This is a genomic window from Aquimarina algiphila (genome assembly GCF_947494415.1).
GTDB lineage: Bacteria > Bacteroidota > Bacteroidia > Flavobacteriales > Flavobacteriaceae > Aquimarina > Aquimarina algiphila.
The window spans coordinates 115,344-230,686 of sequence record NZ_CANLVC010000008.1 but is presented as its reverse complement, the minus strand read 5'-3'; the positions used below and the strand labels follow the sequence as shown (position 1 = coordinate 230,686).

The 115,343-nt window shown below is 31.9% G+C and carries 108 protein-coding genes and 1 other RNA gene (2 of these 109 cut by a window edge); 46 read left to right on the top strand and 63 right to left on the bottom strand.

Going from position 1 to position 115,343, the window contains the following annotated elements; genetic code table 11:
* Positions 1–2,532 carry the 5' portion of a M14 family zinc carboxypeptidase gene (locus tag PQF96_RS18675; RefSeq protein WP_271767763.1) on the bottom strand. The gene continues 693 nt to the left of window position 1, outside the view, so only the first 2,532 of its 3,225 coding nucleotides appear in the window; its start codon is at positions 2,530–2,532; the stop codon falls past the left edge of the window.
* Positions 2,533–2,720: 188 nt separating this feature from the next.
* On the bottom strand, positions 2,721–3,485 hold the full coding sequence (locus PQF96_RS18670; RefSeq protein ID WP_271767762.1) for an SDR family NAD(P)-dependent oxidoreductase: 765 nt from the start codon (positions 3,483–3,485) through the stop codon (positions 2,721–2,723).
* A gap of 287 nt (positions 3,486–3,772) precedes the next feature.
* Here PQF96_RS18670 and PQF96_RS18665 point away from each other — a divergent pair, with 287 nt between their 5' ends.
* The gene (locus PQF96_RS18665; RefSeq protein WP_271767761.1) at positions 3,773–5,296 is read left to right on the top strand and encodes an aldehyde dehydrogenase family protein; all 1,524 of its coding nucleotides are present in this window, start codon (positions 3,773–3,775) and stop codon (positions 5,294–5,296) included.
* A gap of 11 nt (positions 5,297–5,307) precedes the next feature.
* Positions 5,308–5,676 (top strand): DUF779 domain-containing protein, encoded by a 369-nt coding sequence (locus PQF96_RS18660; protein WP_109437436.1) that lies wholly within the window; start codon positions 5,308–5,310, stop codon positions 5,674–5,676.
* Here PQF96_RS18660 and PQF96_RS18655 read toward each other — a convergent pair.
* On the bottom strand, positions 5,665–6,663 hold the full coding sequence (locus tag PQF96_RS18655) for a YceI family protein (protein WP_271767760.1): 999 nt from the start codon (positions 6,661–6,663) through the stop codon (positions 5,665–5,667). The genes PQF96_RS18660 and PQF96_RS18655 overlap by 12 nt on opposite strands.
* 114 nt (positions 6,664–6,777) lie before the next feature.
* On the opposite strand from PQF96_RS18655, the gene PQF96_RS18650 reads away from it, so the two are divergent.
* Complete coding sequence (locus tag PQF96_RS18650) at positions 6,778–7,662, top strand: helix-turn-helix domain-containing protein (RefSeq protein ID WP_271767759.1); 885 nt, start codon at positions 6,778–6,780, stop codon at positions 7,660–7,662.
* Between the two features lie 7 nt (positions 7,663–7,669).
* Here the strand turns inward: PQF96_RS18650 and PQF96_RS18645 are convergent, their stop codons facing one another.
* From PQF96_RS18645 to PQF96_RS18635, 3 genes are all read right to left on the bottom strand, one after another.
* Positions 7,670–8,323, bottom strand: a complete 654-nt coding sequence (locus tag PQF96_RS18645; protein ID WP_271767758.1) for a class I SAM-dependent methyltransferase — start codon at positions 8,321–8,323, stop codon at positions 7,670–7,672.
* Between the two features lie 143 nt (positions 8,324–8,466).
* Positions 8,467–8,865 carry a cupin domain-containing protein gene (locus PQF96_RS18640; protein ID WP_109437439.1) on the bottom strand — a complete coding sequence of 133 codons (399 nt, stop codon included), beginning with the start codon at positions 8,863–8,865 and terminating at the stop codon, positions 8,467–8,469.
* Between the two features lie 22 nt (positions 8,866–8,887).
* Positions 8,888–9,733, bottom strand: coding sequence for a sterol desaturase family protein (locus PQF96_RS18635; protein ID WP_271768190.1), 846 nt, complete (start codon positions 9,731–9,733; stop codon positions 8,888–8,890).
* A gap of 182 nt (positions 9,734–9,915) precedes the next feature.
* Here PQF96_RS18635 and PQF96_RS18630 point away from each other — a divergent pair, with 182 nt between their 5' ends.
* Complete coding sequence (locus tag PQF96_RS18630; protein WP_271767757.1) at positions 9,916–10,344, top strand: SRPBCC family protein; 429 nt, start codon at positions 9,916–9,918, stop codon at positions 10,342–10,344.
* Positions 10,334–10,657 carry an ArsR/SmtB family transcription factor gene (locus PQF96_RS18625; RefSeq protein ID WP_271767756.1) on the top strand — a complete coding sequence of 108 codons (324 nt, stop codon included), beginning with the start codon at positions 10,334–10,336 and terminating at the stop codon, positions 10,655–10,657. The genes PQF96_RS18630 and PQF96_RS18625 overlap by 11 nt, the downstream gene beginning before the upstream one ends.
* Positions 10,658–10,665: 8 nt before the next feature.
* Here PQF96_RS18625 and PQF96_RS18620 read toward each other — a convergent pair whose 3' ends face one another.
* Positions 10,666–11,079 (bottom strand): hypothetical protein, encoded by a 414-nt coding sequence (locus tag PQF96_RS18620; protein WP_271767755.1) that lies wholly within the window; start codon positions 11,077–11,079, stop codon positions 10,666–10,668.
* Between the two features lie 232 nt (positions 11,080–11,311).
* Here PQF96_RS18620 and PQF96_RS18615 point away from each other — a divergent pair, with 232 nt between their 5' ends.
* Both PQF96_RS18615 and PQF96_RS18610 read left to right on the top strand, forming a co-directional pair.
* Positions 11,312–11,740, top strand: coding sequence for a hypothetical protein (locus PQF96_RS18615; protein WP_109437443.1), 429 nt, complete (start codon positions 11,312–11,314; stop codon positions 11,738–11,740).
* A gap of 193 nt (positions 11,741–11,933) precedes the next feature.
* Positions 11,934–13,112 (top strand): M12 family metallopeptidase, encoded by a 1,179-nt coding sequence (locus tag PQF96_RS18610; RefSeq protein ID WP_271767754.1) that lies wholly within the window; start codon positions 11,934–11,936, stop codon positions 13,110–13,112.
* Positions 13,113–13,184: 72 nt separating this feature from the next.
* On the opposite strand, the gene PQF96_RS18605 is transcribed toward PQF96_RS18610, so the two are convergent.
* The 3 genes from PQF96_RS18605 to PQF96_RS18595 form a co-directional block, all read right to left on the bottom strand.
* Positions 13,185–13,796 (bottom strand): hypothetical protein, encoded by a 612-nt coding sequence (locus PQF96_RS18605; protein ID WP_160114263.1) that lies wholly within the window; start codon positions 13,794–13,796, stop codon positions 13,185–13,187.
* Between the two features lie 5 nt (positions 13,797–13,801).
* A complete protein-coding gene (locus PQF96_RS18600; RefSeq protein ID WP_271767753.1) occupies positions 13,802–14,290 on the bottom strand; it encodes an RNA polymerase sigma factor in 489 nt (162 codons plus the stop codon).
* 148 nt (positions 14,291–14,438) lie between these two features.
* A complete protein-coding gene (locus PQF96_RS18595) occupies positions 14,439–15,086 on the bottom strand; it encodes a hypothetical protein (protein WP_143915060.1) in 648 nt (215 codons plus the stop codon).
* Between the two features lie 571 nt (positions 15,087–15,657).
* On the opposite strand from PQF96_RS18595, the gene PQF96_RS18590 reads away from it, so the two are divergent.
* Entirely contained in the window at positions 15,658–16,914 is a 1,257-nt protein-coding gene (locus tag PQF96_RS18590; protein ID WP_271767752.1) for a response regulator, read from the top strand.
* Here PQF96_RS18590 and PQF96_RS18585 read toward each other — a convergent pair.
* On the bottom strand, positions 16,907–17,872 hold the full coding sequence (locus tag PQF96_RS18585; RefSeq protein ID WP_244299548.1) for a peptidoglycan DD-metalloendopeptidase family protein: 966 nt from the start codon (positions 17,870–17,872) through the stop codon (positions 16,907–16,909). The two genes, PQF96_RS18590 and PQF96_RS18585, sit on opposite strands and share 8 nt — an antisense overlap.
* Before the next feature lie 330 nt (positions 17,873–18,202).
* Between PQF96_RS18585 and PQF96_RS18580 the strand changes: the two genes are divergently transcribed.
* Positions 18,203–19,036, top strand: a complete 834-nt coding sequence (locus PQF96_RS18580; RefSeq protein ID WP_143915062.1) for an OmpA/MotB family protein — start codon at positions 18,203–18,205, stop codon at positions 19,034–19,036.
* Positions 19,037–19,185: 149 nt separating this feature from the next.
* Positions 19,186–19,596 (top strand): DUF2541 family protein, encoded by a 411-nt coding sequence (locus tag PQF96_RS18575; protein ID WP_271767751.1) that lies wholly within the window; start codon positions 19,186–19,188, stop codon positions 19,594–19,596.
* Positions 19,597–19,656: 60 nt separating this feature from the next.
* On the opposite strand, the gene PQF96_RS18570 is transcribed toward PQF96_RS18575, so the two are convergent.
* Together PQF96_RS18570 and PQF96_RS18565 are read right to left on the bottom strand one after the other, a co-directional pair.
* The gene (locus tag PQF96_RS18570; RefSeq protein WP_271767750.1) at positions 19,657–20,871 is read right to left on the bottom strand and encodes a class I SAM-dependent rRNA methyltransferase; all 1,215 of its coding nucleotides are present in this window, start codon (positions 20,869–20,871) and stop codon (positions 19,657–19,659) included.
* A gap of 308 nt (positions 20,872–21,179) precedes the next feature.
* Positions 21,180–21,371 (bottom strand): hypothetical protein, encoded by a 192-nt coding sequence (locus PQF96_RS18565; RefSeq protein ID WP_109437453.1) that lies wholly within the window; start codon positions 21,369–21,371, stop codon positions 21,180–21,182.
* Positions 21,372–21,980: 609 nt separating this feature from the next.
* On the opposite strand from PQF96_RS18565, the gene PQF96_RS18560 reads away from it, so the two are divergent.
* The 3 genes from PQF96_RS18560 (at position 21,981) to PQF96_RS18550 (ending at position 23,764) form a co-directional block, all read left to right on the top strand.
* Positions 21,981–22,292: an ArsR/SmtB family transcription factor gene (locus tag PQF96_RS18560; protein ID WP_109437454.1), complete on the top strand. Its 312-nt coding sequence runs from the start codon at positions 21,981–21,983 to the stop codon at positions 22,290–22,292.
* A gap of 68 nt (positions 22,293–22,360) precedes the next feature.
* The gene (locus PQF96_RS18555; protein ID WP_271767749.1) at positions 22,361–22,960 is read left to right on the top strand and encodes a short chain dehydrogenase; all 600 of its coding nucleotides are present in this window, start codon (positions 22,361–22,363) and stop codon (positions 22,958–22,960) included.
* Between the two features lie 18 nt (positions 22,961–22,978).
* Complete coding sequence (locus PQF96_RS18550) at positions 22,979–23,764, top strand: PhzF family phenazine biosynthesis protein (protein ID WP_271767748.1); 786 nt, start codon at positions 22,979–22,981, stop codon at positions 23,762–23,764.
* Positions 23,765–23,796: 32 nt separating this feature from the next.
* Here the strand turns inward: PQF96_RS18550 and PQF96_RS18545 are convergent, their stop codons facing one another.
* Positions 23,797–25,314: a DEAD/DEAH box helicase gene (locus PQF96_RS18545; RefSeq protein ID WP_109437457.1), complete on the bottom strand. Its 1,518-nt coding sequence runs from the start codon at positions 25,312–25,314 to the stop codon at positions 23,797–23,799.
* Positions 25,315–25,490: 176 nt separating this feature from the next.
* Between PQF96_RS18545 and PQF96_RS18540 the strand changes: the two genes are divergently transcribed.
* From PQF96_RS18540 to lpdA, 5 genes are all read left to right on the top strand, one after another.
* Positions 25,491–26,360, top strand: coding sequence for an alpha/beta fold hydrolase (locus tag PQF96_RS18540; RefSeq protein ID WP_271767747.1), 870 nt, complete (start codon positions 25,491–25,493; stop codon positions 26,358–26,360).
* Between the two features lie 74 nt (positions 26,361–26,434).
* Positions 26,435–26,926 carry a peptide-methionine (R)-S-oxide reductase MsrB gene (gene msrB, locus PQF96_RS18535; RefSeq protein ID WP_143915067.1) on the top strand — a complete coding sequence of 164 codons (492 nt, stop codon included), beginning with the start codon at positions 26,435–26,437 and terminating at the stop codon, positions 26,924–26,926.
* Complete coding sequence (gene msrB, locus PQF96_RS18530) at positions 26,923–27,318, top strand: peptide-methionine (R)-S-oxide reductase MsrB (protein WP_271767746.1); 396 nt, start codon at positions 26,923–26,925, stop codon at positions 27,316–27,318. The genes msrB (PQF96_RS18535) and msrB (PQF96_RS18530) overlap by 4 nt, the downstream gene beginning before the upstream one ends.
* A 28-nt stretch (positions 27,319–27,346) precedes the next feature.
* Complete coding sequence (locus PQF96_RS18525; RefSeq protein ID WP_271767745.1) at positions 27,347–27,823, top strand: hypothetical protein; 477 nt, start codon at positions 27,347–27,349, stop codon at positions 27,821–27,823.
* A 181-nt stretch (positions 27,824–28,004) separates the two neighbouring features.
* On the top strand, positions 28,005–29,396 hold the full coding sequence (lpdA, locus tag PQF96_RS18520; RefSeq protein ID WP_271767744.1) for a dihydrolipoyl dehydrogenase: 1,392 nt from the start codon (positions 28,005–28,007) through the stop codon (positions 29,394–29,396).
* A 75-nt stretch (positions 29,397–29,471) separates the two neighbouring features.
* On the opposite strand, the gene aroQ is transcribed toward lpdA, so the two are convergent.
* From aroQ to PQF96_RS18505, 3 genes are all read right to left on the bottom strand, one after another.
* Positions 29,472–29,882: a type II 3-dehydroquinate dehydratase gene (aroQ, locus tag PQF96_RS18515; RefSeq protein WP_109437463.1), complete on the bottom strand. Its 411-nt coding sequence runs from the start codon at positions 29,880–29,882 to the stop codon at positions 29,472–29,474.
* A gap of 1 nt (position 29,883) precedes the next feature.
* Entirely contained in the window at positions 29,884–30,510 is a 627-nt protein-coding gene (locus PQF96_RS18510) for a porin family protein (RefSeq protein ID WP_271767743.1), read from the bottom strand.
* Between the two features lie 163 nt (positions 30,511–30,673).
* Complete coding sequence (locus PQF96_RS18505; RefSeq protein WP_271767742.1) at positions 30,674–31,267, bottom strand: porin family protein; 594 nt, start codon at positions 31,265–31,267, stop codon at positions 30,674–30,676.
* 332 nt (positions 31,268–31,599) lie between these two features.
* Here PQF96_RS18505 and PQF96_RS18500 point away from each other — a divergent pair, with 332 nt between their 5' ends.
* The 3 genes from PQF96_RS18500 to PQF96_RS18490 are packed head-to-tail and all read left to right on the top strand — an operon-like array spanning position 31,600 to position 34,389.
* Positions 31,600–32,496, top strand: coding sequence for a site-specific tyrosine recombinase (locus tag PQF96_RS18500; protein ID WP_271767741.1), 897 nt, complete (start codon positions 31,600–31,602; stop codon positions 32,494–32,496).
* Positions 32,496–33,452 carry a hypothetical protein gene (locus PQF96_RS18495; protein WP_271767740.1) on the top strand — a complete coding sequence of 319 codons (957 nt, stop codon included), beginning with the start codon at positions 32,496–32,498 and terminating at the stop codon, positions 33,450–33,452. Before PQF96_RS18500 ends, PQF96_RS18495 begins: the two co-directional genes overlap by 1 nt.
* Entirely contained in the window at positions 33,445–34,389 is a 945-nt protein-coding gene (locus PQF96_RS18490; RefSeq protein WP_271767739.1) for a leucine-rich repeat domain-containing protein, read from the top strand. Before PQF96_RS18495 ends, PQF96_RS18490 begins: the two co-directional genes overlap by 8 nt.
* 81 nt (positions 34,390–34,470) lie before the next feature.
* Here PQF96_RS18490 and PQF96_RS18485 read toward each other — a convergent pair whose 3' ends face one another.
* On the bottom strand, positions 34,471–35,355 hold the full coding sequence (locus tag PQF96_RS18485) for an anti-sigma factor (RefSeq protein ID WP_271767738.1): 885 nt from the start codon (positions 35,353–35,355) through the stop codon (positions 34,471–34,473).
* A 123-nt stretch (positions 35,356–35,478) separates the two neighbouring features.
* A complete protein-coding gene (locus tag PQF96_RS18480) occupies positions 35,479–37,011 on the bottom strand; it encodes an NAD(P)H-hydrate dehydratase (RefSeq protein WP_271767737.1) in 1,533 nt (510 codons plus the stop codon).
* A gap of 406 nt (positions 37,012–37,417) precedes the next feature.
* Here PQF96_RS18480 and thrA point away from each other — a divergent pair, with 406 nt between their 5' ends.
* From thrA to thrC, 4 genes are read left to right on the top strand one after another with little or no spacing between them, the layout of a single operon-like run.
* Complete coding sequence (gene thrA / locus PQF96_RS18475; protein WP_271767736.1) at positions 37,418–39,862, top strand: bifunctional aspartate kinase/homoserine dehydrogenase I; 2,445 nt, start codon at positions 37,418–37,420, stop codon at positions 39,860–39,862.
* Positions 39,863–39,866: 4 nt separating this feature from the next.
* On the top strand, positions 39,867–40,799 hold the full coding sequence (locus tag PQF96_RS18470; RefSeq protein WP_271767735.1) for a homoserine kinase: 933 nt from the start codon (positions 39,867–39,869) through the stop codon (positions 40,797–40,799).
* Entirely contained in the window at positions 40,796–41,158 is a 363-nt protein-coding gene (locus PQF96_RS18465; RefSeq protein WP_109437471.1) for a RidA family protein, read from the top strand. Before PQF96_RS18470 ends, PQF96_RS18465 begins: the two co-directional genes overlap by 4 nt.
* 22 nt (positions 41,159–41,180) lie before the next feature.
* A complete protein-coding gene (thrC, locus tag PQF96_RS18460; protein ID WP_271767734.1) occupies positions 41,181–42,470 on the top strand; it encodes a threonine synthase in 1,290 nt (429 codons plus the stop codon).
* A gap of 41 nt (positions 42,471–42,511) precedes the next feature.
* On the opposite strand, the gene PQF96_RS18455 is transcribed toward thrC, so the two are convergent.
* On the bottom strand, positions 42,512–43,396 hold the full coding sequence (locus PQF96_RS18455) for a M28 family metallopeptidase (RefSeq protein WP_109437473.1): 885 nt from the start codon (positions 43,394–43,396) through the stop codon (positions 42,512–42,514).
* A 97-nt stretch (positions 43,397–43,493) separates the two neighbouring features.
* Here PQF96_RS18455 and PQF96_RS18450 point away from each other — a divergent pair, with 97 nt between their 5' ends.
* The 4 genes from PQF96_RS18450 (at position 43,494) to PQF96_RS18435 (ending at position 47,237) form a co-directional block, all read left to right on the top strand.
* Positions 43,494–44,081 (top strand): hypothetical protein, encoded by a 588-nt coding sequence (locus PQF96_RS18450; RefSeq protein WP_271767733.1) that lies wholly within the window; start codon positions 43,494–43,496, stop codon positions 44,079–44,081.
* Positions 44,082–44,173: 92 nt separating this feature from the next.
* On the top strand, positions 44,174–45,205 hold the full coding sequence (gene gshB / locus PQF96_RS18445; protein WP_109437475.1) for a glutathione synthase: 1,032 nt from the start codon (positions 44,174–44,176) through the stop codon (positions 45,203–45,205).
* Positions 45,198–46,028 carry an N-formylglutamate amidohydrolase gene (locus PQF96_RS18440; protein ID WP_271767732.1) on the top strand — a complete coding sequence of 277 codons (831 nt, stop codon included), beginning with the start codon at positions 45,198–45,200 and terminating at the stop codon, positions 46,026–46,028. Before gshB ends, PQF96_RS18440 begins: the two co-directional genes overlap by 8 nt.
* A 51-nt stretch (positions 46,029–46,079) precedes the next feature.
* Entirely contained in the window at positions 46,080–47,237 is a 1,158-nt protein-coding gene (locus PQF96_RS18435; RefSeq protein ID WP_271767731.1) for a flavohemoglobin expression-modulating QEGLA motif protein, read from the top strand.
* A gap of 5 nt (positions 47,238–47,242) precedes the next feature.
* Here the strand turns inward: PQF96_RS18435 and PQF96_RS18430 are convergent, their stop codons facing one another.
* From PQF96_RS18430 to PQF96_RS18385, 10 genes are all read right to left on the bottom strand, one after another.
* Positions 47,243–47,821: an NUDIX domain-containing protein gene (locus PQF96_RS18430; protein ID WP_109437478.1), complete on the bottom strand. Its 579-nt coding sequence runs from the start codon at positions 47,819–47,821 to the stop codon at positions 47,243–47,245.
* A gap of 142 nt (positions 47,822–47,963) precedes the next feature.
* Positions 47,964–49,265: a M20/M25/M40 family metallo-hydrolase gene (locus PQF96_RS18425; protein WP_271767730.1), complete on the bottom strand. Its 1,302-nt coding sequence runs from the start codon at positions 49,263–49,265 to the stop codon at positions 47,964–47,966.
* 76 nt (positions 49,266–49,341) lie between these two features.
* On the bottom strand, positions 49,342–50,490 hold the full coding sequence (locus PQF96_RS18420) for a hypothetical protein (protein WP_271767729.1): 1,149 nt from the start codon (positions 50,488–50,490) through the stop codon (positions 49,342–49,344).
* 393 nt (positions 50,491–50,883) lie between these two features.
* On the bottom strand, positions 50,884–52,338 hold the full coding sequence (locus tag PQF96_RS18415; protein WP_271767728.1) for a hypothetical protein: 1,455 nt from the start codon (positions 52,336–52,338) through the stop codon (positions 50,884–50,886).
* A 94-nt stretch (positions 52,339–52,432) separates the two neighbouring features.
* A complete protein-coding gene (locus tag PQF96_RS18410; protein ID WP_271767727.1) occupies positions 52,433–53,872 on the bottom strand; it encodes an IPT/TIG domain-containing protein in 1,440 nt (479 codons plus the stop codon).
* 45 nt (positions 53,873–53,917) lie between these two features.
* Positions 53,918–55,081 carry a hypothetical protein gene (locus tag PQF96_RS18405; RefSeq protein ID WP_109437483.1) on the bottom strand — a complete coding sequence of 388 codons (1,164 nt, stop codon included), beginning with the start codon at positions 55,079–55,081 and terminating at the stop codon, positions 53,918–53,920.
* Between the two features lie 17 nt (positions 55,082–55,098).
* On the bottom strand, positions 55,099–56,685 hold the full coding sequence (locus tag PQF96_RS18400) for a SusD/RagB family nutrient-binding outer membrane lipoprotein (RefSeq protein ID WP_109437484.1): 1,587 nt from the start codon (positions 56,683–56,685) through the stop codon (positions 55,099–55,101).
* 17 nt (positions 56,686–56,702) lie between these two features.
* Positions 56,703–60,167 carry a SusC/RagA family TonB-linked outer membrane protein gene (locus tag PQF96_RS18395; protein ID WP_271767726.1) on the bottom strand — a complete coding sequence of 1,155 codons (3,465 nt, stop codon included), beginning with the start codon at positions 60,165–60,167 and terminating at the stop codon, positions 56,703–56,705.
* 87 nt (positions 60,168–60,254) lie between these two features.
* Complete coding sequence (locus PQF96_RS18390) at positions 60,255–61,232, bottom strand: FecR family protein (RefSeq protein ID WP_271767725.1); 978 nt, start codon at positions 61,230–61,232, stop codon at positions 60,255–60,257.
* 80 nt (positions 61,233–61,312) lie between these two features.
* On the bottom strand, positions 61,313–61,885 hold the full coding sequence (locus tag PQF96_RS18385) for an RNA polymerase sigma-70 factor (protein WP_109437487.1): 573 nt from the start codon (positions 61,883–61,885) through the stop codon (positions 61,313–61,315).
* 334 nt (positions 61,886–62,219) lie between these two features.
* On the opposite strand from PQF96_RS18385, the gene gcvT reads away from it, so the two are divergent.
* The 3 genes from gcvT (at position 62,220) to PQF96_RS18370 (ending at position 64,672) form a co-directional block, all read left to right on the top strand.
* Positions 62,220–63,302 carry a glycine cleavage system aminomethyltransferase GcvT gene (gene gcvT, locus PQF96_RS18380; protein WP_271767724.1) on the top strand — a complete coding sequence of 361 codons (1,083 nt, stop codon included), beginning with the start codon at positions 62,220–62,222 and terminating at the stop codon, positions 63,300–63,302.
* Between the two features lie 82 nt (positions 63,303–63,384).
* A complete protein-coding gene (locus PQF96_RS18375; RefSeq protein ID WP_109437489.1) occupies positions 63,385–64,200 on the top strand; it encodes a sugar nucleotide-binding protein in 816 nt (271 codons plus the stop codon).
* Positions 64,201–64,258: 58 nt separating this feature from the next.
* On the top strand, positions 64,259–64,672 hold the full coding sequence (locus PQF96_RS18370) for a thiol-disulfide oxidoreductase DCC family protein (RefSeq protein ID WP_143915085.1): 414 nt from the start codon (positions 64,259–64,261) through the stop codon (positions 64,670–64,672).
* A 22-nt stretch (positions 64,673–64,694) separates the two neighbouring features.
* Here PQF96_RS18370 and PQF96_RS18365 read toward each other — a convergent pair whose 3' ends face one another.
* On the bottom strand, positions 64,695–64,883 hold the full coding sequence (locus PQF96_RS18365; protein ID WP_109437491.1) for a hypothetical protein: 189 nt from the start codon (positions 64,881–64,883) through the stop codon (positions 64,695–64,697).
* A gap of 240 nt (positions 64,884–65,123) precedes the next feature.
* Between PQF96_RS18365 and PQF96_RS18360 the strand changes: the two genes are divergently transcribed.
* Positions 65,124–66,998, top strand: coding sequence for a mucoidy inhibitor MuiA family protein (locus PQF96_RS18360; RefSeq protein ID WP_271767723.1), 1,875 nt, complete (start codon positions 65,124–65,126; stop codon positions 66,996–66,998).
* On the opposite strand, the gene PQF96_RS18355 is transcribed toward PQF96_RS18360, so the two are convergent.
* Positions 66,995–67,402 carry a hypothetical protein gene (locus PQF96_RS18355; protein ID WP_109437493.1) on the bottom strand — a complete coding sequence of 136 codons (408 nt, stop codon included), beginning with the start codon at positions 67,400–67,402 and terminating at the stop codon, positions 66,995–66,997. The genes PQF96_RS18360 and PQF96_RS18355 overlap by 4 nt on opposite strands.
* Before the next feature lie 151 nt (positions 67,403–67,553).
* Between PQF96_RS18355 and PQF96_RS18350 the strand changes: the two genes are divergently transcribed.
* Positions 67,554–68,150, top strand: a complete 597-nt coding sequence (locus tag PQF96_RS18350) for a hypothetical protein (protein WP_271767722.1) — start codon at positions 67,554–67,556, stop codon at positions 68,148–68,150.
* An 18-nt stretch (positions 68,151–68,168) separates the two neighbouring features.
* On the opposite strand, the gene PQF96_RS18345 is transcribed toward PQF96_RS18350, so the two are convergent.
* Positions 68,169–69,614 (bottom strand): pyridoxal phosphate-dependent decarboxylase family protein, encoded by a 1,446-nt coding sequence (locus PQF96_RS18345; RefSeq protein ID WP_271767721.1) that lies wholly within the window; start codon positions 69,612–69,614, stop codon positions 68,169–68,171.
* A 116-nt stretch (positions 69,615–69,730) separates the two neighbouring features.
* On the opposite strand from PQF96_RS18345, the gene PQF96_RS18340 reads away from it, so the two are divergent.
* Positions 69,731–70,612, top strand: coding sequence for a LysR family transcriptional regulator (locus tag PQF96_RS18340; protein ID WP_271767720.1), 882 nt, complete (start codon positions 69,731–69,733; stop codon positions 70,610–70,612).
* On the opposite strand, the gene PQF96_RS18335 is transcribed toward PQF96_RS18340, so the two are convergent.
* Both PQF96_RS18335 and aroC read right to left on the bottom strand, forming a co-directional pair.
* On the bottom strand, positions 70,613–71,941 hold the full coding sequence (locus PQF96_RS18335) for a dicarboxylate/amino acid:cation symporter (protein ID WP_109437496.1): 1,329 nt from the start codon (positions 71,939–71,941) through the stop codon (positions 70,613–70,615).
* A 111-nt stretch (positions 71,942–72,052) separates the two neighbouring features.
* A complete protein-coding gene (gene aroC / locus PQF96_RS18330) occupies positions 72,053–73,117 on the bottom strand; it encodes a chorismate synthase (RefSeq protein WP_271767719.1) in 1,065 nt (354 codons plus the stop codon).
* A 236-nt stretch (positions 73,118–73,353) separates the two neighbouring features.
* Here aroC and PQF96_RS18325 point away from each other — a divergent pair, with 236 nt between their 5' ends.
* Both PQF96_RS18325 and PQF96_RS18320 read left to right on the top strand, forming a co-directional pair.
* A complete protein-coding gene (locus tag PQF96_RS18325) occupies positions 73,354–73,485 on the top strand; it encodes a hypothetical protein (protein WP_271767718.1) in 132 nt (43 codons plus the stop codon).
* Between the two features lie 76 nt (positions 73,486–73,561).
* On the top strand, positions 73,562–73,693 hold the full coding sequence (locus PQF96_RS18320; RefSeq protein ID WP_271767717.1) for a hypothetical protein: 132 nt from the start codon (positions 73,562–73,564) through the stop codon (positions 73,691–73,693).
* Between the two features lie 82 nt (positions 73,694–73,775).
* Here PQF96_RS18320 and PQF96_RS18315 read toward each other — a convergent pair whose 3' ends face one another.
* From PQF96_RS18315 to PQF96_RS18300, 4 genes are all read right to left on the bottom strand, one after another.
* Positions 73,776–75,119 carry a GntP family permease gene (locus PQF96_RS18315; protein ID WP_271767716.1) on the bottom strand — a complete coding sequence of 448 codons (1,344 nt, stop codon included), beginning with the start codon at positions 75,117–75,119 and terminating at the stop codon, positions 73,776–73,778.
* Positions 75,120–75,124: 5 nt separating this feature from the next.
* Positions 75,125–77,044, bottom strand: coding sequence for an NADP-dependent phosphogluconate dehydrogenase (gndA, locus tag PQF96_RS18310; RefSeq protein WP_271767715.1), 1,920 nt, complete (start codon positions 77,042–77,044; stop codon positions 75,125–75,127).
* A gap of 6 nt (positions 77,045–77,050) precedes the next feature.
* Positions 77,051–79,318: a beta-glucosidase BglX gene (gene bglX / locus PQF96_RS18305; RefSeq protein ID WP_271767714.1), complete on the bottom strand. Its 2,268-nt coding sequence runs from the start codon at positions 79,316–79,318 to the stop codon at positions 77,051–77,053.
* A gap of 295 nt (positions 79,319–79,613) precedes the next feature.
* Positions 79,614–82,331, bottom strand: a complete 2,718-nt coding sequence (locus PQF96_RS18300; protein ID WP_271767713.1) for a carbohydrate-binding protein — start codon at positions 82,329–82,331, stop codon at positions 79,614–79,616.
* Positions 82,332–82,624: 293 nt separating this feature from the next.
* On the opposite strand from PQF96_RS18300, the gene PQF96_RS18295 reads away from it, so the two are divergent.
* A complete protein-coding gene (locus PQF96_RS18295) occupies positions 82,625–83,476 on the top strand; it encodes a UDP-2,3-diacylglucosamine diphosphatase (RefSeq protein ID WP_109437503.1) in 852 nt (283 codons plus the stop codon).
* Between the two features lie 132 nt (positions 83,477–83,608).
* A complete protein-coding gene (gene miaE / locus PQF96_RS18290; protein ID WP_271767712.1) occupies positions 83,609–84,193 on the top strand; it encodes a tRNA-(ms[2]io[6]A)-hydroxylase in 585 nt (194 codons plus the stop codon).
* Between the two features lie 50 nt (positions 84,194–84,243).
* Here miaE (PQF96_RS18290) and PQF96_RS18285 read toward each other — a convergent pair whose 3' ends face one another.
* From PQF96_RS18285 to PQF96_RS18275, 3 genes are all read right to left on the bottom strand, one after another.
* Positions 84,244–85,908 (bottom strand): serine hydrolase, encoded by a 1,665-nt coding sequence (locus PQF96_RS18285; protein ID WP_271767711.1) that lies wholly within the window; start codon positions 85,906–85,908, stop codon positions 84,244–84,246.
* A gap of 114 nt (positions 85,909–86,022) precedes the next feature.
* Positions 86,023–88,944, bottom strand: a complete 2,922-nt coding sequence (locus PQF96_RS18280) for an FAD-binding and (Fe-S)-binding domain-containing protein (RefSeq protein ID WP_271767710.1) — start codon at positions 88,942–88,944, stop codon at positions 86,023–86,025.
* Positions 88,937–89,419, bottom strand: coding sequence for an Lrp/AsnC family transcriptional regulator (locus PQF96_RS18275; protein WP_109437507.1), 483 nt, complete (start codon positions 89,417–89,419; stop codon positions 88,937–88,939). Before PQF96_RS18275 ends, PQF96_RS18280 begins: the two co-directional genes overlap by 8 nt.
* Positions 89,420–89,581: 162 nt before the next feature.
* Here PQF96_RS18275 and PQF96_RS18270 point away from each other — a divergent pair, with 162 nt between their 5' ends.
* A complete protein-coding gene (locus PQF96_RS18270) occupies positions 89,582–90,394 on the top strand; it encodes a DUF1338 domain-containing protein (protein WP_271767709.1) in 813 nt (270 codons plus the stop codon).
* Between the two features lie 92 nt (positions 90,395–90,486).
* Positions 90,487–90,975 carry a hypothetical protein gene (locus PQF96_RS18265; protein WP_271767708.1) on the top strand — a complete coding sequence of 163 codons (489 nt, stop codon included), beginning with the start codon at positions 90,487–90,489 and terminating at the stop codon, positions 90,973–90,975.
* Positions 90,976–91,012: 37 nt separating this feature from the next.
* Here the strand turns inward: PQF96_RS18265 and bshA are convergent, their stop codons facing one another.
* Together bshA and rnpB are read right to left on the bottom strand one after the other, a co-directional pair.
* Positions 91,013–92,140, bottom strand: a complete 1,128-nt coding sequence (gene bshA, locus PQF96_RS18260; RefSeq protein ID WP_271767707.1) for an N-acetyl-alpha-D-glucosaminyl L-malate synthase BshA — start codon at positions 92,138–92,140, stop codon at positions 91,013–91,015.
* A 266-nt stretch (positions 92,141–92,406) separates the two neighbouring features.
* Positions 92,407–92,726: RNase P RNA component class A (gene rnpB, locus PQF96_RS18255), an RNA gene on the bottom strand.
* A gap of 127 nt (positions 92,727–92,853) precedes the next feature.
* Here rnpB and PQF96_RS18250 point away from each other — a divergent pair.
* The 3 genes from PQF96_RS18250 (at position 92,854) to miaE (PQF96_RS18240) (ending at position 95,961) form a co-directional block, all read left to right on the top strand.
* On the top strand, positions 92,854–94,650 hold the full coding sequence (locus tag PQF96_RS18250) for a DNA polymerase III subunit gamma/tau (RefSeq protein ID WP_109437511.1): 1,797 nt from the start codon (positions 92,854–92,856) through the stop codon (positions 94,648–94,650).
* Positions 94,651–94,986: 336 nt separating this feature from the next.
* Positions 94,987–95,178: a hypothetical protein gene (locus tag PQF96_RS18245; protein ID WP_109437512.1), complete on the top strand. Its 192-nt coding sequence runs from the start codon at positions 94,987–94,989 to the stop codon at positions 95,176–95,178.
* Positions 95,179–95,379: 201 nt separating this feature from the next.
* Positions 95,380–95,961 carry a tRNA-(ms[2]io[6]A)-hydroxylase gene (gene miaE, locus PQF96_RS18240; protein WP_143915098.1) on the top strand — a complete coding sequence of 194 codons (582 nt, stop codon included), beginning with the start codon at positions 95,380–95,382 and terminating at the stop codon, positions 95,959–95,961.
* Between the two features lie 57 nt (positions 95,962–96,018).
* Here the strand turns inward: miaE (PQF96_RS18240) and PQF96_RS18235 are convergent, their stop codons facing one another.
* From PQF96_RS18235 to PQF96_RS18210, 6 genes are all read right to left on the bottom strand, one after another.
* On the bottom strand, positions 96,019–96,738 hold the full coding sequence (locus PQF96_RS18235; RefSeq protein ID WP_244299546.1) for a DUF6733 family protein: 720 nt from the start codon (positions 96,736–96,738) through the stop codon (positions 96,019–96,021).
* Between the two features lie 2 nt (positions 96,739–96,740).
* Positions 96,741–97,619, bottom strand: coding sequence for an alpha/beta fold hydrolase (locus PQF96_RS18230; RefSeq protein WP_271767706.1), 879 nt, complete (start codon positions 97,617–97,619; stop codon positions 96,741–96,743).
* Positions 97,620–97,621: 2 nt separating this feature from the next.
* A complete protein-coding gene (locus tag PQF96_RS18225; RefSeq protein WP_271767705.1) occupies positions 97,622–99,193 on the bottom strand; it encodes a class I adenylate-forming enzyme family protein in 1,572 nt (523 codons plus the stop codon).
* Positions 99,194–99,327: 134 nt separating this feature from the next.
* Positions 99,328–99,600: an acyl carrier protein gene (locus PQF96_RS18220; RefSeq protein ID WP_200825137.1), complete on the bottom strand. Its 273-nt coding sequence runs from the start codon at positions 99,598–99,600 to the stop codon at positions 99,328–99,330.
* 7 nt (positions 99,601–99,607) lie between these two features.
* Positions 99,608–100,885, bottom strand: coding sequence for a type III PLP-dependent enzyme domain-containing protein (locus PQF96_RS18215; protein WP_271767704.1), 1,278 nt, complete (start codon positions 100,883–100,885; stop codon positions 99,608–99,610).
* Positions 100,886–101,032: 147 nt separating this feature from the next.
* Positions 101,033–101,578 carry a YybH family protein gene (locus PQF96_RS18210; RefSeq protein ID WP_143915101.1) on the bottom strand — a complete coding sequence of 182 codons (546 nt, stop codon included), beginning with the start codon at positions 101,576–101,578 and terminating at the stop codon, positions 101,033–101,035.
* A 252-nt stretch (positions 101,579–101,830) separates the two neighbouring features.
* Here PQF96_RS18210 and PQF96_RS18205 point away from each other — a divergent pair, with 252 nt between their 5' ends.
* Positions 101,831–102,475: a Crp/Fnr family transcriptional regulator gene (locus PQF96_RS18205; RefSeq protein WP_271767703.1), complete on the top strand. Its 645-nt coding sequence runs from the start codon at positions 101,831–101,833 to the stop codon at positions 102,473–102,475.
* Positions 102,476–102,496: 21 nt separating this feature from the next.
* Here the strand turns inward: PQF96_RS18205 and PQF96_RS18200 are convergent, their stop codons facing one another.
* The 4 genes from PQF96_RS18200 to PQF96_RS18185 all read right to left on the bottom strand — a co-directional run bounded on the left by PQF96_RS18200 (position 102,497) and on the right by PQF96_RS18185 (position 106,676).
* Positions 102,497–103,057: a porin family protein gene (locus PQF96_RS18200; protein WP_271767702.1), complete on the bottom strand. Its 561-nt coding sequence runs from the start codon at positions 103,055–103,057 to the stop codon at positions 102,497–102,499.
* A 123-nt stretch (positions 103,058–103,180) separates the two neighbouring features.
* A complete protein-coding gene (locus tag PQF96_RS18195) occupies positions 103,181–104,080 on the bottom strand; it encodes a Ppx/GppA phosphatase family protein (RefSeq protein WP_109437519.1) in 900 nt (299 codons plus the stop codon).
* A 5-nt stretch (positions 104,081–104,085) separates the two neighbouring features.
* Positions 104,086–106,191: a polyphosphate kinase 1 gene (gene ppk1, locus PQF96_RS18190; protein WP_109437520.1), complete on the bottom strand. Its 2,106-nt coding sequence runs from the start codon at positions 106,189–106,191 to the stop codon at positions 104,086–104,088.
* Positions 106,191–106,676 carry a SixA phosphatase family protein gene (locus tag PQF96_RS18185; protein WP_271767701.1) on the bottom strand — a complete coding sequence of 162 codons (486 nt, stop codon included), beginning with the start codon at positions 106,674–106,676 and terminating at the stop codon, positions 106,191–106,193. Before PQF96_RS18185 ends, ppk1 begins: the two co-directional genes overlap by 1 nt.
* Positions 106,677–107,054: 378 nt before the next feature.
* On the opposite strand from PQF96_RS18185, the gene PQF96_RS18180 reads away from it, so the two are divergent.
* Positions 107,055–109,265: an OmpA family protein gene (locus PQF96_RS18180; RefSeq protein WP_271767700.1), complete on the top strand. Its 2,211-nt coding sequence runs from the start codon at positions 107,055–107,057 to the stop codon at positions 109,263–109,265.
* Between the two features lie 21 nt (positions 109,266–109,286).
* On the opposite strand, the gene pdxH is transcribed toward PQF96_RS18180, so the two are convergent.
* From pdxH to rpsA, 9 genes are all read right to left on the bottom strand, one after another.
* Positions 109,287–109,931, bottom strand: a complete 645-nt coding sequence (pdxH, locus tag PQF96_RS18175; RefSeq protein ID WP_109437523.1) for a pyridoxamine 5'-phosphate oxidase — start codon at positions 109,929–109,931, stop codon at positions 109,287–109,289.
* Between the two features lie 90 nt (positions 109,932–110,021).
* On the bottom strand, positions 110,022–110,927 hold the full coding sequence (locus PQF96_RS18170; protein ID WP_271767699.1) for a ribonuclease Z: 906 nt from the start codon (positions 110,925–110,927) through the stop codon (positions 110,022–110,024).
* Positions 110,928–110,989: 62 nt separating this feature from the next.
* Positions 110,990–111,448 carry a thioredoxin family protein gene (locus PQF96_RS18165; protein ID WP_235010994.1) on the bottom strand — a complete coding sequence of 153 codons (459 nt, stop codon included), beginning with the start codon at positions 111,446–111,448 and terminating at the stop codon, positions 110,990–110,992.
* A gap of 52 nt (positions 111,449–111,500) precedes the next feature.
* Positions 111,501–111,833: a ribonuclease Z gene (locus PQF96_RS18160; protein WP_109437525.1), complete on the bottom strand. Its 333-nt coding sequence runs from the start codon at positions 111,831–111,833 to the stop codon at positions 111,501–111,503.
* Positions 111,834–111,836: 3 nt separating this feature from the next.
* Positions 111,837–112,766 carry an aspartate carbamoyltransferase catalytic subunit gene (locus PQF96_RS18155; protein ID WP_109437526.1) on the bottom strand — a complete coding sequence of 310 codons (930 nt, stop codon included), beginning with the start codon at positions 112,764–112,766 and terminating at the stop codon, positions 111,837–111,839.
* A 46-nt stretch (positions 112,767–112,812) separates the two neighbouring features.
* Complete coding sequence (gene pyrR / locus PQF96_RS18150; RefSeq protein WP_109437527.1) at positions 112,813–113,349, bottom strand: bifunctional pyr operon transcriptional regulator/uracil phosphoribosyltransferase PyrR; 537 nt, start codon at positions 113,347–113,349, stop codon at positions 112,813–112,815.
* Positions 113,350–113,573: 224 nt separating this feature from the next.
* The gene (locus tag PQF96_RS18145) at positions 113,574–113,972 is read right to left on the bottom strand and encodes a hypothetical protein (RefSeq protein ID WP_271767698.1); all 399 of its coding nucleotides are present in this window, start codon (positions 113,970–113,972) and stop codon (positions 113,574–113,576) included.
* A 333-nt stretch (positions 113,973–114,305) separates the two neighbouring features.
* A complete protein-coding gene (locus tag PQF96_RS18140; protein ID WP_271767697.1) occupies positions 114,306–115,097 on the bottom strand; it encodes a hypothetical protein in 792 nt (263 codons plus the stop codon).
* 203 nt (positions 115,098–115,300) lie between these two features.
* A protein-coding gene (gene rpsA / locus PQF96_RS18135) for a 30S ribosomal protein S1 (RefSeq protein WP_109437530.1) crosses the window boundary here: on the bottom strand, positions 115,301–115,343 show its 3' portion. The gene runs 1,775 nt beyond the window's last position; the window shows 43 of its 1,818 coding nt (coding positions 1,776–1,818); its start codon lies beyond the right edge, outside the window; it ends in the stop codon at positions 115,301–115,303.

Sequence of the window (115,343 nt, the reverse complement as noted above, 5' to 3'; positions counted from 1 at the left end):
CGTAATTGTGGTTTCTACTGTGGTCACGTTAATAATATCACTTGATGAAGAAGTATTTCCTGCAGCGTCTCTGGCTTTAACTGAAAAAGTATATGCAGTGTTTGGTGATAAACCTGATACCACATGACTGGTTCCTGTAACTGTAGTAATGAGTGTTGTTCCTTGATATATTTCATATCCGGAAACCGCAATATTATCTGTAGATGCATTCCAGGAAAGGCTTACAGTAGTTCCTGTAATTGCTCCTGCAGTAAGTGATGTTGGTGTTGAAGGTGACTCAGTATCTGGTGCAGAAGATCGTATCACAAGGTTATCTATAGCCATATCACTTCTGAAACTTGATCCTGTAGTTCCTTTAAATTGTAATTTGATAACCGATCCGGCATAAACAGACAAATCAACTGATGCTTGATTCCAGGTATTTCCCGCATCTCCACTTTTTGTCCAGATTGAAGTATAATTAACACCATCATCTGTACTTACTAAAACCTCCATGCTTCCCATATTAGATCCATACATATGATATCCAAACTCTAATGAGACACCCGAAAGCGAAGCTAGATCAATACATGGGCTGGTAAGAAGTGCAATCTTATTATTAGAATTACCAGAAGCCTCTGTATACAAATAAAAAGAACCATCTTGTGCTGCAGAAGGACCTGTTGAAGATGAAGGTGTACCTCCAGAATCACGAGTCCAATCAATACCATCTCCAGTTTCATTGATCCATACTCCTATACCAGTTTCAAAACTCTCATTATAAGGAAAGTTACTTATTCCTGTACAAGGTTGTGCGTCTGTAGTTGTAAAATTAATTAATGTTCCGTACGGAGAACTGGCTCCGCCTGCACAGTTACTTCTTACTTGCGCTTCATAAGCGGTAGAAAGTGTTAATCCTGTAATATTAATTGTATTCGTATCAGATGATAAAGTTGTCCAGTTTGTAGTTCCGGTCTCACGATATCTCACATCAAAAGTAGCTCCAGAATTAGCACTCCAACTTAGCGTAGCTGTTGTGGTTTGAATATTTGAAGCAACTAATCCAGTAGGTGCCACTCCCCCAATTGGTGTTAATTGAACATCTTTAATGACTGTAGCATAATCTGCTACGGTAACACCAGTTAATGTAACTGATTCATAGCATTCTGCTTCATATAAAATATCATATGTCCCCGCTTTTATTGGTCTATAATAATCTCCTTCTGGCAGTTCTGTAGGTACCCATGATTCATAACTCTCACGTCCTATTACAGTTACTTTTGCTTCGATAGGCTGGTTAGTAACGGCATCAGTAACCACGCCGTGTATCCCATAATTTACCTGTTTTAAAAATGCAATAAGAGCATCTCGATTATAATTCCAAAAATTTACCAACTGACTAGCAGCCGGGGTTTTATTATCTGATAACTCAACGGTTACTTCTCTTCCTTTATGATTATAAATCTGATAATCTTGTCTTCCTCCTTGTACTTCATACCAGGCAAAACCATTGGTAATTCCGTTATTCAAAGCATCAAAATATCCAGCAGGGCTATTAGCTTGACATAAATCTCTATATTCTTCAGAAACATGAATAAAATAATCCTGATCAGGGTGAGCTCCTGCATACGTATCCCAAGGATAATTAATCAATTCTATTCCCCCATGAAAATTAGCAGATAATACAAAATGTTTGGACGCGGCAAAATTCATGAAAGCAAGTGTTTCTATTTGATGTACATTACCATCCGGATTCACTCCATCATCTGGATCAGGATAATTTCTATTTAGATCCACATTATTTGCATTTCCTCTAGTTGCATTTGCTACAGATGTGTTATTTGGACTATTTCTATAGGTCCCATCTGGATTTGCTAATGGATTAATCCAAACTTCGTTATTATCAAGAAGATCTTTAATTTCTGCATGTTTTGGATGACTTGTATCCTTGTATGCATCAAGTAAATAATCAATTAGATTTAGCATCATTGGATATCCAGCAATTTCATCTCCATGCATAGAGGATGTATACATTACCCTTGGTTCTTGTTCATTAAGATCAACATTATCAGATAATTTTACAAATAATATGGATTTATCTCCTTCTGTTGTGGCTCCAATATTTTCTACTTTACACATAGAAGGATTATCGGTTGCAAACTCATTCATCATAGTTACATAATCAGCATATGTTGGATACGCTGTAAGCGGATAACTAGTTGCTTTCACTGCAAGATCAGAAGTCATTAATCTTTCTCCAACAATATTATCTTCTGTAGTAAGGGTAAAATTTATTTCTTTCTTTAAAAATGAAGAAAACTGATTTTTATTGGCCATTACTTTTACAATATTGTTAGCATCATCATAATGTACAATAGATAGTTCTTTGGTAATTGTGCTTAATTCTGCTTTGTTTTTTACTTCAAAGCTAAAAATTACTTCCCCCTTAATAGTAAGGTATTCGTTGGCGAGTTCTTTGTTACTTTTTTGTGCAACAAGAGAGATGCTCATGGTGCATGACACCAAAAGCACTAATAAGAATGTGTTTTTCATCGGTTTTAAGAGTGATTTAAATTGAGTTAATTATTGATTTAATAAAATGCGTAATAAATTGGTAATCTAAAGATACTATAAATTCAATAACAATTCAATAGAAACAACGATATCAAAGGAGTAATCACTCTTAAAACCAGTATTTTAGAATGTATTTATATTCTTTTTCTTTATTAAAACAACTGGACCTATCTAATATGGCTTCCTGCATTCATATCAATGGTTGCACCTGTGGCATGATCCATTAACCCCGAACACATCAATCCAATCAATGGGGTTAGATCTTTTGGTTTTGTAAGTTCATTAAGTGCAATTTCATTCAGAACCTTTTGTTCACCATGATTTGCAATAAAGTTTTCAGCCATTTGTGTACGTGTAAATCCGGGAGCAATAATAAAGGATTTAATGTTTTGTTTCCCAAAAGATCGAGCAATACTTCTGGCTAAGGAAACCATTCCTCCTTTGGAGGCTGCATATGCTAAGTATTCTTCTGTTTCTCCTCTAAATACTGCTCTACTTGCTATATATATAAATCTTCCTTCTCCATTTTTAATGAAGTGATCTATGCCTAATTTAGTAAGCAGCCCTACAGAGTTTAGGTTAACATCCATAGTTTTTTTCCAGACCGAAAACCAATCCTTAGCATTCTTTTTAATAGAATGAGGTAGAAACACTGCCGCATTTAGTATAATAACATCAATTTTTCCAAATTCATGGCAAACATCATCAAAAAGTTTATAGATATCTTTTTCTATAGAAATATCAGCTCCAAAAGTTTTTGATCCTGTATGAGGATATAAGCTAACCAGCGTTTCGGCAGCTTTTTTATTCGTATTGAAATGTACAGCCACTCTTGCTCCCATTTTCATTAAAAACTCGGCTCCTTCTTTCCCTATTCCATTAGAAGCTCCGGTAACTAGAATCGTTTTTCCTTTCAAATCAATGTCTATCATTATCATATATACTTTAGCTTGAATATAAAAATAAGGTAATTGTATAAAATTATTATAAAAGAGTAGTGTAATAATGTATCAACTAAAGGCAATAAAATACCTGTAAGTTTTACGTTCTGTTACTTAGTAATTCTTTTAAAAATATACAACAAAATATTAACGACAACTCGTTAAGCAGATTAATAAAAATACCGTATATTTAAGGATAGACCTCTTCTTGTCAACAAGTTACACCTTTAGACAAAATACACACATTTTTATTACTTAAAAACCTTAATTCTTAAATTATGAGTATCTCACAAGCATCTCCTAAAAGTAAAATGGAAAAACCCAGCTTTAAAAGTCAATATGAAAATTATATTGGCGGAAAATGGGTAGCACCCGTAAAAGGGCAATATTTTGACAACATCTCTCCCGTTGATGGAACTAGTTTTACAAAAATAGCTCGTTCTACCAGTGAAGACATTGAACTGGCAATTGATGCTGCATGGTCTGCAGCTCCAGAATGGAATAACTCTTCAGTAACCTATCGCAGTAATTGTTTATTAAAAATTGCATCAATATTAGAAGAAAATCTTGAAGTATTAGCTCGTGCAGAAACCTGGGATAATGGAAAAGCAATACGAGAAACATTGGCAGCTGATTTACCTTTGGCAATAGATCATTTTAGGTATTTTGCTGGTGTAATTCGTGCAGAAGAAGGTTCTGTAAGTGAATTAGATTCAAGTACAGTAAGTCTAAATGTTCAGGAACCTCTGGGAGTTGTTGGTCAGATAATACCGTGGAATTTTCCAATATTAATGGCAACATGGAAAGTTGCCCCTGCTTTGGCAGCAGGGAATTGTATTGTTCTTAAACCTGCAGAGCAAACTCCGGTAGGTATTATGCTTTTAATGGAACTAATTGAAGGTGTGTTGCCTGATGGCGTACTTAATGTAGTTAATGGATTTGGAGCTGAAGCTGGTAAACCTTTAGCTTCAAGCCCTCGTATAAATAAAGTAGCATTTACAGGTGAAACCACAACTGGACAACTAATAATGCAGTATGCTTCTAAAAACATTACTCCTGTTACTTTAGAACTTGGAGGAAAATCACCAAATATCTTTTTTGAAAGTATTATGGATGCTGATGATGATTTCTTTGATAAGGCGATTGAAGGTGCGGTTATGTTTGCCCTTAATCAAGGAGAGGTATGCACATGTCCATCCAGAATTCTAATACAGGAAAGTATATATGACAAGTTTATAGAACGTGTAATAGAACGTACAGAAGCTATTAAACTAGGACATCCACTAGATCCTCAAACTATGATGGGGGCACAAGCGTCTAATGATCAATTTGAAAAAGTCCTTAATTATATAAATATTGGAAAAGACGAAGGTTGTGAAGTATTGACGGGTGGAGAATCTGCTTATATTGAAGGGCTGGAACATGGATATTATGTAAAACCTACATTACTAAAAGGTAATAATAAAATGCGTGTATTCCAGGAAGAGATTTTTGGTCCTGTAGCATGTGTAACTACGTTCAAAAATGAAGCAGAAGCAATTGAAATTGCAAATGATACACTCTATGGATTAGGTGCTGGAGTTTGGACAAGAGATACACATCAGGCTTATCAAATTTCTAGAGCTGTAAAAGCCGGACGTGTTTGGGTGAATTGCTACCATACATATCCTGCACATGCTCCTTTTGGAGGATATAAGAAATCTGGTATTGGACGAGAAAACCATAAAATGATGCTTAATCATTATCGTCAAACCAAAAATATGTTGATCTCTTATGATAAAAAAGCGATGGGCTTTTTCTAAAATTAGATAATATGATTTTACGTGTTAAGATTACCGATGCAGCAAAAGCTGTAATCGACACCCTTAGTACAGAACATGGAGAGTTAATGTTCCATCAGAGCGGAGGATGCTGTGATGGATCATCTCCCATGTGTTTCCCTAAGGGTGAATTAATGATTAATGAAACCGATGTATTACTTGGAGTAATTCATGGGTGTGATTTTTATATGTCTAGCGATCAATTTGAATACTGGAAACATACGCAACTTACAATAGATGTTATACCTGGCAGAGGAGCTAGCTTTTCTCTTGAAATTCCTATGGGAATAAGATTCGTAACAAAATCCCGAATCTTCACAGAAACTGAAATAAAAAAATTAGAGCCAGTTTTAACAGGATGACTTACCTGTTTCTGAATATAAAACCACATCGAATTCTATATCATCTGATATCATTTGATCAGTGAGGTGAATATGAAACCTTCCTGATGCATGGTTTATATCCCATCTGGTACGATTTATACTAAATTTAGATTTCAATATAGTTTGATTATTCTTATTTTCAATTTCTGCAATAAAATTAACTGGTTGCTTAATACCTTTTATGGTTAAGTTCGCTGTAATGTTAACTTTTGAACTAGTAATATATTCAATACCAATGATTTTTAATTTTGATATTGGATAAACATGTACTTCAAAAAAATCAGAATTTTTTAAGTGATCCACCAACATCTCGTTGTACTTACCATCAGTATTCACAATTGAATTCATATCAATGTAAAATTCTCCTCCAATGATTCTGTTATTTTCTGTGTAAAATTCTCCTTCTTTCAATTTTATTGTACCAAAATGATCTCCTGTTTTCAAAGCATAAAAGCCTCTCCAATTAATTGTACTGGCAACTGTATCAATAAAAACTTTGTTTTCTGCGGCAAACTTATTTTTTTGTACGATATCTATTAATTCTACCTCATATACTAATGTTGAATCCGGATGGGGAAAAGTTATATTCCCCATTCTCTTACTGAGTTCTGGTGGAACAATTAATTTTCTAACCTCTCCTACTTTCATCCCCAATACTCCTTCATCAAGCCCCTTAATAACCTGATTACCTCCTACCAAAATTTTAATCGGGTTTGGCAAATTTCTAGAAGAAAAAACCAAAGAACCATTCATATATTTTGTAGTTTCATGAATATGTATTTCCTGTCCTTTTTGTACGACTCCTCCACTACCTTCTTTTAGAATTTTATATTGTAAACCAGAAGATGTTGTAATTATTCTTTTATTATCATCTGTATTATTGCCACATGATGTTACTATGACTAATAAACTTATCATAAGTAGTGCTATAAAATTCTTTATGTATTTTTTATGGGTTACTTTCATTTTTATGTTATTTTGTTTGAAGTTATTAATGAAAGTTAAATATAGAATTGGAGCTACCTTAAGCTTTTAAAAGGATTGTAAAAAAGTGTAACTTAAATGTAAAATTGATACTAATTGAAGTTTTTTAGCTATAATATCAAACAAAATCATAGAAAATTATTTGGGTTATTATTCATAATTTTTGGATCGTTAATTTTATCTGGTTTTTATCAAAAAGAAAACCCTTCTTATTTTTCTGAAAGAGTCAAAATTGCTTTGCGAGATATTGGTAATACATTATTACTTGCTGAGAATGATTCTACTTCTCTTATATTACCTGTAAAAGAGGTTAAGGATTATGAATATATTGTTTCTTTTCAAAACGAATTATATATCGAACCTGATGTTTTAGTTCATTCTATCAAATCCACTTTTAGTGCTTCTAACTTACCAGAAGATTATATAATTGAGGTAATTGATTGTAGTATCAAAGAGGTTGCTTATAGCTATCAAATTATGGGGCCAAAGGAAAATGATATTATTCCATGTTCTGGAAGAACACTACCTTCTAGTTGTTATAAAATACGGGTCCTTTTTTTAATAAAAGAATCCGCATCTGGTTCTAAAATATATCCAATTTCTGCTTTAGTACTTCTTTTGGTATCACTTTCAACAGGATTTATATTTTTTAGAAAAAAGAAGAATAATTCCATAAATGCTACAACCGGCATAGAATTAGGGAAATTTAAATTCTATTATGAACTACAGTTATTAAAAATAGAAAAAAGCCAAATAAACTTAACTTCTAAAGAGTCTGAAATTTTAAAGATCTTTAGCCAAAATCCTAATCAACTTATTAAAAGAGAACGATTGATTAAAGAAGTCTGGGAAGATCATGGGATAGTTGTTGGCCGTAGTCTGGATATGTTTATTTCTAAACTAAGAAAAAAACTAAATACAGATTCGTCTGTAAAAATAATTAATGTTCATGGGGTCGGATATAAAATTGAAATCTCATAATCTTCATTTAACGCACTACCCCGACTAGTATCCACATTTTTTTATTCGATTCATTTTTCCAATTCCCAAAATCTTTAATTTCTTTAGAAATTGAAAAACCAGCCTTTTCTAATTCAGATTTTACAAATCTTAAAGATATTGTATGTTCATCCGTTTGTTCTTCTCTGGATTTATTACGAACATGGCTTTTAAATTTTTCCAAAATCATAATACGTCCATCTGGTTTAAGTGATGTTTTAATATGATCTAGCACCTTCATATAATCATCGATTTCATGATAGGTATCCATAACAATAACTACATTCAATGATTGTTTAGGTAATTTTGGATTATCATAATCACCCAATATTGTTTTTACATTAGTAATTTTTCTTTCCTCCAGATGTTTGTCCAATTGTTCTAATCGATCTTTTCTCACATCTACGGCATAAACTTTACCCGCTTTATTAACTTGTTTAGACAAGTGAATGGTAAGATATCCTTCATGAGAACCAATATCTGCTACGACACTTCCTGTTGTTACTCCTGTTAATTTTAATAATTCTGGTACGTTCATCCACGTATCTCTCTCTTCCCAATCTTTTTGTTTATACTGAGCAGAACATAGGTCCATTCCCAAAACTAAAATTGAAAATATCAAAAATCGCATAGATCGTTTCATAATCATCACTTTTACAGTATTTAAGTATTCAAAATACCTCTAAATAACGTTGAAACTATCTATTTTATGAAAAGTTTGTGTTTTAGAAGAAAAATATGATCAGGAATATTTTACTTAAGGTTATTATGATATGATGTCTCTATTTACTCTATAAAAACCCTGTCTTTTCCCTTGAATTCTGGAGTTTGAATTGAAATAACTTTCAAAGGGGTTTCAGAAATCACCTTAACCGCATGAATTGTTTTTTCTGGTATAGTTATCCAATCTCCAGCCTGCACAACAATTTCTTCCTTATTTAACCAGACATTAGCCTTCCCTTCAAGTATAAAAACTTGTTCGGTATGTTTCAAATGTTGATGTGGTTTTACTTCATTTTTAATCCATATGACAAAGGTAGAAGTATGAGGATCAGTAAATATTTTTTTAACCAATACATTTTCAAACTCTTTGTCTGGTTTAATATCGTATGCCGAAAATTTACCCTGAGACCAAAGTATGGTGGTTGAAATTAAAAAAAAGAATATCACACATAACTCTTTCATAAATAGTAATTTGAAAACCAAATTAAGAATTGCTTTTTTTAACTTTTTTCACTGTAGGTGGTCTATATCCCAAAAAGGGGAGTTTTAAGAGTTTTCCTATATTTGAATTAGCGTCTACATCAGGATAAGTATCTACTCCATAAATCAAATCATCTTTTCTTATTTTGGCAAATGTTCCAAAAATTCTATCCCAAATAGAAAAAATATTCCCATAGTTTGTATCTGTATATGGAAGTACGTAATGATGGTGTACTTTATGCATATCAGGAGAAACGATAACCCAGCTTATGATATCATCAACTTTTTTAGGTAACGATATATTGGCATGATTAAATTGAGATAATACAACTGATAGAGATTGATATAACATGATTATCCCTACAGGAGCTCCCACTATAAGTACAGCAAGCGTAGTGAATACAAAACGAATAATACTTTCTCCTGGATGATGTCTATTTGCTGTTGTGGTATCTACATGATGATCTGTATGATGAACCAAATGGAACATCCATAAAGGTTTTACCATATGTTCTACATAATGAGCTAACCATGCACCTATAAGATCCAGTAAAGCTACACCCAGTAATACAGAAGCCCAAAGAGGTAAACCTAACCATTGAATCACTCCAAATTTATTAGCAACTGTCCAATCACTGGTTTTTAATAGAATAAAAGCTAAAACAAAATTTATAACGATGGTGGTTAACGTAAAGAAAATATTAGGCCAGGCATGCTTAAACTTCTTATACTTAAATTTAAATAATGGCACGGCATATTCAACTAACCAGAAAAATGTAATTCCTCCTACCAATATTAAACTGCGATGTAATGAAGGTATCGTTTCGAAATAATTCATTATACTTTCCATAGCTACAAAATATTCCATTTTTAATAAATTACCAATAGTTTTGAAATAAATATGGAATGAAAACGGACTATTTGCGCAACCAAAAAGTTGCGTATTTGAAAAATATCTTTATATTTGCAACTATATAGTTGCGCATTGATATCATTTTGCTATACATTGTTTAATCAACAAAAATAATTAATATGAAAGATGTAATTCGTAAAGAACATATACTTAATCATTCTATAGATAATGTTTGGAATGCTATTACCAAACAAGAACAAATTTCTAACTGGTTTATTGAAGCCGATTTTAAAGCAGAACCAGGTTATAAATACACTTTTACGGCTCCCAAGGAGCAAAACTGTTCCCAAATTACAGGAGAAGTAAAGAAAGCTAACCCCTATACTCTTATTTATACCTGGATTGTGGCTGAAACCAATATTGAAACTACTGTAAAATGGGAACTCGAGAAAACCGAAGAAGGTACGAAGTTATTGCTTGAGCATTCTGGAATTTCAAAGTACTTGGGAGAAAATGCCGTTACAATGTTTACTAGTTTTAATGGAGGTTGGGATAACTGTATTTCTGGCCTATCAAAATATTTAAAACAAGATGTCCATGCAAGATAAAATCACTAAGATATTAAAAGCTATAGCTGATCCTACCAGACGTGAAATTTTTCATGCTCTGGTAGTAGCTGCTACTGCCCTGCCTATTACTCAAATATCAGGGCAATTCAATATTAGTCGCCAGGGAGTTACCAAGCATTTAAAAACTTTGGAAGATGCTAGCTTGATTAGAATAAAAACAAAAGGTAGAGAGCGTTTTTGTTATGCAAATACGAACCCTCTTAAAGAAGTAAATCAATGGCTAAAATTTTACGAGAAATTTTGGGATGGTGCATTAGATAACTTAAGTAGTTATTTAGATAAAAACGCTTAAACAGGTATTTATTTCTCTTGCGTTTCCAGCTCAAGATGCTTCTTAACCGAAGCTACTGCCATTTCAAGTGTTTCAAATATCTTTATCTTATCATGATAAAATATTCTTTCTATTTTTACGCTAATTTCTTGTGCGGTAGTATATGCAACAACCACAAATACTGCAAGATTTGGAAACACCTCCCTTATTTTCATATAATCCGTAGGTTTTAAAGAGTATGAATTTATTCTATGAGAAATGTAACCAAAAGGACGGTTACCAAAATGTAAATTTGTTAGCAGAGAGAGTTCGGTTGCTTTTTCGTGATTAAAACATATACCTTCTGCGACTTCAATAATTAGATAATTCTCAAAAAAAAAGACCTCACCCATATCAAGGCTATATTTCTGAATAAGCCTTTCTTTCATTAATGGTTTCAACATATTCATTACTAGGTTTAAGAGCAAAATGAGTTCGTTGTTCGAAGGCGCGAATCTAGTTAAAAACTCATTACGATTGTAGATTTTATAATTTTGATAACATTTAATACTAAAACCCATAAACTTCTTGAACCAAATCTCAAAAAATCAATTATGACCAGTGTTTTCTCAAATTTGTAATTCACACAGTTTCTGATTACATTGTTACAAACAAACAACTTAATATCAATGAATTATGAAAACAATAAACAAACCACCCATATGGTTCTGGATAATTGCTGTTGTGGCTCTTATATGGAATATTATGGGAGTCATGGCCTATATTGGTCAAGCATATATGACACAAGAAGCGTTAAAGGCATTGCCAGAAGCTGACCAGAATTTTTATAATAATACACCCGCTTGGGTAACAGCAGCATTTGCTATTGCCGTATTTGCGGGTGCTTTGGGGTGTATAGCACTATTGATTAAGAAAAAATGGGCTTCTACCCTACTTATTTTATCCCTCATTGGCGTCCTTGCTCAAACGACTTATAATTTCTTTTTACAAGATTTTATACCATTATCCGGGGCACGAATCATTATGCCTATTATCGTTGTAGTTGTTGCACTCTTTTTAGTGTGGTTTTCTAAAAATTCTACATCAAAGGGCTGGATTTCCTAATTAGTTAAGAATATATTAGTGCCATTCACAACCTGAATCATGATCATAGATTCAGGTTTTTTAATTTCAATACCTTCATTTTTTAAGAAACTTTAACAATTTTTTTAACATCATCTTAAACACTAATATGAGTTTTTGACTAGTTAACCTACTTGTAAAACTATTAATTGTCATAAACTCAAAATCAAACTTAATGAAAACAAAGACAGTATTAAATGGATTAAAAATTGGTGTTCTTGCCATTGCCCTATCATTTATTTCTTGCGAAAAAAATGAAGAATTTGATCAGTCAACAGACCCCACTAGTCAAGAAGAACAAACTATAGAAAAGTTTTTCTTAGGAGAACGTGTTCGTGTGAAAAAAGAAAATGATGGCACGTTTAGCCTTCAAGGAACTGATGTTAGATTATTCGAAGATCAATTAAGTGACACAGCTATCCCTGTTTCTAACACAGAAGAACCTACTGATGAAGTAAATGCAAAGCTTGGACTTGGAGGTGGTGTACGTAAATGGACTAATAATACCATTGTTTATGTTATCCAAAATGGATTAAACCAATTTGTTAGAGACGAGCTTCAAAAATCTATGGATGAATGGACTAGTAAGACAAATGTTCGTTTTAAAGAACGTACCAATGAGCCTAATTATGTAACAATCAGCAGTAATGGTAGAAATTGTAATTGTGGGGTTGCTACATTAGGGATGAATGGTTCTAGAGGTTTTATTCGTTTAGGATCGAGAACTAGTGCCGTCGTAACTATCCATGAAATCGGACATACCTTAGGGTATATCCATGAGCAAAATCGTTCTGATAGAGATAATCATATTATTATCAACTTCAATAATATTCAGGATGGTGCAGAAGATCAGTTTTTCAAAAGTAATTCTGCAACTCTAATTACCAGAGATTTTGACATTAATTCTACTATGATGTACGGAAGCTATACATTTAGTAAAAATGGTCAACCTACAATAACAGATCTAAATGGTAACGTTCTACCTAGAAGAAGAGCTGCAATTTCTCCTTTGGATATCCAAGGAACCAATAACGCATATCCAGGTGATGGAGGTGGTGGAGGAAATCCATCTGTAAATCCTTGCGAAGGCATTGCCGCATGGGTAAGAGGTCAGAGCTATTCTGTTGGCGATAAAGTTACCTACAGAGGTTTCTTATACGAAAGAGATTTTACAAGATGGAATAGAATTGCAGAATGTACTGACACACCGGTAAGTGCAGATATTTGTGAAGGTGTTTCAGAATACAATAGAAATAATAATTATTCTGCAGGGGATAAAGTAACTTATAACGGATTCTTATATACTCTTGGATCTAACGGAAGATGGTCTAACAACGGACGTTGCGGAGCGTAAACATCTGTTTGTTTGAATATTTTTAAAATTTAAAAGGGCTGTTTTTTACAGCCCTTTTTATTTTACAATAATTTATTCTTTTTCTTCAAGTTCTTTAATTAGTACCTCTGCAGAATTCATACTTCCAGTATAAGACTTATATACCCATTTTGTAAAAACAAAAAAGAATACAATTGCCAGTGGAATGGCTATTACTATTGGCCAAATAGATTTTGTCTCTGTAAACAAATCTTTACCTTTAATAATTTTTGAAGAAACAGGCATAATAACAAACATGAGTACAAATCCTAAATAGTATCCAAGTTTCATACTTTTTTTAAATCGTTGTTTCCCTTTAGTATATTCAATCAATGTTTCTTTATAGCTATTTCCAGAAATATTAATATTTCGCATTTTACTTATCCATTTTAGAGATAAAACAGGTAATACTAAAAGTGTAACTACTGATATTAATCCAGATACTAATGAATACCAATTATCTAGTTTTTCGAGATTAAATAAGATCAATATTGCAACACTATAGCAAATGACTGCTCCTATTATTTCCGGGTATGCTATTTTATTCAATTTCTTTCTGTACTGCTCTTGTGTCATCATAATAATCATTTTATCCGTTAATTTTTTTTGTTTTTCTATCTGATCACTCATTTGGGACCAAACTGCTTGCATTTCTTCTAATTCCATACCCATTATTTTTTTACAATTTGTGTCTTTAACCTTTGTTTGATTCTCGAAATTTTGGTACCTACATTGCTAGGAGACAAACCTGTTATACTTGCTATTTCCTCGTATTTTTTTCCTTCTAAAAGCAATAACATTAATCCTTTTTCCAATTCATTAAGACCATGTATATGTGCATAAAGAATCTTTAATCGTTCCTCAAATTCTGTATCGTATTGATCTGTTTGTTTCATGATCACCTGATCAATTCCAATTTGATTTACTTTTCGCTTCTCCTTTTTTAATCTGGTAATTGCGGTATTAAGTCCTACACGATACATCCATGTACTAATTTTTGAATCTCCTCTAAAATTGTCAAATGATTTCCACAACTGATAGACAATCTCTTGATAGAGATCTTTCTGATCTTCATGATTATTAGTATAGATGGTCGTTATTTTAAAAATAACACCTTCATGATCTTTAATAATTTGAGTAAACTCATACTCTTTGGCCATATAAGCTTATGTTTTTCTTATTAGTAACTAATACATAGAAAAAATCACAGCATATTTATAAAAAATTATAAAATAACTACACTTAACATAAAAATACATTGAAAAACAAGTTGCTAAAGAAGAGCATGCAACTTTTAAAAAAACCTGATTATTCTTTTACGACAATTAGAGAAGCCTTAACTCCTTTTGTTAAATTCCATTCATTACTGGTAAGTAAATTTCCTTGATCATCATACAAATGAAATTCTGCAGTATTAGGTCCAGATTCACCCTGATTAAGAGCCTGAATATCGATTTTATTGAACCCTTTGATTAGATCGATTGAAATTCCTTGAAATTTTCCTGAAAGATATGCACTTTGTACGATTACATCATCATTAATAAAAATTCTCACTATATCACCATCAACAAATTGATGATCTCTATACAACAATCTGACAAATTTACCATCACTTTTGAAATCACCAAGATACTGATCACTTTTATATTCTTCCTTTATTTCTTTATCTTTTTTAAACCACTTTGGAGTGCCTTTAATTTCTGGTTTAAAAAAGCCATCATTACCAGTCATATCAAATGTTTGTTTGCGACGGCCATATTCACTCAACTCTTTTGGTGCAGTATACAACGGTATATTACTATTGAAATCTGATTTTGGAAGCCCTGTAGACAAACTGTACTTATCAGTTTTTAAATCACTTTTTGCGTCAATACGTAAAGAGGTAGAACTTTCTACCTGAGCCTGTATCACTCCTGCCATACACAACAAAAAAACTATAATTAGTTTAGCTTTCATATCTTTTCGTACCACGCTTGTTTAATGTAAATATAAAGATTATAGAGGGTTAATAATGTTAATTACTTGCAAAAGTACCCATTATATCCTATAACCAATATATAATAGGACGTTATAAATTTATAATAATTACATTAATCTTCTCTGTAGTTGGCCAAATCAATAACAAATCGTCAATTGTACATGAACAACAATTAATTTATTGTTAATTCAAACACATGATTTATAGTTATTTAAATATATTTTATAACTTAAACTTATAATATTTTGTTTATTATTTACAATCGAAGATTACTCTGAAAGCCAATAACTTACAAGAAGCATTTTAATTAAAAACTGTCAAACTTTGTACCATTTTTTATATTGTTCCAAAAATTAGATTTTTCGTTACGATTTTAGGAATTGCATATTATAAGATAACTTATTATTTTAATTCAAAAGTGTGTAATTAAACTTCCAATTTTAACGTATGTCATATTATACCCATCTTATTGTAAAAGTTAATTAAAAAACTGTACTTAAATTTGTAAGATAATCCTTATATCTTTTAATTTGTTTTTAAATATAAAGTATGATATATTATATAATTATCGGTATCCTATTCGCTGTAATTCTTTTTTTATGGTTAAAATACCAAGGAGTCAAAAAAAGGCTGGATGAGAAAAGTAATGAATTGCAATCTTTACTCAATACATCTGAAAAACAAGTTCAATTTCAGCAAGATTTTATTTCTATTCTCAGTCAAGAATTGAGAACTCCTTTGTATGGAATAATGGGGTTGACAAATCTTTTAGCAGAAGAACACCCAGAACTTAAAGACGATAAAAAAATAAAATCGCTGAAGTTTTCCGGAAATTACCTACTTACCTTAATTAATAATATTCTTCAAGTAAGTTTTCTTGATAATGAAGAAGTCACTGTACAAAATACTCTATTTAATTTAAAAGACGTTACTCAAAATCTTGTTCAGTCTTTTAGTTATGCGACAGAAAACAGTGATAACATTTTGCACTTTGATTTTGATGCTGAAATAAGCCAAACTGTTAAAGGAGATCCTGCAATTTTGTCCCAGATACTTATGAATCTTGTGAGTAATGCTCTACGATTCACAAAGAATGGAAATGTTTATTTCTCAGTAAGTTTGATTAAGAAAAAAGGGGATGTTTCTACAATTTCTTTTAAAATTACTCATGATGGATATGAGGTATCAAAAGAGGATCAAAAATCAATCTATCAAGAGTTTATTAATGTAGAAAATGAAAAAAAATGGTATTTGGGTACAGGTATAAACTCAAGAATAGTAAACCGACTGGCAGAAGCTGTAAATGCAGAAATAATTATTCAGAATAATTCTCATGTCGGATCAGAATATGTATTTGTGATTGATTTTAAAACACAACAAGTCAAGGAAGAACAGGCCCATCAAAATTCTGTTTTTGAGGTCAATTCTGGCACAAAATTCAAAGCTCTAATTGTAGATGACAATAAATTAAACCTATTAGTTGCAGATAAAATGTTATCAAAAGAGCAATTTGATTGTACAACTATTGATAATGGCTTTGATGCTATTAAATTGGCAAAAGAAAATGTGTATGATGTCATTTTAATGGACATTAACATGCCCAAGCTTAATGGTATTGGAACAACAAAAAGAATAAGAGAATTTGATTTAAAAACACCTATTATTGCCCTAACAGCAGTAGACGTAACCCAATTAAATAGACAAATCATTCAGGCAGGACTAAATGATTATATTTTAAAACCTTATAACAAAAATCATTTATTAGAAATGATTCATAAACATATTGAGAATTCAGTACTTAGTTGATAATTATCTGTTGTCCGATTTTTAGTACTGTATTATATTTTATAGAATTAGTTTTACAGATTTCGGAAACAGCTAATCCATGTCTATTGGCAATTCTATGAAGGGTATCTCCTTTTTTTACCGTATAAATCTTTTTTTGTTGCTCTTCGAATACTGTAATATCATCAATGGATTTATGAATTACTATTTTACTCTTCCTTGTTGATCTATGAAATCTTGGTGTTGCCCATTTTCTAGTTACAAAAAGTACATCTGATCTTATTTTAGTATCAGTTGTAAACTCAAATAAATATTCTGGATTAATACTTTTCCCATGATATCTTACTTCTAAATGTAAATGACTACCTCTTGCGTTCCCTGTCACTCCTCCTTTTCCTATAGCATTACCTTTTTTTATTTCGTCATTCTCCTTGACCAATGTTTTTGATAAATGTGCATATACCGATTCTAAGCCATTGTAATGTCTAACTATAACTGTATTTCCATGTCCTCCATGATATCCTACATACCTAACTTTACCATCTAATATAGATCTTACACTGTCTCCAGTTTGAAGATCAATATCTATACCTTGATGAGGCCTTCCTCTTCTCCACCCATAACGAGAAGTAACCACCATCTTACGGGTAACCGGTGATGAAAAATTAGTATCATGAAAAGTCAATTGAAAAGGAAAAGACAATGATTCATCCCAGTATGGGTTAAATCGTTGATTATCCCATTTAGCATTAAATTCTTCTTTATTTTTTACTCCTAAATCTCTTGAAAGTAATTCATTATTAGAAGAAACTATATTATTGGGATATATAGGTAGGTAGATTATATCTCCTTGAAAAATTAGTTTTTTATGATCTACTGGTACTTTTTCTTTTGTTTCAATAATTTCCTGAGCAGATATCATAGAAAAAGATAATAGAATCAGGAAACCAAATACAAGCCTCTTTTTAATTAAAAACATCAATTACAATACATTTTACAAATTAAAATAGATTTCGGGCTTTAAATTCTTCTACAATATAACTGTAAAAATAATACGTTATTACAACAAATCAATATTTTATTTAATCTAAAATTTGATTTACAATATGATATCCTAGATACAAATTTGAAAATCAAACACTTAAAAAATATCTAGATATAGAACTTCCGTAAGAGTGCTACGGGATAATATTGTTTGTCAAAATTATTAACATATTTTAAGAAATTCATATGAAAACATTAATATCTGCAAAAGCAATAAATGCAGTTAGCGGTAGTTAATTAAACACTAATTATTAATTAAATAACCATGAAAAGATCATTCACATTAATTGCGTTATCTGGAGTTTTAGTTATGACATCCTGTGTATCTAAAAAGAAGTATGTTGCTCTTGAACAAGAATTACAAGACACACGTAGTACTTTACAGAAGACTGCAGTAGAAAAGGAAGAATTAGAAGAAAAATTTGCAAAGATTGAGTCCAGAGTGGCTGATTATAATGCTAAAATTAATTCTTTGAAAGAATCAAATGATGAGAAAATGGTGATGGTAGATGGGATTGCGGCTATTTCTAATAAAACAAAGGAAAGTATGAAAGCAACTTTAGCCAATGTTGATCAACAAAAACTACAAGGAGCCACATCTTTAAAAGATTCAATGAATCTAGCAGTTTCTTACAATTTAAAAAGTAATCTATCTGATAACTTGAAAGAAGATGATGATATTTCTATAAACGTAGACAATACTGTTGTTATGATATCTATTTCAGATAAAATGCTTTTTAACAGTGGTAGCTACCGCATAAGCAATAAAGCTGATGAAGTATTACAAAAATTAGCAGATGTTATTAACTCTGAGCCAAGTTTAGAAGTTATGGTCGAAGGACACACTGATCCTAGAACCATAAGTAATGCTGTAATACAAGATAATTGGGATTTAAGTGTAAAAAGAGCTACATCAATTATCAGAAAACTACAAACATCTTATAATGTTGATCCTTCAAAATTAATTGCATCAGGAAGAAGCAGTTATAAACCTTTAGTAGAAAACGATTCTAAAGAAAATATGGCTATCAACAGACGTACTAGGATAGTTTTATTACCAAATATGGATAAGTTTTTTGCAATGCTATCCTCTAACTAACTATTATCGATATTAACCACTCTTATTGAAAGCGGGATGAATTATAATAATTCATCCCGCTTTCATTTTGAAATACTTTTTATTCTTTATGAAATTAAACCTTTTTGTAATTAAAGTGTCTTAATTACAAATCAAAACATTCATAAACTATGAAACATACAGCCCCACAAAAAATTCACCATTCTTTATTATTATTATTTATCTTACTGATAACCAGTAGTTTTTCTTCAAATATTGCTAACTGGGAATATTTAGGCTCCAAAATAGTTAATTACAAATTAGATAAAGATATTATAAAAGTAACGGCCAAAGAAGGAGCGTTTAAAAAACTTAAAATAAAAATCACAGGAGGCTCTATTAATATGCACAGAATGGTTGTTCAATATGGTAATGGAGAAAAAGATGTGATCCAATTAAGATATAACTTTTCTCGTAGAAGTGCAACAAGAGTCATCGATTTAAAAGGAAACAAAAGAATTATAAGAGATATTACATTTTTCTATGACACCAAAAATTCATCAAGAAAAAAAGCAAAAATCCATGTGTTCGGAAGGCATTAAAAATAATTAAAATAATACCCTCCCTTCTACATTGTTAGGAGAGAAAGGTTACCATTGTAGTTAATGTACTCTATAATATCCACATTTAAGATATGCACCTTCTGCAAAAATTATAGGATGATCAATATCATGAGTTGTTTTTTCTAAAACTTCAAAAGTTCTGCCAGTATTTAAAATATTATCTTCAGAGATTTTAAAAAAATCTTCTTTTATAACTCTCGAAGAACAAGAAGCTAATACTAACAATCCATTTTTAACTACTAATTGGGCTCCTAACCTAGCAAGTCGAGCATAGCTAGTTTTTGCTTTATCAATTTCATTCTCTCGTTTTGCAAACGAAGGTGGATCAATGACCACAATGTCAAACTTTTTATTTGTATTTATCAGATTTTGTAATCCTTCAAAAGCGTCGGCTACAATAATATTATGTTTTCCACTACATGTATTAAGGTTGACATTTTCTTTGGCCATATTTAAGGCATGCTTGCTAATATCAAGACTCACAACTTCATTAGCTCCACCGGCTAATGCATGCACAGAAAAGCCACCTGCATAAGAAAACACATCTAACACTGTTTTTTCTTTGGCTAACTCCCCTACTCTTTTTCGATTATGGCGATGATCCAGAAAATATCCAGTTTTGTGTCCTTTAATTACATTTGCTGAGAACAACACTCCATGTTCTCTAAAAACAACAACATCCTCTTCTAAAACCCCATAGATTACCTGACCATCTTTTAGATCATATAATTCGCCTTTAGATTGTAACAATCTGCTTAAACGTAGCACAACAGTAATACAACCGCTTATTGCAACCAAATGTTCCACAATGTAATTCAAATACGGAAACCAAATTTGTGAATATAACTTGATTACCAATACCCCATCATACACATCTGCAATACATCCCGGAAGATGATCATTTTCTCCAAATAATAGTCTATAACTATTTGTATCGGTTTCAAGTAGAGGTTTTCTTAATTCATATGCTTTTAAAATAATTGCTTCAAACCATTCTTTATTAATTTTGACTGGTTTCCCATATTGTAAAAGCTTAACTCGTATTGGAGAATATGGATCGTACAACCCACAAGCCAAAAAAGTATTCTTTTTATTATCATAAACAACCACCAAATCTCCTGGATTACCCTCTTTATTTTGTTTAATAATACTATCTTCAAAAATCCAAGGATGCCTTCTTTTGACCATTTTCTCTGCAGAAGGCCTTAGTTTTATAGCAATTGTTTTTACGGGTATATTTGGAATAATATTCATCTTTTACAAGATTAGTAATTATTTTTCTCTAATGATGTAATCTACCTCTTTATTTAATCAAAAAGTGGTTTAAGACCTGTGTGTATGCTTTATCAAATACAGTATGTCGATAGCAACAAAAAATCATTCATATCTACAGATATCTCCTTGGGTAAAATATCTTAAAGAAACACAATTAGTATCGAGCCCTGTATACACAATGAACTTACTATTATTTTTAGCAATAATTTATGGCTAACGAATCATCAAATAAAAAATAGAGACTGTTAATTAACAGTCTCTTTTTCAAATCTTTTTTTGAGCAATGGTTAATACCACAGACAACCACCTGACCCTCCAATACCTATACACCTACCTGCATCGCAAATAGCTGCACCTGGTGCAAGTTCACAACAAAATATACCCCTCTGTTCACAAGCATAACGTGCTGCTCCAGAAATCTTACTTTGTTCTTCTTTACTTAGAGTTTTGATACCGTCTAAATTCAAAAGAATTTTCATTTGTGTAAATATATATGGTTAATTAAGGTCTATCGAATATTGATAATAGAGACTAGACAAATCTGTAAGTTTAATTTTAACATTAAAAGATACTTACTTTTTTCCGTTACAAAGTCATCAAAATTATCAATTTATATTTATGATAAAAATAAGACAATTACTAGATATTCAAATACAGGAAAAACTCAAAATATATACTGTTTTAATACTAAAAACCGTAAAAACAAAAAGCACTCATCCCAAGAAATATCAGGATAAGCGCTCTCATCTATGTTGTTCGAACTTTTATTTTGTGTCAATAAAGAACAATGTATTTTTTTGAAACCTAGTAATTTTTTTTTGAAAAGCACCTATCCCAAGAAGTATTAAGATAAGCGCCTAACAGCTATTGTTAAAACTAATTTACTTTTATTCAATAAATTACAATTTCTTTATTACTTATATTTACTAGACGAGCATCATGAAATTTTGTTACAGATAAAATTATTATTTTTTTATAAAACACCAAAAAACAGAATTTTAAAACATATAAAAGTACCCTGTAATAGCAGCGATAATTGTTTCCAATCACTTAACATATTTATAAAATTAAATATATATATTTGTAAAATGAATAATCAAATGATTCTTGAGATAAATAAAGCCTTAGCAAATTCGACTCGATTGGATATACTTAAATGGTTGAAAGATCCTGAAGCAAATTTTCCACCCCATATAGAACTAGGACATTTTAACGATGGTGTCTGTGGACAAAATATTAAAGATAAGTCGGGATTATCACAACCAACAATATCTCACTACCTTACAGGGATGAGAAAGGCCGGATTACTTATAGCAACAAGGCATGGAAAATGGACGTACTTTAAAAGGAACGAAAAAGTAATAAAAGAGTTCTTAGAAATTATGAATAAAGAATTATAAAAATTTAGTATAACATATTCATAAAATTAAATATATAATTATAAAAATATATAAATTAAAAATCAAATATGAAAGTTTTAGTAATCGGTTCAAGTGGCACTATAGGTTCGGCTATATATAAAAGACTGGTAAATCAGAATTATGAAGTATATGGAGCTCATAGAGGTAGTACTGACTACCCTATCGATATTACAGATGTGAATTCTATTAAACATCTATTCGAAAAACTCCCAAAATTAGATGCTGTAATTAATGCCGCAGGGACGGCATCATGGAAACATTTTTCTGATCTTAAAGAAGAAGATTATTATGTAGGAATAAAAAGTAAACTAATGGGACAGGTAAATTTGGTACACATAGCAAAAAACTATTTAAAAGATAATGCTTCCATTACATTAACAACTGGTATCCTTGCAGAACATTATGAGCCTAATGCCGTAGGACTTTCTCTTGTAAATGGTGCAATACATAGTTTTGTAAATGCAGCCTCTAATGAACTTGATCGAGGTATCAGGCTCAATGTCGCAGCTCCTGGTGCAATTGCAGGTGATTTTCCTGAAAACAAAAAATTTGCTGGGTATTTCCCGGTAAATATTGAAGACGTAGTTAATGTATATACAGAAATATTAACTAGTGATACTACTGGCATGATTTATAAAAAATATTAACTCATTTAAAATAAAACAATGAAAATACCCATATATCAGGTAGATGCTTTTACCAAAACTTTATTTGGAGGTAACCCAGCTGCTATCTGTCATTTGCCATATTGGCTTGATGATAAAACGTTATTAAATATTGCAATAGAAAATAACTTGGCAGAAACAGGATATTTTGTAAAAAAAGATGATATTTATGAAATAAGATGGTTTATGCCATATGAAGAAATTGATTTATGTGGACATGCTACATTAGCATCTGCTTATATCATTTTTAATTATCTGGATACATCTATAGATGAAGTTACATTTTCTTCAAAAAGTGGAATACTTAAGGCAAAAAAAGAAGATAATGGGTCAATCACTTTAGATTTTCCTTCTAGGATGCCTGCACCAATTGAGATTCCAAAAGAAGTATATGATGCATTTAAAGTAAAACCTATTGCGACTTATGCAGCAAGAGATTTAATTATTACACTTTCTTCTGAGAAAGAAATATTAAACGCTTCGCCAAACCTAGAAGCACTTAAAGAACTTCCATATTTATGCACTATAATTACTGCTAAAGGTAAAAATGTTGATTTTGTATCTCGCGTTTTTGATGCCAATCCAGAAGCACATCCTGAAGATCCTGTAACAGGCTCAGCTCATGCTTCTCTTGTTCCTTTTTGGGCAGAAAAATTAAATAAAAAACATCTTTATGCAGAACAATTATCAGCAAGAAGAGGGCAATTAGAATGTAGAATTGAAGGAGATCGTGTTTTTCTAAGCGGGTATTCGGTACTTTATTTAGTTGGGGAGATAGAAATATAAACACATTATCTAACCTAAGATTAATCAATTGTTTAATCCATAAATAATTGATTAATCTTGGATCTCAGTTTTCGTTTATAATCCTCTTCCAACCAATCCCGATAGTTTTTGGTACTTTTACTAATACAATAAGAATATCGACGTACCCTATATTCTATATCCTGATCCAAAAGTTTGCTCAAAATTCGAGCATCAAAAACATCTTCACTATTCTGAACACACATTTTCGCATGTTGCTCTATGGATTTTTCAAGAACGGTAAGACTTCTCAATCCAAAACGTTTTGTTTTTGCGTATTCTTCTTCAATATCAAAATCAATATCTTCAGAATTTGAAAATTCTTTTCTTAAATCTTCAGGAAGTACGTATTTAAAATTACGTTCAATCTCTTCATCCCCCACTAGATTATCATAATAAAAATCAGGAGACCTAAATATAGATTGCCAATCCACATCAGAATTCCATAAACCAAATCTCGCCGTGTTATTACCCAAATCCAGTATAGAAAATTCTTGTTTGGTTGGCAGAATCCTGGATCCTCTACCAATCATTTGGAAATACAATGTAAGTGATTTTGTTGCCCGATTAAGTATAATACATTCTACTGTAGGCTCATCAAAACCCGTAGTGAGAATACTAACCGAAGTAAGTATAGCATCCTTAGTATTTTTAAACCATGCTAAAATATCTTCTCTTTCTTGTTTACTATTCGTATTATCCAAATGGCGAATAGCATATCCTGCTTTTTTAAAGGTCTCATACACATAAATGGATGTATTGATCCCATTATTAAAAATCAGTGTCTTTTTGCCTTTTGCTCTTTCTTCATATGAATACAACAATTTATCTTGCATTAACATATTTGTATACAACTCTTCTGATGATTTCACAGTATAATCACCGTTCATTCCTATCTTAAGAGACCCTAACCCTACATCGTAGGTATATATAACAGGAGTTGCTAAAAATCCGCTATTTATCAATGAACTAATTGTATCTCCAACAATCAATTCATTATAATTATCTTTCATGGGAAGTTTCATATTAGAACTAAGCGGTGTAGCAGTTACTCCCAGGATAAAACAATTTTTAAAAAAACGAAAGAGCTTTCTAAATGAGTTATAATGTGCCTCATCAATAATAACCATTCCAATATTATCGAGTTCTAAATGATCTTCATTTAATCTATTATTCAGTGTCTCGACCATAGCAACAAAGCACATATACTCGTTTTGATCATCGAGTTGCTTTACCGAGCTATTTATAATTTTATTTTTAACTCCAAATTCGGTAAGCATTTTAGAGGTTTGACCACAAAGCTCTATACGGTGTGTAAGAACAACTACTTTTTTTCTGGAAGACTCAATATACCTTCTTACTATTTCAGAAAATATAACAGTTTTTCCCCCTCCTGTTGGAAGTTGATATAATAGATTATATTTTTCTGGAAACTCTTGTAAGCGACTAAATATCTTGTCTATATCCCGTTTCTGGTAATCATATAGTACTTTTTGTTCTTTTTTACCTATCCCTGTGGGTTGTAATCCCATGTAGCCCTCTATTAAAAAATAAGCTACAAAATTAAATACTTTAAAAGGTTATATAAAGAAATTAGAGAAATATATTTGTTCACTCATTTTTTTTAGAATGTTAATTAATCATAATTGTTTAACTGAAAGGGGTTTCTTGTTTTAATTTTAACATTTATAAAAGCGAAATAGTTATAATGAATAAAGAGGATAAAGATTTAATTCCCGTTCAAACCCTTCTAATTCCCAAATCTATTTTATATACAGGGAAAATTCTAAATTGGATCTCTCCCCTTTTAGCCTCAAGATTTGCAGCTAGAATATTTTTGACACCATTTGGCTATAAAATCCCTGAAAGGGAAAAGAAAATGTATGCTACAAGCAAAAAAGAGCAAATCTTTATTAAAAAAATTAATAGAGAGGTTATGGTATATACTTATGGTGATTCAAAAAAGAAAATTCTTCTTGTACATGGTTGGTCAGGAAGTGGTACACAACTTTCGAAAATAGCTGATGCCTTAATAGCAAAAGGATATAGCACCATAAGCTTTGATGCTCCGGCTCATGGAGATTCTCCTGGAAAAAGAACAATGTTACCCCATTTTATAGAAACGATTTATCAGTTAGAAGAAATGTACGGTCCTTTTGAAGCAGCAATTGGGCATTCTTTAGGAGGAATGTCACTCCTAAGAGCTACAAAATATGGTTTACAAATTAAAAAATTGGTAATTATAGGTACTGCAAATAGTATTACTGCTATCACCAAAAACTTTGCTAAAAACCTACAATTAAATAGTAAAGTAGCTCGTTTACTTAAGGCATATTTTGATAAAAGATATGGGGAGGATCTTGACAATTATTCTGGTGCAGTTTCTGCTTTAGGCGTTAAAATCCCCACATTAGTAATACATGATAAAAATGATGTAGATGTTCATTATAGTGCAGCTTATGAAATCAATGATAACCTGACAAATGGTAAGCTACTGATAACTGAACAATTAGGTCATAGAAAAATTTTAGGTACTCTAGAAGTTATCTCCAAAATCGAAAATTTTATTTTGGAATAGTTGTTGATACGTTATTCATAGAGTATTTGTACGACTATTAATTAAAACTTTATTTAACTTTATTCAAAAAAAACATGAAACGTTTAATTTTAATATGTTTAGGAGTTCTAACAATTAGCTGTACAAGTAATGCTCAACAAAAAACAGTTAAGGAAAAAAAGACATATTCAGTTAGTAAGACTAATGCCGAATGGAAAAAAATCTTAACCTCTGACCAATATTATATTCTCAGACAAGCAGGAACAGAAAGACCTTTCTCTAGTCCACTAAATAAGTTGTATGCAAAAGGTACATTTCATTGCGCGGCTTGCAACACTCCATTATACGAGAGTGAACATAAATTTGATAGCGGTACTGGTTGGCCAAGTTTTGATCGTGCTGTAGAAGGTAGTGTAGATAAAGATGTTGATCATAAATTAGGATATGCAAGATCAGAACTGTTATGTGGAACTTGTGGAGGACACTTAGGCCATGTATTTAATGATGGCCCAAGAGAAACTACAGGAATGAGACATTGTATAAATGGAGATGCTTTAATTTTTACACCAAAAGAATCGAAGAAATGAGTAAATATCCGGTACAGAAATCTGAAGCTGAATGGAAGGCAGAACTTACAGAAGAACAATATAGAGTATTAAGACAAAAGGGAACAGAAAGACCATTTACAGGAGAGTTCAATATGCATTTTGATAAAGGTACATATGAATGTATGGCATGTCATGTTGCTTTATTTGATAGCACTACAAAATTTGATTCTGGATGTGGATGGCCCAGTTTTGATGAAGCCATAGAAGGGAGTATCGAATATGTTAGAGATACCTCGCATGGTATGATAAGAACAGAAATATTGTGCGCAAACTGCGGTAGTCATCTCGGTCATGTGTTTGACGACGGCCCTACAGCAAGCGGTCAGCGATATTGCGTAAACTCGGTAAGTATAGACTTTGATAAAAAATAAATTTACAACAAATAAATATTTAGAATTCATGAAGAAAATTTTCACATTACTTTGTATAACTACGTTTATGTTAACATCTTGTTCTAATGACGATGATACAGATTTTGATACTATTGGGCAATCATTTGAAGTTGACAATGTAGATTTTATAGGACCAGAATTTGCTGTTAATATCCCATTTCCTGTTGGTGTCGAAGTATTTGATGCAGATGTAGTATTAGTATATCGTCTAGAAGAAGTTGTTAATGGTAATGATGTATGGGAGCCTTTACCTACTCCACTAATTATCTTGGATAGTGGAGGTGAATTGACCTATAGGTTTAATTTCACACTAAATGATGTGGATATTTTATTAGATACTCCAGACATTGGCCTTGTTGGCACAAATTTTACAGATAATCAAGTATTTAGAATTGTAATAGTTCCATCTAGATTTGCTCAAGATTCAAAAATAGATTTTTCAGACATTAACGCTGTGCAATCTGCACTTAAACTTGATTTTTAAAGAGAGTTTCAATTATAATTAATACTATTATTATAGAAAGTATTAAAAATTAACACTATCCTTTGGGTAGTGTTTTTTTTATACTCCTTAATGATATAATTCATATTCTTATGGAATGCTTAAATCCTTTTTTGGTTAGCCGAATTATCCTTAAATTCGTGACTTCAAAAAATCGACATTTATGAGCACATATGATATCATCGTTTTAGGGAGTGGTCCCGGCGGGTATGTAACCGCAATTCGAGCTTCACAATTGGGTCTTAAAACCGCAATAATAGAAAAAGAAAGTTTAGGAGGAGTTTGCTTAAACTGGGGATGTATCCCTACAAAGGCATTACTAAAAAGTGCACAGGTATTCGAATACCTTAAGCACGCTTCAGATTATGGACTTACTGTAGATAAGTTTGATAAAGATTTTGATGCTGTTGTAAAGCGTAGCCGTGGAGTTGCTGATGGAATGAGCAAAGGTGTTCAGTTTCTGATGAAAAAGAATAAAATCGATGTTATTAATGGTTTCGGAAAACTAAAAGCTAGCAATAAAATTGAAGTTACTGATGCTGATGGTAAAACTTCAGAATATGAAGCAAAACATATTGTTATTGCTACCGGTGCCAGATCAAGAGAACTACCAAATTTACCACAAGATGGTAAAAAAGTAATTGGTTATAGAGAAGCAATGACTCTAGAATCTCAGCCAAAGAAAATGATCGTTGTTGGATCTGGTGCTATCGGAGTAGAGTTTGCACATTTTTATAACGCTATGGGAACTGAAGTTACTATTGTAGAATTCCTTCCTACTCTTGTCCCTCTAGAAGATGAAGAAGTATCTAAGCAGTTTGAAAGAAACTTCAAAAAAGCTGGTATTAAGGTAATGACAAATTCTTCTGTAGAAAGTGTAGATACTAGCGGTGATGGTGTAAAAGCTACAGTAAAAACTAAAAAAGGAGAAGAAGTTCTTGAAGCAGATATTGTATTATCTGCTGTAGGAATCAAAACCAATATAGAAAATATAGGATTAGAAGAATTAGGTATTGCAACCGATAGAGATAAAATAGTTGTAAATGATTGGTATCAAACCAATATCCCGGGAGTTTACGCAATTGGAGATGTTGTACATGGACCAGCATTGGCTCACGTAGCATCTGCCGAAGGGATTACATGTGTAGAAAAAATTGCAGGAATGCATGTTGAAGCAATTGATTATGGAAATATCCCTGGATGTACATATGCCTCGCCAGAAATTGCAAGTGTGGGAATGACAGAAAAACAAGCTAAAGAAGCTGGTTATGAATTAAAAATAGGTAAATTTCCTTTCTCTGCATCTGGAAAAGCAAGTGCTGCCGGAACTAAAGACGGTTTTGTCAAAGTAATATTTGATGCTAAATATGGTGAGTGGCTAGGATGCCACATGATTGGAGCAGGTGTTACTGATATGATCGCTGAAGCCGTTTTAGGTAGAAAATTAGAAACGACAGGACATGAAGTACTAAAAGCAATCCACCCTCACCCAACAATGAGTGAAGCTGTAATGGAGGCTGTGGCTGATGCTTATGGTGAAGTAATCCATCTATAAAAAGGAAAAATAAACATAAAAAAAACACCTTACGATCAGTAAGGTGTTTTTTTATTCTGTATATAATCTTGTTAATTAAAAACTTTGTAGAGCTAACTCATAGCTTTGCAAGCCAAAACCTAAAATAACGCCTTTTGCATTTGGAGAAATATAGGACTGATGTCTAAATTCTTCTCTTCCAAATGTATTAGAAATATGAACTTCTACCACAGGAGTTGATATTGCTTTTATAGCATCTCCAATCCCTATAGAAGTATGGGTATAAGCCCCTGCATTAAGAACAACACCATCAAATAGGTCATCTGCTTCCTGTATTTTGGTGATTAATTCTCCTTCGATATTAGATTGAAAATAAGTTAATTCTATTGAAGAAAACTGCTCTTGTAATTGAACAAAAAATTGATCAAACGTTTGGCTGCCATATATTCCCGGTTCTCTCTTCCCTAGAAGATTTAAATTAGGGCCATTTAATATTAAAATCTTCATATTACTGATCGTTCTGTCTTCTGTTATTTTTAGTTTTAAATAAATACCCTACTGATATTTGACCTACAGCATTCTTATTATCATTATCTACCCCTTCTATATCAACAATATTTGTTAATCCCAGGTTATAACGTACTTGAAAAAACAAACCGCTCTCTAGTTTATAACCTGCTCCAAATCCCCAACTAAAATCAAAATTAGAAAAGGAATCAAAGAATTCATCAGGAGTATCTTCTGCAGATTCACTAGCATTGGCTAATGTGGCCAATTGAGGACCTGTTTCCAAGCTAAATTTATCTGTAAAATAGACCTTGGCAACAACAGGTAGTGCTAAATAATTTAAACTAATTTTATTCTCCTCCCCTGCTTCATCAAATGTATATCCTTGTGCAGAGTACAAAACTTCTGCCTGTATAAAAAATCGACGAGTAATAGGAAACTCTATCACTGCTCCCAAATGAACGCGTATTCTAGCATCAGTATCTTCTGCATCTCCCGTAATGTTTGCATAATTTCCTCCAAACTTAAATCCGGCACGTGTATACAATGCCTCACCTTCATCCTGGCTATATAATGAAGAGGTAATAACCATTAAGATGGTTGTGATTAAAAAAAAATTATTTCTCATTCGTCTTATTTAAATTGTAATATAATAAAATAGGCTTATCTATTCTATATTTAAATACTATTAACTATTCAAAAGTAGTTTTATTTTTTAGAATCCAGAAACTACAAACAAAAAAGCATCCTAAAATATCAGGATGCTTTTATTTATTTTTAATTATACTATATTAGAACTTATACCCTACAGAAAGTTGGATTACCGAGTTTTTTTGTTTTACGTCATCAGAACTTTCAGTATCATTAATATTAGATAAACCCAAATTATAACGACCATCAAAAAATAATCCCATATCCAATTGATATCCTAGACCAAAATTTAGTCCAAAATCAATTCCTTTAATTGCATCATCAATATCATTGTCTTCATCAACTCCAGGCCCTTCAACTTTGGCCTTGGCAGAAGTTAGAAATCCAATTTGAGGCCCTGCCTGAAGGCTAAATCCTTGAGCCACATAATACTTTGCCATTAATGGAATATTAATGTAATTTATTTTTGTAGTAGTTTCTAAATTACCAATATCTAATTTAGCCCCTTGAGAAGAATATAATAATTCAGGTTGAAAGGCAAATTTCTCTGAAATTGGAATTTCAACTAATGCTCCAATATGGAAACCAGTTCTCCCGTCAACACCATCTGTTCCATCTCCAGAAATATTAGCAAAGTTAACACCCGCTTTTGCTCCAAATCTAATTGATTCTTCCTGTGCAGTTGCCACCAAACTAAGAGAAGCTAAAACTGCAAATAACATAAGTTTTTTCATAATGTAATTGATTTTGTAAATTCAACGGTAAAACTAACCCTTTTACCGATTCAACAATACAACAAATGGTTTTTAAATTATGTCGTAATAACACTCCTCTTTCCAAGTTATTCAAAATAAAACTATGACATTACAAAAAACGATAATAGTGATTTTTAAATTTACAAACACAAAAAATACTGATGCATATCTTATCATAAAATAATGATACAGAAGGTAACTTTCAATTTAACATTGAATATGCTTTATTTTTATAATAAAATCATCAATTTTTTATACTATTAAACTGTTTCAGGTATTTTGGGATGGTTTTCTTTTTTATATTAGAGGCAATGAAATGGAATCATGCCATAAAAGATTACGAACACTACTTAAAAATAGAAAGAGGACTTTCTGAAAACTCTATTATTAATTATACTTTAGATATACAAAGACTTTTAAAATATCTTGAAGAGCAAAATATAGAATCTACTCCCCTTTCTATAGAAAAAGAAATACTACAACAATTTGTCTTTGAGACAGCAAAATTGGTAAATGCTCGTTCACAATCAAGGATTATTTCGGGATTAAAAAGCTTTTTTAATTACTTAGTATTTGAAGATTATAGGGATTCCAATCCTATGGAACTTATAGAGTCTCCAAAAATAGGCAGAAAGCTACCTGATACATTATCTTTAGAAGAAATAGATCTTATCATTAATCAAATAGATCTAAGCACGCCGGAAGGAGAACGTAACAGGGCTATTATAGAAACTTTATATGGATGTGGATTAAGAGTAAGTGAACTTACAGAATTAAAATTGTCTAGTTTGTTTTTTGATGAAGGATATATAAGTGTTACCGGCAAAGGTAATAAACAAAGGTTTGTACCTATAGGCGAAGTAACTCAAAAATATATTAATCTATACACCACACAAATAAGAAATCATATCAATATCAAAAAAGGATTTGAAGATACATTATTTTTAAATCGAAGAGGTAGACAACTTACTCGAGCTATGATTTTTACCATTACAAAACGTTTAGTTGAAAAAGCAGGAATACATAAACAAGTTAGTCCACATACATTTAGACATTCATTTGCTACTCACTTGTTGGAGAATGGTGCAGATTTAAGAGCAATACAAATGATGTTAGGTCATGAAAGTATTACGACTACAGAAATATATATGCATATAGACAGAAGTCATTTAAGCGAAGTAATACATTCATTTCACCCAAGGAGATAATGAATACATATATAGCAAGGATATTGATTTTTCTATGTATATTCTTAAACTGTTCGCTCTTATTTTCACAAAGAATAGATGCAGATGGAGGTATTCTTTTGAAAGCCGAAATTACCCTGGGAAATCAGAATCAATGGTTGAAAGTGGGTGTTTTTGGATTTGGAACTTTGAATTATGGAGATCTTTCTCTGGAAAGTGGAATATCATTTGCGTCTTATCAATTTAGGAAACGACATACTATAAAAATGAATGGTCTAGCTTATTCATATGAATTCTTTGCCTTAGGAGGAATTGGCAAAAACAGTAATTTATTGGGCTCTTCAATATCAAACATGAATAACGCTATTATATTTAACCCTCTTGGGAAAGGAGGTTTTAATGGGCTAGGGTTTGGGTTTGGTAAAGATCACTTACCAAAAAAATTAAAAACATATGGACTAAAACGTGGAGCATTATTTATGAGGTTTAGTAATGCTAACCATAACATACATCTTACTTTTTTGAATGATTTTAGAATTGGTTGGTTTAGTGGAGCTGGAACAGATTATGGAGTTACTGGTTCTCTCGATATTGGTTTTACTAAGATTGAGGATAACAAAACTATTTACCAACTTGGTTTTGGAGTTGATCTATTCACATCAAGACCAAATTACAGCAAATCTCCTAGAAACCCTATAAATTCAGATGATGGACGTAAAAATGTATGGTTTACCTTAGGTCCTTATGAAAATTTATTTTATGGAAATCTATATGGTTATGGTACCTATCAGAACGATACATATAGTATTCATACAAGATTAGGTATGAATAGTCAAAAAGCAGGGGCTTATATTCAAAATATACTACATGATGGTATTGGTTTAAATCCTCGTTTTCCATGGAAAGTAGAAACAGCAGATAAGCTATATCTCGAAGTTACAGGAAATACATTTTATAAATCCACTACAGATGACTAATAAATGGAACATTATATCAGTACTCCTTATAGTATTACTATACAATAGTTGTAATACTTATACTACTTACTACAGTAAAACTTATACTTCGACTCCAAACCGTAATAAATCAAAAGTTCATAGACTTGACTTTAGTAATAAAAACGTCGAATCTTTAGCAGAATATATTGTAAAAAATAAGAATCTTAAAATGCTAGATCTTAGTAATACTAAGAATTCAAATTTAGATAATATATTTATACAATTAGGAAAACACACTCAAATAGAAATACTAATACTAGACAGTTTAGATATATCAAGACTGCCAAAATCGATCAAAACATTATCCCACTTAAAACAATTATCCTTATCCTATAATCCAAAACTAGACCTTGAAGATACATTTTCTAAAATTTCGGATCTACCTATTGAGTTTCTAAATCTTAAAGGAAATAATATCGACAAACTTCCTGATAATACAACTTCATTACATCATATAAAAGATCTTAATTTATCATACAATATATTATCAGAAAAGCATAATTATACACTTTTGGGTGAATTACCTAATCTTTATTCATTATGGATTGATCATAACAATCTCGATCGATTACCAGAAACGATTGGTTCATTAGATCAAGTTCGTTTCTTATATATTGATCACAACAATCTAAATGTATTACCTAATAGTATCTCTGCAATGAAAAAAACATGGGTAATACACGCGGGATATAATCAATTTACCGAACTACCTTCTGCCTTTACAAAAATGAAATCTCTATTTATGGTTCATATCAACAATAATAATATAAAAAGTATCTCAGAAGCTTATGAAAAAGAGAAATACCCATTAGCTGGTTTGATTCTGGATAATAACCCACTTCTTGATTCTGAAAAGGAAAAAGCAAAAAAACTCTTTAAAGGATTCTTTTTACTCTCTTTTGAACAAAACCAATAAAGATTTAAAAAATATTTATACAATAAAAAACTCTTACTATATAAGTAAGAGTTTTTATCATTTTTATAACTATATAATGTCTTAATTTGGTCTGGTCACTCTTCCTGAAGGGACTGCTGTATTTGAAGTCATAGTTACAGGATTTGCAGGACCTGTTGTAATCCCTGCTGTTGCACTAAGAGGTTCTATAAAAAAAGGATTAGAATCATTATCCTGAAAAGGCTCAACAGTAATAAATACTCTTTTACCAGTAACTGCCGCAGGAAATGTAATTCCTGATAATGAAACCTGACTTGGAATAACTAGAAAATCTTCACCAGGAAAACTAGGAACATCACCTCCAGAACCTTTAAATAAATTTCCATCATCTGTAGCGTTAACATCAGAAAAAGTTCCTGTAGATACAATTTTATTTCCAAAATCAACCCAACCTTCATATTTCCATCCACTTGCTAAAGTAGGAAGCGAAAGACCAGCTGCATTTGCACCATTCATAAACCAAACCCCAAACTCATCATTACCATTATCTACGCCTCCAGCATTATCTGTAGGAGTCGCTAAAAAAAACTGTCCAGAAGCAGTAGACAGATCAGCCACAACAGTCTGAAAAGTAAGTGGTGCCGCAGTACCACTAAAATTACCAGTTAATATTTTAGCATCTGAAGGTCCATCATCAATATCTCCAGCAGGTTCTATAGTAATTACAAATTGACTAGCGGCCGCAGCATCTTCTGCAAATACATCCAGATTAACTATTCCAGAAGGGTTTGTGAATTTTGCTGTGGGTATCGTCTGCCCATTTACAATAAGCCAACCTTGATAAGAACTTCCTCCTGTAAGAGGTTGTAATCCAATAGTTTCTAATTGCAAAGTAGTTACTGGAGGTCCGTCATCATCACTAGAACACGAAGTGAATAATACCCCTAAAATAAGAGTCGCTAAAACTAAAATTTTTCTTGTCATCATTTTGCTTTTATATTATTATTCAAATGTAAATACATTACAATAAAATTAACTCTAAAACACTCACAAAATTGTATAAAAAACTATATTATTTCAATGTAAAATAGTAAACCTTTATACTCCAAATTATTCTACTTGACCTTCTGCTTCTGGTCTTTTAAACAACTCAAGAAACGCAGCACCAATGCAAGAGGTAATATCACTTGCCAATAAACCTTCGAAACTAGTCTGTTGAATCGCTATATCCGCAGAGCTTCCATGTAAATATGTTCCAAAAACAGCTGCATGAAGAGGTTCGTATCCTTGAGATAATAAACCCGTAATTATTCCTGTAAGTACATCTCCGCTTCCAGCAGTTGCCATTCCTGGGTTTCCCGTAGTATTTACATATAGTTGGTTGTCATAAATGGTTATAGAATTAGCACCTTTAATAACAACAATACAATCGTATTCCTTTGAGAATGCTTTTGTTTTTTCAATCTTATCAAAATCATCTTTCCATTCTCCAATTAATCGTTGTAATTCTTTTGGATGTGGTGTTAAAATGGTTTTCTCTGGTAGGTTTTCAAAAAATTGAAGATGTTTTGACAAAATATTAATACCATCAGCATCTATCACTAGCCTGGATTGGTTATGTTTTAAGAATTTTTCAAACGCTTTTACGGTCTTCTCGTTTGTCCCCATCCCAATACCAATACCAATAGCTGTTGGCTTAAAGTCAAGATGAATCTCTGCCAATTCATCATCATCATCTGTAATGACCATCGCTTCTGGAACTGAAGATTGCATAACTTCATATCCGCACTCTGGTAGATATGCAGAGACCAAACCAGCACCAATTCTTAATGCAGATCTTGTAGCTAATACTACACTCCCAATTTTTCCATAACTCCCTCCAATAATTACACAATGTCCAAAGGTTCCTTTATGGCTAAATTTATGCCTTGGTCGATATAATGGAAGTACTTCATTTTTGCTAATTAATATGCCAACACCAGGGCTTTGAGTTAAAAAATTACGATCCAGACCTATATCTATTACTTCCAAATCTTGTGTATACATACCTGTTTGAGGTAAAAAGAAAACTAGTTTTGGTAATTGAAAAGTAACCGTGGTATTTGCATAAATGACTGCCTCAGAATCATCCGGAGCTTTATCAACATATAATCCTGATGGAATATCAATAGAAAGTGTAAAACACCTAAAAGTATTAAGATGCTTAATTAATTGAGCTACCCAAGAAACTAAAGGTCTGTTAAGACCAATACCAAAAATAGCATCAATAATCATATCCTCTCTACTAACTGTAGGAAAATCTTCTTTAGATTTAAGTTGTATAGGCCACGAAGATGTAATCTCTTTTAATCGATCATAATTAACCAAAAAATCTTTGGATCTGTTCTCACTGAAATTAACAATATAGGTTTTAATATTATAGCCATGTTCTAATAATAATCGTGAAACAACCAACCCATCGCCTCCATTATTTCCAATACCACAAAAAACATGAATTAAAACTGGAGCTCCTTGTAATCGATTATGAATTAAATTAAAAACTTGCTGAGCCGCTTGTTCCATTAATTCTAATGATGTAATGTTCTTGGATTGCATAGTAGCTTCATCCGCCATGCGCATTTGTTGCGCAGAAAATATCTTCATAAAGTTAAATTTTTACAATTGTTTCTATTGTTTACAAATATGATCTTAATTAGATCTATTTCATTTATTTTTTTGGGAATTTTATAATGAAACAAGTCATTAATTATTGAAATAACAAAAGTTTAAGAATACTGTTAATTTAATTTTCTCTAAAAGTAAAAAATTATACATTTGAACTCACAAAGCAAAGCAAATTAATGTTTAGTACCATTATCATATCGGCTTTATTAATAACCTTAGGAACAACACTGGTATCTAAGGCTTCTTCTATTACACGTACTACTACAATTACTATTACCCTTAGGGGTTAATTCATTTATATAGTATCGCCAGAACATGTACATAATTCATAAGAATGAATTATCAGACATAAGCTTTTATTATTAATTCAACTAAAAAATATATTATGAACGTTCTAAAATTTGGAGGTTCTTCTGTTGCAAATGCAACTACAATAGAAAGCGTAATAGATATTGTAAAGCAACAGTCAGAAAAACAATCTTTATATGTTGTTGTTTCTGCAATGGGTGGAGTTACTGATTTGTTGTTACAAGCTGGCGAAGAGGCTTCTAACAATAACGAAAATTACAAAAACACATTAGTAGAAATCGAGAAAAGACATCTTGAAGCTGTAAAAAGCCTCATTCCTGTAATCTCGCAAAGTGCCATAATTAGTAAAGTCAAAGCACAGCTTAACACTTTGGAGTCTTTATGTGAAGGAGTGTATTTATTAAGTGAATTATCTCCAAAAACCGCTGCTGTAATTGCCAGTTTTGGGGAAATACTTTCTTCTTACATCATAGTAGAAGCTGCAAAAGTAAAAGGCTTAGATATCATCCTAAAAGATTCACGAGAATTAATTGTTAAAACCATTAATTCAAAAGTTACTATTGACTATAAAGAAACTAATGATAATATTAAAGAGTTTGCAGATCATAATACACATAAAGTAAGTCTTTTTCCAGGTTTTGTCGCTAGAACAAAAGATGGGGAACCTACCACGCTAGGTAGAGGAGGTTCTGATTTTACCGCAGCTATTCTCGCAGCTGCTACTAATGCAGATGAGTTACAAATATGGACAGATGTGAGTGGTATGTATACCGCTAATCCCAAATTGGTAAAACAAGCCAAACCTGTGCATCATATCTCATATCAGGAAGCAATGGAGCTTTCACATTTTGGTGCTAAAGTAATCTATCCTCCCACTATACACCCTGTATTAGAAAAAGATATTCCGATACTAATAAAAAATACGTTTAAACCCAAAGATCAGGGAACGCTCGTTACTAGAAAAGTAAATGATCGCAAAAGACCTGTTACAGGGATTAGTCATATTGATAGCATATCCATTATTTCATTAGAAGGAAGTGGTATGGTAGGAATACCAGGGTTTTCAAAACGTTTATTCGAAACTCTTTTTCTTGAAAATATAAATGTTATTTTGATAACTCAAGCTTCATCCGAGCATTCTATATGTCTTGCAATAGAAGCTACTGATGCAAGAAAAGCAAAAGAAGTATTAGATACCACATTCGAATTTGAAATCTCTAAGCATAAATTAGATCCAGTGAAGATTGAGGATGATGTAGCAATTATAGCTCTGGTAGGTGACAATATGTATCATCATCAAGGACTAAGTGGAAAAATGTTTAGTACTTTAGGAAAAAACAATGTTAATATTAGAGCCATTGCTCAAGGTGCTTCAGAAAAAAACATCTCTGTGGTTATAGAGAAAAAAGATATTAAGAAGGCATTAAACACATTACATGAACGATTCTTCGAAGTAAAAACCAAACAATTAAATCTCTTTATTACCGGTGTCGGAAATGTTGGAAGTAAATTAATAGAACAATTAGAACAACAAAAAAGCTATCTAAAAGACAAATTAAGGTTAAAGATAAGAGTAGTTGCTATTTCGAATTCCCGGAAAATGATCTTTGATGAACATGGAATTGGTTTAGATTCATGGGGTCAAAAATTGGAAAAAGGAGAAAAAGCAGATGCAAGAGAATTTTTTGCCAAAGCCAAAGAGATGAATTTAAGAAACTCTATTTTTGTTGATAATACTGCTAATCCAGATATTGCCAAAATATATAAACATTATCTCGCAGAGAGTATGGCTGTAGTTACCTGTAATAAAATTGCATGTGCAGATGAATATACTAACTATGAGGAATTACAAAATTTATCAAGAAAATTTAACGCTTCTTTTTTATACGAAACCAATGTTGGTGCTGGTTTACCAATAATTGACACACTAAATAATTTAATTGCATCTGGAGATAATATTCATAAAATTCAGGCAGTATTATCTGGTAGTCTTAATTTTGTCTTTAATAATTATAAAGAAGGTGTTACTTTTCATGACATTGTAAAACAAGCACAACAGCAAGGATACACAGAACCTGATCCTAAAATAGATTTAAGCGGAATCGATGTTGCCCGTAAAATTCTCATTCTTGCTCGCGAAAGTGGAAAGGTAATGGAATTAGAAAATATCGAAAACGAAGCATTTCTTCCAAAGGAAAGTTTAGAGACTACGAGTGTAGACGCCTTTCTACAATCTGTAGAACAAAATGAAAAGCATTTTAAAGAAATTTTGGACAGTGCAAACAAAAAGGGATGTCGTCTAAAATATGTTGCACAATATGAAGAAGGCGAAGCCAAGGTAGGATTACAATTTATACCATTTGATCATCCTTTTTATAATCTTGAAGGAAGTGATAACATCGTACTCTTTTACACAGATCGATACCCTAAACAACCATTAATAGTAAAGGGTGCTGGTGCTGGAGCCGAAGTAACTGCCTCGGGTATATTTGCAGATATTATTAGAATTGGTAAAAAATAATAATATGAAAAGTATTAGAATATTTACTCCTGCCACCGTCGCAAATCTTTCTTGTGGATTCGATGTATTAGGATGTTGTTTAGACACGGTTGGTGATGAAATGTTAATCTCACTTACTTCTGAGCCTGGAATAAGAATTACCAAAATTGAAGGTGCAGATCTTCCTATGGAAACAGATAAAAATGTAGCCGGTGTAGCCGTTCAGGCATTACTTCTTGATTACAAAAGAGATTTAGGCGTAACGATAGAAATATATAAAAAAATTAAAGCCGGAAGTGGAATTGGTAGTAGTGCTGCAAGTAGTGCTGGTGCAGTTTGGGCAGTAAATCATCTATTAGGAAACCCTTATACACCTCAGGAATTAGTAAAATTTGCCATGGAAGGAGAAAAGCTGGCCAGTGGTAATGCCCATGCTGATAATGTAGCTCCTGCTCTACTTGGAGGGTTCACCTTGGTACGTAGTTATAATCCACTTGATGTAATAAAGTTACATTCTCCTAAAGATCTTGTGATGACCGTAATTCATCCACAAATAGAAGTAAAAACATCAGATTCAAGATCAGTGATTAAGCATAATGTATCTTTACAGCAAGCGATTCATCAATGGGGAAACGTTGGTGGATTGGTAGCTGGTTTATTTACCGAAGATTATAATCTGATAGGTAGAAGCTTAGAAGATGTAATTATAGAACCTCTGAGATCAATTCTAATCCCTGAATTTAAAAATGTAAAGAATGCAGCAATTGAAAAAGGAGCTCTAGGATGTGGAATTTCTGGATCCGGCCCTTCTATTTTTGCATTAAGTAAAGGACTAAAGATTGCAACAGATGTAGCTGAAGCAATAAGAGTAGTTTATGCAAAAACGGGACTTGAATTTGATATTCATATATCACAAATAAATAGTAACGGAGTCAAAATAATCGAAGAAACCCAATGAAAGAAATCAAAAAAATATCAACAGGAGCACCTTGGGAGGACATTGTAGGGTACTCTAGAGCCATAAAAATTGGAGATGTAATCGAAATTTCTGGTACTACTGCAAAAGGTGCAAATGAATACGAACAAACTCTTGCTATTATCAAAATTGCAGAAAAAGCATTAAAAGAGTTTGGTGCAGATTTAAGTAATGTCATAAGAACAAGAATGTACTGTACAGATATCTCCCAATGGGAAGAGATTGGTAAAGCACATGGAGAGTTTTTTAGCAAAACAAGACCAGTGACCACAATGGTAGAAGTTTCAAAGTTAATTTCTCCAGATATCTTAGTAGAAATAGAATTCTCTGCAATTCTCTAACTTCAGTAAAGAATATAAAATAATGCAATACTATAGTTTACATAAAGACTCACCAAAAGTACCATTCTCAGAAGCGGTAATAAAAGGATTAGCTCCTGATCGTGGTTTATATTTTCCAGAATCCATTCAATCTTTATCTACATCTTTTTTTGAAAATATTGAAGAACTAGATAATGTAGAAATTGCTTTTCAGGCCATCCAACAATTCATTGGTGAAGAAATACCAGAGGTAGAATTAAGAGATATTCTTACAGATGTTTTAAGTTTTGATTTCCCTGTAGTTGAAATTGAAGATAATCTAGGAACACTAGAATTGTTTCATGGTCCAACAATGGCTTTTAAAGATGTAGGAGCTCGCTTTATGGCAAGATGTATGGGGTATTTTAATCGAGCTAATGAAAATCATGTAACTGTTTTAGTAGCTACATCGGGAGATACAGGTGGTGCTGTAGCCAATGGTTTTCTAGGGGTAAAAGGTGTAGATGTGGTAATTTTATATCCAAAAGGAAAAGTAAGTGAAATACAAGAAAAGCAATTAACAACTCTGGGGCAAAATATAACAGCTTTAGAAATCGACGGTGTTTTTGATGATTGTCAGGATATGGTAAAAACCGCGTTCTTAGACACTGACATTACTTCTTATAAACAACTGACTTCTGCTAATTCTATTAATGTTGCCAGATGGCTTCCTCAATTATTTTATTTCTTATTTGCATACAAACAGGTAAAAAGTAAAGGAAAAGATATTGTATTCTCTGTTCCTAGTGGGAACTTTGGAAATATCTGTGCAGGAATTGTTGCTCAAAAACTTGGATTACCGGTAAAACACTTTATAGCATCTACTAATGTTAATGATACAGTAGTTCGTTATCTAGAAACTTCAGAATATGATCCAAAACCTTCTAAAGCTACAATTTCTAATGCCATGGATGTTGGAAACCCAAGTAATTTTATAAGAATACAACAACTTTTTGATAACGATTTCTCTATTCTAAAAAACAATTTTTCTGCATATAGCTTTGATGATCAACAGACCAAAAAAGCAATGGGAAAAATCTATAAAAAATCAAATTATGTAGCCGACCCTCATGGAGCTGTTGGTTATTTAGGGCTACAAAAACAAGGATTAAAATCTACCGAGTATGGTATATTTCTGGAAACTGCACATCCCGTCAAGTTTCTTGACGTAGTCGAGGACACTCTAGATGTTAAGGTAGAAATACCTTCGCAAATTCAAAAAGTAATCAATAAGGAAAAGCATAGCATTCCGATAAAGAGCTATGAAGCATTAAAGGAGTTCTTATTACAATAAGAACTCCTTTAATTATATTATTAATACAATCCAGATATATTCTATTCCTCTGCTAAAGATTTCATCACCTTATACACAATGTTTGTTGTAGATGCCAGATATTTAAAGTTTACCGTTGTGTATTTATCTTCACTTTGACGAACAAAAGGTGAGTTATCAGCATTTCTTAATTCTGCTGTAAGTGTAACCGTTTCATATCCAAAATTTGCAAAAAATCTACTCTCTGGAGTAGCTACAGTTCTTTTATAAATAGGAACGGGAGATTCTAATCTATATCTAGATTCTAAACTCAAACTTGAAGCCAATAGTTCTATAGCTCTATCCTCATCATTATCCCATCCCATATAATCAGACCTATGCATAGAGTGAATATTATACCCTTCTTCTTTAAGCTTTTTTGTAAACATTCTGGTTCCAACCATATTACTTTTCCAATGGTCAAAAAACACAACCATAAAATTTTTGTTACGTTCTTTTAATTCTCCCAATTTTTTTGCGACATAAAAAGCAATAGCTGCACCCGTAGCATTATGAACAGCTCCCGGGCTATTTTCTACAGTATCAAAGTGAGCTGCTATTACAACAAATTCATTACTACCATTGGTAGCAGGAATTTCTGCATATATATTTACTCCATTAAAAAGATTTCCCTTTTTATCTTTAACATTATAAGGGTGTTTTTGAGGCTTAAGTCCAATATCTTTTAAAGAATTGAATAAAAAATCAGCAGAAGCTTTTCTTTCAGAAGTACTAAATCTACTTTTTAATTTCTTTTTTCCTTTAATAGGTTCATGTCCCGTAAGTTTTGCAACTATCGTTCTTTCGACATTAATAATCTCGGCTTCGATTCGGTCTTGTTCAGTTTGAGCTGGGGCTATCTGAATTGCGAAAACGAATACTAGTAAAAATATTCTATATAAATTCATTTTGTAGGGTTTGTATTCTATTCCAATTAACACAAATTTAAGAAAAATTTGTAATTAAACAATTTCGTACTTTTAGTGCTTAAATTAATACTTTAATATGTCTTTTGCAAAAACCATACCTTTTATTATAATAACGTCACTTTTTATACAATGTGGCAATGATACTTCAAAAAAGACTCCTTTACTCTTTCCAGAGCATTGGAGAAGCGAAGTTATTGAATTTCCTTTAGAATTTGCACCTTCTTTACAATATTCGGGTACAGAGTATATCTGTTTTTCTCCAGGATGGGGAAAACAAGGAGCTCCAGACTATTTTTCATGTGCATTTTTGTGGGTTATAGATCAAGATCCCAAATTGTCTGCCAAAAATCTTGAAACTGCAATGGAGACATATTTTGATGGATTAATGAATACTGTTTCCAAATCAGATCAAAATTCTACTCAGAAAAATATCACGTCTAAAGCTTTTTTTGAAAATGTCAATGAAGGTGTATATGTTGGAAAAATATTAACCTATGATGCCTTTACTACCAAAAAAGAAGTATCTCTTAATATAATTGTAAATAATAGTTTCTGTAATGCACAAAACAAACATCTCATACTATTTACTATTTCTCCTCAAGCTCCAGACCATCAAATTTGGAAAAAGATGAAAACGTTAAGTATTGATATGGAATGTGAATAAACAATTGTATTTCAGGAGCCAAACTTTATTTTAAGTTTTTTATAGATTTTCACATAAAAAACGTAAATTTTGCTTTTCAAAAATCATCTGTAATGAATGTTTGTTTCTTAATGTACCCTTGGGAAGAAATCGATCCTGAAAAGGATACTTCTCTTACTCTAATTCATGAATGTGTAAAAAGAGGGCATGGAGTAGCTATAGCCACTCCATCTAACCTTACCATTCGGGATAGTGTTACTTTTTCTTTTTGCAAAGTGATTAATAGGCCAGAAAAAGTATCTTCATCTATGAAATCTTTTTATACAAAAACATCTTTTAGAGATGAAATGCTCCCACTAGCTGGGTTTGATGTCCTCATATTACGTAGTAACCCTCCTTTGGACATGATTATGCTTAACTTTTTGGACTCTGTAAAAGATGACGTATTTATTATGAATGATATTGATGGGATACGCAGGTCAAATAATAAATTATATACTGCTGCATTCGATGATATTGAAACACATTTTATACCGAACACTCATGTGACCAAAAATAAAGATTACCTGATTAAAATGATCAAAGAATCCGAATGTGATAAGATGATCTTAAAACCTTTAAATGGTTTTGGTGGTTCTGGTGTAATCTTAATAGAGAAAAGGGCAATGACCAGTATACGGTCCTTATTAGATTTTTATATTGATAACAAGGATGGGTCTACTAATTATGTTATTCTACAGGATTATATAGAAGGCGCTGATCAAGGAGATGTTCGTATTTTAATTCTTAATGGAAAACCAATAGGCGCCATGCGCAGAATCCCAGGTATAGATGATCATAGATCAAATGTCACCGCTGGAGGGTCTGTAGTAAAGCATTCACTTACCAAACAAGAAAAAGAATTATGTCGTAAAATTGGTCCCAAACTAGTAAAAGATGGACTTTATTTTGTTGGAATCGATGTTATAAATGGAATGTTGGTAGAAGTCAATGTAATGAGTCCTGGAGGAATTACATATATTAATAAAAAATATAAAGTAAAATTACAGGAAAAAGTAATTGATTTTATAGAAGACAAGGTTATACAACGTGTCAACCGATTTGATAGAAAAGCAAAACTTAGAAAAACAGTAGACGATGCTTAAGCTTTCTGTAAGAGAAATAATTGCTAAAATCGAAACCGAAGAACCCTTTCATGCTGTAGCCGAAGATTATTCTTTTACTCTAAAAATAGATTCCTATACATATTATATCTGTGGTGCCATACATGATGGTCATCAGTTTCGTAAAGCACTATGGAAAAAGTGTTTACATAGCGAATATGACAGATGGTATGAAGAAGATCCTGCAACCAAGCAGATGATACAAGATCATCCAATAGTCATTGCCGGATGTGATTCGCGATTTGAATATGATCTTAATAGAGCCCCAGATCATGCCATATATGAAAATGCATGGGGCAAAAAACTCTGGAAAACACCTTTATCGTCAGAAGAAAAAAACCATTCATTAGAAAAACATCATAATTTTTATAAAGTAGTCCATGCTTTAATTTCAAAAGTTGAATCAAAATATGGTGCTGCAATTGTATATGACTTACATTCTTATAATTGGAGACGTTGGGATCGAGAAGTCCCTATAGTTAATTTAGGCACTACAAATATCAATAATGATCTATATTCTTCCTTTATAGAGTCATGGTGCACTACTTTGTCTACTATCGAATTACCTAATTTTATAAAAACCAGTGCCGCTATTAATGATACATTTCAAGGTAACGGATATTTTTTAAAATACATTACAGAACATTTTAAAAACACACTTGTATTAGCTACAGAATTTTCCAAAATTTATTGTCATGAATTAGAATACATAATGTATCCAGAGGTTATTCGTGCAATTCAAGAAGGTTTAAAAAAACGACTTCCAGAACATGCTAAAACATTTTACAATCAATTTATTGGTTAATCTCCCTTTTTTGCAGTTAGTTTGTGCTTTCTATTATAAAATGATAAGAATATGATCGAAGATGCAGTAGAAACATATAGCGACCTTTTTGATATTGATCAAAATCTAGATCGACTTGTAAAAAATATAGAACTTCTTAATTACTTGAATCCTCTTAACATAGAGCAAGAAAAAAAGAATTTTTTTGCTTGTAAATACAGGTTCAATCCCAAATTTAACTACCGGAAAATAAAATTTAATCCCTACAAAATGCAGCGATTATTTTTTAGTCAAAGGCTTGAACGTATAGAAGATGAAGAAATAAGAAAATTATATCAAAACATAATTTATGAATATTCTGGATTGATACAATGCATAGAAACGATCGGTAAAGGGAAGAACTTTTATTATAATTCTCTAAAAGTTTTTGGAACTCCTAAAGAACGTGATGTTGAAAATGCCCGTTTTATTCTTCATTTTGAGGATGAAAACAATACAAATACAGCAATAAATAAACATACAGCATCAGATGCTGAAGCATATTTCATAGCATTCGGGAAACGATATAATTTTGATTTCAACATCAAGAAATCTACAAATATCTCGGCAGCTGCTATGGTACTAAATGCTTCGGAAACATTACTATTAAAGAAAAATCACATGTTTAGTGACAATGACTTAATGGTATTAGCTAATCATGAAATAGGAGTACATATGGTTACTACTTTTAATGGTAAAAGTCAACCATTAAAAATATTTTCTAATGGTTATGTTAACAATACAGAAACTCAAGAAGGTTTGGCTGTTTTTAGTGAATACATGTCTGGTTGTCTGACCTTAAAACGAATGAAAGAATTGGCATATAGAGTTATTGCTGCGGATAGCCTAATTAAAGGATATGATTTTAAAGATACTTTTGATCTTTTATATAGTCAATACAAATTAGATCGGGAAGCTGCCTGGCAAATTACCTTGAGAGTGCATCGAGGAGGAGGATTTACAAAGGATTATCTATATCTAACCGGGTTAAAGAAAATATACGACTATTATTATGCTAATAAGGACATGAATATTTTATTAACTGGTAAAGTTACTTTAGAAGACACGGAATCTATTATCAAACTTCAACAATTAGGTTTAGCCCATAAAAGTAAACACATTACTGATTCTTTTAGCGAAAATTTAAATACAAATACTAAATTAGATTTTATCCTAAGAAACTTAAAATAATAGCTCTAAAATTTTTCTGTTTTATGTATCATAAACCATTGCAAAGCAATGATAGATTTTGCATCATTGATAATTTTAGATTCTAATAATGTTTTTATTTCTGAAATTGAGATTTTACAGAGTTGAATATCTTCATCTTCTTCTTCAACACCTCCTCCTTTACTTATTTGATCCCTTTCAAAAACTTCTCCATAATATAAATACATTCGTTCTGAAGAAACTCCCGGAGTAGCATAAAATGTAGAAATATGTTCTAGTTTATGAACTTTATAGCCTGTCTCCTCTTCTACTTCTCTTATTGCACAATCTTTTGCATCTTCATTTTCTTCTATTCCCCCTGCTGGAATCTCTAACAACCACCCATTATCGTTTTTTATTGTAGGATATCTAAACTGATTAATAAACAACACTTTATCAGTATCTTTTTCATATAATAATACTGCCACACAATCCCCTTTATCCATCATTTCGCGCACATAATTGATAGGTGTGTTCTGGTTAAAACGATCGTGAATAACAGAGGCTTTTCTAATTTTTAAAAAACCGTCATAAACGAGGTCTTCACTTAGTATCTTATATTCCATACAAATAAAAATAGGGATTATTTTGAGTGATTTTTCAAAATAACCCCTAAAATTTTGTAAACATCAATATTGATTTCAGAACCTACTATAATGCTGGGTAACGATCGTAGTAATCTGGAGTAATACTATACTATACTACATTTCAATTTACAATACCAGCTTCTGCTATAGTAATCAACATCGCAAGCTTTATATTTTTGGTTGCTTCAGGTGTATTTGTCCATTTTTCATCTAATGCATGTGCTCTACTTCCTTTCCCTCCCCGACTTAAAGTTACTGCTGGAATATTTTTTGCTATCGGAATATTGCTATTAGTTGATCCTGTTCTTAATTTAGGAACAATACCCAGGAATAAAGCTGATGCCAATGATTTTTGTGTCAAAGGTGTATTTATATCTAATATCCCTGATGGACGATCACCAATAGATTTCATTTCCAAGGTTACTTTATCTTTGATCTCCGTACTGTTATAAGCTGTTTCTGCTTTTTTCATACATTTTTTAAAAATACTATCTATTTCTAATAATCTTTTTGGGCTTAATGAACGCATATCTATTTCTGCCCAAGATTCAAAAGGTATAGAATTTACAGATGTCCCCCCTCCTATTCTACCAACATTAAATGAAGTTTTAGGGCCTTTAATTGCGGTATACTTTGTAGCTTCTTCTACAAACATTGTAATTGCTTTCCCTAAGGCGTGATGAGGATTTGCTAATCCAAAAGCTCCCCACGAATGTCCTCCTTTTCCTCTGAAAATTGCTTTATATCTTTTAGAACCTAATCCCCCATTAATAATACGCCCCGAGCTTCCTCCATCAATAGAAATCCATGAATCAATCTTAATGTCTGATGCATCACTAAATAAATGTTTTACTCCCCTTAGGTCTCCTAAACCTTCTTCCCCTACCGTACCAACAAAAACAACATCAGCATCAGTAACAATTGAAGCCGTATTCATTCCTTTTAAAACTGCCAATAACATAGCCATACCTCTTGTGTTATCACCAATTCCCGGTGCAGTATATGTCTGCCCATCTATTTTTACAGTTACATCCGTTTCTTCAGGAAAAACTGTATCTATGTGAGCATCGAGTACAACAGTTTTATTTCTTTTTTTCCCTTTTCGTAATGCCAATACATTACCTTCTGTATCAATCCAAACGCTATCAATACCGATATCAACAAACATCTCCATAAACTTTTTTGCCCTTTTAGTTTCTTTAAATGGAGGAGCGGGAATCTCTGTTAGTGTTATCATGTTTTTGATCGTTTCGGCATCAGAATCATCAATAGTTTTCATAGCTAATTGAACCCCTTTATTAGCGGCCAATTTCTTGATTTCTTTGATGTATTTCTTATTGGAAACAGTTGCTTTTTGTGCTTGGGTTACATTTCCTAAAAGAATAATAGTCCCCAGAATAACTTTAAATAATCTTGTATACATTGTATTTATAATTAATATTTATAACTGATTAAAACAGGTCATTTTCTTAATAAATCTTAAACCTTATTTTTTGTATTTATTTCCTAAAAGCATAAAAACGTCCCAATTCTGATTGAAACATTTCTCTAGAATTATGTCCTGCCCCTGGTACAATTTTCATCGTTTGCGTATTTTCTATACTATCACCATAAAAATCCTTTAGATAATTGTAGTAAATCATTCCTCTTTCTAATCGATGATTTCCTTGTAATAAAGCTCCGCAAGAAGTATCCAAACTCGAACTACTTGTATTATTATCTTGAGCTCCCAATAAATAAACCACTTTTCGTTTATAAAACTGTTCTTTAATTTTGTTAGCGCCGATAGCACTTAAATAATTGGGTAAATCATCTAATCCATATTTATAATCATTATATGCGCTGCATGTTATAGTGGGAACTTTGTACGATGGTGATCCATCAACTTTACGTTTTTTATTGAGATATACATATGAACTAGGGTTATTAACAATAAATCGAACATTTATACGCTCATCGTTTAAACTTTGATAAATTGGTGTAGCAGCTGCATATCTATTTAAAAATTGACCTCCTGCAGAGTGACCAGAAAGAATAATATTTCTAAGATTAGGATAATTATGCTTTAGTTTAACTATTAATGAATCCATTATTGAAAATGAAGAAATACGATCTGATCTAGGGTTTTGTTCTTCATCTTTAGATAAAAAACCTATTTTCCAACCACCAGAACTCCAATATAAATGTTCGCTATCTAATGCATGCAAGTTAATATCTGACTCTGCTAGAAATTGAGGAGATATAATTAGAAGTGTATCCAATTGTGAGCTTTCCATTTGAGCAGCGGCTAACATTCGTTTATAATAGGTGTCAGCATTTCGATCTTGACCATGTAATGCTACTACTGCACGAGTTATCATTGGGTTTTCATCATCAATCGAAGCTACATTTGCATAGTAAGGAATTTTAAAAGTATTTCCATTTTTAAGCACGGTAAGCTTTTTATTTCCAATCTTATCATCTGGGTCTTTAGCATCTGCTCTTATAGCCTCACATTCTTTCCTTTCGGCAGTCACATATTGCTCAGTAAAATAAAGAAGTTTAGTTTCATGAATGGTTCCTCTTATGTTTTCTGAATCCCTGCTACAACCATAAAAACAACTTATAATTATTCCTAAGAATATATACGTCAAACAGTTTATTTTCATCGTAATTTTGTATTCATTGTTATCCCTTATTATTTACTCATATAAATCTTCAAAGTTCAGTTTTCCTTGAACTTATAGATATACATATCTGATCTATATTTCATGAATATTGAAGAAGAAATTATTCTATATTAAGTAACAATATCATCGTTTTGGATCACATAAAATGAATCCGATAATTTGATGACCTTATCGGATTCATTTATGGCTAGCTAACTCAAGTAAATTGATTTTAAGTGTATCAAAGAAATCTATTGACTCCTTCTAAATTCATGTTATTGTTTGAAAAATTGAGTAATTCATCATACATGTTTTATGGTTAATTGCTGGTTCTGGAATAGAAAACTAACCGAAAACAAAATTTCTTTATAACATCAATTCGATTTTCTTTGTTTAATTTCTAAACGTATTCTTTCTACCTCTTTCTGATTTGTACATCCCTTCGCTACTATGTCCAACTCCAATTACAACTCCCATTTTTTGAGTATCCATAATAGAAGGTCCATAATAATCTAATAAATGGTCAAAATAATTATGAGCTCTGTCAAAGCGGTTTTTACCCTGAAGTTGTGCTTCACAGATATTAGAAGTATCTATATCTGTATCTACATCATTTTGACCTACTAAATATGTGACTTTTCTTTGAGGTAATCTATTTCGAATGACGTTTTCTCCAATTGCATCTAAGTATGTGGGTAAGTCATCTAAGCCAAACCTATATTCATTATACTCAGGACATTGTCCGATAATGACACCAGAAGGAACTTCAAATGTATTTTCTGTACCCGGGACTTTACGTTTATTATCCATATAAACATATGTTTTAGGATTGTTTACAATAAAGCTAACATCAACTCCTCTGGCATTTAATTCATCTGGTATCGGTGATCCAGCAGCATATCTATTTATATATTGTCCTCCCGCAGAATGCCCTGTTAATACAATAGTTTTAAGATTTGGATATTCTGATAATTTTATCATTAATGAATCCATAAATGTAAAAGAAGAAACACGCTCCGTTCGCGGATTAGTGGTTTCATCAAGAGAAGTATTCCCTATACGCCAATTACCGCTCCAATAAGAATGTTCTGAATCCAAAGTATATTGATCAATTTCTTCTTCTCCAATAAATTGTGGTGATACAACAAGTAATGTGTCCAAATTATTAGACTCCATTTCTGCTGTCTCCATCATTCTTGTATAATGCTTACCAGCAGTATGCTCTGATCCATGAAGTACGATTATTGCCCTTCTAATTGCATCATTATTAACATCCCTTATATCTTCTCTATTCGAAAAATATGGGATTTTAACTTTTGATGTTCCAGAAACTATGGAGAATTTTTTTTCTCCAATAAAAGGTGCCTCTGATATTATCGAAGAATTATCAGTTCCCAAAGTAATATTAATTGAACTACCAAAATTCGAAGAGTTTCCAATGGTAATACCTTCTTTTGGTTGCAATTCGATACTTAAAGATCTAGGTTGGATTGCATCTTCATTATCATTAACTCTTTGAAGTAAAACAACATTAGAAATTGCTTTACCTTTTCTGATTATAAATGAACCTGTCTTTGGCAGAATAAAATCTGCTCCTTCGACTGCATTATTTTCACTTGGGTAATTAACAGTATATAGAACTTCTATATCTTTATCTGTTTCAGGACCTTCATATCTCAATTCAACACTTACTGGTTCTGACTTTGATCGATCAACACTTATATCCTCAATGTTAAAATAAACGAAAGCTTCACCTGATCCTGTGGAATTTGTATCATCATCATTTTCACAACCAGATAAAAAGATTGTCAAAAAAAAGATTAAAGTATATTTTATTATATTTTTCATAGTTTATTTAATAAACATTCAAATTTTTAATTCTGCATAAATCAATTATAAATGATTTAGCAATATGAAATATGATATTTTAAATTATGTGATATTAATTAATATAAACTATATTTAATACACATACACCGTCACCACTCTCAAACGTTTCTGCCTCGCGGCCAACATTATTTGCTGTGGCACCGGCTGAAACTCCCGTAGCCTGTAAGATAAAATTCATACTATTACCATCGGCCCAATCTCCTCTATTCACAATTTCCTGAACAATGCTAGAAATATCAACAGTTTTCTGGTTTGGTCCTGTTTCAGAACCTGTCCATTCTGGAATATTCCATACCACACTAGCACTAGTCAAAACTCGACCTGAAACACTATTAGCTGGAGTTATATCGTCATAAGCAGCAGCATTACCCACATTTTCTCCGAAAATCGTCATTTCTGTAGGATCTGCCCCTGGTGTACTATCGGCTACAAATTGAATACTTGCTGAAGCTATTGTAACTCCCGCAGGAATAGTAATACTGTTAAATCTTAATCCTATTTTTTGTAACCCTAAATCTGGTGTACCAGAAGTATCAAACTCTCCTAATTCGAGATCAGAACTATCTAATGTCATTCTTCCATCTGCTGCTTCTTCAACATCATCATTAGCATCATTAATAGGAATAATTAGTGAAACAGAATCAATAGTAAAGTCAGTATCTGTAATCGCTAATAAACCTTCAACTTCTACAGCAATCGGCCCGGTAGTCGCTGCAGCAGGCACTATTACTTTAAGTTCTGTAGTCGTTGCCGAATTTACAGTAGCTAATGAGCCATTAAAACTTACTCTATTTTTATCCACTTCGGGACTAAAATTAGTTCCTATAATCGTAACTACTGCTCCTGGAATACCGACGGTAGGGTCAAATGAAATTATTGTAGGTGTGATAGTAAAAGTAACGCTACCCACTTGCCCAAATACTTCTACGGTAAGTGGTCCTGTAGTAGCTCCATCTGGAATAATAACAGTTATTTCTGTTGAAGAAGCTACAGTAACTTCTGCCGTAACACCATTAAATTGTACAATATTATCTGTAACGCTTGCTCCAAAATTATTACCCCTAATAGTGATTGTTTCTCCGACTGCAGCACCGGTAGTACTTAAATCTGTAATTGCAGGTGCTCCAACAACATTAAAAACAGGGCCTTCAACATTAATTTGTCCTTTTTTCACAGAAATAGGACCTGTTGTAGCCCCTTCGGGTACAGTTACCGTTAATGTTGTATCTGTAGCAACTGATACTATCGCAAGGATTCCTCCATTAAAACTAACTTTATTATTCGCAGGAACACGACTAAAATTAGTTCCATTAATTACTACTGTTGTACCAATATCGGATAACATAGGTTCAATCGCCGTGATAGTTTGGGCAGGTTCTGGTTCTGGTACAACCCTAAAATCTTCATCTTCGCATGAGATAATACCTATTAGTATCGTTACCATTATGGTTACAACAATCGATACTTTTGGAAATCTATATTGTTTTTTCATTTTTATATTTTTAAGTGTTTCGATAGAAACAATTCTATTAAAATCTTATCCTGGTATGTATACTAACATTTGGTCAAAATAAGTGTCTTCTGAACCACCGTCAACGGCTATTTCTACAGTTAAAGTATAAGCCACAACATCTGTTAAAAAACCTGAATCAATAAGGTTCCATCTATCTAGTCCATCATTTACTACCAATCCATTTATATCCAAAAGCACTAAGGTTTCCATTGAACCATCTGCTCTTTCGACAATAGCTGTAGCTCTAATAAAATCATCACTTTCACGATTATTACCTCCTATTGGAAAATATTGTATCTGGATACCTGTCGTTGGATGTTGTGTAGCATCTACAGTAACTCTATCAAACTCTATTCTAATAGTACCATCGATATCTTCTACCTGGTAGGCTTGATCTCCATCCAAGAATGAACCTCCAGTTGGACCAGGATCATTACTAATACCTATTTGCTCAGAAGTAAATCCTGGACTGCTAACTGTAGTGTTTGGATCTTCAAAAAATGATCTAAAACCAATTTCATCATCTGTCCCTGTACCTACTGCTGTATGTTGTACATGACGTTCACCGGGATTATTCAATAACTCTCCTACAGCAACAGCATCAGTTCTTGTATATCGATCATCTGTACCAAAAGGTTCTTCAAAAGAAGTTCCTCTTAGTTTTAATGGTGGTGGTACAAACAAGGATAGTCCAAAATTTATAGCTTGATTAAACGCTGGGTTATCAAACAACTCAGTACCCGAATCACCACCATCATTACTATTCGTTTCACTATCAAAATCTATTCTAGCTCCATCAAAAACTCCATTTGTTGTAGTAATAACAGCAACAAAATTCAAAGGAATCGCAATATCAAGATCGTCTTTGGTTAAATTCAATGCCGTAAGAATCTCTTGGCCAGAAAAAGTAAGTGTATTTGGGAAAGAAGTAAGTGTAATAAATTTATCTACCGTAATATCACCATAAGTCATCCTTAAATCATAAGAAATAATATTATTATTGGGATCTTCAACACCATTAGAAAACACAAGGTCTTCAAATTCTAAAACATTAAGTCTAAAAGAATCAGGTACTTGATCCCATACAACCAAACCACCTCTTGTGAAATTGTCTTCCAGAATATCACTGGAGTCGCTACAAGATATTCCTAATATCAGTAACGCTAATAATACATATATTTTTTTCATTACTTGAAGTCTTTTTATTATCTAATAAAGCCAACAGGATTCTTATCCCAGAATACCTGAGTGGTAATTGGGCGCTGACTTAATTGGTTATTATTATTTATAGCATCTTCTGGTATAGAAAATGATCTTGGGAACGGTGTATTAGGATCAAAAATTGGTGCGGTAAATACTGATGGTAAGCCTGTTCTTCTGTAACCGTTATACGACTCTGTTGAGTTTCCATAAGAGGCTAAGTAATATTCTTTTAAGATAATATCCAACTTCCCTTGATTGTCTGCAGCTGCAAAAGCAGTCATTACCTCTAAAACATAAGCATCTACATCTGCTGATGTTGCGGCAAATGTAGAACCTGAAGCTGCATTGGCAAAATTAAGTACTTTGTCCATTGATTTTCTAATCCCTGATTCTAACAATGCTGCAGAGTCATCACTTGTTGTTAATGTCAAAGCCGCTTCTGCTCTTAAGAAATCGACAAAAGAAGATAATAATATCGGTAATATACCTGCTCCTAATTGATTTTGTGCTGCTATTGCAAATTCTGGAGCGCTTGGGTTATCTTCGTCAAATGCTCCACCAACGGGATACAAACCATATGTAGCTCTCAAATTACGATCAGCTCCAGTAGATCTTGTATCTCCATGGTCTCTTCCGTAATATGCATTACCCAGGTAACAAAAATTAAAAATACTAGATCCTACACAACCTAATAATGTATCAGAAGGATCGGTATTACTTTGACGGTATACATAATAACGCAGACGTGGGTCAGAAATACTTTTATCGTTTAAAAGTAAATTTAAAAATGAGTTCCCCAAAAATGTACTAAATCCTTCTGGACGATAGGAAATATTATAATCTGGATGACGACTATTTGGATCTGAAGCTGAAGTACCATATTGAAATTGAAAATCATCGTCTGATGTAATAAAATCATCTTCGGCTAATAATACATTAATCCTATCTCTATCACCTATATTTAGCAACATTTTGAGTTTTAAGGATTTTGCTAGTCTGATCCACTTTTCTGCATCTCCATCATAATATAAATCATTAGTGGGAGCTAAAGTAGAATTTGCTAAATCATCAATAGCTATATCCAAACGGTCTAATAATGTTGCATAAATCATTGCATCATCATCTGGCTTTGGATTTAAAATTTGTTCATCTCCACGATTAGCTTCTGAGAATGGAATATCTCCTAAATAATCTACCATAGTTACTGTGGCATAAGCTGTTAATATAGTAGCCATCCCTCTATGGTATAACAAACTCTCATCGTTTTCTGCTAAATCAAATATTATATTTGCATCTTCGAGAAATGCATAATAATTAGTGTATTCGCTATTTAAGGAAGCTTGATTTGATACATCAGAATAGGTTTCGTTTAAAACCGTATATCGCATAACTTCATCGGTAGTACGGTTTAAATCTTGTAAAAGATCAGCTACTTCTTTCTGCACATTGTTCAACAAGAAATTTGGATCTGCTTGGTCTGGTGTAAGAAGATTAGGATTCTCTTGTAAATCATCCCCAAAGTCTCCCAATTCACAAGACGCAAATAGTATTATACTTAATAAGTATATTAATATTTTTATTTTTTTCATCTTAATTGAATTTATAATTAGAAATTAACTGATATCGAAAAAGAATATCTTTTTGTAGTTGGTGTAGATAAACCTGTAGTCTCTGGATCAAAATTTATCCCTTCTGGAAATCCTGGAGCACTAAAGAAAAGATTTCTTCCACTTAACGTAATATCCATACTTTCAAAAGGTAGTTTATTAAACGTGCCTTTATTAAAGTTATAAGACAATGAAACTTCTCGTATTCTAAATACAGAATCATCAAAAGTTAGATTTTCATCAGCTTCATAAAAATTGTTAAACACTGCATTATTTCCAGTAAGCTGAGTGCTATTAGGTATTGTGTTTCCATTAGCATCTAATAATGGTAACCCTGTAGAAAGATCGCCATAAACACCTGGGATTAAGAAGCTACCTTCTCTATTTTCTGTATCAGTAGTAACCCCTCTTTCTAATAAGTTTTCAAATACCGCAGAACTACGATCTCCGCCATGTGTATACTCTAACTGTGTTGACAGTGTGAAATTTTTATAATTAAATGTATTGATTGATGTTGCTCTAAAATCTGGTACAGAATTTCCGATAATCTCATCTTGTAACCCTACATCATCACTGGTAATTAATCGTCCGGTCGTAGGATCAATTAAAGCATTTCCTTCAGCATCGCGAACGACATAAGATCCTAAAAAAACACCTAATTCTTCACCTTCAATAAGGTTATCTCTACGAGTTATATCACCAGGAAGATCTACAACAACAGATTTAAAAGTGGTAAATGTATTTCTAAGCGTCCAATTAAAATCAGAGTTTTTAAATAATCGAACACCTAAATCTATTTCTAATCCTTCTGTATCTACCCTACCCGCATTAATAACTGTTTCTTCAAAACCTGTTGCTGGTGCAATATTAGTTTCAAAAATTTGATTATCTGAAATACGAGAATATACAGAAGCTTGTAAAGTAACTACATTATTAAAAAAGTTACCTTCTAACCCTAATTCAAATTCTCTATGCAATTCTGGCTTTAAATTTGGATTTGCCAATTCACCAAATAATGAATTGGTGACAATAAGCGCATTATTAATATCACTAAACTCTCTTGGGTCTGATGATAGACTTGGTCTTGTATTGTATAAACCAGGATAACCAGAAGAAGTAGCATATGCTCCTCTAATTTTCAAATAATCCACAAAACTTTCTCCAAACTCAAAAGCCGATGTTGGTATAAAGGATATTGAAACTCCTGGATAAAATAAATTTTGATTTTCACGTTCAACAGTGGATCCTTTATCTAATCTTCCTGATAAATTAAGGTATAAAAAACCATTATAATCAAATTCAAACTGACCAAAAACTCCGAGAAGGTTACGTTTGGTAATATCAAAATCTCCTTCACCTGGCACTCTAAAATTATTTGGCCTTAACACACCAAATACTATTTGATCGGTATATTCAGAATCCTGAGATCTAAACGTTTCATATCTAGAATTAATCCCTAACTGTGATTCGAAGCCTATTGCGTTTGAAATTCTATAATTAGATTCAAAAATAATAGTATTATCAACATCAAATTCTGTATTAGATGTAAGATCCAAAGTTCCCAAAGTTGCGGTTGCACCGATCCCCCCTCTATTTCTAAAGTCTAAAACATCTGAAGTTTCTATTTGAAGACCTCCTCTATATTTTAAACTGTGATGTGCATTGAATTTATATGCTAGGTTTAAGGTACCATTTATTCTACGTACATTTCTCTCTCTTCCTGTATTTGCTATAGTCCATAGTGGATTCTCACGATCTGCCCTATAATATACATTTCCTCCTGTCACAGGGTCTTGAAATGGTAAATTCTGTATATCCAAACTTCTTGGAATTACATATAAATTCTCTAATATATCTTCACCATCTGCATCATCACTATCTACAGAACTATAGGAATTTCTATTTCGCGAACTATAAGATAAAGAAGAAGATAACTTCAGTTTATCCGTTAATTGAGAAGTTCCACCTACGCTAATATTAAATCTTTTGAAGTCATTATTCCCAAGAATACCACCCTCTGTGGTATATCCCATAGAGAAGTTTAGGGACGTTCTTTCGCCTGTTGCTTCTAAGTTGACAGATGTTATTTGTCCTATTCCTGTACTAAAAAAGTCATTTACATTATTTCGTGCAGCTTCAAAAGGTACTACAGCATCTGCAAATTGTGGAAAATTTGGATTTCCTGCTAGTGGATGTGGCACCACATCAATATCTGTAAAGCGTGCTCCGTTACTACCAACATTACCAATAGTACCATTGTCTGTTACAAGGTTATTACCTACACCAAAGGTATTTTGAAAATCTGGTAATGAAGCAACATTATTCGTATAAGTTGTCTGAGATATTTTTGCTGTAAAACCTTTTTCTCCTATTTTGGCGGCACCTGTAGTGGTTTCAACCAGAATCACACCGTTTCTACCCTGACTACCATATAATACAGCTGCATTTAAGCCCTTAAGAACTGTAATGTTTTTAATATTATTTGGGTCGATATCCAGAAGATTTCCAGAAAACGGAACGTTATCTACAACAATTAAGGCACCATTACCTTCTGTTAAAGATAATGAACCTCTAATGACAATACCTGCTGCTGCACCACTACTTCCATCATTTGGAGATATTAAAACTCCAGATATTTTACCTTGTAAGGTTCTTGCTATATCCGCTTCAGGACGGTTTTCGGTTTCTTCTGTCTCTACCTTAGAAATAGCATATCCCAGTGCTTTTCTTGATTTTGAAATACCTTGAGCAACCACAATTACTTCCTCTAATGTACTTACGTCCTCTTGTAAGATAACATTTAACGCATTATTTGTTATGACAATTTCTTTAGATTGAAAGCCAACATAAGAAAATGTTAAAACATCTCCCTGCTCTGCTGCGATTTCATAATTACCATCAAAGTCTGTTAATGTACCTGTATTTGTTCCTTTTATTAATACGTTCACTCCGGGTAAAGGAATACCGTCAGCAGCATTCACAGTTCCTCTTACCATATTTTGTACTACTTCATTCTTTTTATCGATCTTCGTTTTGCCCTTACTTTTTGTAGTATTAGATTTTTCTTCCATAAAATCTAAGAGATTCTTTATGGATTCTTCTGAAGTTTTAACATATCTAGGAAATAAGACAATTTGATTTTTATATACCCTAAAATTAATATTGGTCCTATTAAATAGTCCATTTAATACTTTTTTTACTTTCTCATTATTTGCTTTTAAAGAAACTTTTTTTGAAATATCGATAAGATTATTATTATAAAAGAAGCGATATTCACTTTTTTCTTCTATTTCTTCAATAGCCATTTGTAATGTTGCTTCTTCTAAAGAAATAGATATATTCTGAGAATATGTATTAAATGAAAATAGCTTCGAAATAGTAATACAGATAAGTAACGAATATATTTTCATAATTCTTATTAGATGTTTTCTTGATAAGAAAACATCTGAAAGGTTTTTTTTCATAGTTTTGTATGATTTTAATTATTCTAATTCGTGAGTCTAATTAAATGATTATAAGAAGAGAGTGTTCCAGCACTCTCTTCTGTACTTTTATTCTGAGTTAAGCATAATTTTATTATTTAAGTATTTATAATTTATAGGTGATGAAATTTTGAGAAGATCTAAAACCTCTTCTAATTCAAGGTTATCGAACTCTCCTGTATACTTATATTGTAGAAGAGAATCAGATGTAATTACAAATTCTACATTATATTTTCTGTTTAAGTCTAATACTACTTGTTTTAAAGGAGTTTTATCAAAAATTAATTTTCCTTCTTGCCAGGCCACTATATTTTTAGAATCAACCTTATCGACTTTGATATCACTTTTTTTCTTATCAAAAGTTGCTCTTTCTGATGGCTCTAAAACAATGGGGGTTATCTGTTCTTTCTGTAGAACTTCTACTTTACCTGTTACTAATGTAGTTTCTATCTTCTCATCTTTTGGATAAGACTTAACATTAAATGATGTTCCTAAAACTCTTACTTTCAGGTGTTCTGTTTGTACAATAAAGGGTTTACTCTCGTCTCTTTGAATATCAAAAAAAGCTTCACCTATCAAGGTTACTTTTCTCACATCATCATCAAACTCTTCAGGATATTTTAAGCTACTATCAGCATTTAATGTAATAGATGATCCATCTGGTAATATCACCGTTTTATGGTCTCCATGACCTGTAGTTACAGTTTTAGTATCAAATCTTAAAAACTCTGTAGTATCAACGATCAAATCATTATCAGGAAATGATGTCAAAGTATACCATACCATAAGTGGTATTATTATAGATGCAATTGCAGAAATATAATAACGTCTTCTTTTCTTTTTGGTTTGTTTAGAAGAAAAACGATGATATACTGCATCGATATCAACATTCTCTGATTCATCAAGAGTAGAAGCAATGTATTCTGCCTTTATTATATTAAAGCGCTTTTGATGATTTACATCTTCTCGAATCCAATTGATAATAATTCTTTTTTCTTTTGGATCAGATTCTCCCTTTATATACTTTATGAGATCTTTTTCTTGCATTAAATTATAGTCTTATACTTATAAAGACGTATAAAATTACTTTACCCCCCAAAAAGTTTTTTATTTTTTTAAGAAAAGTATTAAAAAAAAGATAGGAATTCTCTTAAATGCAGCCTCATATGCTTGATTGCTCTAGAGATGTGGTTTTCTACAGTTTTTACAGAAATATCTAATTCATTTGATATTTCTTTATTTTTTAAACCTTCAATTCGGCTTTTAATAAAAACTTTTTTACATTTCTCTGGAAGCAATTCTATACTGAGTTGTATTTTTCGTGCTAATTCTTTTTCTATAATAGAAGAGGCATTTTTATCTGCCAATGCATTATGATTTATAAATGCTTCAAGCTGTACTATATTATTGGAAGAGCTAAGCTTATGTTTCTTTGATCTCAAATAATCAAGGCAAGAATTTTTTGTAATTTTAAATAGGTATCCATTAATATTAGTAGAAATATCTTTTCTTTTTTTCCAGGTTTTTAAAAAAACATCTTGTACAATTTCTTCTGCATCTTCGGTACTGGAAATATAATTCTTAGCCACATATAGTAATTTACTATAATATAGCTCAAAAAGAATTTTGAAGGCTTCTTCATTTCCTTCATTTATATTCTTGATTAAAAAACTATCAGTTATTTGTGATTCCCTATTCACCTCTGCCTTAATTCCACTATAAAGGTAAATATTTTTTTAACGTGATCACAACAAATGATTAACATTAAAAATTTCGTTTTAAAAAAATGATGTTTATCTATTGTTAAAGTATTAAAAATTATATATCGTTATTAAAATTACTTTTATCATGAAAAGAATTGATTCTTAAGGAGATTTTAGTACTATTCTTATATATAAAACAAATAGTATAATATTTAATAATAAATATATCATCAAACTGATAATTTATCAGGATTATAACAAAAAAGCATTGTATACCTACACAAAGTTTTTTACTTTCGGCGTCAATTTGATAACACTAAATCATTGCATTATGCAAAATACTGCTTTAACAGAAACTCACATTGCTTTAGGGGCTAAAATTGTTCCTTTTGCAGGTTTTAATATGCCTGTATCTTATGAAGGGGTCAACATAGAACACGAAACAGTTCGTAAAGATGTTGGCGTTTTTGATGTATCTCATATGGGAGAGTTCTTAATCACCGGTGCGAACGCCCTAGATTTGATTCAGAAAGTAACTTCTAATGACGCTTCTAAACTAGTTGATGGAAAAGCTCAATATAGTTGTTTCCCAAATGATAAAGGAGGAATTGTAGATGATTTGATTGTGTACAAAATTGCAGATGAAAAATATCTTTTGGTCGTTAATGCTTCTAATATTAAAAAAGACTGGGATTGGATTAGTAGCCATAATACTATGAATGCAGACATGCGTGATTTATCTGATGACTATTCTTTATTGGCAATACAAGGTCCAAAAGCTGCTGCTGCAATGCAACCATTAACTTCTGTTGATCTGGAAACAATGAAATTTTACACTTTTGAAGTAGCTGATTTTGCAGGAATTGAAAATGTTATTATTTCGGCAACAGGGTATACTGGTAGTGGAGGTTTTGAAATTTATTGCAAAAACTCTGAAGTTCAGCAGATATGGGATAAGGTGCTTGAAACAGGGGCTGACTTTGGTATTAAACCTATCGGATTAGCTGCAAGAGATACATTAAGATTAGAAATGGGATATTGCCTTTATGGAAATGATATAAATGACTCAACTTCTCCTATAGAAGCCGGACTTGGTTGGATTACTAAATTTTCAAAAGATTTTATTAATGCAGAATCTATTGCTAAAGAAAAAGAACGTGGAGCAGAACGAAAATTAGTAGGTTTTGAATTAAATGAACGTGGTATTCCTCGTCATGACTATGACATCGTAGATGATAATGGTAATAAAATAGGTATTGTGACCTCTGGTACTATGTCTCCTTCTTTAGGAAAAGGAATTGGACTAGGATATGTGCCCGCTATTTTTGCAACGCCTGGAAGTAAAATTAATATCCAGGTTCGCAAAAAAGCTATTCCCGCAACCGTAGTAAAATTACCTTTTTATAAAGGGTAATATAACAATAAACAATAGTATAATTAAGTTTCAAGGTTACACAGTAGTAATATTTGAAACTTAATTTTTTTATAATAGGATTTTGAAAAGAATTTTGATCGTAGGTGCCAGTGGTTTTATAGGAAATGCTCTTTATAAAGAGCTAAATTCCTATTTTGATACCTATGGTACATATCGTACTGACAACGCATTCTTTGAAAAGAACAATAAGTTCTTTCAATATGATATGGAACTTGAAGATATTTCCATTCTATTAGATAACTTAAAGCCAACTTATATTATCACTACACTTAGAGGTAATTTTAACTCACAATTAGATGCACATCAACGTATAATTGGATGGATACAAAAACATAAATGCAAGCTTATTTTTATGTCTAGTGCCAATGTATTTGATTCCTTTAGTAACTACCCATCTTATGAATATGATAAAACATTAAGCGATAGTGTTTTTGGAAGATTTAAAATTAAAATTGAAAATGCTTTAATGCGATTACCAACAAATAAGTATGTAATTGCTAGGGTTCCCATGGTTTTTGGGTCTGGTACTCCTAGGGTTCAGGAATTAAAAACATTGCATGATTTAGCCGCACCGATAGAAGTTTTTCCAAACGTAATTATTAATGTGACCTCTATATCAAAACTGACGCAACAAATACATTACATTATTAATCGTAGTAAGAAAGGTATTTTTCATTTGGGCAGTAATGACCTGATCTACCATCTTGATCTCATCAAAGAAATCTGCGATATACTACAACTTGATGATCCTGCTTACAAACAAGTTTATGATTCTAATAACGATCGTTATCTAGCTGTACTACCTAAAGACAACAAGCTTCCCAAAAATCTTCAGATAACAACACAACAAGTTATCAATTCTGTTATCGCCAAGTGATTCTTAATGAATTCATAATACCATATTTCTTATCCATAATTCGTATTATCTTTGTCATATGATTAAAGAAGATAAAAAAATCATATTATTTGATGGCGTATGTAACCTCTGCAATAGTGCTATAAACTTTATTATTAAGCGCGATAAAAAAGATATATTCAGGTATGCATCTCTACAGAGCGAAATTGGTAAAAAACTAATTCTGGAAAGAAACATAGACACTTCTTCATTAGATTCTATTTTATTGATTGAACCAAAAGTCGCCTATTATCATAAATCAACAGCCGCTTTACATATTGCAAAGCAGCTGTCTGGTCTTTATCCCTTACTTTCTGTTTTCCTTATTTTACCTAAATTCTTTAGAGACTGGATTTACAATATTATTGCCAAAAACAGATATAAATGGTTCGGCAAAAAAGAAAGTTGTATGATTCCAACCCCAAAACTTAAAGCTCTTTTTATTGATCAATAACAATTGAATCGTTTTCTGCTCTTCATTTAGTCTTTGGTACAACCACCTCTGAAGAGTTATCTACTTGATTACCTGAGTCAAACTCAGTCTGATGTTTTTTACGCAATTCGTTGGATTGAGCGTCTAACTTATTAACATTGTCTATATGCACAATACTAAGGCATATAACAGCAAAAGTAATAAGCACTATGGGTAGTAAAAGCCGTTTCATATTGTAAGTGTTTTTAGTGTGAAAAATTGATATACCAAAAGTATCGATAAGAATAATACCTTGTAAGGGGACTTTAACTAAAAGTGATCAGGGGAAAATCCCCCTATTTAAATATTAGAATTGGTTTTATAATTCTAAAATATAGATTTCACTAACTCAAAATATCGGTTCACTCAATTAAGGTTTTACAAAAAACACCAACAATATATATTCGTTTTTATAACTAAAAACTATAAAATTATGAGAACCTATACGCTATTATTCTTATTGTTTTCATTCCTGGTATCTGCTAATAATGAAAAGAAGACAGTATCTACAATTGAAGAAGTAACAGTATACCTTACGGGCGCACAAATAAAAAGAACTACCTCTGTAAATATAAAACCAGGAATCAATGATATCATATTGCATGATCTATCTCCTTCAATTGACGAAAATAGCATTCAAATATCAGGGTTAAAAAACAATTCTATAGTATCAATAAATTTCAACATTAATTATCTCGAAAAGAAACAACAATCTGAAGAACTAAAATCTTTGAAAAATAAACTTCAAAAATTACTATTAGAGAGAAGTAACAATGATAATATCATTTCTGGACTACAACAAGAACAAAAAGTACTAGACAATAATCAACAGATCAGTGGTAACAACACAACCCTTTCTTTAGAAACGGTAAAACAAATTTCTACGTATTATAGAGAAAGATCTGTTATTATAAAGAATGATATATATACCATTACACAAAAATTAAATGACTTACATAAAAATATTGATGCCATCAGAAATGAAATAAATACACTTGATGATCATACCAAAGAAGAACGTGGTGAAATTAAACTAAAACTTGATGCTACCACTGCGTCTAATCTAATACTAGAAATACGATATAATGTTAATAATGCAGGCTGGTTTCCATTATATGATATCAAATCAAAAAATGTTGAATCTCCACTTAACATAGCATATAAAGCAAATGTATATCAACAAACCGGAACAGATTGGAAAAATGCAAATATCATACTGTCTACCGGTGATCCCAATACCAATAACCTTAAGCCTGATCTAACTACAAAGTACCTAAACTTTACCTATGGCAATTACAGAAGAAACAATACTATTAATAGACATGGCTATAAATATAACCCAACTATAAGACGAGTAACCGGAATTATTAGTGATTCTAATGGTCAACCACTCCCAGGAGTAAATATTATAGAAAAAGGAACAACAAATGGTGTTCAAACGGATTTTGATGGTCGGTACTCTATAAATATCCAAGGAGGAAGAGAACTTTCTTTTTCTTACATAGGATTTAATAGCGCAACTATTCCTATTTATTCCTCATCAATAAATCAAAAATTAGAAGAAGATGTATCAGCATTAGAAGAAGTTGTTGTTACTGCATATGGATCATCTTCTCTCGCAGGAAGAGTATCCGGTGTTAAAGCAAAAAGGATGCAAGAAAAAAAAGAATATAACCGAGTGGTTGAAACTAAAGAAGAAGGGATTACAAATACTAAATTCAAAATTAAAAATAAATACACGATCAACTCTAATGCAGAGGTTACCGTAATCGAGATTGATAATTTTGATATGAAAGCAGATTACAGGTATTATGTAGCTCCAGAACTTGATGAAAATGCATTTCTGACTGCAAAATTAGGAAACTGGGAACAATTTAACTTATTAGCGGGAGAAGCCAATATTTACTTCGAAGGTAGCTTTGCAGGAAAAACAAATATCGATCCTCTAGCAACAACAGACAGTCTCACAATATCCTTAGGTGTTGATCCAAATATCATTGTGAAAAGAGAACAACTTAATAATTTTAAAAGTAAATCCTTTACAGGAAGTAATAAAATTATAAATCGTGGGTATAAAATCAGTATTAAAAATAACAAGAAAAATAAAATCCATATTACGTTACAGGATCGTATTCCTATTTCTCAGAACAAAGAAATCAAAATAGACGATATTAACACTAGTGCTTTAGAATATGATACTAAAACCGGTATCATAACTTGGGAATTAAATATCCCTTCAAATCAAAAAGAAGAAAAACAGTTTTCTTATCAAGTAAAGTACCCAAAAAACAAACGAATTAATCTTTAACGCTGAAATGTATATCGAAAACCATCTCTAAATTGTTCATCAATGGTAAATTCATTATTGGTAAGTTCAAAATTGCCTAAGTTTCTATCATTGATGATCAATTCTTCGTTTCCGTTAATTGTAACCATAGAAAAATTATAAGTACCTGTTGGCAATATATCATTAATCGCATCATTCATATTATTATTTGTGATTACGACATTTTTATTAGTCTCATTAAAATTCCAAATGATTATACCTTTATCAAGATTTTCATTAATTCCGATAAAACCTCCCGAGACATTGATCAAATTCCATTCACCTCCCAAACCTGAAGAATTAAGATCTGGATTAGTAACTACATCATCATCTCCACTGCATCCAATTATCAGTATAGAAGTAAAGAAATAAATAAAATATTTCATGACCTATAGATTTGGTTAACTCTTATATATCTAATAGATGAATAGCTTTTATATTTGGTTGCGTAAAGAAAATGTTAAAAATCATAATATCTTTCGCTATCCTTATAGAGTGAATTACTTTAGTTTTTTAAAAAAAATAAAATATTTCACAATGAAACAATTTTCTTTATTTGTCATTTCTCTCCTATTCTTTTCAATAACATTACATGCTCAGGATACAACCACTACAAACCTTCCTTATGCAGAAATACCGGATTATCCAGAAACCTATACTGCTGGTTCTGTTGTTGCGAGATTAATTGATGGGTTAGGTTTTAGATATTATTGGGCTACTGAAGGATTACGTGACGAAGATTTACAATACAAACCAAGTGAGAAAGGAAGAAGATGTGAAGAGACCATTGATCATATTTATGATTTATCTAGAGTAATTGTTAATGCGACTACAAAAACAATAAACGACCCTACCATAGAACAACCAGAAATGAATTATGCCGAGAAACGTAAAAAAACTCTTGAAAACTTCAAAAAAGCGCGTAATATATTACTAAAAAGCAATGATTTAACGGATTTTAAGGTTGTTTTCAAAGGGAAAGAAAAAAATACAGAATTCCCATTCTGGAATAACATCAATGGCCCTATTGCTGATGCAATATGGCATACGGGACAAGTAGTTTTACTAAGAAGAGCGTCTGGAAATCCTTTTAATTCTAAGGTAAGTGTATTAACCGGAAAAGTAAGATCATAACCAGAATTTCTATAGTAACTACGCTATAGTTGCTGCGATAGTTTCTATTTCATCCAAAAGAGAGATTAAGTCCTTTTCTTTTGTTAGTGGATTCATGATCGTCGTTCTAAGATATAATTCTTCTTTTATTCTAGTTTGCACAATATAAAACTTTCCGGAAGCGATTAAACGTTTTCGGATATCTGCATTAAGAGAATTAATATCCATACCCATCATTACTTTGGTATATCTAAAATTAATGATATTCGCCTCTGGTATTAGCGCCAATTCAAAATCAAGGCGATCGTTAATCGTTTTTGAAAAAACCGAAGCAAGATGATACAAAGTATCAACATTTTTTTCAAATATTTCTTCTCCATGTGCTTTTAGTATGGCATAAACTTTTATGGACATCATAAATTTTGTACACTCAAAAGTTCTCTTTCCAGAATTATACCATTCTCTGGTATCTTGTGAATCCCACAAATATTGAGCTTTTTGTGCAAAAGTTTGATAAGCATCTTCTGCTTTCTTAAAAATTAATCCGGTATTTAAAGCAGGAGTCATTAGCATTTTATGAAAATCAATAACAACAGAATCTGCACGTTCAATTCCGTTTACCAAATATTTATATTGCTTTGAAAACACTACTCCGCCTCCATGAGCACCATCTACATGAAACCATAAACTGTGTTTTTCTGCAAAATCTGCAAGATGATTTAAATTATCATATGACCCGGTAGCTGTAGAGCATGCACAACCAATAAGGGCAATAACATAAAAACCATCTGCTTTGGCTTTACTATAATATTCATCAAGTATATTTGTGTCTATTTTGAAATCAGAATCAACGGGTACTTTTATAATCCCATCATTTCCTAAACCTAAAATTCTAGCAGCTCTATCAATGCAATAATGTGCTTCTTCAGAAACTAATACTGCTAGTTTTTCTTGATGTCCATGTTCCCAAACAGCAGTTGGTGCTTTAGCTTTACGTGCAGCCAATAAAGCAGTAAGGTTGGCTAAAGTACCACCAGAAGTAAGAAGCCCAGAAGCATCAGAACTATACCCAATTCTTTTAGCCATTAAATCTGTAACAATTTTTTCGATTGCGTTACCTGCCATTCCCATTTCATATACTCCAGTACCATTATTTAACACATCAGACATCAGTCCAGCCAAACCAGAAATTAATGCAGGAACAGCAACCTGATGACCAATATATTTTGGATGATGCACACTTATAGAATGTTCAAGAATATTACTAAATACATCAATCATTCCAGTATCCGAAGAAAAATCTTGTTTCCAGAATAATAATTCATCCTCTGGCTCTCTATACATGAGAACAGGTTGGTCCTCGTCTGTCTGAACTTTTTCTATATGGTCAGCAATTAAATCGATCATCTCATGTCCTATCTTTCTAAAATCAGAAGGATCATAAGCTTTTTCCAATGTGTCTAGGTTTGGTATCGTGTTTTGCATTCTATCACTAATATTATACTATGAATTATCCAAATGTTGAAACACATCAAAATTAATCATCTATATTTATAATAAAAAATACTTAATTTTGATTAACTAATAACAAAAATGCATTAATGAACATCCAGCAACTAGAAAATGTACTGTTGTTATCCGAAAAATTGAACTTTACCAGAGCTGCAGAGGAATTGAATATTGTACAGCCTGCATTGAGCAGACAAATAAAGCAATTAGAAGATCAAATCGGTGCAGTATTGTTTAAAAGAAATAAACGTAATGTAGAGCTCACTGCTGCTGGACATTATTTTATAGCAGAAGCCAAAAAACTACTTATTCAATTAGAAAGGGTTAAAAAACAAACAGTCCAAATTCACAATGGTCAGGCAGGAGAAATTAAAATAGGTTTTACTCATTCAATAATGCAAACCATCTTACCAGAAATCCTAAAAACTGTTCATCAAAGAATACCTGGAATAAAAGCGGTATTAAGAGAAATGAACAATCGGGATCAATATCTGGCTCTACAGCAAAATGAATTAGACATTGGTTTCGCAACAAATCCAATGGTCCCCTTCAATTTGAAAAGCAAAGTATTACATATCGATAATTTCGTAATATTATTGCCAGAAAATCATCCTATAAATCAGGATAATTATAGTGATTTTTCTGTCTTCTCTAATGAAGAATTCATTTTTCCATCTGTTGCAGATGGTCCAAATTATGTACACATATTAGAATCCATATGTATTGATGCAGGGTTTGTTCCAAAAATTATTCATGAAACAGATTCTGCCAGTACAAGTTTTAGACTTGTAGAAGCCGGTTTAGGAATTTCTCTAGAGCCTATTTCTTCATTGTATGGTCATGAGTTTCCAATACAAAATATTGAATTGAAAAATATCAAACAAAAAGCAAAACTCACTATGATGTGGAATCCCGAACGAGAAAAAGATTATCCATTACTATTTGAGCTTCTTAGGAATTGGAAAGTAGAATAATTACTTTACATCATCATAATGATCATCCCATTCTTTTACCTTTGGTTCTCCTAATTTCCCAACAGATTTAGCTACAATCATAGATACAGTTGCATCACCTGTAACATTGATAGTTGTTCTCAACATGTCTAACGGCCTATCTACAGCAAATATCAGTGCTAATCCAATTGGCAATTTATCAGAAGGAAAGCCTATGGCTTCCAGAACAATTACTAACATTACCATTCCTGCACCGGGAACAGCAGCAGATCCTATTGACGCTAATAAAGCAGTTAATACAATTGTAATTTGATTACTAAATGTTAATCCTTCTGGCCAAAGAACTTGCATAATGAATACAGATGCAACAGCTTGATACAAACTAGTTCCGTCCATATTAATAGTCGCTCCTACAGGAAGTACAAAACTAGATACTTCTTTATCCACTCCTATATGTTCTTCTACTCTTTCCATAGTCACGGGAAGTGTCGCTGCACTAGAACTAGTAGAAAATGCTAGTAATTGTGCAGGGCTAATTTGTTTAAGAAACCATAACGGAGATTTCTTAGTTATAACTGCCACCAGAATACAGTAAAATAGGATCATCAAGGCCAGACCAAATACTACAACACCTGCATACCTTAATAACGCAAATAAAATATCAGGATCATCAGAGGTAACAACTACATTAGCTAACAAAGCAAAAACAGCAAATGGTGCGGAAAGCATAATTAAATCGACCATTTTTAACACCACATCATTCAAACTATCAAAAAACTTTTTAAGAGGCTCTGATTGAGATGGTTTTATAAGTAACATACTAATACCCAAGAAAATTGCAAAAAATATAACCTGTAACATCATTTTGTTATCACTCATGGCTTTAACCGCATTTTGCGGAACCATATCCACAACAAACTGTAAAGGACCACTTTCTTTTTGTTTGCTTGCTTCAGCGATACGCTCAGAAATCTTAGCATTACCAGCATATTCTGCAGTTAATTTTTCTATGGTTTCAGGAGTAATTCCATTTCCTGGTTTAAATACGTTTACCATTAATAAACCAATGGTTATTGCAATAACAGTTGTTAAAATATAAATAACAATTGTTCTTCCTCCTATTAATTTAAATTTAGAAATGTCTTTTAGGTCTGAAATTCCTTTAATTAAAGAAGCCAAAATTAACGGAACCGCGATTAGCTTTAATAGATTTACAAAAATAGTTCCTAAAGGTGCAATCCAATCTCCTGTAAATCCTTTCCCCCATGAGAAGGTAGTCATTAAAAATCCGAATAATATCCCTAATATCATTCCGATCATGATTTGCCAGTGCAATGCGATTTTTTTCATGTGAGTATTTTAATATATAAGCAAAATAGCGTCGAAGATATAAATTAAAAACAAAAAAACGGCAACCAAAATAAGATTACCGTAAATTATTAACTTATCTTTTATTATTTCCTATTTCTTGATTGTACGGTTCATTAACCAATAATCTACAAGTACCAAAGCTGCCATTGCTTCTACTATAGGAACTGCTCTGGGCACAACACAGGGATCATGTCTTCCTTTACCTTGCATGTTTACCATATTTCCATCTTTATCAATGGTTTCCTGATCTTGCATTATTGTAGCTACAGGTTTAAAAGCTACATTAAAGTAGATATCCATTCCGTTAGAAATCCCACCCTGTATTCCTCCTGATAGATTGGTCTTAGTTGTTCCGTCTGTATTAAAAAGATCATTATGCTGGCTTCCTTTTAATTCTGCTCCGGCAAAACCGCTTCCATACTCAAAACCTTTTACTGCATTAATAGAAAGCATAGCCTTTCCTAATTCTGCATGTAATTTATCAAAAACAGGTTCTCCAAGTCCAATAGGAACATCAGAAATTGCACAACTCACAATTCCCCCAACAGTATCTCCTTCTTTTCTAATCTGTTTGATATAGTTTTCCATTTCGTTTGCCATTTTAGGATCCGGACAACGAACAATATTACTTTCGGTTAATGAAAAATCTAATTCGGTATGACTCTTTTCTAGTTTTATAGCACCAACTCCACTTACATAAGCATTAATCTTAATTTCAGACAATACCTGTTTAGCTATAGCCCCTGCCACTACTCTACTGGCAGTCTCACGAGCCGAAGAACGTCCTCCTCCTCTATAATCTCTGATACCATATTTTTGATCATAGGTATAGTCTGCATGAGAAGGTCGATATGAATCTTTTATATGCGAATAGTCTTTGGACTTCTGATTTGCGTTTTTAATAGCAAAACCTATAGGGGTTCCGGTAGTTATCCCTTCAAAAATACCAGAAAAAAATTCTACAGTATCAGGCTCTTTACGCTGTGTAACGATAGCTGATTGTCCTGGTTTACGGCGATCTAATTCTGCCTGAATTGCTTCTAAATCTAATGCAACACCAGCAGGACATCCATCAATGATTCCTCCTATTGCCACTCCGTGTGATTCTCCAAATGTAGTTACCTTAAAAAGGTTTCCAAATGTATTTCCAGCCATTACAATAATTTTGCACAAAAGTAATTTTTAATCTTTAAAAAAGCAGTAGTAATATGATATAAAAAAGAGGGTTTCGGTTATGAAAATTCAATGAAAATCAATTTTATAATAAAAAGTTAAAAAATACGTCTAGATATACTTTCACTGAAAACAGGGGGTTTCAATGCAAAAAAGCTTCATAAATTGGTTACTAAGAATATAAAACAATAATTTTTAAACCATTAAATCATTTTATTATGCTAGAAAATTTGTTAAAACTAGAAAACATCCAAGTTTTAGAAAAAAATCAATTACAAACCATAACAGGTTCAGCAGGAATGGGTTGTAATGATCCTGATGTAGGTGGTGGATGTCATACTTCTAAATAATCTTCAAAAAATGTCATAAATTGACCATAAAGAAGAATATAAAACAATAATTTTTAAACCATTAAATCATTTTGTTATGCTAGAAAATTTGTTAAAACTAGAAAACATCCAAGTTTTAGAAAAAAGAGAACAATTATTTATCATTAAAGGAGGTAGTTCACATTGTACAGATGAGCAAGATACAGCTCAATGCCATTCTGATGTATAAAAATTAATTGCTTGGTTAACTGATTTAAGACCATGGCAGGAATTCTGCTGTGGTCTTATTTTTTATTATATTTTTTAAAGGGTCAAAAGACATACCACAATAACAACGACATGACCAATCCTGTACATGCAATTAAAGTAGTCATTACCGTCCAGGAACGAAATGTTTGTTTTTCAGTCAAACCAAGATATTGGCCAACTAACCAAAATCCACTATCATTTACATGAGACAATATAGTCGCCCCAGAAGCTATTGAAATCACAAAAAGTGCAATTTGAGCAGCACTAAATTCACCGGCCAGAATTATAGGCGATGCTATTCCTGCGGCTGCAATCATAGCTGTGGTTGCAGATCCTTGAAGTACACGTATCAAAGCTGCTACTATAAAAGCAAATAACAAAGGATGTATAAATGAACCTTGCAGCGAAGAAGCTAACATTTCCCCTGCTTTTGTGTCTACTAAAATTTGCTTAAAAGCTCCTCCTGCTCCGGTAAGTAATATAATTGCCCCTGCAGGTTGAAAAGATTTCATAGATAGTTTTAACAATTCATCTCTTCCTGTTCCCCTTCTAATACCTAAAATATACCAGGCAAGAAGATTAGCAATAATTAAAGCTGTAAAAGGGTGTCCTAATAAAGCAATGGTATAAGTTATAGATTCTGGTAAAAAATTCTCACCCATCCAATCTCCAAGAAAAACAGTCTTTAAAACAATTAATAGAATGGGCAATGCTATAATTGCAATAATGGTGATCGGATTAGGGTATTTTTTATCTTCCAGAATATCTATTCCTTGTTCTGGTATCGAAATACTAATTTTCTTAGCTATATATTTTGCAAAAATAGGTCCACTAACAATTGCTGCAGGAATCCCTGTAATAAAACCTAAAATAATTACCCATCCCAAATTCGCTCCCAGAATATCTGCGACCGCAACTGGTCCTGGAGTTGGTGGAATAAAGCTATGTGTAATAGCCAAGCCTGCAAGTAAAGGTATTGCGTATAACAAAACTGATTTTTTTGTATTTCTGGCAATAGCAAAAACTACAGGAACTAAAATAATAAATGCAACATCAAAAAATACCGGAATAGCAATAATAAAACCAGTAATCATCATCGCCCAGGATGCATTTTTTTCTCCTGCAAGCTTCAATATGTATTTTGCTAAACCTTGAGCTCCTCCAGAATGTTCTAGTAGCCCCCCAAATAAAGCTCCCAGACCAACTACTGTAGCGACAAACCCTAACGTTCCTCCCATTCCATTTTTTATACTATCGAGAATCATTTCTGGTGATAAACCAGCAACAATACCTACAAGTATACATACAATCAAAAGCGCAATAAACGCTTGTATTTTTAATTTCAGAATCATAAAAAGCAGAGCAGAAATACCTACACCTACGGCGATCAACAATTGATATTCCATATCTATTAATTTTTCCAGTTTGTGTGAAAATATTGAGTTAATGGAGCATCAACCCTCTGGTATGTATGCGCTCCAAAATAATCACGTTGTGCTTGTATCATATTTGCAGAGGATTGTTTGGATGTATATGTCAAAAAATAGTTTGTGGCTGCAGACATCACAGGTAGAGAATATCCTGACCTCATCGCTATAGAAACTATATCTGTTAATGTAGTAATATCTGTTTTAAGAATTTCAACAATTTCTGGAAATAAAAGCAATGAAATAGAATCACTATCTTTAAATAAGACTGATATCTGTTCCATTAAATCACTACGAATAATACATCCATTAGTCCATATTCTTGCAATTTCTGATAAATTAAGATTCCATTGATACTCTTGAGATGCTTGTGAGATAAGATCAAATCCTATAGCATGATTAATTATACTTGTAGCATAAAATGCTTTTTCTAAAGTATTTAGAAACTCTTCGTCATCAATACCTGTAGATGGTTTGAGATTATAAATTTCTGAAGCAATTTCACGTTCTGATTTCATTCCAGAAAGATTTCTTGCCATAACCGCTTCAGAAATGGTTGATATTGGCATTCCTATCTCCAAAGCTGATACGGTTGACCATCCACCTGTTCCTTTTTGTCCGGCTTTATCTAGAATTTTATCTATTAAAAATTCTTTCCCTTCTTTTTTACGCAGAATATCTGCTGTAATTTCTAAAAGGAAACTATCTTTTTTATTCGTTCTCCAGGATTTGAAAATACCACTAATCTGTTCTGGACTCTTATTTCCATAAAACCTTAAAAAATGATAGATTTCTGATAACAACTGCATTTCTGCATATTCAATTCCGTTATGAATCATTTTCACATAATGTCCAGCCCCTTCTGGACCTACATAAGTACAACATGAATTATTATTTTTATCTCTGGCTGCAATAGCTTCTAAAAATTTTCCAGAACGTATATATGCTTCTTTCGATCCCCCAGGCATAATAGATGGACCTTTAAGTGCTCCTTCTTCTCCTCCGGAAACGCCAGTACCAAGAAAATGTATTCCAGATCTGGATACTAGTTGTTCTCTTTCCAAAGTTTTTTTATAATGAGAATTCCCTCCATCAATCAGGCAATCGCCTTTTGACAATAATGGTAGTATCGATTCTATAACCATGTCTATTGGTTTTCCTGCATTAACCATAATCATGATTGTACGAGGTTTTTCCAATGAATTTACAAAAGATGATAAATCATCAAATCCAAGAACATTTACATCCTTTGATTGTTCATCTACAAAGTGTTTGGCAATATCGACTTCTTTATTTTCTACCTGACGATTATAAACAGATAAACTAAAGCCTCGGGATAGTATATTTTTAGCAAGACTTTTCCCCATGACTCCGAGTCCAATAAGTCCAAGCTCTGATTGTGATATATTCAATTCTAATTTTATTTGAGTAATACTATTTTCTATACTTTGTTCTACATTGATACAAATTCCTTGTTTTGGCTTTTCTAAAGTATCAAATTGTGACACCAACAATTCTTGTTTAAAAAAATGCCCTTGTCTAACTTCCAAACGCCTTAAAATAACATCATACGAAGCTTCTAAAAAAATCCACTTTATGTATTTATGATCAACAGATTGTAGCGTATTTCTATATTCTTGTTTTAATGCAGAACATGCTAGCACTGCTCCTTTTCCTTTATTCCAATCTATTATCTGATCTGCTAAAATTTGCAACCATGGAGCTCTATCATTATCATCTAGAGGAATGCCATCAGACATCTTTTTAATATTTTCTTCAGGATGAAAATCATCTGCGTCATAAAAAGGGATGTCTAATATTGTTGCCAGCTCTTTCCCCAAAGTTGTTTTTCCACACCCCGAGACTCCAAAAACGATATATACTTCTTTCAAATCGACTTTCACAAATAGTTATTCTATAATAAATTCTAACTCATGTGTATTATCTAGAGCATGTTGTGCAACCCATAATTTGAATTTACCAGGTTCTGTAATCCATTTTTTGTCTAATCCATAAAATGAAATATCATCTTTTGTAAATACAAAATCAATAATTTTGGAGGTCCCAGGCTCAAGTTTTACTTTCTTAAAACGCATGAGTTCTTTTACAGGTCTTGTAATACTCCCTACCATATCTCTAAAATACAACTGTACCACTTCTGTTGCTTTTACATTTCCGGTATTTGTAATTTTTGCATTTACTATGATGGGACCATTTTCTTTGGTTTCATTGGATAAAATTTTAACATCAGAGTATTTAAAATTACTGTAGGTAAGACCATATCCAAATGGGTATTGGGGTAAATATCCTACATCCAGGTAATGTGATGTATTCCCTAATGAACTTTGCCATGCCCCAATAGGTATAGAATCCATTTGAACAAACTCTTCAGGAATCGTAGGACGTCCTGTATTTTTATGATTATAATGAATTGGTATTTGACCTACTTCTTTAGGCCAGGTTATCGGTAATCGTCCTGACGGTGAGGTTTTTCCTGTAAGTATATCTAGTATTGCAGGACCTCCCATTGTTCCTGGATGCCAAGCAAATAATATCGCATCTACTTTATCAATAATATTACCTAATGTAATGGGTCTACCCGCCATCAATACCAATACTATTGGTTTTCCGGTTTTATGAAGTTCATAAATTAATTGTTCTTGTTCTCCCGGGAGATTTAAGTTTGCTCTACTATGAGCTTCTCCAGACAATATAGCTTCTTCACCTCCAAAAAACACTATAACATCAGAGTTTTGAGCAATTTTGACAGCATCATTAAACCCTTTATTAGATTTATCTCTACTATATGATAACCCTTCACTATATAAAATTGGGTTCTTATGATTTTCTTTAAAAGATTTCAATGGGGTAACCGTATGTGTTTTCTCTCCATCAAAAGTCCATGTCCCCAATTGATCATGTGGGGCATCTGCCAAAGGACCAATAATAGCAAGGCTTTTTTTAGTATCCAAAGGTAAAATTTGATTCTCATTTTTTAGTAACACCATACTTTTTTCTGCCGCTTCTTTGGCTGCGTCCAGATGATCTTTGGCATACAACACATCAGATTCAGGTTTGAAGTATGGATTATCAAATAGTCCTAATCTAAATTTAATTCTTAGAATATTTCGAACCATTTCGTCCAATTTATCTTCAGAGAACTTTCCTACTTCTATTAAATCCTTCATATTATCCTGATATGAAGTACTTGTCATTTCCATATCCAACATTGCATTTGCTGCTTTTTCTGCTGCCCCTGCCTCATCTTCTGCGAATCCGTGAGGAACCATTTCGATAATAGAATTCCAATCGCTTACTACAAACCCATCAAAATTCCATTGATCACGCAATACTTCTTTCAAAAGGTATTCATTTCCAGAAGCTGGAATCCCATTAACCTCATTAAAACCTGTCATTAAAGTTGCTACGTTGGTTTTAACAGCCTTTTTAAATGGTTTTAAGTATGAGTTATGTAAGGAAAATTCATTAATATTTGCTGTGTTATAGTCACGTCCTCCTTCGGCAGCTCCATACCCTACAAAATGTTTTGCACAAGCAGCCAGACTCGTCGATGATGAAAGATCATCTCCTTGAAAACCTTTAATATAAGCTTCTCCCATAATACTTGTTAAATATGGATCTTCTCCTGCCGATTCTGCAATACGTCCCCATCTAGGATCTCTGGATATATCTAACATCGGTGCAAATGTCCAACGGATACCATATGTAGAAGCTTCAATAGCAGATATTCTAGCTCCTTTTTGTACTAAGTTTGGATCGAATGAAGCTGCTTGACCTAATGGAATCGGAAATATGGTTTTAAAACCATGAATAACATCTCTTGCAAATATTAAAGGGATTTTATTCGGACTCTCCTCCATAGCTATTCGCTGTAATTCTTTGGCATCATCTTTATTCATGATATTTAGAAAGGAACCTATCTCTCCTCTTTTTACCGCATCTTTAAGTTCTACAGGCAACTCTTTTACTCTACTTGATTTTCCACGTTGAGCGGTTTGACCTATCTTCTCTTCTAATGTCATTTTTAAAAGAATACTATCAATCTTAGACTCTATGGTATCTACTTCGGATATAGAAGTGTTTTTAGGAGATGGTTCATTAGTACAACTTGATAATAAGTAGCAAAAGATACATGCTAAAGCGAGGTAATTTTTCATATATATTTAATTCTATCCAATAATTTCACATTAAATAATTCGGTTAAATGTAATAATTTTTTTTCGTATACCGTATACGAAGTAATAAATCGCATGATCTTAACGACTAAATCACAAGATAATAGAGAAGAATAAACTCGCTACATAGACAGATTATACAAGAAATTTTAAAAATTTATTGACAGTTATATAAATGTATGTATTAGTACAAATATTTAACCCCGGGAATATACCCCGGGGTTTTCAAATGTTATTAACTTGGTATACTAATAAATGATCTAAATCAGTTTATTTATTATTTCTTTGAGAACCTCAACACTTTCTTATTCTGGTTTTCTTTTATGATCACAAAATACATCCCAGATTTAAGATCAGATACATTTAACTCTCTTGCGTTTTTCTCTGACTTCATTTTAACTCTAACCAGTTTACCTGAAATATCTGAAATAGTTACTGTAGCATTTTTGGAAACTCCTGAAAGTTGTATAATATCTTTAGCTGGATTGGGAAATAACAATGCTTTTTGGCCAAATGAATTTACATCATTTATTCCTGACTTGCTTGATTGATATGTAACAACCAATTGTGGAGCAGTTGATCCTGAGTTTTCTTTAGCTGCAAATGCAAAATCATTCCCTGAGGTTGCGCTAAGTACTAGAGATAAAGAATTTCCTGAAATCGAACTTGCCTGCAAATCAACTGTTTCTGTTTGACCTATTGTATATGTTTTATTTATAGATCCCAATAAAGTTCCTGAAGCGGGTTTATTATTATTAGACAAATTGATTTCGTTCCAGTTATTAGAATTCCCTAAATTAACATTAAGATTTCCATTACCCGCATCTCCTGTAACAGTAAACTTTAATTTAGCATCTGTTATGGTACCATTAATTCCTGAAAGGTCATACATTAAATATCCAACTCTTTTTCCTTTTTCAATTCTAACAATAGTATTATTATAGTTACTGCCTCCTTGAAGATATGTATCATTTATAGGTGCTAAAGTTATTGTTTCTGGCGTAGTAGAATTTCCTCCCGAAGTCGTTCCGGTTGACGTCACTAATGCAGTTGTTCCTGGAGTTCCTCCACTACATAATGCTCGGAATACAAAGTCATATGAAGTATCTGCCTGTAAATTAATCATCGTAACTGTTGTACTACCTGCAGCGGCAGCAGCAAAACCAACACCTCCTGTATTGATATCTCCATTAAATCCGCCTTGTGGAAATGCTCTTAATTCAAATGTTCTTGTATCATTGGTAGTATTATCAAATGAAAAAGTCACAGAATTATTTGTAACACTTGATACAGCTAACCCAGAAGGAGCTACGCTACAATCAGCAGAACCTACAGGAGTATTTAGACTCAATACTGCTCTATCAAAATTAAACAAGAAACCTGTAGAACCGGTATAAGTAAAACGGATTTTTTGAACACCTGATGCTAAATTAAGGTTTCCAGAAACAGGAGTGTTATAGTTATGCCACTCATTATTTACAGGGACAGTTAATGTTGCCAAATTATTCCCTCCAACAGAGGCTACAATATTTCCTCCAACACCATTTGAAGACACAAAGGCTTCTAATTTGTAAGAACCAGCAGTAGCTACATTAATATCATATTCTGTATAATTATTATTTTTAATAAACCCTAAATTTTGACCACCTCCTGGTGTATTTTCAGTTTTTACTTCTCCATTTTTAATTATAAATTTTTCAGCTTGAATAGTTCCCGGGATTGCTATTGATGTTGGATTAGGGGATGTTACAGATCCATCGGTTTTTGCTATTACTTGTGCATCAGAACCTCCTACCGGACGAATATCGGCTACTACAGTATAATTACCCGCAGGAAGAGAGCTATTTACCGTAGCTACATATTGGTTTTTGCCAAATCCTTCTAGAGCACTTATCTTTTTTGAAAATACTTCATTCTGATTAGCATCGTATACATGAATTACTAGATCACGATCCAGATTCGCTTTATACACATAAGATACAGTTACTTTTTTATTTGCTATATCTACTACCGGAGTATTACTCCACTTGATCTCTTCTTTAAATATTGCTGGTTTTGTAGGTCTATTAGCTGTATTTTGAAACTCTGGATCAAAAATAGGAATCAACCTATACGAACGAATCCAGTCATAGTATGAAGTATTAATAGCATTATTGGCTAATTGAGCATTACTAGGATATGGTTTTGCCCAATTATATGTTTCTGTTACCATATTAATTCCCATTGGTTTAGAAAATGGTGAATCTACTACATCTCTTCTTACATTAACCGTACCCGCAAAATTATCGTCTACATAAAAATCAACGACTTTATCATTTCTCCAATAGCAACCATAGGTATGAAAATCTTCCCAGGATTCACTTCCAACCAGATCAGCATTAGCTTGTTGTCCGTTTCCTTCTACTGCATTATTACCAGCAGAATAAAACTTTTCTGGAGCGCCATTACAATCGACATAACGATAATGTGTATTAAAGTTCATTTGTGTTCTAAATTTAGAGCCTCCATTAAAACTTCCCCCAATGCTTTCACAAATATCAAGTTCCTGGCTCCATTTATCTTTTGCACAATCACCACTTAGTTTAGTCGGTCCTATAATATTTCTTTTTGGGTTTGACATCCAAAATGTAGTCGACATTGCAATTCTTGAAGCCTTAAACTTACACTCATAATAACCAAAGTATGCCGTTTTTTCTAGAGATTGAACAGCACCTCCTCCTATAGTATACGGTCCATCCGGAGTGGCAAGTTTTTTATTTCGTATTTGCATGTTCCCTCCTTGTACGGATATCGTTGAGGGGTCAAACTTTGCAGGAGCACGTCCTTTCCAGCCTTGAAAAGAATCTCTCCATTTAGAACGATCTAGTTCTGTACCATTAAATTCATCAGAATATTGATCCCAAAGCACCCATCGATACCCATTTTTGGGTTCTGGGGGTTGCGCATACGATAACGTAATGCTGAATAAAAATAAAATTAAAAATACATTTTTCATGATTTAAGTTTTAAGAGTTTATGTTTTGTATTCATGAAATTAACGTATCTACTACATTTATTATTTTCTCAATGCCATTTAAAAACATATTTATAAATTAAGTTCAACATTAGACACGTAACACTTACTTAAAACAATTCTATAAATCTGTTAAAAATCTTTGTGGAATAGTTAAATTTTAATGTTTTAATAACAAATCAACAAAATGATTAAATTCAGATAACAATAACCTCATCATTAGATAATTATATTATAAAACAGGTACACTTAATTTGTGAAACTATATCATTTCTATGAAAAAGCGTACTGTAGAACTTGTTGTAATTTCGGACATTCATCTTGGCACTTACGGTTGTCATGCCAAAGAACTTCTTAATTATCTAAATAGTATAAAACCTAAGACACTTATTTTAAATGGTGATATTATAGATATCTGGCAATTCAGGAAACGTTACTTCCCAAAACCTCACCTTAAGGTCATTAAAAAGATCATCTCATTTGCTTCAAAAGGCACCGAAGTAATATATATCACTGGTAATCATGATGAAATGCTACGTAAGTTTAGTGATACAGAAATGGGTAATTTTAAATTAGTGGATAAACTCGTTTTAGAGTTAAATGGCAAAAAAGCCTGGTTTTTTCATGGTGATGTATTTGACGCTTCTATCCAGAATGCTAAGTGGTTAGCAAAACTGGGAGGTTGGGGATATGATATACTTATTGTTTTCAATCAATTGATTAATTGGTTTTTAATACGCTTTGGAAAAGAAAAGTTCTCTCTATCAAAAAAAATTAAAAACAGCGTAAAAAAAGCCGTTAAATATATTAATGATTTTGAGGATGTTGCTGCCGAACTCGCTGTTAAAAACGAATATCAATATGTAGTTTGTGGACATATTCATCAACCACAAATGAGAGAATATTCAAATAAAAACGGATCTTGTTTTTATCTAAATTCTGGAGATTGGATAGAAAACCTCACTTCATTAGAGTATCATGAAAAGGAATGGAAATTGATTCATTATGAAAATGAAAAAATGGAAGGTTTTGCAGAAGTTATTGAAGAAACTGAAAACCTAAAAATAGATCCAGAAGAACTACAAGCTTCTTTTATGATACAAAATTTTATTACCAAAAAATCTTAGACTATTTTTTTATATCCATCTCTACCTGAGTATTCATTATTACATTAATCATTAATTAGATATTCTATTACAATAAAAGAAGATCAGTAATCTGTACCTTTGTTATGATTTATAATCATCAAAAAAACATATATGCTCGGTTTAAAATTAGCAACAGATCCACGTTGGGCTGCTCTGGTAAAATCAAATATAGAAGAAATCCTTACTGATCATGCTTGGTGTGAACAAAAAGCTGCTACCAATGCTATCACTATAATTACACTAAATTCTGAACATGAAGATCTAGTTACAGATTTATTAATCCTTGCTCAGGAAGAATTAGAGCACTTTCAAATGGTTCATGAACTTATAAAGAAACGTGGTTATAAACTTGGTCGTGAACGTAAAGATAGTTATGTAAATGAACTATTTAAACACAAGGTAAAGCAAGGAGGAAGTCGTCAACAGGGGTTAGTAAGTAGGTTACTCTTTTCTGCAATGATTGAGGCACGTAGTTGTGAGCGATTCAAACTTCTTTCTGAAAAAATAAAAGACCCTGAATTGTCTAAGTTTTACCATGACCTTATGGTAAGCGAAGCAGGACATTATACTACATTTATTGGTTTTGCCCGTAAATACGGTGAGGGTATTGATGTAGATAAACAGTGGCAAGATTTGTTAGAGTTCGAAGGAAAGCTTATTCAAAATTACGGTAAAAAAGAAACTATACATGGATAAGTAGTCATATAGTTATCCATGTATAGTTTCTTTATAGTATTAATTCGCTTTTATTCTATTTTCTTAGCGGGCATTTGTCTTCCTCCCTGGTTTAATGTTAAGCTATCTACTTTTCCTTCCTCATTTTTACTAAAAACAATTTCTGCAGGGACAACTTTTAAGAAAAATCGTAGTTCTGTCTCAGCAAAAATTTCAAATTTAGGTTGTCCTGTGGCTTGAGCAAAAATTGAATCCCCTTCTACAGTTACATTTATAATAAATGATGGTTGTAATTCATATTTCCCTATGTATTTTTTCAGAATATCAGATGATACTTTTATAGTTTTTTTCTCTGCTGGAGGGGCTTTATCAATTCCTTTTCCTGTAAAGCTTTCTTCTCCAGATTTAAATATAGTTTGTCGTCTCCCATCTTTTGTCATAGAAAAAGTATACGATATGGTACCTTCATCAAATATAAATGAACCGTCCTTCATAGGATATATTTTAAACTCTCTAGAGTCTTCGCCCTCTCTTAAACTATAAAGCTGACCATCTCTTAAGGTAACATGTCTTATTATATTTTCTTCGAATTGATATGCTCCTACCCATTTTTTTAATTTATCCTCTGATAAAGTAATTGCATCTTTTTTATTAGGGATAGGCTTTCCAATAACAACAGCTGCTACCCTTCTAGTAATATCAGATACTCTTTTACAATTGCAGTTGGTTAACCCTACAACATATACATTTTCATCCTCAAGAAAAATACCATTTGTAGTGTATCCAAAAATACCTCCACTATGTGCATACCCTTTTGATCCCTGTATAGTCATTTTTCCCCATCCATAGCCATAATTAATTTCCTCTCCATTGTTAAGCGTAGAACCATTAATAGCTTTTTCTAAACTTGTTCTCTTAATAAAAGTATTGGCACTGATAGCATTCTGCCATTTTAGTAAGTCATCTACAGTAGACATCAAAGAACCCGCTGCATAAGGTAATGTCAAACTAAGATAATCTGCATTCACATACCCTTCATCTTTCTGTTGATACCCATATGCTCTATTTTTAATAAGCTCTTTCATACTTCCATAATAAGAAGAATTCATACTTATTTTTTTAAAAATATTCTTTTCTATAAAATTCTCATACGTATCTCCTGTAATCACTTCTATTATATACCCTAATAATATATATCCAGAATTATTATAGAGGAATTTTTCTCCCGGATCAAAATCCATAGGTTCGTTTTTAAAAACATTGATAAGTTCTTTTGGAGTCATGTCATTTCTAGCTAACTTCATAAAACTTTCCATTCCTGTGTAACTTTTTATACCAGAAGTATGGTTTAATAAGTGATGAATCGTAATGATTTTATCATTTGTAGGGTAATCCGGAATATACTTTGTGATTTTATCTTCTATCTTTAACTTTCCTTGTTCTTCTAACATTAAGATAGCTACTGCTGTAAATTGTTTAGTTATAGATCCTATCTCGAATACATTTTCGGGTTTTAAATCGACATCTAGCTCCAGATTTGCTTTCCCATAAGCTTTTCGAAATATTGGTTTCCCGTCTTTTGCTACTAATATTGAAATTCCGGGTTCATCTGCAGTATACATAGAAGTAACAATATCATCTATTTCTTTTTCCAGGTCTTGAGCTTCTATCGTTAAACAGGCAAAAAGAAAAAAAGGTATTAACAGAAAAATTCTAAATTTTTGAGATGATTTCATATTGGTGTAATTTTGATTGAGAACTCATTTTCCTATATGACTATCAAACAACAAATTGGTTACCAAAATTCTATATAATTCTTAAGCAATCTTCACAATGTTACCAAAACAATATTAAATCAAAGCTTCTCTTAAAATAGTTACAGGATGAAAAGCAGTACGACTTGTTCCATCTTTTATCTGATGTCTGCAACTTGTCCCAACCGCAGTAATAATAGTGTCTTCTTTAGCTTTACGTACTGCAGGAAATAAAGTTTGTTCTCCTACTTGCATACTGATATCGTAGTGCTCTTTTTCATATCCAAAAGATCCTGCCATTCCGCAACAACCAGAAGGAATAATGGTCACCTTAAAATTTTCAGGCAGATTAAGATATGCAAACGTTGTTTGAATAGTGGATAATGCTTTTTGATGACAATGTCCGTGTAATTTGATTGTTTTACTCTCTGAAGTAAATTGTGCTGAAGTTATATTTCCTTTTTGAATTTCTGAATTCAAAAATTCATCAATTAGAAATGTATTTTTTGAAAGAGATGTTGCTTTCTTTTTATCATCTGCTAATCTTGGGTATTCATCTCTAAAGGTAAGAATTGCAGAAGGTTCTAATCCTATTAAAGGGATATCATTAGTAATCAAATTGTCAAATACCCTTGTATTGCGGTTTGCTAAATCCTTTGCATGTTTTAATAATCCTTTTGAAATAAAGGTTCGTCCACTTTCTTTATGATCAATTACCTTAACACCATAATTCAACTTTACTAATAACTCTATCGCATCTATTCCGATAGGTGTGTCTAGATGATTCGTGAATTCATCTATAAAAAAGTATACTGTTTTTATAGGTTGTACGGGTTGTATCTTATTTATATTATTATTACACCAATTACGAAGTGATTGTTTGCTTAATAAAGGTAAATCTCTATTTTTAGCAATACCCAATGAAGATTTTAAAATTCTGGAAGTAAATTTATTTTTAAAAAAGAAATTTGTCATTCCGGGAGCAATTCTTCCCAAATCATTTAAGCGATTATTATTCGCAAAAAGTTTCGTTCGCAATGATACTCCATTTTTCTTTTGATATTGATATTCAAACTCGGCTTTTAATGTTGCAACATCTACATTAGATGGGCATTCACTAGAACAACCTTTGCAACTTAAACACAAATCAAAGACTTCTTTTAATTCTTTATGATTAAATTTATTTATTTCTGTGCTATTGGTCAGAAATTCCCGAAGTGTATTCGCTCTTCCTCTAGTGGTATCTTTTTCATTTTTTGTTGCTCTATAACTCGGGCACATTGTACCTCCTGATTCTACTGATTTACGACAATCCCCACTACCGTTACATTTTTCGGCGGCACGCAAAATCCCCATAGAGTCACTAAAATCAAATATGGTATTAATTTCTGGTTCCTCCCTATCAATTTCATATCTCAGTTTTTGATCCATGGGATATGCATTCACTATTTTACCAGGATTAAAAATATAGCCTGGATCAAAAGCTTCCTTAATTCGTTCTATAATTTTATAATTTTTCTCACCAATCATAAATGGTATATACTCTGCTCTTACTATACCATCTCCATGCTCACCACTCATAGAACCATTATACTTTTTAACCAAAGTAGCTACATCATCTGTGATTTTCTTAAACAACGTTACATCTTCTCGTTTTTTAAGATCCAGAATTGGTCTAAGATGAATTTCTCCTGCTCCGGCATGTGCGTAATACACTGCCTCTTGATTATATGACTTCATCAACGTTGTAAATTCAGAAATATAATTTGCTAAATCAGGAATAGCAACCGCAGTATCCTCTATGCATGCTACTGCCTTCTTATCACCAACTATATTTCCTAATAAGCCTAATCCAGCTTTACGAAGCTCTAATGCCTGATCTATCTCAGTACCATGTAAAACCGGATTTGCATAACTTAATCCTGATTTTATAAGAGTCTCTAATAATCGTACTTTCTGTTTTTCCAGATCTTCTTTATCAATTGCCCTAAGTTCTAACATCAAAATAGCCTCAGGATCATCTACTATAAAAAATCGATTCTTGAGTTGTTCTATATTGTTTTTTGTACAATCCAAAATGGTCTTATCCATCATTTCACAGGTATACAAAGAATGCTCCATTACCGGTACTACAGCATTCATACAATCATTGATTGTTTTAAAATGTGCAGCAATCATTAATGATTCATCAGGAGGCAATTCATCGAGTTGTAAAGTGATTTGTGTAGTAAATGCCAACGTTCCTTCACTTCCTGAAAGTAATTTACACAAATTAATAGGTGTTGTATCTCTAGAAAACACTTCAGAATTAATCAATTCATCTATTGCATATCCTGTATTACGTCTATGTATTTCAGGTTTAGGGAAATTAGCTATAATCTCTTCTTGAGCAGCTTTAGGTGAGAGTTCTTTATAAATACTTTGATATATTTTTCCTTCTAAAGTGTCAATATTTCTTTTTGTATTAAATTCTTCTATAGAAATTTCAGAAAATACAGCCTCACTTCCATCAGATAAAACCGTATGTAATTCTAATACCTTGTCTCTGGTAACCCCATATTGTATAGAAGTAGTACCACTACTATTATTCCCAACCATTCCTCCTATCATACATCTATTAGATGTAGATGTATTAGGCCCAAAGAATAACCCATATGGTTTCAAAAATCGATTTAGGTCATCACGAATGACACCAGGCTGAACGGTTACTGTCTTTTTTGACCTGTCAATAGAAATTATTTCTGTAAAATATTTAGATACATCAACCACAATACCATCTCCTACACATTGACCTGCAAGAGAAGTTCCTGCTGTTCTGGGAATAAGACCAATCTTATATTCTAAAGCAAAAGCGATAATATTCTTTATATCACTAATCGATTTGGGAAAAGTAACCCCCAAAGGAACTCTTCTGTATACAGATGCATCTGTTGCATACAAAGACCTGGTAAGTTTATCGTATTGCATTTCGCCATCTAATCTTTTTTGCAAAGATGCTAGTATGTTATGATCAATCATAAGTTTTATTCTTTCCTAAAGAATTTAAAGAAACCGGTCTTCTAAAATTAGTATCAAAACAAATAAAACTATCTGTTCCTGCAACTCCATCAATCTGATGCACTTGCTCATATAAAATTTTTCGTAAATGATGATTATCTATAGCAAAAATAAGAATGAAAATTGCATAATGGCCAGAAACGTAGTTACATTCTAATATTTCTGGAATCTTTTTTAATCCTTCAACAACTTGTTCTGCATATCGTGCCTCTCGTAAGCGAATACCAACATAAGATTTAGTATTAAATCCTATATGCTTTTCATCCACAACAAACTCCGCTTTTCTTATAACTCCTTTTTTTGTTAATTTTTTAATTCGTTGATGAACTAAAGAATTTGAGATTTTCAGATTTTCAGCAATCTGTGAAAATGGTTTTCGAGCATCTTCACGTATTTGTAATAGTATTTGTTGGTCTATATAATCAAAATGGTTCATAATGACTTAAAAATTAAAAGATCTAAAGTAAAACATATAATAAGAGCAATCTCCATTAACAATATTGACACAAAACATCATTAATAAAAACTAAAATTAATTTATTTACACCTAATTATAGTCAAAACTAATAATTTTGCATTAAATAAAAACATAATCAAGATGAATTCAACTATTTTTTTTGAAGAACTCTGGAAACAGTACATTGCAAAGACTCCCTCTGCACAAAAAGTTAAATCCTTATTTGAAAACGAGGGTAATACTGTTTTTAACGATCACATTGCCATACGAACTTTTAATGACCCAAGAGTCAATATAGATGTTCTGGCCAAGCCTTTTATCGAAATGGGATATGAACCAAAAGGTGAATATCACTTTGAAGCTAAAAAATTATATGCGAAACATTTTGAGCATAAGGATAATTCTGACGCGCCAAAAATTTTTATTAGTGAATTACTTTTGGAAGAATTCTCTATAGAATTAATTGATATTGTACAAAACATACTAAACCAAGTAGATCATCAAATATTTAAACAAAAAGACCTGATCCTAAAAGGTAGAGTTTGGCAAACTCCTTCTTTTGAAACTTACCAAAAACTTCTTTCAGCATCCGAATATGCTGCATGGATGTATGTCAATGGATTCTGTTCTAATCACTTTACTGTAGATGTTAATAAATTAAATACTTTTGACAACTTAGAATCTGTGAATGAATTTCTCAAGAAAAATGGTTTTGAAATGAATACTTCTGGAGGTGAAATAAAAGGATCCGCTACCCAGTTTTTGGAACAATCAAGTATTCTTGCCGATACTGTAGAGGTTCGTTTTGAAGAAGATGTTAAGAAAATTACAACATGCTATTATGAGTTTTCTTATCGATATAAAAAAGAAGATAACACTATATTTACTGGCTTTATAGCAAATTCTGCTGATAAAATTTTTGAAAGCACAGATATGCAGCTACAAGAAAATTAGATTAATATTAACAAAAATTTAAGTTTTCTACTTACAGAATAGAGGAATTGTGACGTTATATTCGGGGACTAAATATAAAACCCAATTTTACTATGACAAAACGAATTTTAATTTTCGCAGCATTTTTATTAGGTACTATATGTACTATGCAATCACAAGAAATTTCTAAAAATGCTCTTGGTGTAAGACTTGGAGATAATGATGGATTTGGAGCTGAAGTTTCTTACCAAAGAGCACTAAACAATGGTAATCGATTAGAATTTGATCTAGGATGGAGAGATTTTGATGCAGGTAATGCCATTAAACTAGCAGCACTATACCAATGGGTTTTTAATCTAGATAAAGGATTTAATTGGTATGTTGGTCCAGGTGGAGGAATTGGTATTATTGATTTTGATAACGACTTCCCTGGAGATGATAATAGTGATAGCTATTTCTTTCTTGCAGGAGATATAGGTATAGAATATAATTTTGATATTCCTATACTTATCTCTTTAGATTTACGACCAGAAATTGGTTTTGGAGATTATAATGATGATTTAGATTTTGATATTGGACTTGGTATCCGTTATCAGTTTTAATCTACTCACTCATTGAAAAAATAATATTTGATCGTTCCTAAGATATTGCCAATGCACCTTCGTATAAAGCAATATATTTAGGAACGATTGTATTTACATCAAACTTTTCTGCTTCTTTATATGCATTCTGTTTAAAGATTTCTAATGTAATATCATCTTTCAGAATACGAATTGCATTTTCTGACATTTCTTTTACATCCCCTACTTTACTAAGATATCCAGATACCCCTTGACTATTTACTTCTGGAATTCCTCCAGCATTACTTGATATTACAGGTACTTTATTCATCATAGCTTCTAACGCCGCTAATCCAAAACTTTCTCGTTCTGAAGGTAATAGAAACAAATCCGAAAAACATAATATCTTATCTATTTCATTACTATTTCCTAAGAAAATTACTTTATCCTTTATGCCTAGTTCTTTACATTTTTTCTCGGCTGGTTTACGTTCTGGTCCTTCTCCTACCATTAGTAATTTAGCGGGTATTTCTTTTTGAATATTATAAAAGATATCGACAATATCTGAAATACGCTTTACAGCTCTAAAATTACTTATATGAGTTACAATACGCTCTTCTGGACTTGCCATTAGTTCTCGTTGACAATCTGTAAAACTGGTTTTCTTTTGACTCAAATCAATAAAATTAGGGACTACTTCAATATTTTTTGTAATATCAAATAAACGTAAAGTATCTTCTTTTAAATTTTGAGAAACCGAAGTCACAATGTCACTATTATTGATACTAAAAGTTACTGCAGGTTTATAAAAAGGATGATTTCCTACCAGAGTAATATCAGTACCATGTAGTGTCGTAACCATAGGAATGTGTATTCCTTCCTCTTCTAACATTTTCTTTGCCATATACCCTGCATAAGCATGAGGAATAGCATAATGTACATGCAATACATCTATTTCATATTTCTTAATGGTATCTACCAATTTACTTGATAGTGCCAATTCATAAGGTTGATAGTGAAAAAGAGGATATGTTGGTACATTTACCTCATGAAAATGAATATTTGGATTTAAAAGATTTAAACGAACAGGCTGTTTGTAAGTAATAAAATGGACTTCGTGATCTAGTTTTGCCAAGGCAATTCCCAATTCTGTAGCAACTACTCCACTACCTCCAAAGGTAGGATAACAAACAATAGCAATTTTCATTTAAATAATTTTTCTTGTGGCACAAGGTACAAGAAAATTAGTATTGCCAATTGTTAAAGTAGTTTTAAAAAAACTATTCGATATTTGCCAAAATTATTTTATCCGTACCAATTTTAGTTACCAAAAATGATGTGTTTTCTAAAACGTGAGATTCAGATATTCTGAGAATGCCCTTTTGTGAATTATGTTAGTATTTCTTAGTAGCACAAAAAATTAAAGTGAATTTTATGTATAAAATCACTATCATACTACTACAATAATATGAATAAAAAAGCAGATCATAAGCCGGATTCTGTTTCCTCGCCGAAACGAATATCCTTATCATTTATCTAGACTAACAATTACTTATTAGCTCAAACCGCCTACCCTCTAACATTGGGCGCACAACCCTCAAAAGCTAGTTTACATGGCGTTGCACCGTATAGAGTTTACCTGGTTTCACTACAGCATTACCTGTACATACTTTCTGTTGCACTTGTCCTCTTCTGATTACTCAGAATGACGGGAGTTACCCGCTATACTGTGCTATGGTGTCCGGACTTTCCTCTCTCCGTCAAAAACGGACAGCGATAAGGTGATCTGCTTTGTGCAAAAGTATTATAATTCTCTATTTAGAATTCAGATTTCGGGATTATTTTTTGGCTGTTAATAACTAAATATAAAAAGCGAAAACTAAAATTTATTATTTGTATTCAATTTTTAACTTTGTATCGATGGAGCATTTTATAGTATCAGCACGCAAATACAGACCCCAAACATTTAAAGATGTTGTTGGGCAGCAAGCTATTACTAATACTTTACTTAATGCGATTAACAATAACCACCTTGCTCAGGCTTTGTTGTTTACCGGCCCTCGAGGTGTAGGAAAAACATCTTGTGCCAGAATTCTTGCAAAAACCATTAATCAAGATGGTAATGAACACCCTGATGAGGATTTTGCTTTTAATATTTTTGAACTTGATGCGGCTTCAAACAATTCTGTGGATGATATTCGAAGTCTTATAGATCAGGTTCGAATCCCGCCACAAGTAGGAAAATACAAAGTATATATTATAGATGAGGTTCATATGCTTTCTCAAGCAGCTTTTAATGCTTTTCTAAAAACATTAGAGGAGCCTCCAAAACATGCAATATTTATTCTTGCGACCACAGAAAAACATAAAATAATACCTACGATATTATCTCGCTGTCAGATATTTGATTTTAAACGTATTACCGTTACTGATGCTAAAAATCATCTAATGCAAGTAGCAAGCCAAGAGGGGATTACTGCTGATGAAGATGCTTTACAGATTATCGCCCAAAAAGCAGACGGTGCTATGCGAGACGCTTTATCTATTTTTGATAGAGTAGTCAGTTTTAGTGGTAAAAATTTAACCAGACAAGCGGTTACAGAAAATCTTAATGTTTTAGACTATGAAACATACTTTAAAACAACAGATTTAATACTTCAGAATGATATCCCACAATTATTAGTAGAGTTTAATGAAATTCTGGCTCAAGGTTTTGATGGGCATCATTTTATTGCGGGTCTTGCTTCACATTTTAGAGATATATTGGTTTGTAAAAACCCTGCCACAATCCCATTGCTGGAAGTCGGAAATCAAACCAAAGCAAAATATCAGGAACAATCACAAAAGGCTCCTCACGATTTTCTTATTAAAGGTATTGAACTTGCCAATGATTGTGATTTAAAATATAAAACCAGTCGTAATCAAAGACTACTGGTTGAATTATGTTTAATGCAGCTTGCCTCTATCCTTCTTCAGGATGGAGAAAAAAAAAATGACCAACCCTACATAATTCCACCCTCATACTTTAAAGAAAAAGGAATAACTCCTGTTAAGATTTCTTCTGAAGCAAAAGAAAAAGCTATTGAAAATGTTGAAGCACAAAAAACAGAAGATAAATTAGAAACTACCACGAACAAAATCAATGATACTACAAAAAGTGAGGAATCTTCTATCCATGAGGAAAACAGTTTTGAAAACACTTCTGTAATAGAAACTTCAAAAGTTATAGAAAAGAAACCTCCAACTATTAATAGAGAACGAAGGACTTCTGGATTATCTTTAAGCAGCATACGAAAGAAAAAAGAACACGAAGAAAGTAAAGAAGAAAAAGTTGTTGATCCAAAGAATCTCCCTTCTTCTCCTTTTACAGAAGCACAAATGCAAGATGGATGGATCGAATATGGTAAAATGCAAGACAAAAAAGGAGAACGGATTATTGGTTCTATGTTTGCCATGAACATCCCTACTCTAGAGGATAATAAAATTAAGTTAGAACTCCCTAATCAATCCATGAAAGTTGACCTTGAAGCTGCTCAATCCGGATTATTACAATACTTATATAGAAAACTTGATAATTACAGTATTGAACTTAACATTACGGTCAATGAAGAAGCTTCAAAAAAGTACGCTTTTACTCCTCAGGATAAGTACGAGAAATTAAGAGAAAAGAATCCATTAATTGATAAATTACGCTCTTCTTTTGATTTGGATATTTAATATTTTCATTTCTATAACAATTTTCTTTCTTCATATAAATAATAACTCCATTATATCTTTCCTTTAAGAAATAGTAATCCCCTGAATATAGGGGTAATTTTCACTGAAAACAGTGTATAGCTAAACCGTTATACATTCTATATTTACATTACACAGTATCATAAACTAAGGGATTAAATTATGATTTTGTTTAATCAATAAATGCTTTTGGAATACTTAACCATGAATATGACAATAAAGGTCTGTAAAAGACCATATAATATTCTTGCAAGAGTAGACACAAATAGTGAGTGTCTTTAAACGTTCACTGCAAATCTAATTTTCAAAATTACAATTATGTTAAAAAGCATTTTAAATCTTAATAATGTAAAAACATTATCAAAGCAACAACAAGAAGAAGTTAAAGGAGCTGCTTTCGTAAGACCAACATGCAGTCAAAATGGTAGTCAATGCACACAATCAGATCAATATGGTATATATACTGATTACGGGCGTTGTCAACGCAGTGGGATTTGTTTTTGGTCTTAGTTTAAAATAAAAACGCATAAAAGAGGCTGCTTATAAGTATTTAGGCAGCCTCACTTGTGTTATTACACAAAAAAAATGTTATATCATTATAATAGCTTTAAGAATCAAATCTCTACACATATCTAGCTATATAAGATATAAACATTCATATTAGATTTCTTTTGGTTAATTTTGCAATACTTTACCATATAACAAAATACTATGCTTGGTTTAAAACTCCCCACAGATCCTAGATGGGTTAATATCGTTGAAAAAAACATTGAAGAAATTCTTACAGATCATGCCTACTGTGAGCAAAAAGCGACATCTACTGCAATATCACTTATTGTAAGTTTTCCAGAGTACACAGAATTGGTTCAGGAAATGACCAAATTGGTAAAAGAAGAGATCAGTCATTTTAAAATGGTTCATGACAAAATTATTGAACGAGGATGGATTTTAGGAAGGGATCGAAAAGATGATTATGTCTTGCAATTGGTTACTTTTTTTCCAAAAGGAGGAAGTAGAACCACACAATTAGTACATAGATTACTTTATGCAGCACTTATTGAGGCCAGAAGTTGCGAACGTTTCAAACTTCTCTCTGAAGAATTAGAAGATCCAGAATTAGCAAAATTTTATAAAGACCTCATGGTTAGTGAAGCCAATCATTACACTATGTTTTTAAGTTTCGCTCGTCAGTATGGAGAACGTAATGAGGTTGATAAAAAATGGGAAGAATTGCTTGTTTATGAAGCAGAAATCATGAAATCCCTTGGCAATAAAGAAACTATCCATGGATAAAATATTTCAAAAGCTGTTGTTTTTTTAAAACAACAGCTTTTGATTGGTTTATTAATATTATAAAGGTATAAATGCCGAAACCTTGTAAAATTCGTCTGATGTTCCTGCATCAGTATTTAACGTTGAACCTGCAGAAATTCTAAATGCAATTCCCTTATCAAATTTTAATTTTATCGAACCTCCTAACCATTGATATATAAGCAAAGGGTCTCCCTCTTCTTGTCTTGTAATTCCGAAGGATTCATAAAAAGCACCAAGTACAACTCTAGAACTAATATTTATACCTGGTGCCATCCAATTGAGTAAGTAATCTTTTGTAATAATATCATCATCTTCTCTTAGTGATTTATAATATGCCAAATAGCCTTCAAAATCAAATATTCTGTCATGGTAGTTTACATAAATATTAGGAACCAGCCCTTCTCCTATTTTTGTTTCTTTACTGTTAGATGAGAACTTCCCATGGGAAATCCCTAAGGAAGGGTTTAAGTAAAGCTTATTCTCAAATAACTTAAATCCAAGCCCTACTCCTGTTTCTAATAATAGATCACTTCCTGTTTCTAAATTCCCAAAAGAAGTATTTGTCCAGAAAATACTATAGATAGTAATGTCATAATTTTTATTGGTTTCGAAATTACCAAAGAAAATAGGGTAAAATCCAGCCACGCTATTATGTATTATTTTTGTTGCAAAAGTTGCTTTCTTTTTCTCTTCAGTCTCTTGAGCACTTAGATTGCATAGTGATAATGTGAGTACTAAAATTATTATTTTTTTCATGATTAAAATTCTGTTTGTAAAAATTGATTTATTAATGCTGAAATTTTATGGTGCATTTCTTCTAAATGCAAATGATGACCTCCTTCTATCCAATGCAGCTCGGCATGCTTAAATTTATCTAGCCTTGCATTAAACATTCCATCAGAAAAAAGTCCTTGTTTCCCTAAAATGATAAGGGTTTTGCAAGAAATAGAACTAATAAAAAATTGTGCTTGTGACTCTGTCATTCTATAGCATTCTGGTAATACTATCCTAGGATCATAACTCCAGCGATACCCCGCAGGCACCTCTTGTAAAGACCGTTCTATCAAGCAAGCTGATGCATCATAAGAAATTACTCCCATACTAGAATCCATTCTTTCTTTTATAGCTTCATCTTTTGTAGTAAATAGCATTGTATCTGGTAAAGAAAACCCATACAATTTTGTTCTCTTCGCCATTTTTAATTGTTTTACTGATTGTTGAAAATTTGAGACTATGTCGTCGTCATTGATTACAAAAGGAGCTCCCAAACCATCAATGAATATTAGTTTATCTATAAGTTTAGGCATAGCTCCCGCAAGTATTGAAGCAATACCGGTCCCCATAGAATGCGCAAGAATACTAAGCTTTTTTATCGCTAATACATCAATGACTTTTAGAATGTCGATTGCATAATCCCATAAATAATAAGAATTATTGGCATCTCGATGATCAGAAAAACCATGTCCTGCCAGGTCAATTGCTATGAGATAAATATCTGGAGAAAGTAATGACGCAATTTTGTCAAAAGTATTTGCATTATCCAACCAACCATGAATTGCCAGCACAGGCGCACCCTCTTTATTTCCCCAAGTTTTTGCTGATAATTTTAGCCCTTCGATATCAACTACTAATTCCATAACTAAGCAGATAATATTTTAGTATTGGATGTAGCTTCTTTTATTGCTATATCTTTCAAAGCAATAACATTAAACTTACCATTCGGAGTTTTTGGTATTGTCTTGAGAATACGAACATATTCTGGTACTTTATAAGGTTCTAAATCTTGTATACAAGAAATGATAATTTCTTTTTCTGCGATGGATTTCCCTTCCTTAAGAACTACAAAAGCAAATAATGCTTCTCCATAATCTTCATGAGGAACTCCGGTCACAACGACTGCGTTAATTTCTGAAATATTGCCTATATAATCCTCTACCTCTTTGGGACTTACTTTGATTCCTCTAGAATTGATCATATGATCCATTCTACCTTTAAAATAAAGGTACCCATCTTCATCCAAAGAACAAAAATCACCTGTATAGAGTACTTTTTCTCCAAGATACATTCCTGATTTAAGTTTTTCTGCTGTTTTTTCAGGCTTATTCCAATATCCATTCATTACGGTAGCTCCTCTAATAACCAATTGCCCTATCTGGTTGGGTTCTGTTATTTTATTATCATCATCATCTACTAACCATAATTCTGTATTAGGAATTGCAATACCTACACTATTAGGCTTTTTATCGATATCTGAAGGAGGTAAATATGTACACCTCTTACATTCTGTGAGACCATACATAGAAAATAGTTCTACATTAGGAAACAATTCATGTACCATTTGGATATTACTTTGTGTAAGTGCAGCTCCGGTATTAGTTAAAGATCTTATGCTAGAAAGATCAAATTGATATTTTTTATTCTGTTCGAATAACAGCATTACCATTGTAGGAACAGCTGGTAGTATCGTTATTTTTTCTTTTACTATTTTCTTCAATAAAAATATAGGCCATGTAAATTCTTTTTCCAGTACTAGCATGGCTCCTTTAGAAATACACATAATCATTTGGTACAAACCATAATCAAAAGATAATGGTAAGGCACATAACACTTTATCTTCTCTATTATAGCCTAAATAAGTATTTAATGAGTTTGTTGCTGCAATCATATTTTGATGAGTAAGCATAACTCCTTTTGGTTCTCCTGTTGAACCCGAAGTATATAATATGGCGGCTAAATCAATACTAATTAAATCTGAGGACTTTAGCTCCTGATGTTTCTGAGATAAAATAGTGTTGTAATCTTCAAATAAAGATTCTATAAAATGATCAGGTTTATTAAGGACAATCGCTTTTTTAAGAGCTGACGATGTTAAAACAATTTTATTTTGAGTTGCTATTTCTTCGTTTGTTATCAGTACAGAAGCTTCTGAATCATTAAGTATATACTCTATTTTGTTTGATTTCAGTTCGGTTCCAACTGGGATTACAATTGCTCCTGTTTTTAAAATCGCCCAAAAGGAAATAATAGTTTCTATAGTATTACCTAAAAGCACTACTACTCTATCTCCCCTTTCTATTTGTTGACTTTGTAAATAAGCTGCAAGAGTATTTGATTGTTCATGAATATCAGAAAAAGTATATGTACTTCCAGAAATTGCAACAGCTTTTTTTTTAGGATAGAGATACGCAGTCTCTTCCAAGAAATTTTGCATTTTTGGTATCATTTTATTTATATTAAAATTCTAATAGTTATTAATCTGTATTAACAGTATAACTCCCAAAAAAAAACAGGAAGCTATACTCTGTCAATACTATGTAGAATGTGTTTACGAATATTTTATATCCCTTATGCTACAGAAACACTTATATTCATCTCTGATAATACATAATCAAAAATTGTTTGTAACGTATTAAAATGTCTTGCTTCAATAGTATCGGCATTTACTTCAAATTCATTTATATTATCTTCTAAATAGGTTAGAAAAAACATTGAAGAAAGCGAATCAATACCTAAATCATTTTTAAGATGAGAATCCATTTTAATTTGTTCTTTGGTGATATTAGGAATACTATCTAATAATCCTTCTTTAATAATGTCTAAAATTTTATGAGTATCCATTGCTTTATTAATTTAAGATTAATTCGTTTTGTTTAAAATCAATTACTATTTGTTTATCAATTATATCTTCAGCGGTATCTTTTGCCCGTATGAGATGTGCTTCCCCTTGATATAATAAAATTTCTGAAGGATAACCATGGCTATGAAAAAGCACTGGAGAAGATGTAGGTCCATACGCTCCTGATAATTTAACCAACAGAATATCTTCTACTTTTATTTCTTTAAGTTCTATATTACGTCCTATAATATCATCAGGACTACATAAAGGACCCGACACTTGATATTTATATTCTAATGCGTTCTCTGAAGCTGATATATTTTCTATAGGAAAATTTCTCTTTACTACGCGACCAGAACCTGCTGCTGCAGAGTGACAGTTGGTTCCACCATCAGTAACGGCAAATGTTTTTCCATGATTTACTTTTATATTATTCACTTCTACGGCCATGCATCCTGAAGTCCCTATAATAAACCTACCAGACTCCATAATAATTCTGGTTTTAGGATATTTTTTGTTAAAATCTGTAAACAAAGGAACCATGAGGTTCTTGAATTCCAGAATATCAAGTTCTTCTTGATTTTGGAAATAAGGAATTCCCATACCTCCTCCAACATCAATCATCGTAAATTCATGATTGTATTTTTGAGCTATGGTTTCATACAATTCTAAAATATACTTGGTGTTTTCAAATACTGATTTTGCCTCGAGAATATTCGTTCCGTTATACACATGAATCCCTCTTATATGTATATCTGGAGTATCCAAATACTTTCCAAAATTCTGAATTGCTTGCTTTTCTTCAATACCGAAATGTGTTGGCCTTCCTCCCATTTTCCATGGAGACCCCTCTGCAGAAAAATCTGGATTAATACGAATCGCAACATTTGCTACAATTCCCATTTCTTTTGCAAAAGCAGATACTCTTTTTAATTCAATTTCTGATTCTATTACTATTGCAAAAATATTTAATGATATCGCTCTTTTAAGTTCATAGTCCTTTTTGCAAGGTCCTAAGTACACAATATCTTGTGGGGTTGACCCTGCTTTAAGCGCTATTTCCATTTCTGTAATAGAACATACTTCTGTACAAGCTCCATTAGACCTAAGCAATTTCACCAATGATACATTCGGGTTTACTTTTAACGCATAAAATACATCTACACAATCGGGTAAAGCATTTTTTAGATTTTTATAATTTTTGATCAATTGCTCTCCATCATAGATATAGGAAGGAGTTCCAAATTGTCTTACGGCAGATAAAATCGCTGATTTATTCTTTTTCATTTTTATAACAATTATTCGCATACTATGTTTTATTATAGACATAGATACGCTTAGGTATCTCGTATCACATAATACGAGATATACCCATGGGGTTAATTACAGGTTTTAATTAATGTTTGTGATTGATTTTGGTTGGAAGTATTTATTCTATTTGTCAGAATTAAACATATCATACTCGATAAGCCATTTGCCATTCTCTTTTTTCCAAAGAATTACATAAGAACCTTCAAAAATGGGTGTTTGTTTAGAATTTATGTAACCTAACATATGACACCTTTGAAACGCAACGTCTAAATCCCCAAGGAACTGTAATTCATCTTGAAAAAACTCTACTCTATCAACCGTTTTAACGCTTAAAGAAAATTCTTTTTCAATCTCGGCTCTGCCAAGTCTAGGTTTTGTACCTGGTTTCATAAATACAGCTCCTGTTGTAGTATACTCTTCTGAGATACCTTTTGGGTCTTTTTTTTGCCATTTTTCTTCAAAACGACGATCAGCAATATCAATTAGTTTTGCTTCTTTGAGAAGATCTTCATCCATTACTTTTTTGTTTCCGTAATAACTTACAACAGAATTTTTGTAGTTGATTTCTGGGTTTTTTGGTTTTGGATTTTCTATAAATGAAAGTAATAAAGTTACTGCCGCTAAGGTAATAACAAGGCACGAAGCCGCTTTTAGACTAATTGTCTTCATTGTTTGTGTGAATTAAGTGGTTAATACTATTTGTGAAGATCGAAATTATAGTAGCATAGGAGTTTTTGATATAAACATTCTAACATAAAATCTATTTTATTTTAATTATGACATGCTAAAAACGACATAATAACCATAAAAAAAATATGCTTAAGTAATAATTAAAAGTAGAATTTTATGTTAACATCATATCGTTTTAACATTTATTATGAAATATTCTAAATAACTCAAAATTTAAGGTCATCAATTGGTATGTGTTTTGAATTATTTGATATTCTGATAAAAGCGGAGCAATATAAACGTTGTTTTTACTGTCAAAAAGAAATCATCAAGACCCCAGAATATTTAGATAAAAAAATCTATCTTATAAAAAACGGAATTGTCAAAATCAGTAGTATTACAGAGCATGGCGAAGAAATAATTCTGGTGATACTAACCACAGGTGAAGTTTTTGGTGCTAGTCTGATTTTTGAAAACCCTCATCTTAACTATATATGTGAATCTATTAATGAAGAAACGATACTTTATGAATTTGATATGGCATGTATCCAAAAAATAATTAAAAAGAATTGCAATATCAATCAAGACTTTCTGCACATAATTGGCACACAATATTTTGAATTAGAAAGAAGAATAAAAATACTTACCGATAGCTCAGCAGAACAAAGATTGATAAATGTATTGATAGAATTTAAAAATAAATTTGAAAATTTATCAGATAATGAAGAAAATATTATTATTCATTTACCTATTAATCAGGATGAATTATCAAATTACATAAGGACTACGCGGGTAACTACTAATAAAATAATTAATAAATTAAAGAATAACTTTTTAATAGAATATCATCAAAAAACTATTACGCTAAAAAAAGATTTTTTTAAGTATTACAAATAATCAAAAAACTATTAAAGAGTATTATAATTTATACCCTATAGATAGTTGGATATTTCTAGTGCTCCCATCAGCACCTTCTGGAATATCTTCGTCGTCAATGATATTTGATAAACCAAACCCATAGCGTAAATCGGCAAAAACATTATCAGTAATATTTGCTCCTACTCCAATAACTCCTGCAAAGTTAAATGTATTAAAATTAGTTTCAATACCTGTATTATCTTCCCATTCCCATATTTTAAGTCCTATCTGAGGTCCAATATGAACATTGAACAAGTCAGAAAAATTATATTTTAATAACACTGGTAACTGAAGATAATCTACACGTAATGTTTTGTCATCATTCCCTAACGATGAAAACTGAAGCTCTGGTTGTATACTCCATTTTTGGGTAACTGGATACTCCACTAAAAACCCTACTACAATACCAAACCGACTATCTTCAAGGTTTTCCGGAATATCATCAGAGCTTATAGAACTTAGGTTAGCACCAATTCTCATGCCGTAAGAAGCGTCTTGAGCTTTAGAAATCAAAATTCCAAATACTAAAAATAATGTTACAAATAGTAGGTTTTTTTTCATGGTATATAGGTTAGTTATAAATTCAATTTAAAACAAATTAATGGTTTTAGGAAAAAAACTAAAGTTTATAATAGTATTTAATTACAAAAAATCGATTAACGGTGCTTTTTTTCTTTTATGAGTTTATCGATTATTTAGTTTATCATTATACAGTGATTTAATAATGCCATCAGATAATCCTATTTTGGGAACAAAAATTTTCCTTGCTCCACCCCATTTCATTGCTGAAAGATATATGCGAACTGCTGGAAGAATAACATCTGCTCTATCTTGATTTAGATTAAGTTGCCAAATTCTTTCTTCATAGGTCAAAGAATTAAGTAATTCATAATACGAGCTCAAATACAAAAATGTCAAGGGTTTCCCCATACTTTTTCCGCTATTCTTAAAAATATTATTAATATTTCCTCCCGACCCTATTAGGGCAATTCTGCTATAACCTTTTGTCTGGTTTTTGATCCAACGTTCTACATCGTTCCATATCTCATCAGAAACTAAGTCATTAAGAAGCCTAACAGTTCCCAGCTTGAAAGATTTTGATGCAATAACATTTCCATTGTGATATAATGTAAACTCTGTACTACCACCACCAACATCTACATATAGATAAGTAGCATCTGTATTAATCAATTCATGTAAATCTGTCATTGCAATAATGGCTGCTTCAGATTTACCATCAATAATATCAATCTGTATTCCTGTTTTTTCTTTTATAAGTTGCACTACTTCTTCTCCATTTTCGGCCTCACGCATTGCCGATGTAGCACAAGCTTTATAACGAGAAACTTTATGAGTTTTCATTAGAAGTTGATACGCCTTCATTGCATCAATCATCCTAGTAATATTTTCTTCAGAAACACGCTTAGTTTTAAAAACATCTGCTCCTAAACGAATTGGGACTCGTACAAGGCTCGTTTTTTTAAATCTCGTAGTTTTTCCTTCTTCTTCGTGAATACTACTTATTAATAGCCTTACTGCATTGGAACCAATATCTATAGCTCCATATTTTTCTATAGTTAACAAAATAATTAATTTCCTAGTTTTTTTAAATAATAGTTATATGTTGCTATTTGTGATCTCACTTTATCTTTATCATTTCTAATGTAAGCATTATCCTGCTCTTTAGAAAGCATTCGACCTTTAACATTATCACTCCAACAGATATCAAAAGTATCAATTAATTCTAATTTAATATCTTCATCATAAATAGGACAAGAGATTTCTACCCTTCTATCCAAATTACGAGTCATCCAATCAGCAGAAGAAATATAAACTTTTGGATCTCCACCATTATTAAAAATATATAATCTTGGATGTTCGAGAAATTTATCAATCACACTTATTGCTCTAATATTTTCACTCATTCCAGGTATCCCAGGAATCAGGCAACAAATTCCTCGTATGATTAAATCAATTTTTACTCCAGCTCTACTGGCTTCATATAGCTTATCAATCATATCATAATCACTTAAACTATTTAATTTCAGCCTAATACTTGCCTGAATACCTTTTTTACTATTCTTAATTTCTTCATCTATTAACTTCACCAAAGAAGACCTGGTATAGTGTGGAGAAACTAATAAATGTTTATAGCGATTTATCTTATAATTTATTTCAAAAAATTTAAAAACTCTATTCGTCTCTTTTAAAATAGATTCATTTGTAGTAAATAACGTATAATCGGTATATATTTTGGCCGTAGATTCATTAAAGTTACCTGTACTTATAAATCCATATCTTTTTAGCTTACCTTTTTCTTCTCGCTCTATCACGCAGGCTTTACAATGTACTTTTAATCCGGTTACTCCAAAAATTAGATTGACACCTTCTCTCTGCATTTGTTCTGCATATCGAATATTTGCAGCTTCATCAAAACGGGCTTGCAATTCGATCTCTACAATAACTTTTTTACCGTTTTTAGCAGCATTTATAAGAGAACTTGCAATATGAGAAATACTAGCTAATCTATAAATAGTAATCTTAATACTTTTTACTTTAGGATCAATCGCAGATTCTCTCAAAAACTTTACCGTATAGGCAAAAGTATGGTAGGGTGTATATTGTAAAAAGTCTTTTTTGGCTATTCTATCTAATAAACTCCCCTGTAGAGCAAGTCCAGGAATATCTAATGGTTTTATTTGCTGATACACCAAATCTGAATTCCCTAAATCAGGAAAATTCATATAATCTCTTCGGTTATGATATCTACCTCCCGGAATAATACTATCAGTATTATCAACTCCCATTTTTTCCATTAAAAATGCAAGGGTGTCTTTTTCTATAGTTTTATCATATACAAAGCGAACAGGTTCTCCATCTCTACGAGATCTTACGCTGCTTGATATTTTCTGAATAAAACTCTTACTCAGGTCATTATCAAAATCCAACTGTGCATCCCTAGTAATTTTAATCATATGTGCAGATGCACTCACATAATCAAAAATACTGAAGTTGATATGCATGCAATATCTAATAAGGTCATCAAGAATTATGATAAACTGTTTTCCATCCTTTTCTGGTAATACAACAAATCGATCAGTGTTTTTCGGAATTTCTATTAATGCATATATCCTTTCTTTTATCGTTTGCTGTAATATTTTAGAAATCCGGCCTTCTTTAGGTATTTTCTCTCTTAAAACCAGTTTAACTGCCAAATATGCAACACTATCCTTTAAATGAGGGAATTTATCAAGATCGTTAAGTATATAAGTTACTAAAGCTGGACTAACCTTGTTAATAAAATAGCTACGAATGAAAGCATCCTGGTCTTCGGTAACCTGATTCTCATCAATAATAAAAATATTATGGTCTTCAAGCTTACTTTTAATGGTATTAATCGTCTCAAGACTTTCTGATTGTTGTTTAATTACAATATTGGTAATTTTATCTAACAATTCACTTGCTGTATTCCCTTTTAGTACATTCTTACCGTCTTTTCCTGCTAAATCAATTCTCTTAATTGTAGCATATCTTACTTTAAAAAATTCATCAAGATTATTAGAAAATATTCCTATAAAACGTAATCTTTCTAGCAAAGGAACCGTATCATCAGAAGCCTCTTGCAACACTCTTGCATTAAATTGCAGCCAACTTAATTCTCTATTAATATATTGATTATTAGTATTTTCCTGCATTATCTCAAGGATTTAGGGTAAATTGTTAATAGGGTTTTTCCTACAGGTAAATCTTTCCATTTATCGGTATCAAACTCTATAACAACAACTCCTGCAGTAGGTAGATTATCTATTTGCTTACTTCCTAAAAAATTAGCTATTGAAGTAAACGCATGATTATGCCCAAATATCATCAAAGTTTTAATCTCATCATTACAGCTATTAATAACGTCCATTACCATAGTACCATCAAAATCATAAAGATTTGGTTCTAAACTAAATACATCTTTAGATATATCCAAATGACTAAGTATAATTTTTGCTGTACTATACGCCCTCTCTGCCGGACTACACAATACCTTATCTACAGTTTTTACTATGGTTTTCAGCTCTTTACCAACTAAATCAGCATCACTCAAGCCTCTTTGATTAAGTGGTCTTTTGTCATCAGTAACATCAAACTCCCATGAAGATTTTGCATGTCTTATTATATATAAAGTTTTCATGAACCAGATACTATTTTTGAAGAAACAAAGTTATTTTATACAAGTTTAAGCATAAGCTTTTACAAATCTTAGTATAAGAACACAAAAAATATTTTTTATACGAATATTAATAGGTAAGATTCTTTGTTTCAGAAATTATAAGAAAGAGTTATAAAAGAATTCTTTTATTCTGACATAATCGCTAAATTAATGAAAATGAACGTAATATCTAACTGATTTTAATCGGTAAAAAGAGTGTTTACATCGAAAACATGATTTTTTTCTTATAAATTCAAATGTTAAAATATAAATTTACATACGGTTTTCCCTTAAATCAGAGTGTTTCCCCCCAAACATTATGTATACAGATTTATCATAATATGAATAGGGCTATTAAAAATGAAAAAGGTGGAAAAAGTGATTATTAAAAATAGAAACTATAATAAGTTTCAAAACGTATTCCTACTTATCGTCATATATTGTTTTAGTACTTCAATTATATATGGCCAGGTAGAGGTGCCTCTTAAAAAGCGTACTGAATTAACGCTTAAAGGGGATTTCAAATTTGTATCTAATACAATTTTAGGTAAAGTAAGTAATGATGACGGATCTGGTGTTTTTGATCCCAATAAAAGCTATAACAATGGTGGATTGAACAATCAATTCAAAATGGGATTTATCGATATCGATAATGATACATCTACTTTTAACTCTAGCAGTGCTGATCTTAATATCGAATCCGAATGTAATGCTATAAAACATGTAGGCTTGTATTGGACAGCGTCATATGCTGATGCCAATCGTGAACATGATATCACATCAATCAAAATAAAATATCCAGGAGAAGAAACATACTCTACTATAACAAACGGAAAAATTATCCATGACTATTATAAGGATAAAGAATCTTTATTTCAACAATATTCTTGTTATAAAGATATTACTTCGGATGTTTTAAATCTAAAAAACCCTCAAGGGACCTATACGGTTGCTAATATTCCAGCAACTACGACTGAAGTAAATGATGATCCAATCCTGGGCAATGGATTAGCTGGTGGATGGACGATGGTTGTTATTTATGAGGATAATGCTAAACCAAGAAAAAGATTCTATGTTTATGATGGATTTGTAAATATTGACTCCAAAGCTAAACCCGTAGCCTTTTCTTTTAACAATTTTCAGACTATCCCAAATGGTGCTGTAAATGGAAAAATAGGTATTATTTCTTATGAAGGAGATAAAGGAATTATTGGAGATCGTTTTCAGGCTATGTCTAATGAAACAGGTAAATACAAAAGTCTTGCAGATGGAACTAATCCAATGAATAACTTTTTCAACGCAAATATCACTGAAAATGGAAAGAATGTAAAATCAAGAGTTCCTGCAAGTCAAAACACCTTAGGATACGATGCTGATTTATTTAATATAAAGAATGTACGAAATAGTATCATTGGCAACAATCAAACTGAAGCAAAATTTAGATTATTAACCGATAACGATGGATATTCTGTTACCGCTGTAGCATTTAGTATAGAAATATATGAACCCGCTATACATATTGTTAAAAGGTCTAAGTATACTGCAAATGATACTTATATTCACCCAGAAGATGTTTTAGCTCCAAAACAAGAGATAACATACCATCTTACAATACACAACGATGGTAATGATGATGCAAAAAATACAATCATTAAAGACATTCTGCCTAAGAATGTAATATTTTCTGAAAAGTCATTAGTTTTACCTTCTAAAAAGATCAAGACAAAATTTGATGATGCAACGAGAACATTGAGTTTTAGTGTACCAAATAAAATGGTTAAAACTGATAGTGAACCGTTTAAAATAAGTTATAATGTTATTGTAGACACTGGGTGCGAATCTATCAATACTATAGATGACATCTTAGTTGTTGATCAGCCTATAACTGCTGAATTTAATGGAACATTAAATGAAACAGTAAAGTACTCAAAGGGATATAACCATATCAACTCATGTAACTTGCCAGACTTTTATCAGTTTAAGCTTGCTATAGATATTAGTGAATTAAACTGTCCTAATGCAAATCGTCTTGCTTCTATTCCTAAAAAGAAAATGAATAACCATTTTGCAGCGGTAATACCTAGCGAATCTGATAAAGTTGATAAATCTAACAATACTCAAAGTGGCGGTATAGCACCCGGTGATGTAGTGCCTTCAAAGACTACTCCTAAATCTCCATTAAAATCAGAAATAAAATTAACCAAGACGATAAATGACCTTATTGATCTAAATGAAATCTATTTTGATTTTGATAAGTGGAACATAACTCCACAGGCTGAAAAGGAGTTAGATAGAGTTGTTCAAATTATGAATGAGGACTACCCAGATATGGTTATTAAAATAGAGACACATTCTGATAGCCGAGGAGGTGAAAATTATAATCTAACTCTTTCTCAAAAAAGAGCAGAATCAATTTACAATTATCTTCTAGGTAAAAACATTTCTAAAAACAGAATACTTTCCTATATAGGTTTTGGAGAAAGTCAACCTGTGAATGATTGTAAAGATGGTCAGGATTGTTCAGAAGATCAATATCAAAAGAACAGAAGATCTAGTTTTGTTATTATGTAACTAGTTAGTTAACTAGTATTATCAAGGAGACAGTCTTACTGTTTCCCAATCCTCATTTTTGATAAAAAATCTAATTCTATCATGTAATCGATTAGGTCTTCCTTGCCAAAACTCAAATTCTATAGGTTGTATGCGATATCCACCCCAAGATTCTGGCATAGGTATTTCTTTATTGTGATATTCGTCTTCTAAAGATTTAAGTTTTTTTTCTAGTTCAGTTCTTGATTCAATAATTTCGCTTTGATTAGAGGTCAAAGCTCCTATCTGACTACCTCTGGGGCGAGAACGAAAATATTTTAAGCTAGCTTGTTTATCTATTTTTTCTACTACCCCCTTAACAATCACTTGTCGCTCCAGATTGGGCCAAAAAAAAGAAATACACACTTTGTTATTATATGCTATAGCCTTTCCCTTTTCAGAATTATAATTGGTATAAAACACAAACCCATTATCGTCAAAATGTTTTAACAAGACAATTCTTGCTTTTGGAAAACCATCAGAACCTGTAGTTGTAATTGTCATAGCATTCGTCTCTTCCACTCCACCCTTTTCTTCAACTTCTTTGAACCACTGAGAAAAGAGTAAAATAGGAGTTTCCGGAAGATCACTTTCTTCTAAAAAACTCTTCTCATAAGATTTTCTATATGCTGTCAGATCTCTATTCATAATCAAAAATATAGTGCAATTTACTTATTTTAAAAAATAGAAAGTAATAAACGAACTAACAATTTTTGCCTAAAGTTGATAACTGTAAAATCAAAATTCAAAGACTTTACCATCATCTGCTATTTTAACATCTTGAAACACAGTTTTTGCCTCATCTCTAAACAACTCAATATTATCATATCTTGTAGAATAGTGTCCTAAGATTAGAGTTCCAACATTTGCCTTCTTAGCAATAGTTGCTGCTTCTATTGCAGAACTATGCCCTGTCTTGGCACATAAATGTTTATGGCTTTCTAAAAATGTAGATTCATGATACAGCACAGAAACATCTTTAATTAAGGGGATTTTTGCTTCATCATATTTTGTATCACTACAAAACGCATAACTTTTTGCTGGTTTTGGATCTTTAGTGAGTTCATTATTTGAAATTACTGTTCCGTCATCCAAAACTACATCTTTCCCTTTTTTTATAGATCTATAATATGCTTTATCAATATCATAGTTTAACACCTTATCAATCAATAATGTTCTATCACCTGATTTTTCACGAAACAAAAAGCCATTACAATATACTCTATGTTGCAAGGGTATGGTCGTTACGACTACCTTTTCATCTTCAAAAACTATTTCTGACTCTGTATTAGTCAATTCATGAAAATGCAAAGGATAATCTGTCCAGGAATTTGAAAGTTTCAATTGAAGCGTAATTGCTTCTTTAATCCCTTTAGGACCATGAATATGCAACGGTATATCTCTATTTAGTAGTCTAAACGTAGACACCAAACCAATCAAACCAAAGAAATGGTCACCATGAAGATGCGAAATAAAAATATGTTTAATTCTTGAAAATTTGATTTTATTTCGTCTTAATTCTACTTGGGTGCCTTCTCCACAATCAATTAAAAAAATATGATTATTTATTTCTAAAACTTGTGATGTTGGATTCGTAAAAGTTCTTGGAGTTGCTGAATAGCATCCTAAAATCGTAATTTTCAAAATTATCTTTCCTCTTTATTAAATAGGCTGTGAATATAATTCAATCTTAATTATAAATCAATCTAATGCCCAAAAGAATCGAATGAAGTTAATAAAGATATATAACCTTGTACATCCAAATCACTTCTATATCCTGTAGCACCAAGAACGACTCCTTCTTTATTAAGGATTAAAATCGCTGGAAACTGCTTCTTTTTATTATAGCGTTTTGCTAATTCTTTATTTTTATTTTTTTGCTCTTGTGAGATTTTGTTCTTTTTTCGCCTTGGAAAATCAGCTCTTAACCAAACATACTTTTGATGAGTGAAAGCTGCAAATTCTTCACTAGATAATAGGTTTCTTTCTAGCTTGATACAGGGAGGACACCAATCAGATCCAGTAAAAAACAATACAATTTTTTGGTCTTTTTCTTTGGCTAAAGCTAGCGCTTCATCCAAATCATATTTCCAATCCTGAGCTTTAAGATTCTGAGAAAAAAGCATAACAAATGCTACTAATAAAATTGGGGCTAATCTTTTCATAATGTATGAGACGAAAATTAATATAAGAAATTACAAAAAAATATTAGTTTTCTCAAAAACCAAGATCTCTTTCTATTTCTTCCATTTCTACCAAATCATACGCTTCCTGTAAAGTAGGTACAATTGTTATTTCAGCAGGGGCTTCATCATATGAAACCTTATTTGTAACAATCACAAAAGAGTGATTAGCTGATTTGTGAGTATTAGAAATTCTTAAAAATTCATTTAAATCACTTACTGAAATTTTTGCTAATGAAAATAAATTAACGATAATATTATCGTTTTTAAGCGTATCATACTTACTCTCCATTCCATTAACAAATTCAACGATTGTGGTTTTTTCTTGTGTTATTATAGTCGTAGAACCTTCCTTATTAAAAATCATAAATTACCGTTTAATTTTTGAAGCTAAAAGATATATTACTGCCATCCTCACTGCTACCCCATTTTGTACCTGATCTAATATAATGGCTTGATTAGAATCAGCAACATCACTCGTGATTTCTACTCCACGGTTGATAGGTCCTGGGTGCATTATTACAATGTCCTTATTAAGACTATCCAATACTTTTTTATTGACCCCAAATTGTTGAGTATATTCTCTTGTTGAAGGGAAGTAACTAATTTCCATTCGTTCATTTTGCACGCGTAGCATATTAGCCACATCGCACCATTCTAACGCTTTCTTGAGATTAGTTTCTACTCCCACACCTAATCTATCTATATATTTAGGAATTAAAGTTTTAGGTCCGCAGACTTTTACTTCTGCCCCTTGTAATTTTAATGCAAAAATATTAGATAACGCTACTCTTGAGTGTAAAATATCTCCTACAATTACTATCTTTTTACCACCTACACCCCCTAATCGTTCGCGTATTGAATATGAATCCAGCAAAGCTTGTGTTGGGTGTTCATGTGCTCCATCTCCAGCATTTACGATACTAGCTCCAACATGTTTTGATAAAAAAACTCCTGCCCCCGGATTTGGGTGACGCATGACCACCATATCTACTTTCATAGACAGGATATTATTTACCGTATCAATAAGCGTTTCTCCTTTTTTAACAGAAGAAGAAGCCGCAGAAAAATTAATTACATCTGCAGAAAGCCGTTTTTCTGCTAGTTCAAAAGATAATCTTGTTCGTGTGCTATTCTCAAAAAAAAGATTAGCTATTGTGATATCTCTAAGCGAAGGAACTTTTTTAATTGGTCGATTAATCACTTCTTTGAAATGATCGGCTGTCTCAAAGATAAGCTTAATATCATCTTTGTTTAGATATTTGATTCCTAGTAAGTGATTTACACTTAATTCGCTCATTTTCTATTTTAATTTATAATTTTAGTCTATTGATAAAAAGAACCTATTAACCAACAAGATACACAGCATCTTCTCCTTCATTTTCCACCCAATGTACTTTTACTTTCTCCTGATTAATTGCATCAACTTGCCTACCTCTATAATTTGGTTGTATTGGTAAATGTCTACTAAAGCGTCTATCAATCAGTGTTAATAATTCAATCTCCTGTGGTCTTCCAAAAGATTGCATCGCTGTTAAAGCTGCTCTAATACTTCGTCCTGTATACAGTACATCATCTATAAATACAACACGTTTGTCCTCAACCACAAAATCAATATTAGTCTTATTAGCTTCCAAAGGTTTTTCTCCTCTTCTAAAATCGTCTCTATAAAATGTAATATCAAGGTATCCTAGCTTTACACTAGTTAACTTATAATCTTCTTCTAAAATCCTTTTAATTCTATCTGCTAAAAATATTCCTCTAGGCTGAACACCAATCAAAACCGTATGCTCAAAATGTGTATGATTTTCGATTAATTGACAAGCCAAACGGTGCAGAATTATATCGATCTCTTTTGCACTAAGTAGTAATTTTTGACTCATAATCTCCAAATGGATATTTGGAATACAAAAGTAGTGAAATTTTAGAATAATACAATCCAATTTCTAAATAACATACCCCAAACAATCACAATCAAAATGCATGTTTATACCAATTAAAAACTAAAAATTATAAATAAATAATCAGAAGATTTTAATGAAGACATAAAAAAGGGTATTTTATATTCAATAAAATACCCTTTTTTATAGATTGTACTATCCCAATATTATTTTTCTAATAATAGAACAAATGAATTATCAGATATTGGAGAAACGCTATATTCTTTTACATTATTAAAGGCCTCAAGATACTTTTCTGCTTCTGCAAATGCAGTTTCCAGAGGACTCAATTCAGTAGCTTCCTTAACTACAATAGTCTTAGATATAAACCCACCATCAGTATATTCTATAGTTATTTTCCATTTCTTAACAGAATGAAAACTTGTAACTTTAGAAATCTTTTCTATTTTTTTAGTTTTTGGCTCATTACAAGACTTCTTTTCTTCTACACGTTCTATCTCTTTGTCATTTGTTAAAATAGACAAAATATTAGTTTCTTTAGCATTCGCCTGAATGGTTATTAAAAAACTCAAGATTACTACTATTTTTCTTTTAATACTTTTCATTTTAAAAAACAATTAAGATTCTTTTGCAATGCAAATATCAAGAGGTTTTTCTTCCAAAATCAGGCTAATACTAGTGAAAATCACACCCCCTTTTTCAGTGGGTATTTACCATCTATCAAAAGTCAATTAAAAATAGAGGGGGACTTAAGAAGTTTAATCAAAAAACAATAACATAAATTAAAAACTTATAGGTTATAGCAATTACAGTATGTACGGAGGAAAGAGTGAAAGGAAAAGATTCAAATTTTAAATATGTTCACCCTTAACAAAAGCCACTGTAAACGGGTAGGTTTAAAAAAAATTACACTGATTTTTAGTACCAATGACTTATTATTATTTTATAAAATATTCATTCCCACTTGTATCAATATATCCCCGCTTTCCGTTTTGTAATTCAAAATAAGCCAAATTATATTCAAAAATATCTAAACAAGAATACTTGATTACAGTAACGTCATGATAACCATAAAAGCCATCTTTTTTCACTCTAATCTTAGAGCTTCTATCTATAAAAACAGTATCATAAAAACGTATTGGTCGTGCCGTAAGATTATATAGATCTTGGATTGTAAATTTTTTATTTTTTTCTATAATAAACACTGGCGAAACATATGCACCTGAAGGGCAATCATACACAGTTAATGATCTCCTAGAGTTCAAGAAATATACGTCATCTGCCTTTTCTTTTGAAATAACGGTTACTACAACAGGCTGAGGGTCATCCTTATACTTTGCATTTCCGTCATCAATGTACTTTGCAAATACACGAAACTCTCCTTCTTCCTCTTCAATATAATATTGATTCGAAGATGTTGGCATACAAGGAATAGCCGAACACACTACATTGGATATGTCTATTTCTTTTAATTCTGAATCTAAAAAAGAAACATTTCCTTTGTTATCTAATATTTGTACAAAATCATTACACACTATAGAAACATAAACTAGTGAGTCATATAGTTTCTTTTTCTTATGTTCACTTATAATATAAAAAACACTATCAACCACACGTCTATACACCTTAAAATTATGTTGAGATATCACCAAAATATCTTGTTCTTGGCCGCATAAACCATTAATCCCTATAGTAAATACCATTAAGAGTATGAACACTTTTTTTTTCATAATTGAATTGCTTTGATGCTAAATTCTATATTATGAATCACAATTATTTCACTGTTTTCTGTGAAAAATTAAAACCTCATAAGATTATTCAATTGTTATAATCATATAAGTTTAAATCTTTAAAGAATTCTATCTTTTTAGTTTTATAAAAAAAAGACCGCTCAAAAGAGCGGTCTTAATTTATATATTGAAAAATAAGAAAACTAGTTTCCTCCTTTTTCCATTTTAGCTTTAAGATCTGCTAAT

What these genes read in the sequence shown, in the direction of transcription:
- PQF96_RS18210 (WP_143915101.1), bottom strand. Translation starts at nt 101,578, where the DNA reads ATGAAGACAATTAGTCTAAAAGCGGCTTCGTGCCTTGTTATTACCTTA.
- PQF96_RS18425 (WP_271767730.1), bottom strand. Translation starts at nt 49,265, where the DNA reads ATGTATACAAGATTATTTAAAGTTATTCTGGGGACTATTATTCTTTTA.
- PQF96_RS18570 (WP_271767750.1), bottom strand. Translation starts at nt 20,871, where the DNA reads ATGAATATTATTCCAAATATACCCGTAAAAACAATTGCTATAAAACTA.
- ppk1 (WP_109437520.1), bottom strand. Translation starts at nt 106,191, where the DNA reads ATGCAGGAAAATACTAATAATCAATATATTAATAGAGAATTAAGTTGG.
- PQF96_RS18315 (WP_271767716.1), bottom strand. Translation starts at nt 75,119, where the DNA reads ATGGAATATCAATTGTTGATCGCCGTAGGTGTAGGTATTTCTGCTCTG.
- PQF96_RS18160 (WP_109437525.1), bottom strand. Translation starts at nt 111,833, where the DNA reads ATGATTTTTAATAAGGAAGGTTCTACGACTATAATAACACAAGAAAAA.
- PQF96_RS18505 (WP_271767742.1), bottom strand. Translation starts at nt 31,267, where the DNA reads ATGAAAAAACTTATGTTATTTGCAGTTTTAGCTTCTCTTAGTTTGGTG.
- PQF96_RS18435 (WP_271767731.1), top strand. Translation starts at nt 46,080, where the DNA reads ATGATCGAAGATGCAGTAGAAACATATAGCGACCTTTTTGATATTGAT.
- bglX (WP_271767714.1), bottom strand. Translation starts at nt 79,318, where the DNA reads ATGAAAAATTACCTCGCTTTAGCATGTATCTTTTGCTACTTATTATCA.
- msrB (WP_143915067.1), top strand. Translation starts at nt 26,435, where the DNA reads ATGAAACGTTTAATTTTAATATGTTTAGGAGTTCTAACAATTAGCTGT.
- PQF96_RS18420 (WP_271767729.1), bottom strand. Translation starts at nt 50,490, where the DNA reads ATGAAAATAAACTGTTTGACGTATATATTCTTAGGAATAATTATAAGT.
- thrC (WP_271767734.1), top strand. Translation starts at nt 41,181, where the DNA reads ATGCAATACTATAGTTTACATAAAGACTCACCAAAAGTACCATTCTCA.
- PQF96_RS18545 (WP_109437457.1), bottom strand. Translation starts at nt 25,314, where the DNA reads ATGGGATTACAACCCACAGGGATAGGTAAAAAAGAACAAAAAGTACTA.
- PQF96_RS18345 (WP_271767721.1), bottom strand. Translation starts at nt 69,614, where the DNA reads ATGCAAAACACGATACCAAACCTAGACACATTGGAAAAAGCTTATGAT.
- PQF96_RS18360 (WP_271767723.1), top strand. Translation starts at nt 65,124, where the DNA reads ATGAGAACCTATACGCTATTATTCTTATTGTTTTCATTCCTGGTATCT.
- PQF96_RS18180 (WP_271767700.1), top strand. Translation starts at nt 107,055, where the DNA reads ATGAAAAAGGTGGAAAAAGTGATTATTAAAAATAGAAACTATAATAAG.
- PQF96_RS18480 (WP_271767737.1), bottom strand. Translation starts at nt 37,011, where the DNA reads ATGAAGATATTTTCTGCGCAACAAATGCGCATGGCGGATGAAGCTACT.
- PQF96_RS18350 (WP_271767722.1), top strand. Translation starts at nt 67,554, where the DNA reads ATGAAACAATTTTCTTTATTTGTCATTTCTCTCCTATTCTTTTCAATA.
- PQF96_RS18485 (WP_271767738.1), bottom strand. Translation starts at nt 35,355, where the DNA reads ATGATGACAAGAAAAATTTTAGTTTTAGCGACTCTTATTTTAGGGGTA.
- pdxH (WP_109437523.1), bottom strand. Translation starts at nt 109,931, where the DNA reads ATGAATAGAGATCTGACAGCATATAGAAAATCTTATGAGAAGAGTTTT.
- PQF96_RS18625 (WP_271767756.1), top strand. Translation starts at nt 10,334, where the DNA reads ATGCAAGATAAAATCACTAAGATATTAAAAGCTATAGCTGATCCTACC.
- PQF96_RS18185 (WP_271767701.1), bottom strand. Translation starts at nt 106,676, where the DNA reads ATGAAAACTTTATATATAATAAGACATGCAAAATCTTCATGGGAGTTT.
- PQF96_RS18600 (WP_271767753.1), bottom strand. Translation starts at nt 14,290, where the DNA reads ATGGCCAAAGAGTATGAGTTTACTCAAATTATTAAAGATCATGAAGGT.
- PQF96_RS18275 (WP_109437507.1), bottom strand. Translation starts at nt 89,419, where the DNA reads ATGAACCATTTTGATTATATAGACCAACAAATACTATTACAAATACGT.
- PQF96_RS18340 (WP_271767720.1), top strand. Translation starts at nt 69,731, where the DNA reads ATGAACATCCAGCAACTAGAAAATGTACTGTTGTTATCCGAAAAATTG.
- PQF96_RS18490 (WP_271767739.1), top strand. Translation starts at nt 33,445, where the DNA reads ATGACTAATAAATGGAACATTATATCAGTACTCCTTATAGTATTACTA.
- PQF96_RS18510 (WP_271767743.1), bottom strand. Translation starts at nt 30,510, where the DNA reads ATGAGAAATAATTTTTTTTTAATCACAACCATCTTAATGGTTATTACC.
- gcvT (WP_271767724.1), top strand. Translation starts at nt 62,220, where the DNA reads ATGCAAAATACTGCTTTAACAGAAACTCACATTGCTTTAGGGGCTAAA.
- PQF96_RS18525 (WP_271767745.1), top strand. Translation starts at nt 27,347, where the DNA reads ATGAAGAAAATTTTCACATTACTTTGTATAACTACGTTTATGTTAACA.
- PQF96_RS18635 (WP_271768190.1), bottom strand. Translation starts at nt 9,733, where the DNA reads ATGGAAAGTATAATGAATTATTTCGAAACGATACCTTCATTACATCGC.
- PQF96_RS18300 (WP_271767713.1), bottom strand. Translation starts at nt 82,331, where the DNA reads ATGAAAAATGTATTTTTAATTTTATTTTTATTCAGCATTACGTTATCG.
- PQF96_RS18400 (WP_109437484.1), bottom strand. Translation starts at nt 56,685, where the DNA reads ATGAAAAAAATAAAAATATTAATATACTTATTAAGTATAATACTATTT.
- PQF96_RS18320 (WP_271767717.1), top strand. Translation starts at nt 73,562, where the DNA reads ATGCTAGAAAATTTGTTAAAACTAGAAAACATCCAAGTTTTAGAAAAA.
- PQF96_RS18470 (WP_271767735.1), top strand. Translation starts at nt 39,867, where the DNA reads ATGAAAAGTATTAGAATATTTACTCCTGCCACCGTCGCAAATCTTTCT.
- PQF96_RS18640 (WP_109437439.1), bottom strand. Translation starts at nt 8,865, where the DNA reads ATGAAAGAGTTATGTGTGATATTCTTTTTTTTAATTTCAACCACCATA.
- aroQ (WP_109437463.1), bottom strand. Translation starts at nt 29,882, where the DNA reads ATGAAGATTTTAATATTAAATGGCCCTAATTTAAATCTTCTAGGGAAG.
- aroC (WP_271767719.1), bottom strand. Translation starts at nt 73,117, where the DNA reads ATGGCTGGAAATACATTTGGAAACCTTTTTAAGGTAACTACATTTGGA.
- PQF96_RS18605 (WP_160114263.1), bottom strand. Translation starts at nt 13,796, where the DNA reads ATGGAATTAGAAGAAATGCAAGCAGTTTGGTCCCAAATGAGTGATCAG.
- PQF96_RS18365 (WP_109437491.1), bottom strand. Translation starts at nt 64,883, where the DNA reads ATGAAACGGCTTTTACTACCCATAGTGCTTATTACTTTTGCTGTTATA.
- PQF96_RS18560 (WP_109437454.1), top strand. Translation starts at nt 21,981, where the DNA reads ATGAATAATCAAATGATTCTTGAGATAAATAAAGCCTTAGCAAATTCG.
- PQF96_RS18165 (WP_235010994.1), bottom strand. Translation starts at nt 111,448, where the DNA reads ATGAAAAGATTAGCCCCAATTTTATTAGTAGCATTTGTTATGCTTTTT.
- PQF96_RS18235 (WP_244299546.1), bottom strand. Translation starts at nt 96,738, where the DNA reads ATGAAAAAAATAATAATTTTAGTACTCACATTATCACTATGCAATCTA.
- PQF96_RS18390 (WP_271767725.1), bottom strand. Translation starts at nt 61,232, where the DNA reads ATGCAAGAAAAAGATCTCATAAAGTATATAAAGGGAGAATCTGATCCA.
- PQF96_RS18280 (WP_271767710.1), bottom strand. Translation starts at nt 88,944, where the DNA reads ATGATTGATCATAACATACTAGCATCTTTGCAAAAAAGATTAGATGGC.
- PQF96_RS18645 (WP_271767758.1), bottom strand. Translation starts at nt 8,323, where the DNA reads ATGAAACGATCTATGCGATTTTTGATATTTTCAATTTTAGTTTTGGGA.
- PQF96_RS18415 (WP_271767728.1), bottom strand. Translation starts at nt 52,338, where the DNA reads ATGAAAAATATAATAAAATATACTTTAATCTTTTTTTTGACAATCTTT.
- PQF96_RS18500 (WP_271767741.1), top strand. Translation starts at nt 31,600, where the DNA reads ATGAAATGGAATCATGCCATAAAAGATTACGAACACTACTTAAAAATA.
- PQF96_RS18655 (WP_271767760.1), bottom strand. Translation starts at nt 6,663, where the DNA reads ATGAAAGTAACCCATAAAAAATACATAAAGAATTTTATAGCACTACTT.
- PQF96_RS18540 (WP_271767747.1), top strand. Translation starts at nt 25,491, where the DNA reads ATGAATAAAGAGGATAAAGATTTAATTCCCGTTCAAACCCTTCTAATT.
- PQF96_RS18140 (WP_271767697.1), bottom strand. Translation starts at nt 115,097, where the DNA reads ATGAAAAAAAAAGTGTTCATACTCTTAATGGTATTTACTATAGGGATT.
- PQF96_RS18495 (WP_271767740.1), top strand. Translation starts at nt 32,496, where the DNA reads ATGAATACATATATAGCAAGGATATTGATTTTTCTATGTATATTCTTA.
- PQF96_RS18580 (WP_143915062.1), top strand. Translation starts at nt 18,203, where the DNA reads ATGAAAAGATCATTCACATTAATTGCGTTATCTGGAGTTTTAGTTATG.
- PQF96_RS18200 (WP_271767702.1), bottom strand. Translation starts at nt 103,057, where the DNA reads ATGAAAAAAAACCTACTATTTGTAACATTATTTTTAGTATTTGGAATT.
- PQF96_RS18555 (WP_271767749.1), top strand. Translation starts at nt 22,361, where the DNA reads ATGAAAGTTTTAGTAATCGGTTCAAGTGGCACTATAGGTTCGGCTATA.
- pyrR (WP_109437527.1), bottom strand. Translation starts at nt 113,349, where the DNA reads ATGAGTCAAAAATTACTACTTAGTGCAAAAGAGATCGATATAATTCTG.
- PQF96_RS18430 (WP_109437478.1), bottom strand. Translation starts at nt 47,821, where the DNA reads ATGGAATATAAGATACTAAGTGAAGACCTCGTTTATGACGGTTTTTTA.
- PQF96_RS18575 (WP_271767751.1), top strand. Translation starts at nt 19,186, where the DNA reads ATGAAACATACAGCCCCACAAAAAATTCACCATTCTTTATTATTATTA.
- thrA (WP_271767736.1), top strand. Translation starts at nt 37,418, where the DNA reads ATGAACGTTCTAAAATTTGGAGGTTCTTCTGTTGCAAATGCAACTACA.
- PQF96_RS18325 (WP_271767718.1), top strand. Translation starts at nt 73,354, where the DNA reads ATGCTAGAAAATTTGTTAAAACTAGAAAACATCCAAGTTTTAGAAAAA.
- PQF96_RS18245 (WP_109437512.1), top strand. Translation starts at nt 94,987, where the DNA reads ATGTTAAAAAGCATTTTAAATCTTAATAATGTAAAAACATTATCAAAG.
- lpdA (WP_271767744.1), top strand. Translation starts at nt 28,005, where the DNA reads ATGAGCACATATGATATCATCGTTTTAGGGAGTGGTCCCGGCGGGTAT.
- PQF96_RS18610 (WP_271767754.1), top strand. Translation starts at nt 11,934, where the DNA reads ATGAAAACAAAGACAGTATTAAATGGATTAAAAATTGGTGTTCTTGCC.
- PQF96_RS18550 (WP_271767748.1), top strand. Translation starts at nt 22,979, where the DNA reads ATGAAAATACCCATATATCAGGTAGATGCTTTTACCAAAACTTTATTT.
- gshB (WP_109437475.1), top strand. Translation starts at nt 44,174, where the DNA reads ATGAATGTTTGTTTCTTAATGTACCCTTGGGAAGAAATCGATCCTGAA.
- PQF96_RS18205 (WP_271767703.1), top strand. Translation starts at nt 101,831, where the DNA reads ATGTGTTTTGAATTATTTGATATTCTGATAAAAGCGGAGCAATATAAA.
- PQF96_RS18465 (WP_109437471.1), top strand. Translation starts at nt 40,796, where the DNA reads ATGAAAGAAATCAAAAAAATATCAACAGGAGCACCTTGGGAGGACATT.
- miaE (WP_271767712.1), top strand. Translation starts at nt 83,609, where the DNA reads ATGCTCGGTTTAAAATTAGCAACAGATCCACGTTGGGCTGCTCTGGTA.
- PQF96_RS18225 (WP_271767705.1), bottom strand. Translation starts at nt 99,193, where the DNA reads ATGCAAAATTTCTTGGAAGAGACTGCGTATCTCTATCCTAAAAAAAAA.
- PQF96_RS18670 (WP_271767762.1), bottom strand. Translation starts at nt 3,485, where the DNA reads ATGATAGACATTGATTTGAAAGGAAAAACGATTCTAGTTACCGGAGCT.
- PQF96_RS18145 (WP_271767698.1), bottom strand. Translation starts at nt 113,972, where the DNA reads ATGAAAAGTATTAAAAGAAAAATAGTAGTAATCTTGAGTTTTTTAATA.
- miaE (WP_143915098.1), top strand. Translation starts at nt 95,380, where the DNA reads ATGCTTGGTTTAAAACTCCCCACAGATCCTAGATGGGTTAATATCGTT.
- PQF96_RS18270 (WP_271767709.1), top strand. Translation starts at nt 89,582, where the DNA reads ATGAATTCAACTATTTTTTTTGAAGAACTCTGGAAACAGTACATTGCA.
- PQF96_RS18585 (WP_244299548.1), bottom strand. Translation starts at nt 17,872, where the DNA reads ATGTTTTTAATTAAAAAGAGGCTTGTATTTGGTTTCCTGATTCTATTA.
- PQF96_RS18250 (WP_109437511.1), top strand. Translation starts at nt 92,854, where the DNA reads ATGGAGCATTTTATAGTATCAGCACGCAAATACAGACCCCAAACATTT.
- PQF96_RS18440 (WP_271767732.1), top strand. Translation starts at nt 45,198, where the DNA reads ATGCTTAAGCTTTCTGTAAGAGAAATAATTGCTAAAATCGAAACCGAA.
- PQF96_RS18395 (WP_271767726.1), bottom strand. Translation starts at nt 60,167, where the DNA reads ATGAAAAAAAACCTTTCAGATGTTTTCTTATCAAGAAAACATCTAATA.
- PQF96_RS18230 (WP_271767706.1), bottom strand. Translation starts at nt 97,619, where the DNA reads ATGGAATTAGTAGTTGATATCGAAGGGCTAAAATTATCAGCAAAAACT.
- PQF96_RS18405 (WP_109437483.1), bottom strand. Translation starts at nt 55,081, where the DNA reads ATGAAAAAAATATATGTATTATTAGCGTTACTGATATTAGGAATATCT.
- PQF96_RS18450 (WP_271767733.1), top strand. Translation starts at nt 43,494, where the DNA reads ATGTCTTTTGCAAAAACCATACCTTTTATTATAATAACGTCACTTTTT.
- PQF96_RS18265 (WP_271767708.1), top strand. Translation starts at nt 90,487, where the DNA reads ATGACAAAACGAATTTTAATTTTCGCAGCATTTTTATTAGGTACTATA.
- PQF96_RS18220 (WP_200825137.1), bottom strand. Translation starts at nt 99,600, where the DNA reads ATGGATACTCATAAAATTTTAGACATTATTAAAGAAGGATTATTAGAT.
- PQF96_RS18565 (WP_109437453.1), bottom strand. Translation starts at nt 21,371, where the DNA reads ATGAAAATTCTTTTGAATTTAGACGGTATCAAAACTCTAAGTAAAGAA.
- PQF96_RS18630 (WP_271767757.1), top strand. Translation starts at nt 9,916, where the DNA reads ATGAAAGATGTAATTCGTAAAGAACATATACTTAATCATTCTATAGAT.
- msrB (WP_271767746.1), top strand. Translation starts at nt 26,923, where the DNA reads ATGAGTAAATATCCGGTACAGAAATCTGAAGCTGAATGGAAGGCAGAA.
- PQF96_RS18295 (WP_109437503.1), top strand. Translation starts at nt 82,625, where the DNA reads ATGAAAAAGCGTACTGTAGAACTTGTTGTAATTTCGGACATTCATCTT.
- PQF96_RS18215 (WP_271767704.1), bottom strand. Translation starts at nt 100,885, where the DNA reads ATGAAAAAGAATAAATCAGCGATTTTATCTGCCGTAAGACAATTTGGA.
- PQF96_RS18620 (WP_271767755.1), bottom strand. Translation starts at nt 11,079, where the DNA reads ATGTTGAAACCATTAATGAAAGAAAGGCTTATTCAGAAATATAGCCTT.
- PQF96_RS18335 (WP_109437496.1), bottom strand. Translation starts at nt 71,941, where the DNA reads ATGAAAAAAATCGCATTGCACTGGCAAATCATGATCGGAATGATATTA.
- PQF96_RS18615 (WP_109437443.1), top strand. Translation starts at nt 11,312, where the DNA reads ATGAAAACAATAAACAAACCACCCATATGGTTCTGGATAATTGCTGTT.
- PQF96_RS18370 (WP_143915085.1), top strand. Translation starts at nt 64,259, where the DNA reads ATGATTAAAGAAGATAAAAAAATCATATTATTTGATGGCGTATGTAAC.
- PQF96_RS18355 (WP_109437493.1), bottom strand. Translation starts at nt 67,402, where the DNA reads ATGAAATATTTTATTTATTTCTTTACTTCTATACTGATAATTGGATGC.
- PQF96_RS18455 (WP_109437473.1), bottom strand. Translation starts at nt 43,396, where the DNA reads ATGAATTTATATAGAATATTTTTACTAGTATTCGTTTTCGCAATTCAG.
- PQF96_RS18285 (WP_271767711.1), bottom strand. Translation starts at nt 85,908, where the DNA reads ATGAAATCATCTCAAAAATTTAGAATTTTTCTGTTAATACCTTTTTTT.
- bshA (WP_271767707.1), bottom strand. Translation starts at nt 92,140, where the DNA reads ATGAAAATTGCTATTGTTTGTTATCCTACCTTTGGAGGTAGTGGAGTA.
- PQF96_RS18660 (WP_109437436.1), top strand. Translation starts at nt 5,308, where the DNA reads ATGATTTTACGTGTTAAGATTACCGATGCAGCAAAAGCTGTAATCGAC.
- PQF96_RS18590 (WP_271767752.1), top strand. Translation starts at nt 15,658, where the DNA reads ATGATATATTATATAATTATCGGTATCCTATTCGCTGTAATTCTTTTT.
- PQF96_RS18665 (WP_271767761.1), top strand. Translation starts at nt 3,773, where the DNA reads ATGAGTATCTCACAAGCATCTCCTAAAAGTAAAATGGAAAAACCCAGC.
- PQF96_RS18595 (WP_143915060.1), bottom strand. Translation starts at nt 15,086, where the DNA reads ATGAAAGCTAAACTAATTATAGTTTTTTTGTTGTGTATGGCAGGAGTG.
- PQF96_RS18410 (WP_271767727.1), bottom strand. Translation starts at nt 53,872, where the DNA reads ATGAAAAAACAATATAGATTTCCAAAAGTATCGATTGTTGTAACCATA.
- PQF96_RS18155 (WP_109437526.1), bottom strand. Translation starts at nt 112,766, where the DNA reads ATGAGCGAATTAAGTGTAAATCACTTACTAGGAATCAAATATCTAAAC.